The organism is Stenotrophomonas rhizophila (assembly GCF_007667275.1).
Classification (GTDB): Bacteria; Pseudomonadota; Gammaproteobacteria; order Xanthomonadales; family Xanthomonadaceae; genus Stenotrophomonas; species Stenotrophomonas maltophilia_AE.
Window position 1 is genome coordinate 401,622 of the sequence record NZ_VDQT01000002.1, and the last position, 111,307, is coordinate 512,928.

The following is a 111,307-nucleotide window of genomic DNA, read 5'->3' on the forward strand; positions in this document are numbered from 1 at the left end:
GCGGCGATCGCGGGCGTGCGGTCGGGGCAGTGGCCAGGGCGGGCGATGGGCCGCAGGGTGCGTCCACGCTGCTCACCCTGGACATGCGGCACCACGCCCATCCCACCGGCCTGATTTCGCTGCAGGACGAAGCGCAGGTACTGATCGGCAACAACGTCCTGTTCAAGGTCATCGCCACTTCGCCGGGCGAGCTGCACCTGGAGGAACTGAACCCCACGCGGCAGGCCATGGGACCGTTGGGCGCGCAGTCGCTGCGCTCGGTCCCGCTGCGGGGTGTCTGACAGCAGAAAGGCGGGCAGTGCCCGCCTTTCCGTTCACGCTTCCACTGCGCCGATCAGGTCAATGCGATCGACTTGTTCTTGCGCTCGGCGAGGCGCTTTTCCAGGTAGTGGATGTTCTGCCCACCGGCCTGGAAGCCCTTGTCGCGCATGATGCGCTGCTGCAGCGCGACGTTGGTCTTGATGCCGTCCACTACCATTTCGCTCAGCGCTACGCGCATGCGCGCGATGGCGGTGTCGCGGTCCGGGCCGTGCACGATCAGCTTGCCGATCATCGAGTCGTAGTTCGACGGCACGCGGTAGCCACTGTAGATGTGCGTGTCCACGCGTACACCCGGGCCACCCGGGGGATGGAACGCGGTGATCTGCCCAGGACTCGGCACGAAGGTCTCCGCGTCTTCAGCGTTGATGCGGCATTCGATCGCGTGGCCGGTAAGCACCACATCGCTCTGCTTGATGCTCAGCTTGTGGCCGGCTGCGATCCGCAGCTGCTCCACCACCAGGTCGATGCCCGTCACCATTTCGGTGACCGGATGTTCCACCTGGATGCGGGTGTTCATTTCAATGAAGTAGAAACGGCCATCTTCGTACAGGAACTCGAAGGTACCCGCACCGCGATAGCCGATGCGCACGCAGGCTTCGGTGCATACCTTGCCGATCTCTTCGCGCTGCTCGGCGCTGATGCCCGGTGCCGGCGCTTCTTCCACCACCTTCTGGTGGCGGCGCTGCATCGAGCAGTCGCGTTCACCCAGGTGGATGGCGTTGCCCTGGCCGTCGGCGAGCACCTGGATTTCCACGTGGCGCGGATTCTCCAGGAACTTCTCCATGTACACCTCACCATTGCCGAACGCGGCCTTGGCCTCGCTCTTGGTGGTGTCGATGGAGTTCTTGAGCGAGGCTTCGGCATGCACCACGCGCATGCCACGGCCACCGCCGCCGCCTGCCGCCTTGATGATGACCGGGTAGCCGATCTCGCGGGCGATCTTGGTGTTGGCCACGATGTCGTCGCCCAGCGGGCCGCCCGAGCCGGGCACGCACGGCACGCCGGCAGCCTTCATGGCGCGGATCGCTTCCACCTTGTCGCCCATCATGCGGATGGTGTCGGCCTTCGGACCGATGAAGATGAAGCCGGACTCCTCCACGCGTTCGGCGAAGTCGGCGTTCTCGGACAGGAAGCCATAGCCCGGGTGGATGGCCTGGGCGTCGGTGACTTCGGCCGCGGCGATCAGCGCCGGAATGTTGAGGTAGCTTTCCGGCGACGGACCCGGGCCGATGCAGACCGACTCGTCGGCCATCGCCACGTGCTTGAGGTTGCGGTCGACCGTGGAATGCACGGCCACCGTGCGGATGCCCAGGGTGTGGCACGCGCGCAGAATGCGCAGCGCGATCTCCCCTCGGTTGGCAATTACGACTTTGTCGAGCATGGACGGATCCTTAGCCGATCACGAACAGCGGCTGGTCGAATTCGACCGGCTGGCCGTTTTCACCCAGGATGGCCACGATGGTGCCGGAAGCATCGGCTTCGATCGGGTTGAACATCTTCATCGCTTCGATGATCGCCAGCGTTTCACCGGCCTTGACCTGCTGGCCGATGCTGACGAAGGCCGGCTTGTCCGGCGCGGACGAGGTGTAGAAGGTGCCGACCATCGGCGAACGCAGCACGTGGCCGTCCGGCAGCGCCGGACCCGATTTGGCGGTGCCGCCGGTGGAGGCTTCGGTCGGCGACTGCATCGGCATCGTCGGCGCGGCGGCCTGGGCCGGTGCCGGTGCCATCATCATCTGCGGCTGGGCCTGGACCATGCCGTAGCCGGAGACCGGGGCGCGCGACAGGCGTACGGATTCCTCGCCTTCCTTGATTTCGATTTCGGCGAGGTTCGACTCTTCCAGCAGGTCGATCAGTTTCTTGATTTTGCGGAGATCCATAGGGGCCTCTTTTTTGATGTCAGTGTGGTGGGAAGCGCGTTGCGCTCGGGTCAAGGGAGTTCAGTGCGAAGCCAGGCGGACCAGCGCCGCGTCCATCGCGTAGCGGTAGCTGTCGGCGCCAAAGCCGCAGATCACGCCGACCGCCTTGTCGCTGAAGTAGCTGTGCTGGCGGAACGGCTCGCGGGCGTGCGGATTGGACAGATGGATTTCGATGAACGGCACATCCACCGCCGCCAGCGCATCGCGCAGGGCGACCGAGGTGTGGGTGAACGCAGCCGGATTGATCAGGATGAAGGTGGTACCGTCGGTGCGGGCGGCCTGCACCCGGTCCACCAGTACGTGTTCGGCGTTGGACTGCAGGCTTTCCACCGCGTGCCCGGCGGCCTGCGCCTGGGCCAGCAGCGCCTGGTCGATCTGCGCCAGCGTGGTGTGGCCATAGACCCCGGGCTCGCGCGTACCGAGCAGGTTGAGGTTGGGGCCATGCAGGACCAGCAGTTTCGCCATGGGTGCCACGCAACAGGAAAGGGCGGAGTCTGGCGGAACCGGTGGATCGTGTCCAGTTCGGCGAAGTTACGCGTGTTTCAAGCGGTCGTTTGAATCTCTGGCGGATCGCTTGGGGCGCGGGCGATGTCGCATCTCGACCGCCCAGATGCCGCCCCAGCGTTCCGTTCATGGCACTGGTCTTCCGGGAGACAGATATTACCTTTAGTAGGTAACGTCACTCCGGGATCATTCCCCATGCACAGCCTGATCGTAGTTGCCCACCCCGAACCCGGTTCGCTCACCCATGCGGTGGCGAGCCGGGTCGGCGATGCCATCCTTGCCGCCAGCAGCAGTAACACAGTGGAGATCGCCGACCTGGCTGCGGAGGGCTTCGATCCCCGCTTCAACCAGGCTGACAACGCGCTGTTCCGCCAAACCGGCGCACTGCCGGAGGATGTGGCCGCCGAACACGCCCGCATTGATGGTGCGGACACACTGGTGCTGGTCTATCCACTGTACTGGTGGTCATTCCCGGCGCTGCTCAAAGGCTGGATCGATCGGGTCTTCACCCAGGGCTGGGCCTATGCCGAGAGCCCTGAGGGCAAGGTGCTCAAGAAGCTGCAGCGCCTGCAGGTGCATCTGGTGGGACTGGGCGGCGCGGACGCGGCCATGATCGAGCGGCGTGGCTACGGCACCGCGATGAAGACGCAGATCGACATGGGCATCTTTGATTACTGCGGCGCACGCGTGCAGTCGTCCACGCTGCTGCTGGAATCAGACAGCGGTTGCGCCGAAGCGCACCTGCGCACCGCGGCGGACATCGGCCGTACCATTGGCGCGTCTGCTGCTGCCTGACCGACCCTTCCGATGCCCGCACGCCCCGAACCGCCCCGTCGCCGCATGCCGCGCGAACAACGCGCGCGCCAGTTGCTGGATGTGGCGTGGGCGCTGGTGGGCGAAGAGGGAACCGATGCGCTGTCGCTCGGGCGCCTGGCCGAAGCTGCCGGTGTCACCAAGCCGGTGGCCTACGATCACTTCGTGACCCGCAACGGGCTGCTGGCCGCGCTCTACCAGGACTACGACCAGCGCCAGACGGCGGTGTTCGAGGCCCGCATCGGCGAGGCCAAGGCGCACTTGAAGGATCGCGCCCATGCCATTGCCGGTGGCTACATCGACTGCGTCCTGTCGCAGGGCAGCGAGATCCAGGGGATCCTCGCTGCCCTGGCGGGCTCACCCGAGTTGATCGAGGTAAAGCGGCGATACCAGCAGGAGTTCATCGCCAGGTGCGCGGACTGGCTGGGTGGGTTTGCCACCGGTACTGAAGTGCCGGACGCGGGCTACTGGGCGATCCTGGGCGCGGCGGAGTCGCTCTCGGAAGCGGTCGCCGCCGGACTGGTGGAGCACGCGGTGGCGGAGGCTGAGCTGGTGCGGCTGATCGTGTCGACCATCAAACGAAGCCGATAGAGCCAGCAATCTGTCGCCGTCCAGGCATTTCATGCCGGCCTGTGCCCGCATGACCTGAGCCTGCGTACCCACCTGCTGGACGGCACCTGCGCGTAGAGGCGGCCGCCGGGCACCGACAGGGCCACGTCGGTTCCCCGCGTCGGCCGGGACAGTACGCACAGGGTGCCTCCGATGCGCGCGGCACGCTCGTGCATGCCCTGCAGGCCCCAGTGCCCTTCCCGCGCGGCACCTTCGGCCATGCCGCGACCGTTGTCGCGCACGTGCAGGCGGAAGCGGCGGCCGAAGTTCAGCTCGACCTCGATGTCGGTCGCGTCCGAATGCGCCAGGGCGTTCCGGATCGCCTCGCGTCCGATGAGGAAGATCTCCTCAGCGGTGGTGTGCCTGAGTTCGGGCGCCTCGCCTTTGACCGCCATCCGCAGACGCATGCCCGCAGGGTTCGCTTCTTCGTCGTAGACAGCGGTCAGCGCTGCGGCGAGGTCGCCGCCGTTGCCGGCGTCGCCGCGCAGCGAGGACACGCGCTCGCGCCCTTCCCGGAGGCTGTCCTCGGCCGCCTGCATGGCCGACTCCAGGCGCGCCTGCGCTTCGCCAGGCAGCGTTGGCATGGCGCTGATCGCGTGCAGGCGCAGCAACAGGCCCTGGCCACCCTGCAGCAGGGTGTCGTGCAGGTCGCGGGCAATGCGTTCCCGTTCCTCGAGTCGCTCTTCGTACCGCGCCTTGACCAGGGCGGTGATGTGCCGGCCGCGCACACGCGCCGCCGCAGCAACCAGGACCACCAGCAGGATCACCAGCAGGCCCCGGAACCAGAACGTCTGCGTCAGCGACGGCTCGATGCGGAAGGCGCGCGTGGTCGGGGTGGTTCCCCATACGCCGTCCTCGTTGGCGGCCACGACCTCGAACGTGTAACTGCCCGGGCCAAGGTTGGTGTAGTAAGCCGTGGTGGTGCTGCCCGCATCGCGCCAGCCGGGATCCACCCCCGAAAGCCGGTACCGGTAGCGGTTGCGTTCCGGGCGGGCCAGCGATTGCGCGACGAAGTCGATCTGCAGCTGGGTGATACCCGCCGGGATCACGGTGTCGTCGCGTAGCGGCAGGCTCCCGTCGCCGAAGTGCACATCGCCGATACGCGCGCTGGGCGCGGTGCGGGTGCGGTGGGGGCGGGTGGTGTCCAGCCACGCCAGGCCCTGGTTGGTTGCCAGCCACAGCAGTCCATCCGTCGAGAGCTGCGCGGTGGGAATCGGACCACTCTGCAGCGCAATGCCGGGCATGCCGTCGACGTCGTCGAACAGCCGCGGCGAGACCGCGTTGCCGGTGCGCGCGCTGGCGATCGCATCGGCCAGGTCCAGGCGCACCAGACCGCGCCCGCCGTTCAACCAGAGCTGCTGGTCCGGATCGATGACGATCCCGGTAATACCTTCCAGCACGCCGGGGATGTCGGCAGTTACCGCGCGGAACGGCCCACCGTTGCTGCTGACGCTGAAGCCTGTTTCACCGGCAACGAGCAGCAGGTTCCGACGGGAAAGCACGGCGGTGACCGGTCCTGTGTCCAGGCCCCGGGTGGCGCCGATGCGGTGCACCCCGGTGCCGTCGCGCAGCACCAGTTCGCCACTGGCATAGCCGAACAGCAGGCCCTGCGCGCCGTCGGGTGCGATGACGGTGCAGCCGGGCAGGGTGATCCGCGCGTCTTCCGTCCAGCTACCGCGCAGGTAATGCAGGACGCGGTTCTCGCCGACACACGCCCAGGCCTCGTCGGCCGCCGGGAAGTGCAGTGCCTGGGGTTGCAGTCCGCGTGCGGTGCCGGGGAACTGCACCACTTCCAGCGCCGCGCCCCTGCGCCGGGCCAGGCTGGTCCACTCGAACTGCCACAGCGGGCGGGTGTCCAGCAGTGCCGCGCGCTGCAACCCGGCCCGATCCAGGCCAAGACCGCGGCGGTCGAGATCATACGGCAGCATGTCTTCGCCATAGCCGAAGAGCGCGCCGTCCGCATTCCTGGCCAGGATCCGGTAAGGATCGTTGGGTCCCTCGGTGAGGGTGCGCACGCTCTGCGCCCGGAAACGGTTGAGGCCGAGGTTGGTACCGAGCCACAGGTTGCCTTCGCGATCCTCGAAGACCGGCACGGCCGAGGTGGAGGTCAGGCCCTGCGGGACATCGAAGCGCTCCATGCGCACCGCGCGTTTGCCGTCGAACAGCACCCGCAGGATGCCGCCCACGCCGCGCATGGGCGCCCACATAGCGCCGTCCGAGGTGAAATGCAGGCGGCTGGCCAGCACGTCCGGAAGCAGGCGGGCCTGGCGTTCGGCGGCCGGGAGTAGGCCGTTGGCATCGGCGATGGGCACGGCTCCCCGACGGCGGTCGGCCAGCCAGATCTCGCCCACCGGGCTTTCGGCCAGCGTCGCCATCAACGACACCTCGATGCCGGTGGGGATGAACGCAGCGCCGCCCTTGGGAAGGAACCAGACTTTCTGTCCGACCAGCGCCCAGAAGCGGCCGCGCGAATCGTTGAGCAGCCAGTGCGCGTGGCGCTCGGGAAGTCCCATGGATGCAGGCGGTTTCTCCCAGCGCGTGCCAGTGAAGCGGCGCAGGCCCTGGTCCACGGCTGCCCAGAGCACGCCGCTGCTGTCGTACGCGAACGCAGACACCACGCCCGGCGGCACCCCGTCCTTGCGCTGGTAGGAGCGCAGGGTGCCGTCGCTGCCGAGATGGCCGATGCCGGCGTGGTAATACCCCAGCCACAGGCCACCGCGCCGGTCGCCCAGCAGGGTCACCAGGTTCAGCGAGGGCTGCGCGCCGCCGCCGCTCGCCTGCTGGCGCACGAACCGATGCCCATCGAAGCTGTACAGCCCGGACCCTGTCGCCAGCCACAGCGTGCCGGTGGGATCCTGCTGGATGTCCCAGATATCCCCCGGGGCGCCCTGGCCGGCCCGCCACGCGGTGTGGTGATAGCCGGTGAACCCGGTGGCGGGCGGCGGATGCTGTTGCGCGAGACCCGGCGTAGCGAGGGTGGAAAGAACAACCAGCAGCAGCGCACGCATGGCGTGGCCGCGGAACGAAGACAGCAGGGGCATGCGGTGGACTACGGGGCCGGGGCAGGGCCCGCTGCGGAGAGGACCGCAGCGGGGCGCGCCGGAGCTTATCACCCGGCGCTGGGCGGCACCGGCGTGTTGAGCAGCTGCTGCTCCCACAGGTAGGCGATGCCGCTGCCGGCGGCATGCTGCTTGAACACCTCGGTCACTTCCGCCACGTGGTCCAGCCGCGCCCAGTCGCGCTGCCATTCGCCGGCCAGGGCCATCCAGGTCATCACGTTGGCGCCGGCGGCGATCATGCGCTGGATGGCAACCTGGTGCGCTTCCACCGACACCGCGCCGCAGGCGTCGGTAATGACGGTGACGTCCCAGCCTTCGCCGAGCGCCTGGATGACCGGCATCGCCACGCAGATCTCCGTCCACAGACCGGCGATGATCAGCTGCGTGCGGCCGGTGGCCTTCACCGCATCCACCACTGCCGGGTCCTGCCAGGTATTGATCAGGGTGCGGTCGATGACCTGCTGGTCCGGGAACACGTCGGTGATGTGCGGGAAGATCAGCCCGCCGCGCTCGGCGATGACGCTGGTCAGGATGGTGGGAACGCCGTAAGCCTTTGCGGTCTTGGCCAGGGCCGTGGCGCTGTTCACCACCGCATGCGGGTCGTGGCTGTTGAGGTTGGCCAGCTGGTAGGGCTGGTGGTCGATGAGCACGAGGACGGAATCTTCGGGGCGAAGCAGCGAGTCGAGGCCGTTGCGGAAGGTCATGGATGCATCCTGTGTGGGAATGGAGTGGAGCGAGAGCAGACCTTGTCACTGCCGTCCGCGCGGCGGTAGCAGCGCGCCGTGCCAAGCTGTGTCGCAGAAACAGGAACGCTGAATGGGCTTTCGCTGTGTCAGGCTGTTGTGCCAATCAGGGAGGCAGGGTGGACATCGAAGATCTGCGCACGTTCGTCGAAGTGGCCGACGCCGGCGGGGTATCGCCGGCGGCGCGCCGGTTGGGCGTGGCCAAGTCCATCGTCAGCCGGCGCCTCGCGCGGCTCGAGGCGGAGCTGGGCGTGCAGCTGCTGGCGCGCACCACCCGCGGGGCGGCACTCACCGACGCGGGGGCGACGTTCCGTGAGCACGCCGCGCGCGCCTGTGCGGAAATGGACACGGCCCGCGAAGCCATCCTGCCCGACGGCGATCTGCGCGGCCGACTGCGCATTGCCGCACCGCTGACCTTCGGCCCCACCCACTTCGCGCCGGTGTTCGCCGAGTTGGCGCGGCGCCATCCACAGCTCCACGTCCATGCTGCCTACAGCGATCGTTTTGTCGACATGGTCGCCGAAGGATTCGACTGCGCGGTGCGCGTGGGGTACCTGCAGGACTCCAACCTGGTCGCGCGTTGCGTGGGTCCGCTATACGGCAGGCTCGTGGCAAGCCCGCGCTATGTGGAGGTGCACGGATCACCGGACGCACCCGCGGAGCTGACTGCCCACGAAGCGCTGATGCAGGGCACCGAACCATGGCAGTTCCTGGATGGCGGGCGGGTGGTCACGGTGCACCCCCGCGGGCGCTTCAAGGCCGACAACGGCACCGCGCTGCTTGCGGCCGCGCTCTCGGGCCTGGGCATCGCGTGGTTGCCCGATGGCATCACCCAGCCGCACCTGGATTCCGGTGCGCTGGTTGCAGTCATGCCGCGCTTCCCACCCCCGCCGGCCGGGATCTACGTCATCCGGCCGCCGGGCCAGCACCCGTCGCTCAAGGTACGGGCGCTCACAGAGCTGCTGCTGGAGTGCTTCGATGTGGCGCACGCGCCGCAACTAACGCGATCTAACAGCCGATAACTGGACCGGTCCGTCCGCGCGGTCCAGGCTGGGTGCATGTCCCATCGCCCCCCTCCCGCAGGCGTGTCCTACGCAGACCGACCCAGCAACGACGAGCTGGTCGCGCTGATGGCCAGCATCAGCCGTCGCGACAAGGGCGCGCTGGACCGCCTCCATGCCTTGGTGACGCCGCTGGTGCGCGCGTTCCACGAAGGCCAGGTGCAGGGCGGGCGCGGAGACCCGTGCGAGCTCGAGGCGCGGGTCAGCGCAACCCTGTGGAAGATCTATCGCGAACGCCACAGCTTCGGCCACCAGCAACCGTTCCGGGCGTGGTTGTTGCAGGTGGCACGCGATGATCAACCTTGAGAAGGTGCTGCACACCGGCGCGTCGCGCGTTGCCGGTGGCCGCGATGGCTACGCCAGCAGCCCGGATGGCCGGCTGGACATCCGGCTGACACCGCCGGGTGCCCCGGGCGCCGGCACCAACCCGGAGCAGCTGCTGGCCGCCGGCTGGTCGGCGTGCTTCCTGGGCGCGCTGCGGCACGCGTGCAACGCACGCCGGCTGGCCTGCCCGGCGACTGCCGCGGTATGCACCGAGGTGGACCTGGTCCACGCCGAGCGCGGCTTCTTCCTGCGCGCGCGGCTGCTGGTGAGCCTGCCCGGGGTGGAGCCCGAGCTGGCCGGCGCGTTGATCGATGCCGCGCGCGAAGCGTGTCCCTACAGCAAGGCGATGCGCGGCACCGTCCGCGTCGACTTCCTGCTGGACTGATGCCACGCCGGCAGGCCGATCCCCTATGATGCGGCCAGACGCTGGAGAGAGCCCGACTCGTGCAGCCTGCCATCGACGATCCGCACGCGCTGCTGGCGACCGAGATCCGCTTCGGTCCCTTTCGCGTGTTTCCGGGTCGGCGCCTGCTGGAACGGCAGGGCACGCCCGTTGCCATTGGTGGTCGCGCACTGGACCTGCTGGTCGCCCTGCTGTCGCGGCCGGGGCAGATCCTGTCCAAGCGCGAGCTGCTGCAGCGGGTGTGGCCGGACACGATCGTCGAGGAAGGCAGCCTGCGCTTCCACATGACCCACCTGCGACGCATCCTGGGCGACGACGGCGCCACGGGCGGGCGCTACATCGCCACGCAGGTGGGGGTCGGCTACGCTTTCGTGGCGCCGGTCGCGCGGGTGCAGGCGGGAGTTGGAGACGCAGATCCCGGCGCAGGCGACCCGGGACCACCGCCCCCCGTGCGCAGCGCGTTGGCGGCGCTGCCCACGCGCCCTGCGTTGATCGGTCGCAACGCCGACGTGCAGGCGGTGCTCGGCAGCCTGCAGGAACCTCGCCTGGTCACCATCGTGGGGAGTGGCGGGGTCGGCAAGACCAGCCTGGCGGTCGATGTTGGACACGCGGCGGCCTACGACGTGGTGCGCTTCGTCGACCTGGCGCAGATCGAGGACGCCACGCTGGTGGCCTCGGCGCTGGCAGCGGCCTGGGGCGTGCCGGTGCAGGCCGACGACCCGGTATTCGTGCTGCTGGCCCATCTGCAGGATGCACGCGCGTTGCTGATCATCGACAACTGCGAGCACCTGGTGGAAGCGGTCTGCGCCATCGTCGAGCGCCTGCGCGAGGCGGCGCCGGGCGTGTGCGTGCTGGCGACCAGCCGCGAGCCGCTGCGCGCGCGGGGCGAACAGCTGTACTGGCTGGGGCCGTTGGAATGTCCGCCCGCGGATGCCCAGCTGTCCGCACCTGCGCTGATGGCGTACCCGGCCGTCAAGCTGTTCGTCGAACGCGCTTCGCTGGACGATCGCCAGGCCCCGCTGGAGGCGGAACAGCTGCGCATGATCGCCGACATCTGCCTGCGTCTGGATGGCATGGCGCTGCCGATCGAACTGGCGGCGGTGCGGGCGGCCACGCATGGCATCCAGGCAACCCACGGGCTGTTGGGCGAACGCTTCGCGCTGGCCTGGTCCGGTCGACGCACGGCACTGCCGCGGCAGCAGACGCTTCGCGCGACCCTGGACTGGAGCTATGGCCTGCTCTCCGGCACGGAAAAGCTGCTGTTCGACCGGCTGGCGATCTTCCTTGGCAGGTTTTCGCTGCACGCGGCCAGCGAGGTGGCGAGCGACGCGCGGATGGATGCGGTGACCGTGGCCGCCACCCTGGACGAGCTGGTGGCCAAAGGGCTGGTCACGGTGGAGCAGAGGTCCGATCTGGCCTCCTTCCGCCTGCTGGAAATGACTCGTGCCTATGCCAGAGAAAGGCTGGCGGCGCACGGTGACGACGAAGGCCGCCGACTGGCGTTCCGCCATGCGGGGTACTACCTCGAGCTGCTCGGAAAGCTCGGTCGCTCCCCCGACGCGGTCTATGCCAGCACCTCGCGTTTCGCGTGCCAGCTGGCCAACCTGCGAAGCGCGCTGGAGTGGAGCTTCGGCCCAGACGGCGACCCTGGCGTGGCGCTGCCACTGGCGGCGGCGAGCGTGCCGGTGTTCCTGCATTCCTCGCTGCTCAACGAATGCCGGGTGTGGTGCAGCCGCGCCGTCGAGCTGCTGGAGCTGGGCTACTTCGGCACCCGCACCGAAATGGAGCTGCAGGCCGCGCTGGGACTGGTCCTGATGTTCACCCAGGGCAACAGCGGCGCCGCGGGCAAGGCGCTGCGTCGCGCCATGGTCCTGGCCGAAGACTTGGGCGACCACAACGCGCAGCTGACCCTGCTCGGCCGCCTGCAGATCTACTACGAACGCATCGGGGACTTCGCGGCGTCGCTGGCCTGGGCAGAGCGTGCCGCTGCCGTGGGCGAGGCCATCGGCGAGGCCGAAGCAGTAGCCGTGGCATCGTCGCTGGCGGGCGTGTCGCACCATCTGCTGGGCGAACTGCCGCTGGCGCGGCAGGAGCTGGAGCACGCATTGCGCAACAGCGGTCCTTCGCGGCGCAGCCAGACCCTGCACTACGGCTTCGACCACCGCAATCGCACCGGCCTGGCACTTGCCCGCACGCTGTGGTTGCAGGGCTACCCCGACCAGGCCCGGCAGTGGGCCCTGCGTGTAGAGGCCGAGGCCGAGGCGCTGGATCATCCGGTCACGCATTGCATCGCGCTGGTATGGACGCTCTGCATCCACATCTGGAATGGTGAGCTGGAACGGGCCGGCAGCAGCCTGGCGGCGTTCACGCGCATCGCCGAAGCCAACCTGCTCGCGCCCTACATGGCAGCGGTGCCCGGCCTGCGCGCGGCGATCGCGATACGCGCGGGCGAGCCGGAACCGGCGATCGAATGGCTGCAGTCGAGCCTGGACCAGCTGCATGGCATGCGCTACGAACTGTTGACCACCTCGTTCGAAATCGCGTTGGCGGAGGGCCTGATACTGGCCGGTCGCCTCGGCCAGGCGCAGTCCCTGCTGGCCACCACCCTTGCCCATTGCCAGCACAGTGGCGACGCCTTCGCCCTGCCGGAACTGCTGCGTCTGCAGGCCGGCGTGCACCGCCTGCAGGGCGACGCCGCGCAGGCCACGCGGCTGCTCGATGAAGCATTGGCGTTGAGCCGCCGCCATGGAGCGCGGGCCTGGGAACTGCGCATCGTCTTGGACCAGTCCGAACTGGCGGCCCAGCAGGGTGACACTGCGGGGGCGGCAGCGATGCTCGCCGCATGCAGCGCCTGGGTGGGCGAAGGCTTCGGTACGCAGGACGTGCACCAGTGGGTGCGTGCGCGCCACGCCAGCGAGCCCGACGCTTGCTGAGCCGGCTCAGGCCGGCTCGACGGTCCCCAGGCCAATCACGGCCGCCTGCTTCACCAGCTCCGGCAGCGAGCGCGCGCCCATCTTGCGCATCGCCTTGCCGCGGTGCGCCTTGACCGTGACTTCGCTGATCCCCAGCTCCGCCGCGACCTGCTTGTTCATGTGTCCGCGCACCACCAGCCGCACCACCTCCTGCTCGCGTGGCGTCAGGGATGCGTACGCGTCCAGCAGCGCCTGCACCGGCGCCCGTCCCTGCAACGCGGCGCGGCTTGCCGCAAGCGCTTCGGCGATGGCGTCCAGCAGTACGGCGTCATCGAATGGCTTGGTCAGGAACTCCACCGCGCCGGCGCGCATGGCACGCACGGTCAATGGGATGTCGCCATAGCCGGTAATGAAGATGATCGGCAGCTCCGGGCGAAGGGCGCCCATCGACTGCTGCAGGTCCAGTCCATTCAGATCGGGAAGGTGCACATCCAGCACCAGGCACGCAGGTGCCTGCGGCAATGGCTCGGCGAGAAACGCGGTGGCCGAGCTGAACAGCACCGGCTGCCATCCGGCATGCGCGATCAGAAGCTCCAGCGACTCGCGCACCGAGACGTCGTCGTCGACCACGAATACAAGGGCGGGGGTATCTGGCATGGCAGTCTCCGGAGGTTCACACCAGCGGCAGCGCGGCGTTGAGCGCCCGCAGCAGCTCCGCTTCGCTGAACGGTTTGGCAAGGCAGTCCACCGCCCCCTGCGCGAGCAGGCGGGGGCGCTCGCTGGCCGAGCCATGCGCGGTGATGAAGATCAGCGGCATCGTGAAGTGGCGTCGGCGAAGCTCCTGCATCAGCTCGGGCCCGCTCATGCCCGGCATGGCGATGTCGAGGATGAGGCAGCGGGTCCTGTCGAGCTCAGCCGAGGCCAGGAAGTCGGCGGCCGAGGAGAAGGCGGCCACGGCAAAGCCGAATTCACGCAGCAGGTCGGGCAGCGATTCACGCACCGATTCATCGTCATCCACCACCGCTACCAGCAGCGACGCGGTCATGGGCGCGTCTCCCCGCGCGGCAGGGTGAACGAGAACATCGCGCCGCCGCCCTCGGCGGCCTGTACCCACAGCGCGCCGCCATGGCTGTCTATGATCGAACGGCTCACCGAGAGACCGATGCCCATGCCGCTGTGCTTGGTGGTATGGAAGGCCTGGAAAATCCGCTCCGCATCCTGCGGCTCCACCCCGGGCCCGGAATCGGCCACGGACAGCAGGACCCCGCCGGATGCGTCGGCGGCCGTGGCCAGGCGCAGCCGCTTCGGGCGCTCGCCCAGGCCGGACATGGCCTCGGTGGCGTTGAGCAGCAGGTTGAGGATGACCTGCTGCACCTGCACGCGGTCGGCCCATACCGGGGGCAGCGGCTGCGCAAGCGCGAGCTGCACCGCCACGCCGGCACGGTCCAGTTCGGCCGACAGCAGCGCCACCACTTCGCGCGCTGCCTGATTGATGTCCAGCGGCTCGGCGGCGGCGTCGGTCTTGGCAAACAGGGCGCGCAGGCGTTTGACCACGTCCGATGCGCGGTTGCCATCGCGCAGGGTGCGACGCACGGTTTCGCGTGCGCCGTCCAGGTTCGGCGGCTCTGCGTTCAACATGCGCATGCACGTGTTGGCGTTGGTGATGATCCCGGCCAGCGGCTGGTTGACCTCGTGCGCGATGGAGGCGGTCAACGTCCCCAGGCTGGCCACGCGGGCGACGTGGGCCAGCTCCGAGCGGACCCGGGCCAGTGACAGCTCGGCCTGCTTGCGGTCTTCGATATCGGTGTTCTGTCCGTACCAGCGCAGGACCTGGCCGTCGTCGTCCAGCAGCGGCACGGCACGGATCAGGAACCAGCGGTAGCGGTCATCGGCGCCGCGCAGCCGGGCCTCGAAGCTGCCCGGCTGGCCCGATGCCAGCAGGGCATGCCAGTAGGCACCCAGCGGCGCGGTGTCGGCCGGATGGATGCGTGATGTCCAGCCGCTGCCAAGCGCCTCTTCCAGCTGCATGCCGGTGTAGTCGAACCAGCGCTGGTTGAGGAACTCCACGCTGCCATCGGGCGCGGCCTGCCAGACGAAACCCGGCACCGTATCGATCAGTGCGCGCAGGCGCTGCTTCGACGCGGCCAGCTCGGCCAGGGTCTGCGCCAGCATCGCCTCACCCTGCTTGCGGTCGTCGATGTCCACGTCCAGGAAGCACCAGCGCTGGATGCGGCCTGCAGCGTCCCTGACCGGTTGGCCGCGTACGTGGAACCAGCGGTATACCCCGTCCGCGCGCCGTACCCGGTACTCCATCTCGAAGTTGTCGCCGGTCGCCACGCAGTGCGTCCATGCGGCGATGGCCCGGGGCAGCTCATCCGGATGGATCAACTGCGCGGTTTTCCATCCGCGCTGCTCGTCCAGGCTGGCGCCACGGAACGCGACCGCCTGCTGGTTGGCATATTCCACCTGGCCGTCGGGCGTCATCAGCAGCACCGACGCCGGCATGGCATCGGCCAACGCGCGGAAATTCGCGATCGTGGGGTCTGTCGAACCGCCGCTGGGCGCTGTCTCCACCATGGGTTCTCTCGACGATCATCATCGGTAAAGGGTGCGCCCCGGTGTGGCGTGTGCCCACTATACCTTGGTGTCGGCCCGCAGCCGCGGGCGCTGCCGCAGCCCGCCCTCATACGTAGGTATCGACCGATACCTTCGTTCAAGTGTGCGCCGGGCCGGGCCCTGTTGATATGCGCTCACTGCGACGCTTCCGTCGCGCGGAGCCCCGCCATGCCTTCCACCGTCCCCTGTACACGCCGCACTACCGCCTGCCTGCGCTTCGTCGTTGCACTGGGCGTAGCGGTCGCCTGTCCGTTGGCCGCCGCGCACGCCGCACCGGCGGCGGCCGCGCCGGAGTCGCCGACGTCTGCCGACACCCGCGTCCGCCCCTATCGGGTGCACGTGCCCGAGCGCGAGCTGGTCGAGCTGCGCCGACGCATCGCGCAGACCCGCTGGCCCGACCGGGAAACCGTGGCCGATACCTCCCAGGGCGTGCAGCTGGCGACCTTGCAGGACCTGCTCGGCTACTGGGGAAGCGGCTACGACTGGCGCAAGGTGGAGAAGCGCCTCAACGCCCTGCCGCAGTTCGTCACCACCATCGACGGCGTGGACATCCAGTTCATCCATGTGCGCTCGCGCGAGCCCAATGCCATGCCGCTGGTGCTCACCCACGGCTGGCCCGGCTCGCCGCTGGAGTTCATCAATGCGATAGGGCCGCTGACCGACCCGGTGGCCTTCGGCGGACGGGCTGAAGATGCATTCGATGTGGTGATCCCGGCCATTCCCGGTTACGGGTTCTCCGGCAAGCCCACCGGTACCGGTTGGAATCCCGACCGGGTGGCCCACGCCTGGGACGTCCTGATGAAGCGGCTGGGCTACAGCCACTACGTATCCCAGGGCGGCGACCACGGCTCGGTCATCTCCGATGCGCTGGCGCGGCAGGCACCGAAGGGCCTGCTTGGAATCCACCTCAACATGCCGGCCACGATCCCGGCCGAGCTGGTGGAGGGCATCAACGCCGGCCACCCGGCGCCGACGTCACTGGGCGCCAGCGAGCGCGTGGCCTACGAGCAGCTCAGTACCTTCTTCGGTCGAAATGCCGCCTACGGCGCAATGATGGTGACCCGTCCGCAGACGGTGGGGTACGCACTGACCGACTCGCCGGCCGGCATGGCTGCATGGCTGTACGAAAAGATCGCCGCGTGGACCGACAGCAATGGCCATCCCGAAGCCGTGCTGGGCCGCGATGCGATCCTCGACGACCTGACCCTGTACTGGGTGACCCGCACCGGTGCCTCCTCCTCGCGGTTCTACTGGGAAAACAACAACAACAATTTCAGCGCTGCTGCGCAGCAGACGGCCAGCATCCGCGTTCCTGTCGCGGTGACGGTGTTCCCCGGCGAAATCTACCGTGCGCCGGAAAGCTGGACGCGGCAGGCGTATCCCTCGTTGTACTACTTCCACCAAGCGGGCAAAGGCGGTCACTTCGCCGCGTGGGAACAGCCGCAGCTGTTCGCCGAAGAACTGCGCAGCGCATTCCGCCCGCTGCGCGATACCCAGCCGTAATCCCTGCACGGCCTTCCCCCTGGAGACGATGATGAAGACCATTACGACGTTCCCTGTAGAAACGGGCCGCCCGCGCGCTGGCGTGTTGGCGACTTCCCTGCTGGCCTGCCTGTTCCTGGGCGTCGCCGGTGGCGTGGCCGCCCGCCCCGCCACCGCGACTGCGGCGCCTGCGGCCTCGGCCAGTACGTTGGGCACGCTGAAGCACGTGCGCGCCGGCGTACTCGACGTTGCCTATGCAGAGCTTGGGCCTGCCAAAGGGCCGGTGGTGATCCTGCTGCACGGCTGGCCTTACGACATCCACAGCTATGATGCGGTTGCGCCGCTGCTGGCCGCCAAGGGCTACCGCGTACTGGTCCCGTATGCGCGCGGTTACGGCGACACCCGCTTCCTGTCCAGTGACACGCCGCGCAACGCCGAGCCTGCCGCGCTGGCGCAGGACGTGATCGATTTCATGGACGCGCTGGGTATCCGGCAGGCGGGTCTTGCCGGTTTCGACTGGGGCGCGCGTTCGGCCAACATCGTCGCCGCACTGTGGCCCGAGCGCGTGCGTTCGCTGGTGTCGGTAAGCGGCTACCTGATCAGCAGCCAGGCGGCGGGCAGCGCGCCGCTGCCACCCAAGGCCGAACTACAGTGGTGGTACCAGTTCTACTTCGCCACCGACCGTGGCCGCGACGGCTATGACAAGAACCGGCACGACTTCGCGCGCCTGATCTGGCAGCTGGCCTCGCCGCAATGGAAGTTCGACGACGCCACGTTCGCACGCAGCGCCGCCGCGCTGGACAACCCCGACCAGGTCGCGATCGCCATCCACAACTACCGGTGGCGGCTGGGACTGGCCGAGGGCGAAGCGAAGTACGCGCCGCTGGAGCAGCGCCTGGCCGCGTTGCCGAGCATCAGCGTCCCGACCATCACCATGGAAGGCGATGCCAACGGCGCTCCGCACCCGACCGCCGAAAGCTATGCCAAGCGCTTCACCGGCAAATATGCGTATCGCCTGGTCAGTGGCGGCATCGGCCACAACCTGCCGCAGGAAAGTCCGCAGGCGTTCGCGCAGGCGGTGATCGATGTCGACCATCTGTAGGCCTGCGAGGACACCCTGATGAAGACCCTGCGTATCGCCCTGTTCGTGCTGGTCTGCGCGCTCGTGGCGTTCGGCACCGTGGTGATGGCGCGCGGCGCGCCGGCGGCCCGGCCCGCGTCGCCGATCTATGGCGTGACCCTGCCCGACAACTACCGGCGCTGGCAGCTGGTGGGCGTGGCGCAGGAGGCCGCGCCGTTGAACGAGCTGCGCGCCGTCCTTGGCAACGACGTGGCCGTGCGTGCCTATCGGGAAGGCAGGCTGCCTTTCCCCGATGGCGCGGTGCTGGTGAAACTGGCCTGGAAGGACGTGCCATCGAGCGAGTTCGCCCCGGCATCGGTGCCGGGCGCGGCCACCACCGTGCAGGTCATGGTGAAGGATTCGAAGAAGTACGCGGCGTCCGGCGGTTGGGGCTTTGGCCGTTTCATCGACGGCAAGCCGGTCGACCGGGCCCAGCACGAGACCTGCCTGGCCTGTCATCAATCCCGGGTCAAGGACCACGACCTGGTGTTCACCCGGTGGGCGCCATGACCCGCGCCGCCGTCCACTCCCCCCGAGGAATACGTCCATGAAATCCCGTAAACATCGTCTGCCCTCCCTGCTCGGCACCTTCATGTTGCTGGCCGTGGCGCTGGCCACCCCCCTGTCTGGTTTCGCCGCACAGCCGACGCAACCCAAACCCACGGTCGTGCTGGTGCATGGTGCCTTCGCCGACGGCTCCAGCTGGAACGGCGTCATCGAACGCCTCCACGCCGACGGCTACCGGGTGATCTCCGCACCCAACAATCTTCGCAGCATCCGCACCGACGCAGCGGAAGTGAGCAGCCTGCTGCGCAGCATCTCCGGACCGGTGGTGCTGGTTGGCCACTCCTATGCCGGCTCGGTGATCAGCGCCGCTGCTGACGGCGTGCCCAACGTCAAGGCGCTGGTGTTCGTAGCTGCGTTTGCGCCGGCAGTCGGCGAGACGGCCGCGCAGTTGTCGGCGAAATTCCCCGGCAGCAGCCTGGGCGCCACGCTGGCACCACCGGTCGCCCTGTCAGACGGCGGCAAGGATCTCTATATCCTGCAGGACAAGTTCCACGCGCAGTTCGCCGCCGACGTGCCCGCGAAGCAGGCACGCCTGATGGCGGCCAGCCAGCGCCCGATCACCGAAGCAGCCTTGAACGAGGCAAGCCCTGCCGCCGCGTGGAAGACCCTGCCAAGCTGGTTCGTTTACGGCGAAGCCGACCGCAACATTCCTGCAGCGGCCCAGGCGTTCATGGCCAAACGCGCCCATGCCCGCGACACCGTGGTGATCAAGGGGGCCTCGCATGTGGTGATGGTGTCCCATCCGGACGCAGTGGCCGCACTGGTCGAGAAGGCGGCGCTGTCCCGGTGACGGTCCTGCCCGCATGAACAGCCGACTGCCGCTGGCGGACAACACCCCGAAGGAACCGGTTCTTGCCGGGTCCTTCGGGGTACGCGCCGTGGCGTTGCTGGCCGCCATCTCTGCACTGGATGGCTTCGCGGTGTTGTCGGTTGCGTTTGCAGCCCCCGGCTTCTCCCGTGCATTCGGTGCGAACGCAGCAGCGCAGGGCTGGACACTGGCGACCGGGCTGGTGGGAATGGGGCTGGGCTCGCTGCTGCTGGCACCGCTGGCTGATCGGTACGGACGCAAGTCGCTGGTGCAGGTGAACCTTGCGCTGATGCTGCTGGGCATGGCGGCCAGCGCTGCGGCGACGGGGTACGCCGGACTGATCGTGGCGCGACTGGTGACCGGGCTTGGCACCGGCGCCATGATCGCCGTGCTGGCACCGCTGGCGGCGGACCATGCCAGCCCGCGCCGCCGGGAGCTGGCAATCGGGTTGATGTCGATCGGCTACCCGGTGGGTGGCGTGCTGGGGGGCACCGTTTCCGCACTGCTCCTCCAGGGGCCTGGCTGGCGGGCGATATTCGTGCTGGGCAGCGTCCTCGCTGCGGTGCTGTGGGCGCTGATCCGCACCTGCCTTTACGAGCCCGCCGGTTCAGCGGAAGACCGCCGACCGGAGGAACCGCGCAGGCCCGTGCCGATGCAGGCGGACACGCTGCCGCAGGCGGCGAAGGTCACCGCGATCAACGTCCTGTTCGTCACCAGCGGCTACTTCTTCCTCAACTGGGTGCCGTTGATGGTGGTCGGGGCCGGGCATTCGCCCGCGCAGGCCACCAGCGTGTCGGTGGTGGCCAACCTGAGCGGCGTGGCGGGCGGCGTGCTGCTGGGATGGCTGGCACCGCGGTTCGGTCTGCAACGCCTGGCGGCGTTCGCCCTGGTCGGTTCGGGCTGCGGCACGGCGTTGTTCGGCAGCGTGCTGGACAACCTCGGCACGGCGCTGCTGGTCGCGGCCGTCACCGGCTTCTTCGTGTTCGGCGGCTTCGTCGGCATGTTCGCCCTCATCGCCGCCAGCTTCCCGCCGCGCGTACGCACTACCGGTGCCGGCTGGGTGATCGGCATCGGACGGGGAGGCAGCGTGCTGGCGACGCTGGGGGCCGGGATGCTGTTCGACGCTGGCATGGACCTCGCGGACGTATCGGTGTGGCTGGGCAGTTGCGCGGTGGTTGCAGGCGTGGCTCTGGCAATTCTCAGGTGGCGTCCGCTCACGTAACCGCCGGGCCGCGCAGCGCGCATGTTCAATCGACATGCGGAAGAGCGACGGTGAAACAGCTGCCGCGTCCGCTGCCCTCGCTGCAGGCCCGCACGCTGCCGCCATGCCGCTCGACGATCCGCTTGACCACGGACAGGCCGATTCCGAGACCCAGCTTGGAACCCGACAGACGTGGCAACGTGCCACTGTCGAACAGCGTCGCCAGGCGGTGGGGTTCGATGCCCACGCCTTCATCGGCTACCTCCACCAGCACCTGCATGTCCTGCAGCCGGGCGGTCACCTGGATGCGGCCCGGCGACGGTGTGTAGCGCATGGCATTGGCGACCAGGTTCACGAACACCTGCTGCATGCGCATGGGGTCGAGGCGCAGCATGATGTCGCCTTCTGGCATCTGCACCACGACCGTGCGTTCCGGCTGGCCCATCTGCCGCGCGGCGATCGATATCGCTTGCCGCAGCTGCTCGCCCAGCCGGCACGGCGCGCGCTCCAGATGGAATCCCTCGGCATTGACCTGGCTGTGCTGCAGGAGGTCCTCCACCATGCGGGCGGCCAGGGCGACGTTGCTGGCGATGGCGCCCAGCAGCAGGCCGCAGCGCTGGTCCTGCGCTACATGCGCTTCCAGCACGCTGGCGGCCAGCCCGATGGCCGACAGTGGGTTGCGCAGCTCGTGCGCCAGCTCGGCCAGTGCCAGGTCGCGCGGCTGCGCCGGGAGGTTCAGTGGGAGGTTCATGTCCGGCCTCAACGCAGGTCGTCGGGAGTGTCGTAGGTGAACGGATCGCTCGGCGCGGGTGCGCTCGGCAGTGCCTGGCGTGGCAGCGGGTCGCGGCGGTTGGCGACGTCGAGCAGGATGCCCGCCAGCACCACCGCACCCTGCCGCATGTCATCGGCCTTCAGGTGGTCGTAGGTATCGATGCTGGAATGGTGCACGCGGGTGTCGTAGTCCAGCGGGTCCTGGACGAACTGGAATGCAGGCAGGCCGACCGCCGCGAACAGTTCGTGATCGGTGCTGTCGACATCGCCGGCGACCACCCGTTCCACGCCCAGCGCGCGGAACGGCGCGATCAACTGCTCGAGTGCTGGAACCGCGGACAGGTTGCCCTGCGCATGGATCCCGCGGATCCGGCCGGAGCCGTTGTCCAGGTTGAAGTACGCGGCAAGCCTGGCGTAGTCCGCAAGCGGCGCCACCGGAAAGCGGCGGGTGATCGCGTAGTAATCCTCCAGGCCCGTGGTGCCCGGCGGGGCGGGGGGGCGAGATGCCAGGTGGGTGGCGACGTACGCCTTCGACCCCAGCAGGCCTTGTTCTTCGCCGGACCACAGCGCAAACCGGATCGTGCGGCGTGGACGGATTCCGATCACAGCGAGCATGCGCGCCGCCTCCATCACCATCGCACAGCCGGCGGCATTGTCTGCGGCGCCGTCGGCCGCGGCCCAGCTGTCCAGGTGCGCACCCGCCAGTACATAGCCGGCGCTCCGATCGGTGCCGGGTATCTCGGCGATGATGTTGTACGCGGTAGCGTCCTGGTCGAGGAAGCGGGTCTGGCTGTCGATCTCAAGCACCACCTCGCCATTCTTCGCCAGTCGTGCCAGGCGACGATAGTCTTCAGCCGCCAGCTCCACCGCCGGCAATGGGCCGCCCTGCTGGTAGTGAGTACCTTCCCCGTGCAGCAGTCCGCCGTCGCTGTAGGACTGCTGCACGCGGGCTACCGCGCCTTCGTCCTTCAGGAACTGGTCGATCCGTTGCTGCAGGCGTGCGTGCTTCAGCCAAGGGGGCAGCACCGATGGCGCGTGCTGCGGCGGGTCGTAGTGATCCATCGCAGTGATCTGGGCGCTGCTGAAACGCTGGAAGGGGGCCTGGTCCGGTTCCGATCCGGTGCCGGGCAGGTCTGCCAGCACCATCGTCCCGCGAAGTTTCCCGCGCCAGGCGGCGAAGTCCGCTGTGCTCCGGATCGGCGCCACCACGATGGGCGCGCGCACCGGCCCGGGCGTCGACGGTGACCAGGCAACCGGCACGGCATGCAGAGCCAGCACACGCGGCGCAAGCATGCGTACCGCCACGTGTTCCATCTCCCAGCCGCGGCCGAACGCGAAGCCTTCGCGGTGCACGTTGTGCAGGCCCCACTGGCGATACTGCTGCAGGGTCCAAGCTTCGGCACGGCGCATGCCAGGCGAGCCGGTCAGGCGCGATCCGATCTCATCGCTCAGCCATTCGGCAGTGTTCATCACCTGCGAATGATTGAAGCCCTGGTCGCGCAACCGGGTCTGTGCGTCGGGCGCGTCCGGCGCGGCGGACGCCGCGGCCTGCAGGGGCAGGGCGGCAAGGAGTGCTGTAGCCAGGCAGTGCAGTGCCGTGCGCATGCGGAGTTCCTGCAAAGGGGGGCAGGCACGCAGAGGCACGCCCGTGGACCGCCAGCATGCCCACGCTCCATCGCGCGGTGCAGCTATACGTTGGTATCTCCGTCGCCACGCTAACGTCGGCTAACACAGCATAGCGGGCGTAGCCGTCGAAGCCGGCGCATGCTGCCGGCTCCTTCCCCCGGAGATGCAGCATGCCTACGCACACTCCCGCACTGGTCGACAGTGCGGAACCGCTCACCTGGCTGGTCACCGGTGCGTCCAGCGGCATTGGCCACGCGCTTGCCGAGCACGCGCTCACGCACGGGCATCGGGTGGTACTGGCGGCACGCAGTACCCGTGCCATGGATGCATTGGCGGCGCGCTTCCCCGGGTCGGCGCGCGTGGTGGTACTGGACGTCACCAGCAGCGCCCAACGCAGCGCGGCCGTGCAGCACACACTCAGCCAGTTTGGTCCCATCGACGTCCTGGTCAACAATGCCGCCGTCGATTTCATCGGCGCCATCGAGGAGCAGCGCGAACCGGACTACCGCGCGCAGTTCGAGGTCAATCTGTTCGGCGCGGTCGACATGATCCGCCTGGTACTGCCGGGCATGAGGGCGCGACGCGCCGGAACGCTGGTCAACATCTCGTCCATGGATGGCATCGCCAGCCTGCCGGCCAATGGGTTCTACTCGGCCAGCAAGTTCGCACTGGAGGGGGTGACCGAAGCGTTGCAGCAGGAGCTGGCGCCGTTGGGCATTCGCGCGTTCTCGGTACAGCCAGGCTCGGTGAGGACCGGCATTGAAGCCCGCACGCACGCGTCCGGCAACGCGATCGCGGACTACGCTGCAACCTCGGGTCGGTTCCGCGAACAGGTGGCAGCCGTGACCCCCGAGATGTTTCCTGGCGACCCGGCCCGTGTGGCCGCAGCCATCCATGACGAGATCGTTGCCCCGACCGGACGCCGTTGGCTGGTGCTGGGCAGCGATGCGCTGCGACGTATCGGCGCCAAAGTGGCGGCACTGCAACAGGACCTGGATGCCGCCGTGCTCACCGCGTCACGCACCGACTTTCCCGACGCCGGCACTGCCGTGCTCTGATTCCATCCCATCAGGAGATATCCCATGACACAACGTTGGCTCATCACTGGCGCGTCGCGCGGCATTGGCCGCGCACTGGCCGAGGCCGTACTGGCAGCCGGTCACCGGCTGGTTGCCACCGCACGCGATCCGGCACGGCTCAACGATCTGGTGCGGCAACACGGTGATGCGGTGCGCATCTTCGCCCTGGACGTGACCGATCCTGCACAGGCGGCTGCGGCGGTCGCCTTTACCGATGACGCCTTCGGCGGGCTGGACGTACTGGTGAACAACGCCGGCTACGGCGATGTGAACTCCGTGGAAGACGCAAGCCTTGAAGAGTTCCGCCAGCAGATCGAAACCAATCTGTTCGGCACCATCATCATGACCAAGGCAGTCATCCCGCTGATGCGTGGGCAGGGCAGCGGCCACATCATCCAGTTCTCGTCGGTGGGCGGACGCATCGGTGCACCCGGCCGTGCGGCATACTCGGCTGCGAAATGGGGAATCGAGGGCTTTTCCGAGTCATTGGCCAGGGAGATGGCGCTGATCGGCGTGCATGTCACCATCGTGGAACCCGGTGGATTCCGTACCGACTTCGCCGGCTCATCCACCACCCTGCACGAGGGTCGCCGGGAATACGACGCGGTGGTCGGCGCCACCGCACGTGCGCAGCGCGACTACGATGGCCGCCAGCCCGGTGACCCCGCGCGGGCCGGCACCGCCCTGGTGCAGCTGGCATCTCTGGACCGCCCACCGCTGCGCCTGGCGCTGGGCAGCGACGCGTTGGAGATCATTGCCGGTGCGGACCGCTCCAGGCTTCAGCAACTGGAGCAGTGGCGCGGGCTCAGCGTCTCGACGGATTTCCCGCCAGCAGGGTGACGACGCCGGCGTGTCGCGAAGGGGTGCCCTGGCAGCGGGCATCTAGCGCCAGTGTTGCGTGCTTCGATTCGATGATTCCTGAATAATGGAATCACCGTTTTTGAATGAGGAAGGCACATGAAGCCCGTCATCTACCACAACCCCAGGTGCGGCACCTCGCGCAACACGCTGGCGTTGATGCGTCATGCGGGGATGGAGCCGACGGTGATCGAGTATCTGGTCGATCCGCCCAGCCGTGCGCGGTTGGTCGAGCTGATCGATGCTGCGGGCGTGGGTGTGCGGGGCGCCATCCGCCAGAAGGAGCCGCGCTATCGCGAACTGGGGCTGGACGATGCGTCGCTGGGCGACGATGCGTTGCTGGATGCGCTGCTGGCCAACCCCATCCTGATCGAGCGGCCGTGGGTGCAGACCGATCTGGGCACGCGTCTGTGTCGGCCTTCGGAGGTTGTGCTGGAGATCCTTCCCGCGGTCACCGCGCCGTTTGCAAAGGAAGACGGCGAGGTCGTGATCGACCAGGACGGCAGGCGGGTTTCCTGAGCGCGCCCGCCTTGCGGCGGGCGCGCTGTCGATCGCTTGCGCTTACTTCGCGCCCAGTCGCTGCAGCAGCACGGCGGCCGTTTCCGCTGACGAAGCAGGGTTCTGCCCGGTGACCAGCAGGCCATCGCTGACCACGTACGACCCCCAGTCCGGACCCTTGGAGTAGTCGCCGCCAAGGGCCTTCAGCGTGTCTTCCACCAGGAATGGCACCACCTCGGTCAGGCCGACGCCGGCTTCTTCACTGTTGGTGAAACCGGTCACCCGCTTGCCCTGCACCAGTGGCTCGCCCGTGGCGGCCTTGACGTGGCGGAGCACGCCCGGGGCATGGCAGACCAGCGCGACCGGCTTGTCGGCGGCGATGAAGGATTCGATCAGCGCGATGGAACGGCGGTCTTCGGCCAGGTCCCAGAGCGGCCCGTGGCCACCGGGATAGAACACGGTGTCGAAGTCGGCCTGCGCAACGCTGTCCAGCGGCACGGTGTTGGCCAGCTGCGCGATGGCCGCCGCATCGGCTTCGAAGCGGCGGGTGAGCGCGGTCTGGAAATCCGGCTCGTTGCTCTTCGGGTCCAACGGCGGCTGCCCGCCCTTGGGCGAAGCCAGGGTGATGGTGGCGCCGGCGTCCTGGAACGCGTAGTAGGGCGCAGCGAGTTCTTCGAGCCAGAATCCGGTCTTGCGACCGGTGTTGCCAAGCTCGTCGTGGGAGGTAAGAACGATCAGTACTTTCATGGCGCGTGATTCCTGGTGTTGAGAGCTATACAGTAGACCGGTCGTCTAGAAACCCGGCGTGAAAAAACGCCCGACGGGCGTTGTCGACCCGCTGCCCGGTTCAGGCAGCGGGGTGAAGCATCTGTCGCGTAGTCTGCGCTGCGTTGTCGAAGGGCTGGCTGCTGCGCACGATCTTGACCATAAGGCTGGCACCCAGCCACAGCTCGTACAGACTCTGTGCCACAGCGCCCGGTGTGCCGGTGAAGGCCAGCGAGCCCTCCGCCGCGCCCGCTTCCAGCACCCGCGCCAGCCGCGCGATGATGCCGGCGGTGCCCCGCTGCAACACAGCGCGCATGCCCTGGGAAAGGTCCGCTACTTCGGCGCCGAGCTTCACTGCCAGGCATCTGCCCTGGCAGTCCTCGAATGACTGGTTTTCCTTCCACGCACTGAAATAAGCGTCCAGCTGTTGCGCGCGGTTGCTACCGGAAGTGGTGAAGATGCGGTCCATATCGGCCAGGTACGCCGCGAAATAGTCGTCCAGCAACGCTTCGCCGAACGCTTCCTTGGAACCGAAGTAGTGGTAGAACGAGCCTTTCGGCACCCCTGCGGCACTCAGTACTTCATTCAATCCGACTGCCGAGAATCCTTTGCCGCCCATGATGCGCTGGCCGCTGGACAGGATCCTGTCGCGTACATCACGGACTTCGGAGGGAGGTGTCGGGTTCATGCAGCGCACTGTACATGCAATTAGACCAGTCGTCTAGTGGCGCGTCGGTGCTGTCTAACTGGCCTTGCGCCCGACGTCGAGAGCGCGTTCCACGTGGGCCAGCAGGTTGTCGATCTCGAACGGCTTGCCAACGAACGGTACCGACCTGTGGGCGGCGGGCACTGCCTGGAGGTAGACAGCGGACGCGAACAGAAAGGGCGTACCCAGGCGAGCCAGGCGGTCAGCCACCGGGAACACGGCGCCGTCGCGAAGTTCGACATCCAGGATCGCCGCATCGAACGGCTGGTCCGCGATGGCAAACAATGCGTCGGTAACCGAGTAGGCCGGAACCACTGTGTAGCCGGCGCCGCTCAGGACTTCGATGAAAAGCCTCGACAGCTCGATTTCATCCTCCACCACCAGGATGACCTTGTTTGTACGGGATGACGCCAACCTGCTCATGGATCACACGCGAACCGAAGATGCAGCCATGGTCTCCCTGCGGGTGTCAACGCGGCGGAAAGCCCTCTAGTCGCCATCTTCATCGCCGGCCGTCGACGACCTTGCGGACAATGCGGTTGAAACCGCAGTAGAAGTACGGTGTTGGGCGCATCGGACCATTGCTAGGCTCCAGCTTTCCGCGTTGGAGACCTGCCGTGAGCAACGACGTCCTGCGTAGTTCCCGCGTCGCCCTGCCGCTGACCGCCCTGGTGATCGCGCTGGCGTGTGTCGGCTGCCGACGGGAACCAGAGGCCACGCCCGCCGCGGACGCCGCCCGCGCCGCACCCGCGGCCGCGCCGGCTGCAACGGCGACGCCGCCCCCGGCGGTGGCTGCTGCCGAACCCGACCGCGCTGCCGAGCCGGGAAGCGTGCCGGTGACCGCCGACAACTTCGTACGCGCCGAATCCGATCGCTATCTCGGCGCTCTTGTGAAAGAACAGGGGCTGGGCAAGCTTTTCCACCACCGCGAGCCGGCATCGATCGACAGCCAGACCGTGGTCCGGTTGAACCGCGACACGTTGTACTCCAGCGCGGTGTTCGACCTCGATGCCGGCCCGGTCACCATCACCCTCCCCGATGCCGGGGACCGCTTCATGTCCATGCAGGTCATCGACGAGGACCAGTACACCACCCAAGTGAACTACACGCCCGGCGCCTACACGCTCAGCCGGGGCAAGGATGGCACCCGCTACGTGGTGGTCGCCCTTCGAACGCTGGTGGATCCCTCCAACCCCGAGGACGTGGCCAAGGTGCACGCGCTGCAGGATGCGATCAGGATCCAGCAGGCTGCGCCGGGCAGCTTCGACGTACCCAGATGGGACACGGTGAGCCAGGACAAGGTGCGCGCAGCGCTGCTGACCCTGGCATCCACCCTGCCCGATACGCGGCACATGTTCGGTACCCGCGACACCGTCGACCCCGTGCGACGCGTGATAGGGGCCGCCTCGGCGTGGGGCGGCAATCCCGACAAGGATGCGCTGTACCTCAACGTGGTGCCCGAAAGGAACGATGGCAGGACCGTGTACCGGCTGCACGTGGCCGACGTGCCCGTGGATGGATTCTGGTCGGTGAGCCTGTACAACGCGCAGGGCTACTACGAAAAGAATCCGCAGAACGCCTATACGTTGAACAACCTTACCGCGAAGAAGGGCGCCGACGGATCGATCGACATCCAGTTCGGAGGCTGCGACGGCCAGGTGCCCAACTGCCTGCCCACCATGCCGGGCTGGAATTACATGGTGCGGCTGTACCGGCCGCGGGCAGAACTCCTGGACGGGCGCTGGACATTCCCGGAGGCCGTGCCGGTGCAGTGAGCGCGGAACGCCGCGCCTTGACCGCGCGACATCCACGCGCGGTCTGCGATGCTATGGGGCATGAACCCAACGCCTCCGCCCGACAACGATAGTGCACCTGCCACCCATGCAGGCCCGCGTTCCCCGGCGTTCGCCCTGCGCCGGTGGCTGGCCTGGCTGCTGCTTCCGCTGTTGCTGGGAATTGTGGCGCTGGCCCTGTGGAATGGCGAATGGCTGAAGGCGCCACGCGCGATGTGGGAACTGTCGCGCATGCCAGCGCCGTCGTCGCTGCCGGTGCCGGTGGAAGGCGTAGCAGCGCGGCGGATTGCCGATACCTTCGGTGCGCCGCGCGGCCGCGACCGCACCCACGCCGGCGTGGATATCTTCGCCAGGCGCGGCACGCCGGTCCGCAGCGTCGGACCGGGAGTGGTCGTCGCGGTGCGCGACAGCGGGCTGGGCGGGCGCCAGGTCTGGGTGGTGGGACCGGCGCGCGAACGCTACTACTACGCGCACCTGGACGACTGGCGCGATGGCCTGAGCGAAGGCGAGGTGGTCAGTGAAGGCACCGTGCTGGGCTACGTCGGTGACAGTGGTAATGCGGCCGGCACGCCGCCGCACCTGCACTGGGGGATCTACGGTGCCGATGGCGCCTACGATCCGCTGCCGCTGCTGAAGGCGCACCGCACGACCAACGGTCGTGCGCTACCCCGGTAGGTAACGACCGTTGGTCGTTACGCCTTCGACCGCCGGCCGGACACATGCGCATGCCCACGCACGTGCCAGCGCCACGGAAATTCCACGGCGCGGCTGATGCCGATGCGGGGCCCGGCCACCGGATCGTCGGGTGGCGGCATGCCGTCGGACACGATGCGGATGCCGCGATCATTCTTCACCAGGTCGGCGCCATCCAGCGCTTTGGTGATGCCCATCGCCTGCGAGAGTCGCCCCGGCCCGCTGGCCAGCTCGCGATCGCGCTGGATGGCCGGGCGCGCTTCGCGGATGAGCGCCATGCCATGCACGGGTTCCAGCGCCCTCAACAGTACGCCCCAGCCCTGGCCGACCTCGCCGCACACGGCATTGCTGCCCCAGTGCATGCCGTAGGTGAAGTACACATACAGGTGCCCACACTCGCCAAACATGCTGGCGGTGCGTGCGGTCATGCCACGAAACGAGTGCGCGGCCGGGTCCTGGTCGCCGGCATAGGCTTCCACTTCCACGATCCGGCCGGCACGCCCATCGTCGCGCACCAGCAGCTTGTTCAGCAGTTCCGGTGCCACCTCGGCAGGGTGGCGACGGTAGAACGCACGCTGCAGGGTACGCCAGAGCGACGGCGGCAGCGGTGCGTGCGGGGAGGCGGATACGGGCATGGCTGGTTCCGGTGGGACTACCTGCACCATGCACCGACGGTCGTCATCGTGGCATCAAGCCGGGCGGCGCTGTCGCTCAGCGCAGCGACAACGGCTGCCGGGCCACGATCCGCACCAGTTTGTGGGGGTTGCGCTGGACCAGGATCTGGGTGATGCGCTCGCCATCGGTGTCGAAGGACATCGCCGATTCGAGGTGGTCGCCGAAGTAACGCAGCAGCCCCATGCGGCCGTTGAAGAACGCCGGCACCATGCGCAGCTCGGCGCGGCGGCGTAGCGTGGGCGCGAACAGCAGCTGGGCGATGCGCGCACCGCCGAGCATCGGCTTGGGGAAACTGCTGACGATGCCGCCACCGTCGCCGATCAGCTGCGCCGAACTGTCCATCAGCGCCACCATCGACTTCAGGTCGGCCTTGTCCAGTGCGTCGGCGAAGGCCTGCAGCAGCTGCTGGTGGGTCCGGTGCGGCACGACCTGCAGCGGGCGCTCTTCGCGCAGACGGCTGCGTGCGCGGTGCACGATCTGGCGGCAGGCGGCCTCGCTCTTGTCGAGGATGCGGGCGATTTCGGGGTAATCGCGGTCGAACACATCGTGCAGCAGGAACGCGGCGCGGGCTTCCGGCGCCAGCCGTTCCAGCACCGCCAGGAACGCGACCGACAGGTCGCTGGCGGCCTCATGCAGGCGTTCGGGCGTGTCCGCATCCTCGGTCGGTACCGGCTCGGGCAGCCAGATGCCCACGTAGTGCTCGCGGCTGCGACGCGCCATGCGCAGTTCGTCGATGGCGATGCGGGTGGTGGTGGCCACCAGCCAGGCCTCGGCATTGGCGATCGCACTGCGGTCGGTGCCGTGCCAGCGCAGCCAGACTTCCTGCGCCACGTCTTCGGCTTCGGCCATCGAACCCAGCATGCGGTAGGCCACGCCCAGCACGCGCGGGCGCAAGGAGGTGAACAGGTCGGGGAGTGTTTCCATCGCGGCATTCAACACGAGCGTACGCCGCAGGAACAGTGCCGGGAGAGAAGCACCGTGCCTGCGGCGTCCGACGCCCAACTCAATGCGGGGGCAGCACGGCAGGCTTGTCGGCGTCCTTGATCAGGAACACCACGAACCGCGCCGGTTCGGTGCTGCTGGCGTTGCGACCGACGGTGTGGAGGTCGGCGGGGCCCTCATGGAAGGCCTCGCCGGGACCCAGGGTGACCTCGCGGCCGCCGGCCACGCCCATCACGATGTGGCCCTGCAGCACGTACACGAACCCATGCGCGTCGTGGCGGTGCACCGGGTCGGCCCCGCCGGGCGGGTACTCCACGGTCAGGATCAGGGCTTCCTTGCCCGGATACTCGGGCAGGGGCGTGGTCATCACCGCAGTCACCACCGGCTCGGGGGCGGCGGGAGGGGAGGGTGCGGCCAGGGCGGCAGCGCTGGTCGCAGCCAGCAGCAGGGAGCAGATCAGGGTGCGCATGGGCGTCTCCTTCAGTCGAGGCCGGCCTTGTCCAGGCCCCAGGCCTTGTCGCGCGAGCCCGGCTCGCTGCGGAAGGCGATGTTGATGCGGTTCCAGGCATTGATGCCCATCACCGCGTGGGTCAGGTCGAGTACTTCCTGTTCGGAAAGCTGGCCGCGCACGCGCTCGTACAGCTCATCGGAAACCCCCTGCGCCGGCAGCTGGGTAAGTACTTCGGTCCACGCCAGCGCCGCCCGCTCGCGCGGACTGAACAGGGTGGACTCGCGCCACACCGCAACGTGGTGCAGCCGAAGCGGACGTTCGCCGTGGATCGTGGCCTGCTTGATGTGCATGTCCACGCAGAAGCCGCAGCCATTGAGCTGCGAAGCACGGATCGCGATCAGGTCCTGGATCTGTTCTTCGATCGTGGTGGCGTGCGCGGCCATGCTGTAGTCCAGCAGCTTCTTGAACAGCGCGGGGGCCTGCTTCTGGTAGTCGAGACGCTCGGTCATGGGAGTACTCCTGGGGAGAGGGGAACGGATTCGAGGCTGCAGGCTAGGCCCGCAGCGACCGTGCCGGTAGCCGGGGCAGCGGACGCACGGTGTTGAGCGCAATGCACCAATCCAGCCGGGGCGGGGCTGTCACAGCACATCGCGCTGGTCCGTCTGACTGGCATGAGCACTGCGAATGCCCCCGATGCCGATGCCGCCCACGCCTGCCCGCGCGACGCTGCGCGCCCTCCTGGAGTGCCACCCGCATGTCCCTGACCGAACCAGGCACCGTAGACGAAAGTGCCGACCCCCTGACCACCGGCTTTTCAGCCAGCTACGCCGGTGTGATGGCCTTCATCGCAGTCGCCCATGAAGGCAGCTTCTCGCGCGCGGCCGACCGTCTGGGCATCGGCCGCTCGGCGGTGAGTCGCAGCGTGCAGAAACTGGAGGGCCAGCTTGGCGTGCGCCTGTTCCTGCGCACCACGCGGTCGACTTCGCTGACCCGCGAAGGCGAACTGTTCCATGACGGCTGCCGCCCCGGCGTGGACCGGATCCTGCAGGCGCTGGAGGAGATGCGCGACCTGCGCGACGGGCCGCCCCGTGGGCACCTGCGGGTCAGCGCGAACCCGGGATTTGGCCGCAAGGTGATCGCACCGCTGCTGTCGCAGTTCCGTGCGCTGTTCCCCGAGGTCACCCTGGAGCTGCAACTGGAAGAGCGCGCGCTGGACCTGGCCGCCGACCGCATCGACGTCGCCTTCCGCGATGGCGTGCTGGAAGACAGCGAGGTGATCGCCAAGCACCTGATCCCGATGCAGCTGCTGGTCTGTGCGGCACCGGCCTACGTGCAGCAGCACGGCATTCCCGGCAGCGTCGCCGAGCTGGCCGCGCATACCTGCATCAGCCAGCGGCAGTCCAACGGTCGCCTGCAGCCGTGGGAGTTCCGCGTGGACGGCCAGCCATTGCGCGTGGAACCGGCCTCGGCGCTGGTGTTCAACGATGCCGACCTCGCGTTGCAGGCGGTGCTGCAGGGCCAGGGCGTGGCGCAGCTGCCGAACTACCAGGTACGTGCCGCGCTGGACGCGGGCCTGGCGGTGAGCTGCCTGGACCGTTACGCCGCCGATGATCGTGGCCACTACCTGTGCTATCTGAGCCGCCGCCAGCTGCCCAAGCGCATCCGGGCCTTCATCGACTTCATCACTGCGGAGGTGCGCGCGCTGGACCTGGACGTGGTGACCCACTGGGAATCGGTGCAGCAGGGTGCTGCCCCGGCACGCGACATCGACGCCGGGGCATGGCGATGAACTGCGATTGGTTCCCGGCCGGCAACAGTGCGCGTCCATGCGCGGACCTACTGCGGTGGGCGCGGCCTGCCTAGCATCCTTCCATGCCCTGGCCATCGCCGGGCGTCCCTTTCCAGCAGTGGAGCATCCCCCATGAAGTTCCTGGTCATCGGCGGCACCGGCCGCATCGGCAGCAAAGTGGTCGACCGCCTGCGCGCGGCAGGGCATGAGATCGTCATCGCCGCGCCTTCCACCGGCATCGACATCATCAGCGGCGAGGGCCTGGACGCGGCCATGGCCGGCACCCAGGTGGTGATCGACCTGGCCAACTCGCCGTCATTCGAGGACACGGCCGTGCTGGCGTTCTTCCAGACCGCGGGCCGCAACATCCTCGCCGCCGAAGCCAAGGCCGGCGTGCAGCACCACGTGGCGCTGTCTGTGGTGGGTACCGACAAGCTCGCCGCCAGCGGCTACTTCCGCGGCAAGATCGCGCAGGAGGCACTGATCCGCGAGGCGGGCATCGCCTACACCATCATCCACTCCACCCAGTTCTTCGAGTTCCTGCCGGGCATCATCCAGTCCGCCGGCGACGCGCTGCGGCTGCCCACGGCGCTGGTGCAGCCGATTTCCGCCGACGACGTCGCCGAGGCAGTGGCGCGCGTGGCGCAGCAGCCCGCGGTGAACGGCGTGGTGGAAATCGCCGGCCCCGAGCGCGCACCGATGGACGAACTGGCGCAGCGCTTCCTGGACCGCACCCACGACCCGCGCCGCGTGGTTGGCGATGCACAGGCGCCGTATTTCGGTGCGCAGCTCCAGCCCGACACACTGGTGCCGACCGGCAGCGCGTGGCTGGGTCGGCAGGGCTTCGACGCCTGGCTGCAGCAGTCCGGGCTCGTCCAGGCGCACTGACCTTCCGTATCGCGTGGAGCTGCCATGTCCGACCTGAAGCCGCCTTCGCCGGCCGTTCTCGACAAGTACCGGGGCGATGAGGTGCGTCCGCTCTACACCGGGCGGGTGCGGGTGAGGGGCGGCGAGACCGGGCACGGACGTGGGTCGGGCGTGGTGACGTCCGACGATGGCGCGCTGCAGCTGGATCTCCGCCTGCCACCGTCGCTGGGCGGGCCCGGTGGCGGCAGCAACCCCGAGCAGCTGCTGGCGGCCGGTTACGCGGCCTGTTTCCACGGCGCGATGAACCTGCTGGCCAGTCGCGCCGGGCTGGCCCTGGTGGATGCCTGCATCGAGGTCTCGGTGACGTTCTCGCGCGATCCGATCGACGGGCTGTACCTGCTGTCGGCGGAGGTGGAGGCCTACCTGCCGGGCCTGGAAAGCGGCGTCGCCGCCGAGCTGGTACGCAATACAGAGCGCGTATGCCCTTACGCAAAGATGTTCCGCAACGGCATCACCCACGTGGTGAGCGTAGTGCCCACCGAAGCGCCATGAAGGGCGCACCCCCTCGCTGGAGAAACCCATCATGCACGCCGGACGCTCCTACTCCTTCACCGAATTCCTGTTGTGGACGCGCCGTCCGCTGTACGCGCTGATCCTGCTCGACGTGACCCTGGTGGCGCTGTACCAGCTGGGCGGGCTGCACTGGCTGGCGGTGCCGTGGAACGTGATCTTCATGCTCGGCACCAGCGTGGCGCTGATCGCCGGGTTCAAGAACACCCAGACCTACAACCGCTTGTGGGAGGCGCAGCAGGTCTGGGCATCGATCACTGCGGCCAGTCGGGCGTGGGGCACGATGTGCCGCGACCATGTCGGCCATCCGGGGCAGACCCGTCGGCTGGTGTACCGGCACCTGGGCTGGCTGACCGCGTTGCGCTACCAGATGCGCGAGAGCCGGCCCTGGGAAACGCAGCAGCAGCTGCCGAACGTGGAGTACCGGAAGCATTACCAGGTGCCGGAGAAGGTACGTACGCTGGATGTCGAGCTGATCAAGTACGTCAGCCCCGAAGAGCGCTCGCGCATCCTGGGGGTGTCCAGCAAGGCCACCGAAGTGCTGTCGCTGCAGGGCGAGGCACTGCGCGCGCTGCTGGACGACGGGCTGCTTCCGCCGGCCAGTTTCGCCGAACTGCAGCGCGCACTGCGCGACCTGCACGAGCAGCAGGCACGTAGCGAACGACTCAAGAACTATCCCTATCCGCGCCAGTACGCGGTGATCAACGTGATCTTCGTGCGCATCCTGTGCCTGCTGCTGCCGCTGGGCATGATCGACCTGCTGGCACCGATGAACGACACCGTGGGCGGCGCCATGGCCGGGCACATGGTGTGGTTGGCCATTCCGCTCAGTGTCCTGGTGTCGTGGATGTACGCCGCGCTGGACCAGGTCGGCGAGAGCAGTGCCAATCCGTTCGAGGGCGGCGCCAACGACATCCCGATCTCGCAGCTGTGCGGCACCATCGAACGCGACCTGCGCCAGCTGCTGGACGAACGCGATGTTCCCGAGCAGCAGGAACCGGCCAGTCCCATCGTGCTGTAACCCCAAGGAACAGGCATATGAAGATCGTCGTCATTGGCGGGCACGGGCTGATCGGCAGCCGGGTAGTGGACGTGCTCGCAGCGCAGGGCCACGACGCGGTTGCGGCGTCGCGGCGCAGCGGCGTGGACGTGCTGACCGGGCAGGGCCTGGCAGCGGTGCTGGCGGGCGCCCACGTGGTGGTGGACGCTTCCAATGCGCCCCGCTTCGATGACCCCGTGGTGGGCGATTTCTTCCAGCGCGCCACCACCCGGCTGCTGGCTGCCTGCGAACGCGAAGGGGTGCAGCACCTGGTGGCGCTGTCCATTGTCGGCACGCCGTACCTGCAGGAAAGCCCCTACTTCCGCGCCAAGGCGGTGCAGGAGGGCTTGATCCGGCAGTCGGGGCTTCGCTCCACGCTGGTCCGCGCCACCCAGTGCCATGAGTTCATGGCCCAGCTGGTGGCGCCGCAGGTCGCGCGCCAGGCGTTGCACCTGTCGCCGGCCAAGGTGCAGCCGGTGGCCGCTGACGACCTGGCGTCCCTGGTCGCGCAGGTGGCCACCACGGCACCGGGCCGGCGCATGGTGGAAATCGCCGGCCCCGAAAGCCACCGCCTGTTCGAGCTGGTGGAGTGGGTGATGTACTTCAACCAGGACGATCGCCCGGTCGTGGCCGATCCGGATGCCCGCTATTACGGTGCGCTGCTCAAGGACACCACGCTGACGCCGGAGCCTGGCGCGCTGCTGGGTTCCACCCGCTTCGCCGACTGGCTGGCCGCGCATGTGCGCGGGCTCCTGCCCGCGGTGAACCTGCCGCCCCCCTGAGCCGGTAGCGCCGGCCGTTGGCAGTCGCGACGCCGTCTTCCGGTCGCCGTGGGTATGCTCGGCGGATGAGCCGCAGAAAAAACACCCTTTCGACCACTGCCGCGCCGGATGCGTTTGTCCGCGTCCGCGGCGCCCGCGAGCACAACCTCAGGAACGTCGACGTGGACATCCCGCGCGACGCGCTGGTGGTGTTCTGCGGCATTTCCGGTTCAGGGAAATCGTCGCTTGCCTTCGGCACCTTGTACGCCGAAGCGCAGCGCCGCTACCTGGAATCCCTGTCGCCGTATGCGCGCCGCCTGATCGACCAGGTCGGCGTGCCGGACGTGGATGCCATCGAAGGCCTGCCGCCGGCGGTGGCCCTGCAGCAGCAGCGCGGCACGGCCAGCGTGCGTTCCAGCGTGGGCAGCGTGACCACGCTGTCCAGCCTGCTGCGCATGCTGTACTCGCGTGCCGGCACCTACCCGGCCAGGCAGCCGATGCTGTACGCCGAGGATTTCTCGCCGAACACCCCGCAGGGGGCCTGCCCGAACTGCCACGGCCTCGGCCATGTGTATGAAGTCACCGAGCAGTCGATGGTGCCCGATCCCTCGCTGAGCATCCGCGAACGCGCCATTGCCGCCTGGCCGCCGGCCTGGCATGGGCAGAACCAGCGCGACATCCTGGTGACGCTGGGCTATGACGTCGACATTCCCTGGCGCGACCTGCCGAAGAAGCAGCGCGACTGGATCCTGTTCACCGAAGAGCAGCCGGTGGCGCCGGTCTACCCCGGATTCACCCCTGCCGAAACCCGTGCCGCGGTGCGCCGCAAGGAAGAGCCCGCTTACATGGGCACCTTCAGCGGTGCGCGCCGCTACGTACTGCATACCTTCGCCACCACCCAGAGCGCGATGATGAAGAAGCGCGTGGCGCGCTACATGGTCGGCACGGTGTGCCCGGTCTGCGATGGCAAGCGACTCAAGCGGGCCTCGTTGTCGGTCACCTTCGCGGGCATGGACATCGGCGCGCTCTCGCAGTTGTCGTTGGCCGCCATGGCCGACGTGCTGCGACCGGCCGCGGAGGGTCGCTTCGATGCGCCCGCCCGCGGCGCCGCACGCAGCCGTGCCGCAGGCCGCAAGGCCGAGCAGCAGCGCGTGGCCAAGGGCGGGCTGCTGCACGGCGGCAGCAGCGACGTGCGCCGGACCCCGGACCTGTCCGAGGAGAAGCGCATTGCCGCCCAACGCATCGCCCACGACCTGGTGGAGCGCATCGGCACGCTGGAAGCGCTGGGCCTGGGATACCTGTCGATGGACCGCGCCACCCCCACGCTGTCACCGGGGGAGCTGCAGCGGCTGCGCTTGGCCACGCAGATCCGCTCCAGCCTGTTCGGCGTGGTCTATGTGCTGGACGAACCCACTGCCGGGCTGCACCCGGCCGACGGCGAAGCGCTGTACCAGGCGCTGGACCAGCTGAAGGCCGGCGGCAACACGCTGTTCGTGGTGGAACACGACCTGGGCATGCTGCGCCGGGCCGACTGGCTGGTGGATGTCGGTCCGGGTGCCGGCCAGCACGGCGGGCAGGTGCTGTACAGCGGCCCGCCGCAGGGATTGCGCGCAATCACGGCCTCGGCCACGGCGCCCTACCTGTTCGGCAGCCATGACCGTGCCACGCGCAGCCCGCGCACGCCCGCCGGCTGGCTGGAACTGCGCGGCATCCACCGCAACAACCTGCATGGGCTGGATGCGCGTTTCCCTCTGGGCGCGTTCTGCGCAGTGACCGGCGTCTCCGGATCGGGCAAGTCCAGCCTGGTCAGCCAGGCACTGGTGGAACTGGTCGGCGAGCACCTTGGCCATGAGCCGGACGTCCCGGACAGCGACGATGAGCTGCCGCAGCCGAGCCGGATCGAACGCACGCGTGGCCGGCTGCATGCGGGACACACCCGGATCACACGATTGGTCAACGTGGACCAGAAGCCGATCGGACGCACGCCGCGTTCGAACCTGGCCACCTATACCGGCTTGTTCGACCACGTGCGCAAACTGTTTGCCGGCACGCGCATGGCCAAGGCGCGTCGCTACAGCGCCAGCCGCTTCTCCTTCAACGTCGCCCAGGGACGCTGCGAAACCTGCGAAGGCGAGGGCTTCGTACACGTGGAGCTGCTGTTCATGCCCAGCGTGTACGCGCCATGCCCGACCTGCCACGGCCAGCGCTACAACGCGAAGACGCTGGAGGTGGAATGGAGCGGCCGCAACATCGCGCAGGTGCTGGCCATGACAGTGGAGGAAGCGTTGGCGTTCTTCGCCGATGAAGCGGTGGTGCAGCGGCCGCTGCAGCTGCTGCGCGACATCGGCCTGGGTTACCTGCGGCTGGGGCAGCCGGCCACCGAGCTGTCGGGCGGCGAAGCGCAGCGCATCAAGCTGGCCACCGAACTGCAGCGCAGCCAGCACGGCACCACCCTGTACGTGCTGGATGAACCGACCACCGGCCTGCACCCGGCCGACGTGGACAAGCTGATGGCGCAGCTGCACGGGCTGGTCGATGCCGGGAACACGGTGGTGGTGGTCGAGCACGACCTGCGCGTGGTGGCCGATGCGGACTGGGTGATCGACGTCGGCCCGGGCGCCGGCGAGCAGGGCGGGCAGATCGTGGCCGAAGGAACGCCAGCGCAGGTAAGCCGGTCGAAAGCCGGCAGGACAGCGGGCTACCTGCGGCGGTTTTTCGCCTGAGTGGGCATCCGTACCCACCAACGGTGGGCACCTACCGGGTAGTCGCCGGCGCCCCGGCGGTAGGTACCGACCGTTGGTCGGTACTTCCCACCCACCGTTCGACCTCCCCGTCTGCGAAGGGCCCCAGCTTCTGCTTGACGATCTTCCCCTCCGCACCCACCAGCACCGTGAATGGCAGCAGACCCTGGGCGTTGCCCAAGCGCACGCTGGCGTCATCCGGCGCAGGCTGCTCGATCACGATAGGGTAGGTCACCGGCACGCGGTCAAGAAAATCGCGTACGCCGTCCGGCGTATCGATGGCCAAGCCCACCACCTGCACGCCATCGGCAGGCTGTGCAGCGGCAAACGTGGCCAGCATGGGCATCTCTTCCACGCACGGCCCGCACCAGCTGGCCCACACGTTGATCAGCAACGGGCGGCCCGCGAAGCCGGCGAAATCCACCGGCGTGCCATCCACGTCCGGCAGGATGATCGCCGGCATCGCATCGCCCGGTCTGGCCGGCACCGCGGCAGGGCGGTCCACGGCGGCAAAGCGCGTCGTCTCCGGCGCGCGTGTGAAGTAATACGCGCCCGTCCCCATGCCCAGCACCGCAGCGACCGCCGCCACAACCATCAGCGAGGTGCGGGGCGGCGACGTGCTCATCGCGCGGTGCGCAGCAGCGCTTCCTCGACCAGCGCCTGGGTCAGCACGGTCGGCAGCACGGTGGGCGGCGCGCCCGGGCCATACACCACGTACAGCGGCACGCCCACCGCCTTGTGCTCGTCCAGGAACGCCGTGATTTCCTCATCGACGTTGGTGTAATCGCCGCGCATGTACACCGCGTTGGTACGACGCAGCGTTTCCTCGAAGGCATGGGTTCCGAGCACCGCGCGCTCGTTGGCCTTGCAGGTCACGCACCAGTCGGCGGTCATGTTGACGAAAACCACCCGGTTGTCCTGGCGCAGGCGGTCGAGCATCTGCGGCGAGTAGGCGACCACGTTGTCGGCGCTGGCCACTGCCACCTTGCCCGGCGCGTCGATGCGGGTCACCGCCCACACCGGTACCAGCGCACCCAGCAGCAGCACCAGGGCCAATGCCGCGCTGACCCGGTGGCTGCGCCAGCGGCTGCGCTCGAACCACCACAGCGCCAGGCCCACCACCACCAGCCCGGCGAGCACCAGCGCCATCGCGTCCACGCCGCGCTGCTTGCCCAGCACCCACAGCAGCCACAGGGCGGTGCCGTACATCGGGAACGCCAGCACCTGCTTCAGCGTTTCCATCCAGGCACCCGGTCGCGGCAGGCGACTGGCCAGCGACGGCACGAAGCCGATCAACAGGAACGGCAACGCCAAGCCCAGGCCCAGCACCAGGAACACCAGCATCGCCGGCAGCGCAGGCGCGGTGAACGCATAGGCCAACGGCGCGCCCATGAACGGTGCCACGCACGGACTGGCCACCACGCAGGCGAGAACGCCGGTGAAGAAATCGCCGACCGGCCCGCTGCGCGAGGCCAGCGACTGGCCCACGCCGCCCAGGCTGCCGCCCAGGGTGAACACACCCGACAGGCTCAGGCCGACGGTGAACATCAGGTACACCAGCGCGGCGATGAACCACGGGTGCTGCAGTTGGAACCCCCACCCGGCGGCCTGGCCGGCCGCACGCAGCGCCAGCACCAGCGCACCGATCGCCGCAAAAGCCACCAGCACGCCGGCGGTGTACCAGAGGGCATGGCTGCGCGCACGCTGCCGGCTTTCCCCGCTCTGTGCCACGCCCAGCACCTTCAGCGACAGGATCGGCAGCACGCACGGCATCAGGTTGAGCACCAGGCCGCCGGCCAGCGCCAGCAGCAGCGCCGCGACCAGGGTAGTCGGCGCCGCGCCGCTGCTGCCCGGCGGACGGGTGCGCTGCGCGTTGTCGCCGCTGGCGTCGGGCGCAGCGGCCTGCGCCGTGTCCATGCCCGGCTCGTTCGGGCGGATCAGCATCGGCTGGGTGGCGATACCCGAGGCGTCGCGCGCCTGCGCGCGCTTCTCGCGGGACACCAGCGGCGCGATCACGTCACTGCGCCGGGCTGCATCGTCGGCGCTCGCGTTGATCTTGCCGGCCGGCAGCGCCAGCTTCACCCGGCGGGTCATCGGCGGATAGCAGATGCCGTCGGTCTGGCAGCCCTGGAAGGTGATCACCAGCGTGGCATCGGTGGCATCGGCCACGCTGCGGCGCAATGGCAGTTTGACGTCGGTCTGGTCGAAGTACACCGACACATCGCCGAAGTGTTCATCCCGATGCGCCTTGGCCGTTGGCCAGCGCGGCGTGTCGGCATGGATGCCGGGCGCGCCTTCCAGCTTCAGCGAGGTGCGGTCGCGGTACAGGTAGTAGCCGCGCGCCGGGCTGAAGCGCAGCAGCAGCGTGTTGCCGTCGCCGACGATGGCCTCGAAGCCGAACGCACGCTCGGACGGCAGCGGCAGCGACGCCGTGTTGGCAGCGCCGGGCAGGCGCAGGCCGGCGCCGGCGTCTGCACCGGACAGCGGGGCGGTAAAGGGCGACGTCGCCGCGCCGCCGAAGGCGGGGGTGACCGCGCTCTCGCCGCCCGCACCGCCGCCGGGCAGTTTCACCTGCAGGCTGCGCTTCTGCGGGGGATAGCACACGCCCGCATCGGCGCAGCCCTGGTAACGCACTTCCAGGGTGACCGTACCGGCATCGTCGGCGGCCTTGCCGGGCAGTACCGCCACCAGGCGCTCGCGATAGGTTTCCACCTCGCCGAAGAAATCGTCGTGGTGTTTTTCGCCCGCCGGCATCTGCAGCGCCTGCGCGCTGAACGCAGCGTCGGTCTTGACCGTGGTGCGGTGGCGATAGAGGTAATAGCCTGGTGCGATCTTCCAGCTGATCTGGAGTGTGTCGCGGTCGCGTGCCTGTGCGCTCAGGGCAAAGGCCTCATCCACCGGCAGCAGGTCTTTTTCGCTGACGGCAAGCGCCGGCAGGGACACCACGAACAGCGCGCACAGCGCGGCAAAGCGACCAGACAGCGTCATCAATCGTTTTCCTCTCGGGTCTGGGCCCGAATCCAATCCAGGTAGGCCGGCAGGCCAGCGCGGGTTTCGACCGCGATGCACTCGGGGAGTTCATACGGGTGCAGCACCTGCACGCGGGCGATGGCCGCATCCAGGCGGCTGCCGGTGGTCTTGATCACCAGTTGGACCTCGTGGTCTTCGGTGACCTCGCCCTGCCAGCGATAGGTCGAGTGCGCCCCGTCCAGCCGCGTCACGCACGCGGCCAGGCGTTCTTCCACCAGCGCCTGCGCCAGCCGCGCGGCGGTGGCGGTGTCGGGGCAGGTGGTGAAAAGCATGAATACGGAATCGGGGGTCGACATGACCGCCGAGTATAGAGATCGCAGACTGTCGATGCCGGCCGGTTCCGATGGAAACCGGCCGGATGGCGCGAACCCCGGTGGCGCCGGCGGGTGGCCGGCGCCCCGGATGACCGTAGCCCCGGCCGTTGGCCGGACCCCGGGATCCCTCAGTTCGCCAACTCGCAGGTCGCCGGCTTGGCCGACGTGAACAGCGCCGGGGTGGCCCATTCCGGGTGGTCGATGAACGGGTTGCGATTCCCCTGGAAGCTGAAAACCACCTCGTTCCGGGCCTTTTCGGCCGCACTCGGCGGGTCGGCCAGGTGCCAGTCGATCAGCGTGGAGAGCAGGCCCATGTAGGCCGGCGAGGACGAGGTCTTGACGATCCGGCTGCGGTCGTCGGTCAGCTCCAGGTCCGGTTCGGACTGCCCCGTGGCCGCATCCTTGCCGCCCTCATAACGGATCGCCATGTACATCACCGCACGCGCCATGTCGCCCTTGCGCTGGCCCCACACTTCGAAGGTGCCGGTATTGCCGTCCGGGCTGCGTACCCAGTTCGAGTTGCCCGGGTACCCACCGCTGCCACCGCCCTGGCCGTTGTTGTTTTCGGTGGCGCGCTCGCCGCAGCTGGCGTCGCATTTCGCGAACGGCTTGTTGCCCCGGTCGGCGTTCCACTGGGTGTCGGACAAATACAGCATGTGCGTATCGGTGTAGGGCGCATACGGCAGGCCCTTGTCGCCGGTGGTGCTGGCAAAGCCCAGCGAGTTCGGCCAGGTGTGCTCGCGGTTGTAGGTCAGGCCGCTGCCGGTGCCCGCGCGGTCGCTGACCTTGGCGTAGCTGCGGTTGCGGTAGGCGTCCAGGATCCTGCCGCTGTTGTTGGGATCCTCGTCGGCGATCTCCAGGATGGTCCAGGTGCTGGTGCCGGAGCCGCTGTAGGGGTAGGCGGTGTGGCCCTTGATGGTGGCGTGCAGCGAGCAGCGCAGCTGGCTGGGGCTGGAGGTGTTCACCTTCGAGTAGTAACTCCCCGGGTCCGGGTCGGGACCCGGATCGCCGCCACCGGCGGCGGCCACGTTGAACGCGATGCGGGTGTCGGCGGCCGGGCGGGCGCCCTGCGCGTCCTTGATCCGGGCCGCACGGATGTCGAACCGGCAGGCCTCGCCGGCGACCAGCGCGGTGTTGGTGGACAGGGTGAAGGTGGTGCCGCTGCCGGCATGGGTCAGCGGCACGCTGCCGGACTGGCCGCAGCTGAGCACGAAGGCACCGCTGCTGGCGGTGACGTTCTCGCTGAAGGTCACCGCCAGGTCGGCCGCGGCCGGGAACGTGGTGGCGCCCTGCTCCGGGGTGGTGGTGCGCACCGAGGGCGGCGTGTTCGGTCCGGTGCCGCCACCGCTGCCGCTGAAGGTCTGGCCGTGGTTGCAGGCGCCGAAGGTCTGCGCGGCGGATGCGGCCCAGGTGAAGTGGGCGTACTGGCTGCCGCTGCCGGTGAGCTGCAGCGAGGTGCCAGGCGCGGTGCTGTTGGTTTCGCTGACCGGGATGTTCTGGCTGGTCAGTCCGGCGGCCGGGCCCGCGGCGGCGGTGACGGTGCCTTCGTAACTGATGAACTGGACCACCTTGCCGCTGCCATCGACCAGCGCGATGCCGTCGTTGGCGCCGTTCTGCAGGCCATTGGTGGGGTAGGTGACCGTGGCGATGCGGGCGCTGCCGCAGCCGGCCGCGGTGCCGGCCGGCACCGGGTTGCTGGCATACACCGTGGCGGCCGACGGCGTGCTGCCGTTGTACAGGTAGAGCGTATAGCCGGCGAGGTCTTCGCCGCCGGTGGCGACCACTTCGATTGCTTCGCCGACGTCCCCGGCCGGGGTGCTGTCGTCGTAATGCAGTTCATTGATGAATACGTCAGCCCGGGCCGGGCTGACCGCCAGCGCCAGCAGGCACCCCAGGGACAGTGGTGTGAGCAACCGCATCTACGTCTCCTTGTGATTGGGTTTTGCCGAGCAAATCTAGCTAATCCATATGACACATCTATCGATATGTCCGGTTGGACACGCCACACTGAGACGGGCGTCAAGATTTCGGCCAAAGACGCCTCCGCTACCCGGCATGGATGGGAATTTCCGGCTACCCCCTTGAAAGGGCGGGGCAGGCCACCATCTCTGCCCTGTCCCGCACTGCGGGTTTTTTCGCGAGCGATGCTGGCAGTCACCCTGCGTGAGTGCTAACATCGCCGGAATTTTTCAGACCAATCAATAACTTAAGAGGTCCCACATGAGCATCAAGCCGCTTCACGACCGCGTTGTGGTCAAGCCGATCGAAGCCGACGAAATTTCCGCCGGCGGCATCGTCATTCCGGACTCGGCCAAGGAAAAGTCGACCAAGGGTGAAGTCGTGGCCGTGGGCCCGGGCAAGCCGCTGGACAACGGCAACGTGCGCCAGCCGTCGCTGAAGGTCGGTGACAAGGTCATCTACGGCCAGTACGCCGGCAGCAGCTACAAGAGCGAAGGCGTGGAATACAAGGTCCTGCGCGAAGACGACATCCTCGCCATCATCGGCTGAGACGGCGTCGCTCGTTCAGCCGGGCCCGGCCCGGCTCTACTCATCCCCTATTGATTCAGCCACGCATGGCGTGGCTCTACAGAAAAGGTAATCGCAATGGCTGCCAAGGAAATTCGTTTCGGTGAAGACGCCCGTTCGCGCATGGTGCGCGGCGTCAACGTTCTCGCCAATGCCGTCAAGGCCACCCTGGGCCCGAAGGGCCGCAACGTCGTGCTCGAGAAGAGCTTCGGCGCCCCGACCATCACCAAGGACGGCGTGTCCGTCGCCAAGGAAATCGAACTGTCCGACAAGTTCGAGAACATGGGCGCGCAGATGGTGAAGGAAGTCGCCTCGCGTACCAACGACGACGCCGGCGACGGCACCACCACCGCCACCGTGCTGGCCCAGGCCCTGATCCGCGAAGGCGCCAAGGCCGTCGCCGCCGGCATGAACCCGATGGACCTCAAGCGCGGTATCGACAAGGCCGTCGTGGCGGCCGTCGCCGAGCTGAAGAACATCTCCAAGCCCACCGCTGACGACAAGGCCATTGCCCAGGTCGGCACGATCTCGGCCAACTCGGACGAGTCGATCGGCAACATCATCGCCGAAGCGATGAAGGAAGTCGGCAAGGAAGGCGTGATCACCGTTGAAGAAGGCTCGGGCCTGGAAAACGAGCTGGACGTGGTCAAGGGCATGCAGTTCGACCGCGGCTACCTGTCCCCGTACTTCATCAACAACCAGCAGTCGCAGACCGCCGACCTGGATGACCCGTACATCCTGCTGCACGACAAGAAGATCTCCAACGTGCGCGACCTGCTGCCGGTGCTGGAAGGCGTCGCCAAGGCCGGCAAGCCGCTGCTGATCGTGGCCGAGGAAGTCGAAGGCGAAGCGCTGGCCACCCTGGTGGTCAACACCATCCGTGGCATCGTCAAGGTCGTGGCGGTCAAGGCCCCGGGCTTCGGTGACCGTCGCAAGGCGATGCTGGAAGACATGGCCGTGCTGACCGGTGGCACCGTGATCTCCGAAGAGATCGGCCTGTCGCTGGAGAAGGCCACCATCAACGACCTGGGCCGCGCCAAGAAGGTGCAGGTTTCCAAGGAAAACACCACGATCATCGACGGCCTGGGCGACAAGGCAGCCGTGGAATCGCGCGTGGCCCGCATCAAGACCCAGATCGAAGACACCTCGTCCGACTACGACCGTGAAAAGCTGCAGGAACGCGTGGCCAAGCTGGCCGGCGGTGTTGCCGTGATCAAGGTCGGTGCCTCGACCGAAATCGAAATGAAGGAAAAGAAGGACCGCGTCGACGACGCCCTGCACGCTACCCGTGCAGCGGTCGAAGAAGGCGTGGTGCCGGGCGGCGGCGTTGCCCTGGTCCGTGCGGTCACCGCGCTGGCTGGCCTGAAGGGCGCCAACGAAGACCAGAACCACGGCATCCAGATCGCCCTGCGCGCGATGGAAGCGCCGCTGCGTGAAATCGTCGCCAATGCCGGCGAAGAGCCGTCCGTGATCGTGAACAAGGTCAAGGAAGGCACCGGTAGCTACGGCTACAACGCCGCCAACGGCGAGTTCGGCGACATGCTGGAGTTCGGCATCCTGGACCCGACCAAGGTGACCCGTTCGGCCCTGCAGAACGCGGCCTCCATCGCCGGCCTGATGATCACCACCGAAGCGATGGTGGCTGAAGCGCCGAAGAAGGACGAGCCGGCCATGGGCGGCGGTGGCATGGGCGGCATGGGTGGCATGGGCGGCATGGACTTCTAAGGTCCGTCGCTGCACCGGCCGGTACCGACCCTCGAGGTCGGTACGCATCCCGGAAAAACCCCGCCGCGAGGCGGGGTTTTTTGTTGCCCGGTGGACGGCCTGCCGCTAGGCTCAGCGCATGCCTACCTCCCTGATCGTCGTGGACGACTTCCTTGCACCCGCCGACGCGCGCGGCCTGCGCGATGCCGCATTGCGATTGACCTACCCGGAACAGGACGGCGCATTTCCCGGGCGCAATTCGGTCGAGCGCCTGGAGATCGACGGCCTTTCCGAAGCGGCGTCGCGGCTGGTCAACGAACCGCTGCGGCCGATATCGCCGCTGCATTCGCACGGCAAGTTCCGCATCACCCTGGCCAGTGACGTGGGGCGCGCCGGGGTGCACGTCGACCGCTCGCACTGGTCGGGCATCCTTTACCTGAGCGCGGACGAAGACTGCCAGGGCGGCACGGAGTTCTTCCGCCACCGCCGCACCGGCACCGAACGCCTGGCACTCGATGCTGCCGAGCTGGCCCGGCATGGCTACGCCGACCGCGCGTCCATGCATCGCGACATCATCGAGCGCGACAGCGCCGACGAAGCGCAGTGGGAGATGACCATGCGGGTTCCGATGCGTTTCAACCGCCTGGTGCTGCTGCGGCCGTGGCTCTGGCACACCGCGGGTCCAGCCTTCGGTGATCGCATGGAAAACGGGCGGCTGGTGTACCTGATGTTCTTCGAAGTGGCCTGAGCGCGTCGCCGCAGTTGCGAATGAAACAGTTGGCAGTCCCCAGACCCTGTGATATCAATAGCCTCAATGAACGCACGCCCCGCCAATGCCTACTTTTGGTATTACTTTCCGAAGCCACCGGCGGAGGAAGGCATGCGCTCACCCTGAAGAAACCTTCAGACGCATTCCCGAAAGCCGCCAGCGCACCTGGCGGCTTTTTTGTTGCCGCCGCGCTGGGGACCCCCATTCCAAAGGAGTTTTCCCCCATGCCCCCCCACACCGACGACCTCCGCATCCGCAAGATCGAACCGTTGACGCCGCCGGCCCAGTTGCTGGCCATGCTGCCCTGCGACGATCAAGCGTCCGCCACGGTCTCCGCCTCGCGCGCAGCACTGCACGAGATCCTGCATGGTCGCGACGACCGCCTGGCGGTGGTGATCGGGCCGTGCTCGATCCATGACCCGGTGGCCGCGATCGAATACGCGCAGCGCCTGAAACCGCTGCGCGACGCTTACGCTGGCGAGCTGGAGATCATCATGCGCGTGTACTTCGAAAAGCCGCGCACCACGGTCGGCTGGAAGGGGCTGATCAACGACCCGGACCTGGACGGCAGCTTCCAGATCAACAAGGGCCTGCGCATCGCCCGCGGCCTGCTGCGCGACATCAACAAGCTTGGCCTGCCGGCCGGCGTGGAGTTCCTGGACGTGATCTCGCCGCAGTACATCGCCGACCTCGTGGCCTGGGGCGCGATTGGTGCGCGCACCACCGAAAGCCAGGTGCACCGCGAACTGGCATCGGGGCTGTCGTGCCCGGTCGGGTTCAAGAATGGCACCGACGGCAACATCAAGATCGCCGCCGATGCAGTGGGCGCGGCGTCCAACCCGCACCACTTCCTGTCGGTGACCAAGCAGGGCGATACGGCCATCGTCGCCACCGCCGGCAACCCGGACTGCCACGTCATCCTGCGCGGCGGCAAGGTACCCAACTTCGACGCGCCCAGCGTGGATGCGGCCAGCCAGACCCTGGCCAAGGCGAAATTGCCCGCGCGGTTGATGATCGACGCCAGCCACGCCAACAGCAGCAAGAACCCCGAAAACCAGCCCCTGGTGATCGCCGACATCAACGCGCAGCTGGCTGCGGGTGAAGAGCGGATCGTGGGTGTGATGGTGGAAAGCCACCTCGTTGCCGGCCGCCAGGACCTGGTGGAAGGCCAGCCGCTGGTCTACGGGCAGAGCATCACCGATGGCTGCATCGGCTGGGACAGTTCGCTCGCCGTGCTCGAGTCGCTGGCCGAGGCGGTACGTGCGCGGCGCGCGCGTCGTGTGGCGGAAGCCGCCTGAGCTGCTGGGCCGGTCGCACGCCGGCCCAGCGACAGGCACTGTCTAAGGTATTCCGGAACTTATTCAAATAAATCAATTGGATGCCTTGATTGTCGCGCGCCAGACTTCACTCCTTCGTTGAATCCACCAGGAGTGTATGTACAATGTATGCACAACCCACTACCGTGCGAGTGCTCCCCATGGGAACCGCCAGCAAAGTCATCAATTTCAGGGCGCCGGCCGACAAGCAGGACCTGATCGATCGCGCCGTGGAGATCAGCGGGGTCAACCGCACGGAATTCATCCTCGATGCGGCCTGCGACAAGGCCCGCGAAGTGCTGGCGGACCAGACCCGGTTCGCGCTGGACGCAGAGCAGTTGCAGCGCTTCAACGCGCTGCTGGATTCACCGCTGGAAGAAAACGCAGCGCTGCGCCGCCTGTTGAGCACGCCCGCACCCTGGGAGCGGTAAGTCCTTGCGTCTTGCCGCGCCCGTTCCGCTGCACGCCGGTCTGTCGGTCGATGACTTCCGCTGCAGCGCGCCGGCCCTGGAAAAATGGTTGCGTGAACGCGCGCATGCCAACCAGGCATCCGGCGCATCACGATGCTTCGTCGCCTGCAACGAGCACCATCGCGTGATCGGCTACTACGCGTTGTCAGCCGGTTCGATGACGCATGAAGCGGCCCCCGGCCGACTTCGCCGCAACATGCCCGATCCCATCCCGGTCATCGTCCTGGGGCGTCTGGCGGTGCATGCGGACTGGACGGCACAAGGCATCGGCAAGGGATTGCTGAAGGACGCGGTGCTGCGCGCCTTGCAGGCGTGGGACCAGGTCGGGGCGCGTGCATTGCTCTGCCACGCCATCGACGCATCTGCGAGGACGTTCTACCTGAAACACGGGTTCGTCGTTTCGCCTGCCCATCCCATGACGGTGATGCTGCCCCTGTCGATGGGCAGTTGAGTCTGCGGCGGTGCCTCAATGCACCTCGTCGCGATACACGAACTTCGGCATTTCCCACTTGAAGTGGATCGCCAGCAGGCGGAACGCGAAGCCGCCACCGAGACACCACAGCGTGGCCGCATTGAGCGACATGCCAAGCTCGAGCAGGCCCAGCCACGCCGCGCCGGTGAGCAGGGTGATCACCGCATAGAGTTCCTTCTGGAAGATCAGCGGCACTTCGTTGCACAGTACGTCACGCAGCACGCCGCCGAACGCACCGGTCAGCATGCCGGCGATCAACACGATCGGCACCGAATGCCCGCCATCGCGCGCCACCGCACAGCCGATCAGGGTGAAGCAGATCAGGCCCAGGCCATCGAGCACCAGGAAGGTACGGCGGAAATGGTGCATCCAACGCGCCACCCACGTGGCGATCAGCGCCGCGCAGATGGTGAAGCCCAGGTACTCGGGATGCTTCACCCAGCCCAGTGGGTAGTGGCCCAGCACGATGTCGCGCAGTGACCCGCCGCCCAGCGCGGTCACGCAGGCGATGATGACCACGCCGAACAGGTCCATGCGCCGCCGCCCGGCGGACAGGGCGCCGGTCATGGCTTCGGCGGAAATGGCGATCAGGTAGATGATGGACAGCAGCATGCGGCAGCTCCGGGTGGGGCAGGCGGGGACGGAAACGCGCACGCACCGCGGCAGCGCCGAAGCACTGTCATGGGGTGGGAATCCGTTGCCGCTCCCGCTGTCCTTTTGCCTGAGAGTTCGGTGGCAAAGCCACGTGCCCCTTCGGCGGGTCATTGAAGACCTCTCTCCAGATCGGCGTGTTGGATGCATGGTTGGTGGGCTATCGGACCACCGGCATGAGCGATTATGGGAGCCTGCGCCTTCGGCGGGCGCCAGCGCGGCGCCTCTCTCCTGCATCCGGGGTCGATTCTAGCAGCCGGCAGCACCGAGCCGGTGGATAATGCCGGTATGCCCGCTGAACCCACCCCCTGGTTTGTATACCTGCTCGAATGCCGCAACGGCAGCTATTACGCCGGCATCAGCAATGACGTGGAGGCCCGTTTCCAGGCCCATCTGTGCGGCAAGGGCGCGCGCTACACCCGCGCCAACCCGCCGGTGAAACTGTTGGCCATGCGCGCCTATCCCGACCGCTCGGCAGCCTCCAGGGCCGAATGCGAGCTCAAACGCCAGCCGCGCGCACGCAAGCTGGCCTGGCTGCAGCAACCTCTCCCATGACCGACATCGATCGGGCCAAGGCGCGCGCAATGATCGGCAAGACGGTCCTCGCCGGCATCACTTACCTCGACGTCGACGGAAACGCACTGGAACATCGCCAGATGGCGGGCGACGTACTACGCATCAATGCCGAGGAAGGCGTCGTACTGGCCAGCGCTGTCGACGGCGAGGAACTCTTCCTGCCGCCGACACTGGACCACTACGCTGCGGCGGCACCGGGCGACTACACGTTGCGCTCGATCGCGCTGACCATCAGCGACCCGGATTTCCTGTGCACGTGGGACGTTCACCTCGCTCCCGGCAACGATCCCTGATCGGACGGCTTCGGCCGCCGGTCCTCCCGGTCGTCGCCAAAGATGATCCGCGCGCTGCGCTGGTAGCTCCAGTACGCCACCGCCCAGTTGAGCAGCACCACGATGCGGTTGCGGAAGCCGATCAGGAAGAACACGTGCGCGGCCAGCCAGAACCACCAGGCCAGCACACCCGACAACTGCAGGCGCCCCAAATGCACGATGGCAGCCATGCGCCCGATCGTGGCCAGGTTGCCGAAGTCCTGGTATCTGAAAGGTCCGGGCGCGGGCTTGCCGTCCAGGCGCGCGCGGATGATCGTGGCCACGTGTTTGCCCATCTGCTTGGCGGCCGGGGCCACGCCAGGGACCGGCTTGCCGTCGACCTGGCTGATCGCGGCAAGATCGCCCGCAACGAAGATCTCGGGATGGTCGGCCAGCGTGAGGTCCGGCTGCACCGGCACACGTCCAGCGCGGTCCAGCGGTACCTCCAGGGTGCGCGCCAGCGGCGATGCCGCCACGCCCGCTGCCCACACCACAGTGCGTGCCGGAACGAACTGCTCTCCCAGCTGGAAACCCTCGCTGTCGATGTCGCTCACCGCCGTGCCGGTCAGCACCTCGACACCCAGCTTCTCCAACTGTCGCCGCGCTTTCAGCGACAGCACTTCGGGGAAGCTGGACAACACCCGCGGACCTGCCTCCACCAGCCGCACCTTGGCGCTGGCCGGATCGATGTGCCGGAACTCGTTGCGCAGTGTGTGCCGCGCGATCTCGGCCAGCGTCCCCGCCAGTTCCACGCCGGTGGGGCCGCCACCGACCACCGCGAAGCTGAGCCAGGCCGCCTTGCGCGCCGGATCCGGTTCGGCCTCGGCGCGCTCGAACGCCAGCAGCAGCTTGCGGCGCAGTGCGATGGCGTCATCGAGGGTCTTCAGGCCGGGCGCGTCGGCGGCCCATTCGTCGTGCCCGAAATAGGCATGGGTGGCGCCGGTGCACAGCATCAGCATGTCGTAGCCGAGCTGGCTGCCGTCGGCCAGGGTGATCTGGCGACGTGCCTTGTCGATGGACGTCACCTCGCCCAACCGCACTTCGACGTTGCGCTGGTCGCCAAGGATGTGGCGCAGCGGCGCGGCGATATCGGGTGCGGACAGGCCGGCGGTGGCCACCTGGTACAGCAGGGGCTGGAACAGATGGTGGTTGCGACGGTCCACCAATGTAATTCGTACGCGCGCGCCGGCGAGCGCTCGGGTGGCCCAGAGGCCGGCGAAACCACCACCGATGACGACCAGGTGGGGCAGGGGATCGCGGGTCATGCAAGGACTCCTTGGCAAGCGACGACGGGCATCGTCGCACGTACCGCGGCATGCGCACGTGCACGCCGGCGGCGGGGTTCAGCAGCCGTCTCACCTGCCGTGCCGATCGGCGTATCGTAGCGGCGCACTTCAATGATCAGGAAACCAACATGCTGAAGATCTGGGGCCGGCAAAATTCCAGCAACGTGCGCAAGGTGTTGTGGTGCGCGGAGGAAATCGGCCTGGCGTACGCGTCCATCGAGGTCGGCGGACCGTTCGGTGGCACGCAGTCGGCCGAATACGTGGCGATGAATCCCAACGGCCTGGTGCCGGTGATCGAAGACCAGGGCCTGCCGCTGTGGGAGTCCAACACCATCGTGCGTTACCTCTGCGCGCGTTACGCGCTGGGCACGCTGTACCCGGAAGACGCGATGGCGCGTGCCCAGGCCGAGAAGTGGATGGACTGGAGCACCTCGCGGATGGCCCCGCTGTACAGCGAATTGATCTGGGGCATCATGCGCACCGCTCCGGCCAACCGCGACGAAACCCGCATCAACGCCGCCGTGGTGCGTGCCGGGGAGCTGCTGGCGATGGCCGATGCCACGCTGGCGCAGCAGCCCTGGTTGTCCGGCGATCGGTTCGCCATGGGCGACATTCCGCTGGGCGCGCTGGTCTACGCGTGGTTCGAGCTGCCGATCCAGCGCCCGTCGCTGCCGCACCTGGAAGCGTGGTACCAGCGCCTGCAGCAGCGCCCGGCATACGCCAAAGCGGTGATGACGCCGTTGACCTGACCGGCCCTCTCTATCTCAGTACAGGTCGGTCGGATCGACGTCCAATGACCAGCGCACCTTGCGCGCCTGCGGCAGTGCGTAAACCTGCGGCATGATCTGGTCGAGCAGCGCATGCAGCGGCCGCCGCGACGGTGCCGACAGCAGCAGCTGGGTGCGTTGGTAGCCCGCGCGACGCGGCATCGGCGCCGGCATCGGGCCGAACCGCTCCACCGGGCAGTCGTGCGCAATCAGGTCGCGCACGCCGCTGAGCATGGCGTTGGCATGTTCCACCTGCTGCGCTTCGGCGCGCAGCAGGGCCAGGTGGGCGAAGGGCGGGAAGCCTGCCGCTTCGCGTTGCTGCAGTTCGGCGTCGGCGAAGGCGTGGTAACCGCCGTTGACCAGGGTTTCCAGCAACGGGTGGCCGGGGTGGTGGGTCTGCAGCCAGACCTCGCCGGCGTCGGCGGCGCGCCCGGCCCGACCGGCCACCTGGATCAGCTGCTGGGCCAGTTTCTCGCTGGCGCGGAAATCGGCCGAGAACAGTCCTTCGTCGATGCCCACCACCACCACCAGGGTCAGCTTGGGCAGGTCGTGGCCCTTGGCCAGGATCTGGGTGCCGACCAGGATGCCGGGGCGATCGCCCAGAGTGGCCAGCTGGGTTTCGAGTGCATCGCGGCGGTTGGTGGTGCCCCGGTCGATGCGGATCACCGGGTGGTCGGCAAAGGCGTCCACCAGATGTTCTTCCAGCCGTTCGGTGCCGATGCCCTGCGGTTGCAGCGCCAGGCTGCCGCAGTCCGGGCATGCCAGGGGCGCCGGCTGGCGCGCGCCGCAATGGTGGCACTGCAGGCGACGCCCGCCGGCGTGGACCGTCATCGGCGCATCGCAGCGCCTGCACGGTGCGGTCCAGCCGCAGTCGTGGCAGAGCAGCACCGGCGCATAACCGCGGCGATTCTTGAACACCAGCACCTGGTTCCCGGCCTGCAGGTGGTCAGCGATGCCCTGCATCACCTCCGGCGACAGGCCGTCCTTCAGCGGCCGCTTGCGCACATCCAGCACCCGCACGATGGGCGGGCGCGCTTCGCCGGCACGCTGCTTCAGGCGCAGGTGGGTGTAGCGACCGGCCTGGGCGTTGTGCAGCGATTCCAGCGACGGCGTGGCGCTGCCCAGCACCACCGGGATGCCCAGCGCCTTGGCCCGGACCAGGGCGAAATCACGGGCGTGGTAGCGGATGCCGTCCTGCTGCTTGTAGCTGCCGTCGTGCTCTTCATCGACCACGATCAACCCGGCATTGGGCAGCGGAGTGAATACCGCCGAGCGGGTACCGACGATCACCTGGGCCTCGCCGCGGGCGGCCGCTGCCCACACCCGCGCGCGTTCGTTGTCGTTCAATCCCGAATGCAGCACGTGCACGGCAATGCCCAGGCGGCTGCGGAAGCGGGCCAGGGTCTGCGGGGTGAGCCCGATCTCCGGAACCATGACCAGCGCCTGGCGGCCGCGCGCCAGGCAGGCCACGATCGCCTGCAGGTAGACCTCGGTCTTGCCGCTGCCGGTGACGCCATCGAGCAGGAAGGCGCCGAAGCCTTCCGCGGCGGCGATCGCGGCAATCGCGCTGGCCTGTTCCGCGTTCGGGGTGGGGCCCGGTCGGAGACTGGGCAATGTGGGCTCGTGCGCAAGCGCGACACGCTCGACCAGGCCGCGTTTGCCGAGCGCGCGCGCGGCGCTGCGCCAGCCCTCGAATGCTTCGTCCAGCAGATCCTCGTCGACGCTGCCGTCGCCCAGCAGCTCGGCCAGGCGGCGCGGGCGGGTACCGCTGCGCAGCGACGCCCGCTGTTCCTGCCCGGCGGCGGTCAGCCGCCAACCCCAGTGGTGGGTGTCCGGCACCGGCTCACCCTTGCGCAGGGGCGCGGGCAGGGCAGTGCTGACAACCTCGCCCAGCGGCGCGTGGGTATAGCGGGCCAACCACTGCAGCGAGGACCAGAGTTCGCCGCCCAGCAGCGGGGCCGGGTCCAGCCACGCCTCCGCCGCGCGCAGCGCGCCGGCATCGGCCACCGTGCCGACGCCGGCCACGATGCCGACCAGTTCGCGCGCCCCGAACGGCACCCGCACCCGCCGCCCGACCATGCCCGGGTGCGGTGGCTCGCCAGGCGGGGGGGCGTAATCGAACCACTGCGGCAGCGGAACGGGCAGGGCGACCTGCAGGCTGGAGGTTGGAACGGGGGAGGCCATCGAGCCAGTGTAGCGGTCGCAGGGCGCCCTGTTCAGTCGGACAATCCCCCGCTGTCGCCGACGCCGGGAAACCTAACTACCGGCTAAATATCCGTGGCTATTGGAGATTCGGTCTTATCCACATCTTCTGTGGATAAGTCTGTGTGCGAGTGTCGAACTCCGAGCTGATTGTCAGGGAGTTCCGCGCTGATACTCGGGTTGGTCAAAAAATAGCCATACATTAAAAGGCAATGGAATCAACAAGATGGCTGTGAAACAAAGCTGACACATGGGTGACGCCAGCTTCACCCTGCGGTTTTGTGCCGAATTTGTTGGTGCTGTGCACAACCTGCGCCGCTGTCAAGCCTCCGTGGGGGCCGCGTCTTCACCTGCGGCCGTCATCGGCATGCCCGGGCGCGGGCGCACTCGCTATCATTCCGGGCACTTGATGGAGTTGCTATGACGGTTGTGAACGCCCCTGTTTCCTCCACTGCAGCGGGCGCGCTTGCTGCGTTCCTGCGCGGTGTCGAACGCCGTGCCCTGGTGGTGGCCGAGCTGCAGTGCGGCGACCCGACGCTGGCCGAGCAGGCCCTGGTCGCGGTCATGCGCGCGTTCGCCGGGATTGCCAGTGACGTGCCCATGGCGCTATGGCCGGACCGGTTCTGGATCCTGCTCGCGCACCGCAATCCGATCCGGGTCCCCGCCGAGGGCGGCCAGTGGGCGCCAGAACTGGCGCACCTGCAGCACCTGGCGCCGCCTGCCCGGCTGGCGCTGTTGTTGCGCGTCGGCGGCGGGCTGGACGAGGCCGCTGCGGCGCAGATCCTGGACATGCCCGTGGCCGACTACCAGCAGGCGCTGGCTGAAGCGTGCCCGCGCGATGCGCAGGGCCACCCGGACGCCGCGGCCTGGCGCGCGCTGGCCGAGCAGGTGCAGCAGCGCCTGCGCGAGCTGCCGGCCAGCCGCCTGCAACAGCTGCACCAGCCCGCAGCGGCGCCGACGCCCGGCCGCACCCCGGCCACCGCGTCCTGGCGTGCCCCGGCCGCCGCCGACGACGCGCGACGGCGCACGCCCGCCCGTCGCGCCGGCAACCGACGGCCGTTGTGGCGGGGGCTGTTGATCCTGCTGGTCACCACGGGCGTCCTGCTCGGCGGGGCCGCGTGGTGGAAGCACCGGCCCGCCACCCTCCCGCCCGAGGCCAGCGTGCCCGACGGCGCGGTGTCCACCGCCGACCCGGTGGCCGTGGAACAGCTCCCGGCTGACGACCTGCCGGTGGCCGCCCCGGCCGATCCGGTGCATGCCGCCAGCGATACGGCGATGCTCGCCGACCCCGACCTGATGTTGGCCCGCGACGCCGACCTGTATGCCTGGTTCGCGGCCGGCGGCCCGATGCCGGTGGACGAATCGCAATCCCAGCCCAGTCGCCCCGAACCTGCCACTGCCGGCCTGGAGACGGCTGCCGCTGATGAATAAGCCGTTCCTGTTGTTCGCCCTGTGCCTCTGCGCGGGCGCCCACGCCGCCCCGCAGCCGCTGCCGCTGCCATCGCCAGCGGCAACCACCCCCATCCCGACCACGGCGCCGGCCATCCCCGCCACCCCGGCGGCGCTGGACCCTGCGCAGCTGCGCGACCTGCGCAGCCGCTACGCGCAGTGGCAGGCCCTGCCCGAATCCGAGCGCGCCCGCATCCGGGATGCCGCACGCCGGGTGGCAGCCTTGCCTGCGGCGCAGCAGCAGGCGCTGCGTGCGGGTTTCGACCAGCAGGACCAGCGCTTCCGCGACGGCTGGCGGCTGGGTCCGCAGCTGGGGCAGCACTTCCCCAAACTGCAGGGCCTGTTCGGCTACCTGCCCGCCGCGCAGCGCGAGCCGGCCCTGGCAGCCCTGCGCCAGCTCAACGAGGGCCAGCTCGCCCAGCTCATCCTGATCGCCCAACGTACGCCACCGCAGGAGCGCGACCGCGTGCGCGACCAGTTCCTCGGCCTGGCCCCCGCCGCGCGCGACGCCTGGCTGCGGGAAAATGTAGTGCGGTAAGCGTAAGATGACCGGCCGCAACCCGGTGCCTGTGCCCTCCGCGCGCTGCCGCAGTCTGCGTTCCGTGATCCCATGTCTACCGTTACCTCCACGCCGCGCCTTTCCCGGGAAGTGCGCGCCACCGGCCTGCTTGCGTTGCCGCTGGTGCTCGGCCACATCTCGACCGGCCTGATTTCCTTCGTCGACAACGTCATCGCTGGTCACCACGGCACCCAGACCCTGGCGGCCGTCACCATCGGCACGGCCCTGCTGTGGCTGCCGATGCTGATCCCGATCGGCACCCTGATCTCGCTCACCGCGTCGGTGTCGCAGCTGCATGGTGCCGGGCGCGAGCGCGAGATCGGCCCGCTGTTCCGCCAGGCGCTGTGGCTGGCGCTGGGACTGGGCCTGATCATGTTCACCTTCCTCACGGTGGTGCCGCCGCTGCTGCCGGCGTTCGGCATCGCGCCGGACATCGTGCCCGGCGCGACCGCGTTCCTGCACGCCGTGCGCTGGGGTGGACCGGCGCTCACGCTGTATTTCTGCATGCGCTACCTCAGCGAAGGCATGCACTGGACGCTGCCGACCATGCTGCTGGGCTTCGGCGGCCTGCTGGTGCTGGCGCCGCTGGGTTACGTGCTGTGCTACGGCAAGCTGGGCTTCCCGGAAATGGGCGCCGAAGGCCTGGGCATCGCCTCGGCCACCATGATGTGGATCCAGGCGCTGTGCTTTGCCACCTACCTGTGGAAAACCAGGCGCTTCGCCCACCTGGAACTGTTCTCGCACCTGGAGCTGCCGCGCTGGGCGGCGATCTGGGACCTGCTGCGCACCGGGCTGCCGATCGGCATCACCGTGCTGATGGAAGGCGGGCTGTTCATCGTCACCGCGCTGCTGATCGGCCGCCTGGGTGCGACCGAGGCCGCTTCGCACCAGATCGCGATCAACGTGGCGCAGCTGTGCTTCATGATCCCGATGGGCGTGGCCGAAGCCACCACCGTGCGGGTCGGCCATGCGGTGGGCAGCGGCAACGGACTCGGCGTGCGTCGCGCATCCATCGCCGGCCTGCTGATCATCCTGGGCACGCAGACGCTGTCGGCGCTGGTCCTGCTGTTCGGGCACGATGCCATCGTCGGCGTCTACACCGCCGACCTGGGCGTGGCCGCGCTGGCCTCGACCCTGCTGCTGTATGCCGCCGCGTTCCAGTTCCCCGATGGCATCCAGGTGCTCTCCGCCGGCGCCCTGCGCGGGCTCAAGGACACCCGCGTGCCCATGTTCATCGCCATGTTCTCTTACTGGGGGCTGGGCATGCCGCTCGGGGCCGGGCTCGGCCTGGGCCTGGGCATGGGGCCGCAGGGCATGTGGCTGGGCCTGATCCTGGGCCTGACCGCCGCGGCGATCCTGATGGCGTGGCGGTTGCGCGTGAGCAGCCGTCGTGTCGGAAACGGGCTGGCGGCTGCCAGCACATAAACCCGGCCTGACGGCCCCCTTACTTGTGTCCGATGCCGCCCTGTCCGGCAGCGGCTATGCTGGTACCACGGCACGAAGCCATTTGGAGTTTTCCCCATGAACCAACCCGTGCGTCGCAATCCCGTCGCCAGCTTCTTCATCGGGCTGTGGGATGTGATGAACTTTACCCGCAGGCTGATCCTCAACCTGTTGTTCTTCGGTCTGCTGTTCCTGATCCTGGTCCTGTTCGTGGTAGCCATGGGCAAGGGGGCCAGCAGCAACCGCGCGCTGCAGGACCGCACCTCGCTGGTGATCGCGCCGGAAGGCCGCCTGGTCGAGCAGTTCAGTGCGGACCCGGTCAGCCGGGCGCTCGCAAAGGCCATTGGCGACAACAGCGCCGAGGAAGTGCAGCTGCGCGATCTGCTCCGTGCGCTGGATGCGGCACGCGAAGACAAGAAGATCGAACGGGTGGTGCTGCAGCTGGACAAGCTGCAGCCGAGCGGTTTCGCCTCGATGCGCGAAGTGGCCGCCGCGCTGCAGGCGGTGCGTGCCGCCGGCAAGCAGGTCGTGGCTTACAGCGACAACATGAGCCAGTGGCAGTACCTGCTGGCTGCGCAGGCCGATGAGATCTACCTCGACCCGATGGGCGGGGTGGTGCTGGAGGGCCTGGGCCGCTATCGCCAGTACTTCCGCACCGGCCTGCAGGACAAGCTGGGCGTGGACGTGCATCTGTTCAAGGTCGGCGAATACAAGTCCGCGGCTGAACCGTATGTCCTCGATGCCGCCTCGCCGCAGGCCAAGGAAGCGGACCTGTTCTGGATGAACGACGTGTGGCAGCGCTACCTGGCCGATATCGCCAAGGCACGCAAGCTGGACGCCGCGCAGCTGGCCGCCGGCATCGACACGATGCCGGAAGGCATCGCCGCCGCCGGTGGCGACCTGGCCAAGTTCGCGCTGCAGCAGAAGCTGGTGGACGGTCTGAAGACCCGCGAGGAAGTCGAGGACCTGCTGGCCGACCGTGGCGTTGCCGACGAGGACGCCGACGGTGGCTTCCGCAACATCGACCTGGACGGCTACCTGGCCCAGCTCGACCTGCGCCGCTCGCCGGTGGACTCACGTCCGCAGGTGGCGGTGGTGGTGGCCTCGGGCGAGATCGCCGGTGGCGACCTGCCGGCGGGCCGGGTCGGCGGCGAGTCGACCTCCGCGCTGCTGCGCGAAGCGCGCGACGACGACAACGTGAAGGCCGTGGTGCTGCGCGTGGATTCGCCGGGCGGCGAAGTGTTCGCCTCCGAGCAGATCCGCCGTGAAGTCGTGGCACTGAAGGCTGCGGGCAAGCCGGTGGTGGTGTCGATGGGCGACCTGGCTGCGTCGGGCGGTTACTGGATCAGCATGAATGCCGACCGCATCTATGCCGATCCGTCGACCATCACCGGTTCGATCGGCATCTTCGGCATGATCCCGAACCTGTCGCGTTCGCTCGACAAGATCGGCGTGCATACCGACGGCGTGGGGACCACCCGCTTCGCGGGGGCCTTCGACATCACCCGTCCGATGGATCCGGCGGTGGGCCAGGTGATCCAGTCGGTGATCAACAAGGGCTATGCCGATTTCACCGGCAAGGTAGCCGATGCACGCAACAAGCCGGTCGAGGCGGTGGACGAAGTCGCCCGTGGCCGTGTGTGGAGCGGCGCGCAGGCCAAGGAGCGCGGCCTGGTCGATGCCTTCGGCGGCTTGAAGGACGCCGTCGCCGATGCGGCCAACCGCGCCAAGCTGGGCGGCCCGGACAAGGTGCGCGTGCGCTACATCGAGAAGGCCGCCACCCCGTTCGCACAGTTCCTCAGCGGCTTTGCCGGCAGCCACGCCGGTGCCTGGATGCTGGGCGAAACCGGCATGGCGCGGATCATGCTGGCCCGGTCGATGCCGGAAGTGGACACCCAGCTGCGCTTCGTCGAAGACGCCGCCCGCGACCCGCGCGGCAGCGCCCCGGTGAAGGCACTGGCCTACTGCTTCTGCGGGTTCTGATGGCGGATCACGTCCAACGGTCGTGATCTACCCGATGCGATCGTCCTGGCAGGTCACCACCGTTGGTGGTGATCTACCCGATGCGATTGTCCCGGTAGGTCACCACCGTTGGTGGTGACGCGCTTCAACAAAAAACCCGGCCAAGGCCGGGTTTTTTATTCCTTACCGGCCCGCTTCGACCTCGTCGGCGGCGCTGGTGTCCGGTGCTTTTTCCAGCGTATCGCGCGCGGCCTTGGCCTTGTCCAGCGGCTGCTGCATGGCGTCACGCAGCGCCGTGGCCTGCGGTTCGGGTGGCTTGTCCGGTGCCGGCGGCACCGGGCGATTGCAGCCGCACGCGGCGAGCACGGCCAGCAACGGCAGGGCGGAACGGATCAACATGGCAACCTCGCGGGCAAGCCCAGGGAAGCGCAGTGTCGCACCGCTTTGCCAGCCCATGTGTGATGGGGTGCGCCGCACGGGCATGGGCGGTATCCTCCCCGCAGCGTTGGATGCGGTGTCCGGCGCAGGACGTACAGGGCCGTGGCCCAGAGCAGGAGAAGCAGGTGAGCGCGCATCGTTGGCGACTGGATGGACAGACCGCATTGATCACCGGTGCCAGTGCCGGTATCGGCCTGGCGATCGCGCGCGAGTTGCTGGGTTTCGGTGCCGACCTGCTGGTCGTCGGCCGCGACGCCGATGCACTGGAAATGGCCCGCGACGAACTGGCCGACGCCTTTCCCGACCGGGAGATCCACGGCCTGGCGGCCGACGTGTCCGATGACGAAGACCGTCGCGAGATCCTGGACTGGGTAGAGGACCACAGCGATGGTCTGCACCTGCTGATCAACAATGCCGGCGGCAACATCACCAAGGCGGCCACCGAATACACCGAAGACGAATGGCGGGGGATCTTCGAGACCAACCTGTTCTCGGCCTTCGAGCTGTCGCGTTATGCGCACCCCCTGCTGGCGCGCCACGCGGCATCGGCCATCGTCAACGTGGGCAGCGTGTCCGGCCTCACCCACGTGCGCAGCGGTGCGGTATACGGCATGACCAAGGCGGCCATGCACCAGATGACGCGCAACCTGGCGGTGGAATGGGCTGAAGACGGCATCCGGGTCAACGCGGTGGCGCCCTGGTACATCCGCACCCGCCGCACCTCCGGTCCGCTTTCCGACCCGGATTACTACGACCAGGTGATCGAGCGCACGCCGATGCGGCGCATTGGCGAGCCCGATGAAGTCGCGGCGGCGGTGGGATTCCTGTGCCTGCCCGCGGCCAGTTACATCACCGGCGAATGCATCGCGGTGGACGGCGGTTTCCTGCGCTACGGGTTCTGACGCGTACGCACCAGCGGTGCGTACCTAGCCCGGTACGGCGCAGCTGCTCGCGGCCAGCACCGCCTGCAGGCGGCTGCGTTCGGCCGCGGCGTCGGCGGCCTTGTCGGGCGAGGCGAAGCGCTCGCGGCCGCGCGCGTCGCGGAAGCGCTGCTGCCATGCATTGCAGCGCTGTTCTTCGGCAATCGGCTCGCACGCGTCGCGCACCACTTCGCAGCTGGCGGCATTGACCGGCGTGTTGCCGCCCAAGCCGGTGACCGCGAGCAGCTCGCAATGCGGTGGCGCGGGCTCGAGCTCATGCAGGTAGCGCCCGCCGTCCCGGCCCTGGCACTGGTAGATCTCCGGCAGCGGCGACGTCGGCTTTCCGTCGACGGGTACCTCGTCGCCCGGCTTGGGCAGGTTGGCACTGTCGAGGATCGCGGTACCGGTGGGCACGACGTAGGCCTCCGAGATGTCGCGTTCCATCGGCCTGGCCTTGCCGGGCACCTGCGGCGGCAGGGTCGCCGGTGGTTCGGGCCGCGCCGCCGGGGCGGTCGGCGGCTGTGGCAACGGCGACGGGGTGGGGCTGGTGGACACCGTCACCTCGGTACGTGCCGGTGCGGCGTTGCTGCGCTGGATGACCTGGTGGCTGCCGGCCGGGCACGGAGTGCCTTGCAGGGTCACCTTGTCGTCGGCATCGGTACAGCGGAACACGATGCCGCCCTCGGCCATGGCCGACGACGACGCCACGCACAGCAACAGGAGCCAGCCGGGTTTCATCAGCGCAGGATACAAGAAACCCCGCGACGGCTGCAGGTCACCTGCAGTCGCGGTCCAACCGTGCATCCACGCCACGCTGTTCGCGGCTGATCGCATCGCGTTCGCCCTGCAGCGCGCTGTTGTAGCGCCGCACCAGTTCCCAGCGGCGATCGCGCAGGATCGAACAGACTTCGCTGGCCGGCAGGGGGTGGCACTGATCTCGCACCAGTACGTTGCCACCGGGCACCACCACGTCGTGGTAGGTCCCGGGATAGGCTGAGCCTTCGGTCTGCCACTGGGTACTGCCACTGCCCACGGTGAAGCTGCCGCCGCCGCGCGAACCGCCGCCGGAAACCGTGAGCGAGCCACCACTGGAGGTCACCGAACCGCTGCCCATCGGCGCGATCGGTGGCAGCGGACGCGGTCCCGGTCCCGGTCCATGGCCCGGGGGCGGGCGTACGCCGCCCGGGCCACGCCCGGGCAGCCATGCGCTGGTCCACACCGGCACCCAGCGCGGATTGCCTTCGCTGGTTTCGCTGGTGTAGCGGCTGCCGTCGTCGCGGATGCATTCGTACATCGGCTGCGGTGGCTGCACCTGCACGTAGCGCACCTCGCGTCCGGGTGCGGCAGGCGCCGGCGTGGCGGGGGCGCGATCGCTGCGCACCACGTTTGGCGCGGGATCGCGCGGCCGCTGCATCTCGCGCACTTCCTGGCGGCCGTCGCGGCAGGGCGCATCCTGCAGCGATACCGCCCCGTTGCTGCCTACGCAGCGGTAGACACGCACGCTGCTGTCCTGCGCCGCCAGCGGGGCGCTGCAAAGCAGCAACAAGTACAGCGGGAAGGCGGGGTGTGGGCGCATGGCCGCAGTGTGCGGCCTTGCCTGTGCAGGCGCAAAGAACGCCATGCGGCTCAGGTGCGCAGGACGTGGCCGGTGAGGGCGTCGCGGATCGGGGTGGGCTGGTCCAGGCCACCGGTGGCGCCATCGACCAGGCCGTCGAGGTCACGCAGCAGGTTCGGGTCCAGTTCCGCGCGACCACGCGCTGGCGGCTGCCCGGCCAGGTTGGCGCTGGTGGACACCAGCGGCCCGCCCCAGGCCCGGCACAGCGCCGCCACCAGCGGGTGCGCGCTGATCCGTACGGCAATGCCGCTGTGTTCGCCGGTGATCCAGCGCGGGGCGCGCGGGCCTGCGGGAAGGATCCAGGTATGCGCACCGGGCCAGGTGGCCAGCACTTCCGCGCGGCGCCCGGGCGGCAGGGCGTCTACCTGCACCCACCCGTCCAGCTGGGTCAGCGCGGCAGCCACCAGGATCATGCCCTTCTCCACCGGGCGCTGCTTGAGCTGCAGCAGCTTCAGCACGGCGGCCTGGTTGCCCGGATCGCAGCCCAGCCCCCACACCGCTTCGGTGGGGTAGGCGATGACAGCACCGGCGCGCAGGGCGGCCGGGGCGGAATCTACGGTGAGTTCTTTCATTGCCAGGACCCTTCCGCGGCGCCGGATTTACGCCCGACCAACGGTCGGGCGCTACCTGTCTCAGGCCTTCTTGGTGGCGGCCTTTTTGACCGCTGCCTTCTTGGCGGGCGCCTTCTTGGCAGGCGCTTTCTTTGCTGCGGCCTTCTTCGTCGCCGCCTTCTTGGCTGGCGCCTTCTTGGCGGCCGCCTTCTTCGGTGCCGCTTCCTTCTTCACCGCAGCCTTCTTGGCCACGACCTTCTTGGCCGCCTTCTTGCCGAAGCCTTTGCGCACCGGCTTGCCGGTTTCTTCCATGAGCTGCTGCACTTCGGCCAGGGTCAGCGACGCGGGCTCGCGATCCTTCGGGATCTTGCCGTTCATCTTGCCGTCGCTCAGGTACGGGCCGAAACGGCCGTTCAATACCTGGATCTCGCTGCCGTCGAATTCCTTGATGATCCGGTTGCGGGCGATCTCTTCCTTCTCTTCGATCAGGAACACCGCGCGGGCCAGGTCGATGGTGTAGGGGTCGTCTTCCTTCTTCAACGAGGCGTAGGTGCTGCCGCGCTTGGCGAACGGGCCGAAGCGGCCGATGCCCACGCTGACGTCCTCGCCCTTGTCCTCACCCAGCGCGCGCGGCATCAGGAACAGCTCCAGCGCGTCTTCCAGGTTGATGGTGTGCATAGACTGGCCCGGGCGCAGCGAGGCGAACTTGGGCTTGTCCTCGGCGTCCTCGGCGGTGCTGCCGATGGCTGCGTACGGCCCGAAGCGGCCAAGCCGCACGCTGACCGGCTTGCCGGTCTTGGGGTCGGTACCGAGCTCGCGCGCGCCACTGGCCTCGGCGCGATCGACCGATTCCTTCTTCTCTTCCACCAGCTGGTTGAAGGGTTCCCAGAAGCGGGCCATCAACGGAATCCAGTCTTCTTCGCCACGCGACACCGCATCGAGCTCGTCTTCGAGCTTGGCGGTGAAGTCGTAGTCCACGTACTGGGTGAAGTGGCTGGAGAGGAACTTGGACACCGCCCGACCGACGTCGGACGGACGGAAGCTGCGGCCCTCCATCTCCACGTACTTGCGGAACAGCAGGGTCTGGATGATCGACGAATAGGTCGACGGCCGGCCGATGCCATATTCTTCCAGCGCCTTGACCAGCGCCGCTTCGGTGAAGCGCGGCGGCGGCTGGGTGAAGTGCTGTTCGGCGATGATGCGGTCCAGCGGCACGCGGTCGCCCGGCTTCATCGCCGGCAGCTTGCGGCCCTCGTCGTCGTCGTCGGCGCTCTTGCTGTCCTTGCCTTCCTCGTACACGGCCAGGAAGCCGGGCACCACCACGGTGGTGCCGCTGGCGCGGAACACGTGCTCGCTGCCGGCAGAGAGATCGACACTGACGGTATTGAGCGTGGCCGGGATCATCTGGCTGGCCACGGCGCGCTTCCAGATCAGCTCGTACAGCTTGCGCTCGTCGTCGGTGAGGTAACGCGAGACCTGCGCCGGGGTCCGCAGGGCCGAGGTCGGGCGCACCGCTTCGTGCGCTTCCTGGGCGTTCTTGGACTTGGTCTGGTAGGTATTGGGCTTGTCCGGGAGCGCGGCAATGCCGTAGTCGCGGGCGATCACGTCGCGGATTTCCGCCAGCGCGTCCTGCGACAGGCTGACCGAGTCGGTACGCATGTAGGAGATCAGGCCCACGGTGCCTTCGTCGCCGATGGCCACGCCTTCATACAGTTTCTGCGCCACCTGCATGGTCTTGCGGGTGGTGAAGCCCAGCTTGCGCGAGGCCTCCTGCTGCAGGGTGGAGGTGGTGAACGGTGCCGCCGGGCGCCGCTTGCGCTCCTTGCTGGCCACGTCGGTGACATGCAGCGCGCCCTGCGCGGCCTGCTGGATGCGCAGGCGGGCGGCTTCGGCGGTGTCACCGTCGGTCACGGTGAACTGTTCGAACTTCTGCCCGTCCAGCTTGATCAGGCGCGCATTGAAATGCTGCGACGGATGCGCGCAGGCGGCATCGATGCTCCAGTACTCGCGGGCGATGAAGGCTTCGATCTCTTCCTCGCGCTCCACGATCATGCGCAGCGCCGGGCTCTGCACGCGGCCGGCGGACAGGCCGCGCTGGACCTTGCGCCACAGCACCGGTGACAGGTTGAAGCCGACCAGGTAATCCAGCGCGCGACGCGCCTGCTGGGCATCGACCAGGTCGCTGGCGATGGCGCGCGGGTGGTTCATGGCCTCCTTGATCGCACGCGGAGTGATCTCGGTGAAGACCACGCGCTGCATCGGCTTGTCCTTGACCAGCCCGCGTTCCTTCAGGATCTCGGCGATGTGCCAGCTGATCGCCTCGCCTTCGCGGTCCGGGTCGGTGGCCAGGAAGATGTCGTCAGCGCCCTTGGCAGCCTTGGCGATGGCATCGACGTGCTTCTCGTTCTTGTCGATCAGGTCGTAGCGCATCGCGAAGTTGTTGTCGGGGTCGACCGCACCTTCCTTGGGGACGAGGTCGCGCACATGCCCATACGAGGCCAGGACGGTGAAGTCCTTGCCGAGGTATTTGTTGATCGTCTTGGCCTTGGCAGGCGATTCGACGATGAGCAGGTGCTTGGGCATGTCGTTGATTTCTGTGGGCAGCAGCCCGGGGGAGGGCGCTAGGGTGGAGCAAAAGGCCGCATTAGTGAAGGGCAGCCGTCGATTTCCATAAACTGAACGCCCGGTTATGCGCCGGGCGTTCAGGTTTTGCGCCTGTAAGAGGAATCACGCCGGGGCCGCCCATGTCAAGCGGCCGGGTGTGAGGGCCGCTCAGGACATGGTGGAGGCAATCACCCCGAACATGGCGATCACCAGCGCGATGCTGGCCACGGTCAGGATGCCGCTGATGACCAGGATCACGATGGTCACCGTACCCAGTCCGCGTTCCTGGAAGCCGGCATTTTCGGTGAAGGCCCACTTGTCCACCACCAGGGTGTCGCACAGCATGTCGTGCAGCGCCTGCTTGCGCTCGGTGAAGGCGGCCATGATGAAGCCGATCATCAGGGTGAGGCTGCTCAGGATGAAGCCGAAGTAGCGGCCGACGCCGCGCAGGAAGGTGATCCGCTCACCATCGCTGCGCACGACCTTGATGCCGACGGCCATCTTGCCCAGGGTGGCGCCGCCCTTGGAGGCGTGGAAGCCGGCGTAGTAGCCGATGCCGATCACGAAGCCGCCCAGCATCGCCACCATGCTCAGCACGACCGCCAGGGTCTCGTTGCCGCTGGCCGCGCCGATCAGGTTGAACACCAGGCTGACCGGGACGTTGATGATGGCGACCACGACCGAATCCAGGAAGTACGCCGCATAGCGTTTCCAGAAGCCGGCATAGACCACTTCGCCGCCGGTGACCACGGCGCTGCCGTAGCTGTCGGTTGCGCCCGGCGCGGTGTACGGCGAGTAGGTGCCACCACCGGTACCGGGAAGCGGCGCAGTGCCGTTGTCGATGGCGCTGTAGTCACCGCGCAGGTCGAAACCGCTGCCGAGGTTTTCGCTCGCGCTGGTCAGGTTCTGCAGCTGCAGTTCGTCCACCGCTTCGGACACCGGCTTCCACTGCGGGTAGCCTTCGCGCCAGACCAGCGTGGTGAGGCTGATCTCGCCGCGCTGGAAGCGTTGGCGCAGCTCTTCGGCCAGCAACGGGCCCTGGCGCTGCTGGCCTTCGGCGTAATACCACTCAGTCATTGCGTACTTCCCCTTCTGGATTCATCCGTAAATTGTGAAGATGCGGCTCAGCCGCGGCATTGCGCCGGGACGTACTTCGTGTCCAGATCGCTGCTGCACGTCCACTCCTGGCTCTGCATGTCGTACTCGAACCAGAGCATCTTGCCATCCAGCGCGCGTTTGTCCGGCACCGAGAACTCCATTTCGATGCCGCACTTGTCTTCGCCGAAGCGGCCGATGCGCACCGCACCCACGTACTCGGCGGCGTAGGAGGTGGGGCTCTGGAAGCCGTCGTCGCCGTTCACCGGGCAGCGGTCGGTGTCCATCGCGAACACGGTGACCTGGTTCTTCAACTGCGACACGATGCCTACCGCATTGGCCACCTTGGCGCGATGCAGGTAGTCGTTGTACGCAGGAATCGCGATTGCGGCGAGGATGCCCATGACCACCAGGAAGCCGATGCCCAGCACCAGCCCGATCACCAGGCAGCCGGAGGTCTTCTTCGGCGGGGGCGCGGTACGGGCGTAAGCGGGTGAGGCGGCATAGGCGGGCGCCGGGCCCGGCACTGCGTTGCGCGGTTCAGGCGTATCGAAACCGGGAATGCGCGGCGGGGTCGGCACGGCCGGCTCCAGCACCGGTGCGTCCGGGGCAGGTTCGACGGCCGGCGGCGGTGCGATCACCAGGCCCAGCTCGTCGGCCACGCTGCCCAGGGGCTGCCACTGCGGCAGCCCGTCGCGCCAGACCAGCGTGTCGAGCGCGATGCGGCTGGACTGGTACAGCGCGATCAACTCTTCAGACGCCAGCGGACCGCGCTGCTGACGATTTCCTTCTGCATAGAACCACTGGCTCACTATCCATTCCCCTGAATGCGCAAGGCGCCCAGTGTACGGTCAGTGAAGCGGTTCCGGTTCGTCCACGAACATCTGGGTTTCCATCCAGGCGTAAGCGGCTTCGGCGCCGGGCTGGTTGAACAGCACCATCAGCACCACCCACTTCAGGTCGTCCAGGTCCAGTTCGTCCTGGTCCAGGGCCATGGCCCGGTCCAGCACCAGCTCGCGCTGGTTGGCGTCGAGGATGCCGTGCTGTTCCAGGAACATCAGGAAGCCGCGGCCTTCCACGTCGAGCTTGTCCAGCTCCGGACCATGGAAAATGCGCACGGGACCGTCGACCCGGGCAACGCTGACCGCCGGCCGCTGTTCGGCCAGGGCATCGAGCCAGTCGAACGCCTTGTTGATCTCGGTGGGGCTGAAGCCGGCCTGTATCAGGCTGTTCTGGAGGGTATCGCGATCACGGACGATGTCCGCGTCTTCGCTGAAATAGTGTTCAAACAGGTACAGCAGGACATCCAGAATGCTCTCTTTCATTGCCCCTCGGCCTGCGTCGACGACGCTGTGGAGGTGAAGAAACTAGGGTTTTCGACAGTAGCGGCCATGCCTGGCAACCACCTTTCCATCCAGTTCCATGATCAGCAGCATGGCCGACAGCTGCGTTGCCGTCAATCCGCTGCGCTGGATCAATGAATCCATACCCGTTGGGTTTTCATCCAGGACTTTCCACAAGCGCTGGTAGTCCGGTGGGAGAGAGGGGGAGGCGGCAGTCGGTGCTGGCCGTGCCTGTTCAGTGGGGGCGCCCAGGCGCGAACGCAAGGCCTGGCCCAGCCGGGCGGCGATCCCGCCCAGCCCGGCAACCACCTCGGCCGGGTCCTCGACCAGCTGCGCGCCGTCCCGGATCAGCCGGTGGCAGCCGCGGGCGCGCGGATTGCGGACCGAGCCGGGCAGGGCGAACACCTCGCGCCCGGCCTCGGCGGCCAACCGGGCGGTGATCAGCGCGCCCGAGCGCAGGGCCGCCTCGATCACCAGCGTGCCCAGGGTCTGCCCGGCGACGATCCGGTTGCGGGCCGGGAACTGGCCCGGGCGCGCCGGGGTGCCGGGCGGGTATTCGCTCACCACCGCACCGCGTTCGGCAACGCGGGCCTGCAGGTCGGCGTGGTGGGGCGGGTAGGCCAGGTCCAGGCCGGTGGCCACCACCGCCACGGTGCGTCCGCCGGCGGTATCCAGCGCCGCCTGGTGGGCGCGCGCATCCACTCCTGCGGCCAGCCCACTGACCACCGCCAGCCCGCTGCGGGCCAGTGCGGCGGAGAATTCCGCCGCCAGCTCGGCGCCGCTGGGCGAGGGCGTGCGGCTGCCGACCACGGCGACGCCCGGATGCCACAGCGCGGCAGGGTCGCCGGCAATGAACAAGGCCAACGGCGCGGTGTCGAGCTCGCGCAGCAGGCACGGGTAGTCGGCATCGCCGGCCGCGAGCAGGTGGCGACCGGGGTGTTCCAGCCAGGCCAGGGCGCGGGCGAGCGCGCGCGGTTCGGGCAGGGCGAGCAGGGCACGCTGCTCGGGCGTGCACCCGGCGGCGCGCCAGGCGGACGGGCCGGCGCGCAGGGCGGCTGCGGGGTCGTCGAAGCGGGACAGCAGCAGGCGGCGCGGGGCGATGGCGCCACCGGCCAGGACCAGGCGCAGCAGCGCCTCGGTGGAACAGTTCAGTTCGGCAGGCATCCGCTCAGGCTAGCCCGCATACGACGACGGCGCCCTGGGGCGCCGTCGCGTTGTTGCGTCAGGTTTTACGGTTACTGCGCGTCGGGGTGCTTGGCCGAATAGCCGACCAGGACCGGCTTCACGCCCTGCATCACCAGCGCGTAGCTGACCTTGTCGAAGGTGCGGAACACCATCGCGTGGGCGGCGTACTCATCCGGCAGCGAGACCCGGCCGGCACCGGAGGTGAGCGAGTCGTCCATGCGCGAGGAGTTCGGGTACTGCATGCGGTGTGCCACGTGACGACCCTGGCGCCACAGCGACACTACGGTGCCGTTGTCGATGCCGTTGGCGCTGCCGGCCGAGATCGCGACGACATCGCGCGGGCCGCCGGCCAGGTACATGTCCGTCACCGCCAGCACGCGCATGTCCAGGCCTTCGGTCTGGGCGGCAGGTGCGTGCGGGAAGAACTGCAGGTCGTACGGGTTGGCCTCGACCGGGACCAGGCGGTCGCCGGCACGGACTTCGCGACCGTCGACCCGGCCCTGCAGCGCCAGCGTGGTCACTTCGGACTGGCCGTCGGCCAGCTTGACCACGGTGCCCACGTTCAGCTGGGCCAGCTCGTAGCCCAGCATCTCGTTGCGCTTGCTGGGCGCGGCCACGAAGTTCTTCCACAGGTTGCCGCTGCCGGGCGTGACATCGCCATTGGCGGTCAGGTCCTCGGTGGGCTTGGGCAGCGAGTAGCGCACGGTCGGACGGACCACCGCCCAGCGCTGGCCCACTTCGGCGCCGTCCAGGCCGCGTACGTAGGCGGTCTGGCCGGTGGTGGCGCGCAGCCGGTTGTCTTCCAGGGCAACCACGTAGGGCAGCGAGTCGATCTCGTCCACCACGCTGAGCTGCTTCAGGAAGGGTTCGATCTGGTCCAGCGGCAGCGCGTTGATCGGCTGTTCCTGGCGCGGGCCGGGCTGGGCCACGACGCGATCCAGGTAGGCCAGGCTCAGCACGTCGCCCGGATAGATCAGGTGCGGATTCTTGACCTGCGGGTTGGCCTGCCAGATTTCCGGCCACAGCCACGGCTTTTTAAGGAAGCGCGCGGAAATGTCCCACAAGGTATCGCCCTTCTGGACGACGTAGGTTTCCGGGTGCCCGCCATTCACTTCAACGGCGGTAGCATAGGTAGCGACGGTCAGCATCGCGACGGCGAGGACCGTACGAGTTCTTTCAAACATAGGTGTGGTGCCTGATTCCCCAACAGGTTCGCGCACTATAGTCCAGAAACCGGGGCGCAGGGCAAGCGTTGGCGATAGAATTGCGACGTACGCCGCTTTAAGGGCGCCCCCAAACGGTATTTGCCATGGCCATCCTGCCCATTCTTGAGTTCCCGGACCCGCGCCTGCGCACCAAGGCGGCGCGGATCGACGCCGCCGAAGTGACCACGCCGGCCTTCCAGACCCTGCTCGACGACATGTTCCAGACCATGTACGACGCCCCCGGCATCGGCCTGGCGGCGTCCCAGGTCGACGTCCACAAGCGTTTCATGGTGATCGACGTCAGCGAAGAGAAGAACACCCCGCTGGTGTTCATCAACCCGGAGATCGTCACCAGCGAAGGTGGCCAGGTCTACCAGGAGGGGTGCCTGTCGGTCCCCGGCATCTTTGCCGACGTGACCCGCGCCGACACCATCACCGTGCGCTTCCTGGACCGCCAGGGCGTGGCCCAGGAGCTGACCACCGATGGCCTGCTGGCGGTCTGCGTGCAGCATGAGATGGACCACCTGGACGGCAAGCTGTTCATCGACTATCTGTCGCCGCTCAAGCGCGAGATGGTCCGCAAGAAGCTGGCCAAGTCGCGCAAGCACGTTGCCTGACCTGGCCACGGGCGCGGCAGCGCGGTTCGCCCGCGCGCCGCGACCGGTTGCTCGGCGCCGGGATCCGGCGCCGTTTTTCTTTCTGCAAGTGGGAACGCCATGAAGATTGTCTTTGCCGGAACGCCGGAGTTCGCCGTGTCTTCGCTGCGCGCTGCCGCGCGCCACCATGAGGTGGTGGGCGTCTACACCCAGCCGGACCGCCCGGCCGGTCGCGGCCGCGGACTGATGCCCTCGCCGGTGAAGCTGGAGGCGATCGCCCGCGGCATCCCGGTGTTCCAGCCCGAATCGCTGAAGACTGCCGAGGCCCAGCAGCAGCTGCGCGAGCTGCAGCCGGACCTGATGGTGGTGGTCGCCTACGGGCTGATCCTGCCCAAGGCGGTGCTGGCCATTCCGACCCATGGCTGCTGGAACGTGCATGCCTCGCTGCTGCCGCGCTGGCGCGGCGCTGCGCCGATCCAGCGCGCCATCCAGGCCGGCGATGCCGAAACCGGCGTGTGCCTGATGCAGATGGAAGCCGGCCTGGACACCGGTCCGGTGCTGCTGCGCCAGCACACGCCGATCCAGAGCGGCGAACTGGGCGGCTCGCTGCACGACCGCCTGGCCGAGCTGGGCGCGCAGGTGCTGTCCGACGGCCTCGGCCTGCTGCGCGCCGGCCTCAAGCCGATCGCGCAGCCGCAGCCGGAGCAGGGCGTGACCTACGCGCACAAGCTGGACAAGGCCGAGGCGCGGCTGGACTGGTCCGGTGACGCCCCGGCGCTGGAGCGCACCGTGCGCGCGTTCAACCCATGGCCGATTGCCGAAGCGCAGCTGGCCGGCGAGCGGGTGCGCATCCATGGCGCGGTGGCTTTGGCCGACAACCAGGGCAAGGCGCCGGGCACCCTGCTGGCCGCCGGCCGCGAAGGCATCGACATCGCCTGCGGCCAGGGCGCGTTGCGCCTGCGGGTGCTGCAGCGCGAAGGCGGCAAGGCGATCACCGCCGCCGACTACCTCAACGCACGTCGCGACCTGGTCGTGGGTAACTGAGATGGCACAGCCCCGCGCAAGCCAATCCTTGTCCGCGCTGGCCCCGGGCGTCCCCACGCGGGTGCTTGCCGCGCGTGTGCTGGCCCAGGTGATCGGCCGCGGCCGCTCGCTCAAGGCCGAACTGAACACCGCCCTGCCCAGCCTGGACGACAGCCGCGACCGCGCCCTGCTGGAAGCGCTGTGCTTTGCCGTGCTGCGCCGGCGCAACGCGTACGACGCGGCGCTGGCGCAGTGGATGCAGCGCCCGCTCGGCGCCCGCGACGAGGACCTGCGCGCCCTGCTGCTGGTCGGTTTCGCCCAGCTTGATGCGCTGGACCTGCCCGCGCACGCCGCGCTCTCGGCTACGGTCGAGGCCGCGCGCGCGCTGGGCCGGGAGCGCCAGGCCGGCATGGTCAACGCCCTGCTGCGCCGCGCCCAGCGCGAGGGCATTCCGGCGTTGCCGGCACGCGACGCGTTCCCGAAGTGGCTGGCCGAGCAGATCGAGCAGGACTGGCCCGACCAGGCCGACGCCATCTTCAATGAAAGCCTGCAGCCGGCCCCGTTGTGGCTGCGGGTGAACCGCCAGCACGGCAGCCGCGAGGCGATGCTGGAACGCCTGCAGGCGGCCACGATTGCAGCCGAAACCACCGACCTGGGCGCCGATGCGATCCGGCTGCCGGTGCCGGTGGCGGTGGCCTCGCTGCCCGGCTTCGCCGACGGCGCGCTGTCGGTGCAGGACCTGTCGGCACAGCAGGTGGCCGATGCGCTGGCGCCGCGTCCGGGTGCGCGCGTGCTGGATGCGTGCGCCGCGCCCGGCGGCAAGTCGGCGCACCTGCTCGAGCGCGATCCCAGCCTGCGCCTGCTGGCGCTGGACATCGACCCGCGCCGGCTCAAGCGCATCAGTGAAACCTTCGCCCGCACCGGCGTGGGCGAACACGCCCAGGTGCGGGCGGCCGACGCCACCGACCCGGCCAGTTGGTGGGACGGCGAACCGTTCGATGTGATCCTGCTCGACGCGCCGTGTTCGGCCACCGGCATCATCCGCCGCCAGCCCGACGTGCTGCTGCATCGCCGCGCCACCGACATTCCGGCGCTGGTGGGGTTGCAGGCCCGCCTGCTGGATGCGTGTTTCGGCATGCTCGCCCCCGGCGGGACCCTGCTGTACGCGACATGCTCGATCCTGCGCGAAGAGAACCAGTTCCAGATCGAGGCCTTCCTGCAGCGCACCCCGCGGGCGGGGTTCCTGCCACTGGGTGACGCCTACGGCCACGATTCCTGGGCCGGTCGCCAGCGCCTGCCGGGCGAACACGGGGCTGACGGCTTCTTCTACGCGCGCCTGCTGAAGAAGGGTTGATCCTGCCCGGGTAGAATCGCGCCATGCTGAAAACACGCGAATCCCGGGAATTCTGGTTGTTGGCCCTGATGGCGCTGCTGGTGCTGGGCGCCGGGCTGGGCATGCGCGACCCCTGGCCCTCCGACGAGCCGCGCTTCGCGCTGGTCGCCAAGCAGATGGTGCTCAGCGGGGACTGGCTGTTCCCGCATCGCGGAACCGAGCTCTACTCGGACAAGCCGCCGATGCTGATGTGGCTGCAGGCCACCCTGTACACGCTGCTGCGCGACTGGCGGGTAGCGTTCCTGCTGCCCACGCTGCTGGCCGCACTGGGCACCCTGGCCTGCGTGTACGACCTCGGCCGCCGCCTGTGGACCCGCAAAGTGGGCCTGTACGCGGCCTGGGCGCTGCTGTTCGCGGTGCACTTCACCTTCCAAGCCAAGAAAGCCCAGATCGACCCGCTGGTGGTGTTCTTCATCACCCTGGCCAACTACGGGCTGCTGCGCCACCTGCTGTGCGGTCCGGCCTGGCGCTGGTGGTGGCTGGGCTGGTTCGCGGCCGGGCTGGGGGTGATCACCAAGGGCGTGGGCGTGCTGGCGTTGTTCATGCTGGTGCCGGCGGTGGTCGCGGTGGCGCTGGGCTGGCCGCGCGTGCGTCTGGACCTGCGCGACTGGCGCTTCTGGCTGGGCCCGCTGGCGTTCGTGCTGGCCGTGGCGCTGTGGCTGGTGCCGATGGTGCTGGCTGCCACCAGCAGCGGCTCGGCCGAATACCGCGCCTACATGGACGACATCCTGTTCCGGCAGACGGCCAAGCGCTACGCGCAATCGTGGGACCACCACCAGCCGTGGTGGTATTTCCTGGCCACGATGCCGTCGATGTGGATCCCGGCCTTCCTGCTGGTGCCCTGGGCGATCCCGGCCTGGTGGCGGCGTCTGCGCCGGCGCGACCCGCGTTACCTGCTGCTGCTGGGCTGGTGGCTGCTGATCGTGCTGTTCTTCTCGATTCCGCATGGCAAGCGCGACGTCTACATCCTGCCGGCCCTGCCGATGTTCTGCCTGGCGCTGGCGCCGCTGCTGCCGGGCCTGCTGCGCAGGCGCGATGTGCAGTGGCTGCTGGGCGGGTTCGCCGCGCTGCTGACCCTGGCCCTGCTGGGCGTGGGCGTGGCGATGCTGGGGGGCGAACCGGGCTTCGAGCGCAAGCTGATCCTGGAGCGGGGCATCGACACCTCGGTCACCGCCGCACTGGGCTGGGTCGGCATCGCGCTGGGCAGCTGGGGCGTGGTCAGCCTGCTGTTCAGTGGTCCGCGCCGCTTCCACCTGGCAGTGATGTCGATCCTGGCGATGGCGTGGGTGGCCTACGGCCTGGTCGGCTATCCGCTGTTCAATGATTCCAGCTCGGCACGCGGGCTGATGCAGCAGACGGGCGAACGGATCGGGCCGGACGCGGAGCTGGCGCTGGTCGGCTGGAAGGAGCAGAACCTGCTGATGTCCGACCGCCCGGTGCGGACGTTCGGCTTCAAGCGGCGATGGTACCTGCAGCTGCAGGACGGTGCGGCCTGGCAGGCCGAGGCGCCGGAGCGGCGCTGGCTGCTGGTACAGCAGGCGGCACTGCTCGCGTGCGTGGACCGCAGCCGGGCCGAACGGGTGGGCGTGGCCAACCGGCGAGGCTGGTGGCTGGTGCCGGCGGAGGCCTTCGTGGGGCCCTGCCAGCCCAATGCCGTGGACCTGGCGCGGATCCGTCGGGAGCAGGGCAAGGAGGACGGTGAGGAATAGCCGCACGCTCATGGATCATTCCCAAACGATCAGCCACAATGCCGACCGCTCCGCCCGACCCGCATCGAACGTGAACAACGCGCTTTCCCGTCCTGCCGGCATCAACCCAATCCTGGCATGGGTGTTCACGGGGGCGCTTGGGCTTTCGCCGGTGCTGTTGATGTCGACGATGGACGGTGGCAGTGCGGGCTATTACGGGCTGGTGCTGCTCAGCGTCATCGTGCTGGCGTGGGTGCGCCGTCCGGTGCAGGGCACGGTCTGGTGCGACAACCGTCGCGAATACCTGTGGATGGTGTCGGGCATGGCCGTGCTGCTGGTGGGGGTGCTCACCAGCCTGGCGGTACACGGCCTCTGGAAGGGCTCGGAGGTCGAGAAGGCCGCGCGGTTCCTCAGCGTGGGGCTGATCCTGGCCGCGGCCCTGCGCATTCCGCGGCATGTCCTGGCGCACGCCGCGCTCGGCCTGCTGGGGGGTATCTGGTACGCGGTGCTCAACGTGGCCTGGCTGGTGCTGAGCACCGGCGAGCGGCCGGCCACCCGGCAGTTCAACGCGGTGACCTACGGCGACCTGACCCTGCTGTTCTCGATGATCGCCTTCCTGTTGCTGGGCCTGCGCATCACCCGGTTCCGGCGCACCGAATTCGCGCTGAAGCTGGTCAGCGGCATCGCCGGCGTCGGCGCTTTCCTGGCCACCCAGACCCGTGGCGGCCTGCTGGCCATTCCCTGTTTCCTGTTCATCGCCATGCTGGTGCAGGGCCGGCGCATGAACCGCCTGAAGCTGCTCGCGGCGGCGGTGCTGCTGGCCGTGGCCGGCGTCATCGTGGCCAGCGATGCCTCGATGCGCCAGCGCATCCACCTGGGCGTGAGCGAATTCGACCAATGCCAGGTGGCGCACCTGTCCGACACCTCGGTGTGCATCCGCCTGCAGCTGTGGAGCGCGGCCGGGCACATGATCCGCAGCGAACCGGTGTTCGGGATCGGCGGCGGCGACCGCTTCCGCGAGGAGCTGGCCAACCTGGCCCAGGCCAAGCAGGTCACCCCGACGGTGGCGCGCGACTTCGGTGAGACCCACAACGACCTGCTGTACTTCCTGGCCACGTACGGCGTGCTGGGCGGATTGGGCCTGGTGCTGCTGTACATCGCACCGGGCTGGCTGTTCGCGCGCCGCCTGCGGCTGGACGTGACCGACCGGCCCACGCGCCTGTTCGCCGGCGCCGGACTGATGATCTGCGTGGGCTTCGCGGTGTTCGGCATCACCGAAATGATGTTCCGCGACATGCGCACCGCCTCGTTCTACGCCACCTGGATCGCGTTCTTCCTGGCCCTGTCAGACCCCCTGCGCCTGCGCACCAGCACCGACCGGTAGAGCCGACGTGTAGAGCCGACTGTTAGTCGGCTGTCAGCCGGCTGCCCCACCCAACACCGCAGCATAACTAGCTTCAGTCAACGCACTGAACGTCTCCAACCCAAATGCCGCCACCGCATGCGCCCGCGCCGCCTGGCCGACAGCCGGCAACGTCCGCCGCTGCTCATACAGCGCCTGCACCTGCGCGGCAATCGCCGCCACATCGCGCACCGGCACGATCCAGCCGTTGCGCCCGTGCTCGATGTTCTCCGGCAGCCCGGCGTAGTCGCTGACCATCACCGGCTTGCCCATCGCCATCATTTCGCGGCATGCGAACGAGATGGTCTCCACATCGTAGGACAGCACGAAGCCGGCATCGCCGCTGGCCACGAACGGGCGGATGTCATCCAGCAGGCCGGCGAAATGCACCTGCGCGGCCACCCCGAGCTGCTGCACTTCAGCGACCAGCCGTGGATCCGGCTCGCGCCCGGCCACGGCCATGTGCACCTTGCCGCGCAGTGGTTCGGGCAGGATCGCCAGCGCCCGGGCCAGGTCGATCCAGCCTTTATGGCCGTCGGTTCCGGCGTTGCTTACCAGCACCAGCGCCTCGGGATCATGCGTCCAGCGCGCGCGCAGCGCGGCCCCCGCCGCGGCATCGACCGGGGCGAAGCGCTGCAGGTCCACGCCATTGCGCACCACGTCGATCGGGCAGCGCCGGTAGGGGCTGTCGAGCAGCATCTGCCGGGTGTGCTCGGATACCGCGATGACCCGGTCGGTGCCCCAGCGTGCGCGCACCGCGTTGCCGAACGTGTTGGCGGACTTGCTGTTGTGCTTGGTGAACACCAGCTTCGGCCTGCGCGGCAGCCCGGCCACCGCTTCCATCGCCACCCGGTGGTCGCGCGCGCCGTTGGCATGGACGATGTCGATGTCGTGCTGCTGGATCAAGCCGCGCAGCGTGCGCAGGTCCGCCCATTGTCGACCGAGCGTGGCCAGGCCGCTGCTGAAGGCGATTTCCACCGGCGTGGCGATGCCTTCGGCGCGCACCACGCGGATCACCCGGCTGTTGCCGGGCGCGGCCACGAACAGCTGGTGGCGGGGTGACAGCGCGCGGGCCAGCGACGCGAGGTAGGTCGTGTGGCCACCGCCGTCGCCGGCGTGGAAGTTGGTGTAGAGGATCTTCATGGGAGCCTTGGGTAAACGCCCGGGAAGTCTGCCACACCCGTGTTCAGCTGGCGTCGCGTGCGCGCGGCGGGTCGCTGACCGGCTGCCCGTGCTGCAGCATCCACAACATGATGGTCTTCTGCCGCACGTAGTTGGCGCGCACGTAGGCATACACCAGGCCATGCCAGCCATCGCGGAAACCACCGCGCAGCAGCAGCCCCCGCCAGAAGCGCCACGCGGGGGCGAGCACCAGCTTGGCCAGCGTGGCGCGCTTGCCGCGCGCGAACTCGTGCTCGGCCATCATCCGCGCATAGCGTTGGGTCTTGGCCAGCTGCTGCTCCAGCGAGCGGTAGGGGTAGTGGATCAGGTCGCCGCGCAGCGTGCCCACGCTGCCATCCACGCTGGCCGCCTCATGGATCTCGCGCTTGCCGCGCCAGCCGCCATGGCGGCGGTCGAACAGCCGCAGCACCCGGTCCGGGTAGGCATTGCCATGGCGCAGGAACTTTCCGAAGTACTCGGAAAGCCGGGCAAAGCGGTAGCCATGGTGGTCGGCGAAGCCCGCCGCCTGGGCGGCGAGGATTGCCGCGCGCAGGTCGTCGCTGACCCGTTCGTCGGCATCCAGGCACAGCACCCAGTCGTGCGCGGCCTGTTCCACGCAGAATGCCTTCTGGCTGCGGAAGCCGTCGAACGGGCGTTGCAGTACCCGTGCGCCGGCGGCGGTGGCGATGGCCACGGTGGCATCGGTGGAATACGAGTCGACGACGATCACCTCGTCGCAGAAGGCCAGCGAGGCCAGGCAATCGCCGATGCGGTCTGCTTCATTGAACGCGATAATGCAGCCCGTGATGCGAGGCCGTTCAACGGGAGCGGTCGTGGAGGACATGATGGCCGAGTACCTGTTGTTTGCGACGGAGCGCTATGCGCTGCCTATTCTCGCCCCGTTGGCCCAGGCGTTGCACGCCTCCGGCCAATCGGTGTCGGCATGGTTCGCCGATGGGGCGGCGGGGGCGAGCCTGCCGGGCGTGCCGGACGTGGGCCTGCAGCAGGCCCTGGCGCTGCGTCCGCGCGCGGTGTTCAGCGCGGCCAACTGGGTGCCGCCGTTCATCGCCGGGGCCAAGGTGCAGGTCTTCCATGGTTTCAACGTACAGAAGCGCGACAGTGCGCGTGGCCACTTCCGGGTGCGCGGGCTGTTCGACCTGTACTGCACCCAGGGCCCGGCGACGACGGCGCCGTTCCGCGAGCTGGCCGCGCGCGAAGGCCACTTCGCCGTGGCCGAAACCGGCTGGCCGAAGCTGGACCCGTTGTTCCTGGACGACGGTGGCGCCAGCGCCGCGCTGCGCGCGCCTGCCCACGGCCGGCCGGTGATCCTGTTCGGTTCCACCTTTACCGAGCGCCTGAGCGCGGCGCCGCACCTGTACGAGCAGATCGCCGCCGATATCGCCCGGGGGGACCATTATTGGCTGCTGACCCTGCACCCGAAGTGCCCGCCGGAACTGTTCGCGCAATACCGCGCGCTGGCCGGTGCCAATGCCGCCTTCATCGAACCGGAGCAGGTAATGGCCGCGCAGCGTGCGGCGGACGTGCTGGTGTCGGACACCTCGTCGATCGTTTCGGAGTTCGTGGTGCAGCACAAACCGGTGGTGACCTTCCGCAACCGCGTGCCGCAGCCGCACATGATCGATTTCGACGATCCGGCCCAGCTGCCGCTGATGCTGGCGCGCGCGCTGCAGCCGGAACCGGCCTTGATGGCCGAGATCCGCCGTTACGCCGACGACATCCATCCGTGGCGCGACGGCCGCTCCAGCGAGCGGGTCATTGCCGCCACCGAGGATTTCCTGGCGGGGGAGATGGGCACCCTCAAGCGGAAGCCGTTCGGCGCGTGGACGCGTGGCCTGCAGATCCGCAGGGACCTGGGGTATTGGGGGCCAGCGCGGCGTTGAGATGCTCGAACACCGTCCGCGCCTCGGCCTCGGGCAGATAGCGCAGGCACAGCGCGATGCTGCCGCTGGCGCCCGCCGTGTCCAGCCACACGCTGGACGTGCCCAGCCACCGGTCCAGCGGCGAGCGGCTCAGGCGCAGCGACTGCAGCTTGTCCAGCTCGGCGAACCGCCACCAGCGTTGCCACCAGCCGCCACGCACCGCCACATAGCGCGCGTCCAGGTAATACCCCGCGCGCGCCATCGTGCGGTAGGCACGCAGCGCCGACCAAGGCAGCCACGCCAGCAGCAGCGCGCCCCACGGCCCCACTTCCCGGACCGCGCCGGCGGCCAGCAGGGGCACGATCGCCAAGGCCGGCAGGCACAGCCGCCACCAGCCACGCAGCGGCACCGGGCGCCACTGCGGCGGCGGCCACTGCAGCTGCGGCAGCAGGTGCTGCACCAGCGCGTCACAGGCGTCGGGCGTGGCCAGCGGGGCCAGTTCGCGCAGGTCGCGGCGCTCGCCATCGTTGGACACCCCCGCGGCGATGTCGATGCGCAGCTGGCGGCGCTGGAACCAACGCTGCAAGGCCGTTTCCCGCAACGTCCAGGCCTGGATGCGGCGGCGCGCCACGCTGGTGCGCATGCGGGTGAGCAGACCGCTGGCCACGGTCAGCCGGCGCTCGTGCTCGGTCAGCCGGAAGCCGTGGTAGCGCAGCAGGGCCAACACCACCGAGAACACACGCAGCATCCCCCAGAACGCTGCCACCATCACCAGCGCCGCCACCACCCAGACCCAGGTCGCCGGATGCAGCGTGTTGGCGTAGCCGAAGGCCTGGCGCCCGCCGTACTTGATCGCGTCATCCACCGCGCCGCGCGGGAACAGCTGGTACGACGCGCCGATCGCGGCCAGGACCACCACCCAGCCCCGGTTGGAAAGCAGTCCGATCCGGACCACGTCGGCGGTACCCAGCTGCAGCAGCACGGTGTCGGCCGGCGCTGCGGTGGGCGGGGCATCGGCGCCGCTGGCAGCCTCGTCGCCACTGGCAACCGCCTGCTGCCCGCGTTGCCGCACCAGCTGTTCCAGCGCCAGCGCCTGGTCCAGCCGCAGCACGCGCATTTCCGCTTCCGGGCGATTGCCGCCGGCCGATTCCAGGCGCAGCTCGGCCACGCCGAACAGCCGATGCAGCGGGTTCTGGTGCACTACCACGTTGTGGATGCGTGCGAAGGGGATCTCGCGACGGTTGCGCGCGATCACCCCGCTGCGCACGCTGATCGCATCGCGGCCGATCCGGTAATGGTAGGTGAGGTACTGCAGGATCGAGCTCGCCACCAGCACCACGATCACCACCAGCGCGGCCAGGTTCGACCACATCTCCTCGCTGTCGCTGTCACCCCGGCCGCCGAACACCAGCAGTGCCACCAGCGGCAGCAGGAACTGGCGCAGCTGCATCAGCAGCACGAACAGCCACGACCACGGATGCAGGCGCTGGTCGGGCGCGGCGTCGTCAGCTACCGGCGTACTCACAGCGCGTCGTCGTCCTGGTCCAGCTGGCGGCCCAGCGTATCGCGCAGGCGCTCGGCGTCGGCCTGGTCCAGTCCCGCCAGCGACACCGCGCTGAAGCGGCTGCCGGCGGTGTGCACCACCAGCGTGGCCAGCCCGGCGGTGCGCTCGATCGGGCCGCGGCGCAGGTCCAGGTGCTGCACGCGCGACAGCGGCACCCGGGTTTCCAGCTGCCACATCAGGTCACGGCGCACGCCCAGGCCCTGTGCGTCCAGTCGCCACCAGGTGCGGCGCTGCCGGCGGTAGCCGAAGAAGGCGCCGACCAGCGCGCCGGGCAGCAGCATCGCCACCGCCCCCAACCAGCGCATCGGCATGTCCAGCACCACCCACAGTGTTCCCAGCACGCCGCCGATCACGATCGCGCCGGTGATCGCGCCGGCGATGCCGGCCAGCGTGGCCGCGCGGCGCGGCAGGGGCTGCCAGTCGCCCGGCGCGGGCAGCGGTGGGGGCAAGGGCGAAGGCGTATCGGCGAGGTCGGACAAGGCGGGTGCTCGGCAGGAGGAAACATGCCGGGCGCCCACGTCAGCTTGGCTGCGCCCGTCGCGCAGACGGTAGCAGGTTGGCGTGGGCTATTGCGCCGCCTGGATCAGCGCGTCCACGTCCAGCAGGTGGCCGGCACGCTCGGCCTTGGTGCGAAGGTAGTGCTCGTTTTCGGCGGTGATGTCGCCGGTCACCGGCACGCAGTCCACCACCTCGATGCCGGCGTGGCGCAGGCGCTGGGCCTTGGTCGGGTTGTTGCTGAGCAGCTGCACGCGCTGCACGCCCAGGCCCTGCAGCATCGCCACCGCGCTGCCATAGCGGCGCTCGTCGGCGCCGAAGCCCAGCTGCGCGTCGGCATCGATGGTATCCAGCCCGTCGTGCTGGTAGCCGTACGCGCGCATCTTGGCCGCGATGCCGGTGCCTCGGCCTTCCTGGTCCAGGTACAGCAGTACGCCGCCACCCAGCTCCTTGAGCTTGCGCAGGCCACGCCGCAGCTGGTCGCCGCAGTCGCACTTGAGCGAACCGAACAGGTCGCCGGTCAGGCAGGAGGAGTGCACGCGCACCGGTACCACCCCGGCAAGGTCGGGGGTGCCGACGATGATCGCGACCTGGTCGCGCTGGGCCACCCCGCCGCGGAACACCGCAAATTCGGTCATGCCGACCTCGCGCAGTGGCACCGGCGAGCGTGCCACCAGCTCGTAGGCGTGGGCGGCCTGCTCGGCGCCCTGCGCAAGGTCGCACAGCGACACCTGGGCGCAGCTGTCGAAGCGGCTGTCCCCGGGAGCCAGCAGCACCCCGACCATGGCCGGCAGCAGCAGGCCCAACCGGGCGATCTCCACGGCGCCGTCGTCCAGCGCCTGGCCGGCGGTCCACCCGGCCGGCATCGGCTCAGGCTCGCGCAGGTAGCTCAGCGAAGGCAGGGCATCGAAGTCGATCCCGGCCAGCGGCACCCGCGCGCCGTGCTCGGCGGCCACCCCCAGCACCCGCGCGCGGGTGGCGGTGAGGAACAGGTAATGCTGCCCCGCCGCGACCTCGGCGAACGCGCTGTAGCTGCTGCGGGTACTGCTGTCCAGGGCGATGAAGGCCAGGCGCTGGCCATGGCTGTCGTCGATCACCACCGGGCGACCGGCGCGCAGTTCGGCTACCGCGCGCTCGCAGCGGATCGCGGCCGGATCGCCGAACGGGGAAGAAGCAGCTGGGGACATGGCAGGGGCCGTGGGGGACATCGTGGTTTCAGAGTGGGGTCGGGAGGCGCCGAATCAATCGCGGCCGGCGCGACGCAGCGTCGCACTCCGGCTTTCAATCGATGTGGCGGCTTTTAATGAGGCGGCACCTAATGAGGATGTTCCTCGGTGGCGTACGGGTCCACTTCGTCGCTCTGCGGCGGGCGCAGCGTGTAACGCTTGTAGGTCCACTGGTACTGGGCCGGATCGCGGCGGGCGATCGCCTCGATCCCGGCATTAAGCGCACTGGCGGCCGTGCGCGGGTCAGGATCGGCCACGGCGGCGTCGGCCGGCGTGATGTGCAGGGCGAACTGCATGCCCGGACCGGTGCGCTCGCACCAGCCGTATAGCACGGTGGCGCCGGTGCGCTCGGCCAACCGGTTGACCAGGGTCATGGTCAGCGCCTCCACCCCGAAGAACGGGGCGAACACGCCATCGCCGGCCTTGGGCTGCTGGTCCGGCAGGATCCCGGTGGCGCCGCCATCCTTGAGCACCTTGAACAGCTGGCGCACGGCCGGCCCCTCGGCCCGCACCTGCTGCACGTTGCTGCCGCCGCGTACCAGCTGCAGGAATTCGTCGCCCACGGCCTCGTCAGGCGCCTTGTAGACGATGGCGATCGGCCCGCGCGAGGCCAGCCACTGGTTCAGCAGCTCCCAGTTGCCATAGTGCGGGGCGGCCACGATCACCCCCTTGCCGCTGGCCAGCGCCGCGTCGTACAGCGCCTCGCCGTGGCGCTCGGTGAGTAGGGCCAGGTTCTGCTCGCGCGGGCGGGTCCACAGGCGCAGGGTTTCCACCGCCTGCAGGGCGGTCGAGCGCAGTACCGCCCTGTGCAGGGCCGATCGCGCCTCGGCCGACAGCTCGGGGTAGGCCAGCTCCAGGTTGCGGCGGGTCACCCGGCTCTCGCGGGCGTTCAGGGTGATCCAAAGCCAGGCCAGCGCGTGGGCGAAGCCGCGCAGCCAGGACCAGGGCAGGCGGGTGAACAGGGCAGCGGCGCGGTAGGCCAGGCGGGCGGTGGTTTGCGGTTTCATCGGGGCAAAGTCTAGCCGGTGCGCGGCCCCAACCCCTAAGGTAGGCCGCCCCCCCTACCGGAACCGTCCGCCATGCTCGTCCTCATCCAGCGTGTCACCCAGGCCAGCGTCCGCGTGGACGAGGCCATCGTCGGGCAGATCGGGCCGGGGCTGCTGGCCCTGGTGGGCATGGAGCCGGGGGACACCGAGGCGCAGATCCGGCGGATGGCCGATCGGCTGCTGGGTTACCGTGTGTTTGCAGACGAGAGCGGGAAAATGAACCGATCCCTGGGGGAGACAGGGGGCGGCCTGCTGCTGGTCAGCCAGTTCACACTGGCCGCCGATACCTCCAGTGGCATGCGCCCGGGCTTCAGTACCGCCGCGCCGCCCGCCGAGGCTGAACGTGGATTCAACAGGTTGGTCGAGATCTGTCGTCAAAAGCATGTTTCGGGGGTGGAAACCGGCCAGTTTGGCGCCCATATGGTTGTCAGCCTGGTCAACGATGGTCCAGTGACTTTCCTGCTCAGACCCTGACCCCGGGACCACCGCCCGGGCCAGAAGGGGAGCTGGGCTGGTATAATGCTAGGTTCTATTCCCTATCCCTGCCGGTGGCGCGAGCACTACATGGCCAACGAACGTCCTGCCCAGCAAAACGACATCAAGCTTCTGATCAGCAAGGGCCTGGAACAGGGCTACCTGACCTACGCCGAAGTCAATGACCACCTGCCCGACGACATTGTCGACCCGGAGCAGATCGAAGACATCATCGGCATGATCAACGGCATGGGCATCGATGTCCATGAAGTGGCGCCCGATGCCGAAACCCTGCTGCTCAACGACGGCAACACCGGTAACCGCGAAGTCGATGACACCGCGGCCGAAGAAGCTGCCGCCGCGCTGAGCGCGCTCGACACCGAAGGTGGTCGCACCACCGACCCGGTGCGCATGTACATGCGCGAAATGGGTACCGTCGAGCTGCTGACCCGCGAAGGCGAAATCGCCATCGCCAAGCGTATCGAAGAAGGCCTGGGCCAGGTCCAGGCCGCGCTCGGCACCTTCCCGGTGTCGGTCGAATCGCTGCTGTCCGATTACGAAGCCCACAAGGAAGGCAAGAAGCGCCTGGCCGAAGTGATCGTCGGCTTCAACGACCTGGTGGAAGAGGTTCCGGCCCCGGTCGTGGCTGAAGACACCAGCGATGACGCCGATGCCGACGAAGACGCCGACGAAGAAGATGGCGACGACGTCGAGGAAGAAGCCGGCCCGACCGGTCCGGATCCGGAAGAAGTCGCCCGTCGCATGGCCGACCTGGCTGCGGCCTACGCCGCCTTCAAGAAGGCGGCCGCCAAGGCCGACCGCAAGCCGCTGGCCAAGCTGCGCGACGACATGGCCGCGATCTTCGTCACCCTGAAGCTGCCGTTGCCGCTGACCGACGTGCTGGTCAAGCAGCTGCGCGACGTCATGGCCGACATCAAGGGCCACGAGCGCCGCGTGCTGAACCTGGCCACGGTCACCGCCCGCATGCCGCGCAAGGACTTCATCCGTTCCTGGGAAGGCAACCAGACCAACCTGGAATGGGTGGAAGACGCACTCAAGCGCAAGCAGAAGTGGTCCTCGGCACTGCGTGACGTGAAGGACCAGATCATTGCCGAACAGCAGTCCACCATCGACATCGAGAAGAGCACCTCGCTGGAGCTGGAAGAGCTGAAGGAAATCAGCCGGGCCATGGCCTACGGCGAAGCCAAGGCGCGCAAGGCCAAGAAGGAAATGGTCGAGGCCAACCTGCGCCTGGTGATCTCCATCGCCAAGAAGTACACCAACCGTGGCCTGCAGTTCCTCGACCTGATCCAGGAAGGCAACATCGGCCTGATGAAGGCCGTGGACAAGTTCGAGTACCGCCGCGGTTACAAGTTCTCCACGTATGCGACCTGGTGGATCCGCCAGGCCATCACCCGTTCGATCGCCGACCAGGCGCGCACCATCCGTATTCCGGTGCACATGATCGAGACGATCAACAAGTTGAACCGCATTTCCCGCCAGATGCTCCAGCAGTACGGCCGCGAGGCCACGCCGGAGGAGCTGGCCAAGGAAATGGACATGCCGGAAGACAAGATCCGCAAGGTGATGAAGATCGCCAAGGAGCCGATCTCGATGGAAACCCCGATCGGCGACGACGAGGATTCCCATCTGGGCGACTTCATCGAGGACACCAACGTGGAGTCCCCGATCGAGAACACCACCAACATCAACCTGTCGGAAACCGTGCGTGACGTGCTGGCTGGCCTCACCCCGAGGGAAGCCAAGGTGCTGCGCATGCGCTTCGGCATCGACATGAACACCGACCACACCCTCGAGGAAGTGGGCAAGCAGTTCGACGTCACCCGCGAGCGCATCCGCCAGATCGAAGCCAAGGCGCTGCGCAAGCTGCGTCACCCGAGCCGCTCCGAGCAGCTGCGCAGCTTCCTGGACATCGATTGATTGCCAGGCAGTCGCGTAAATGAAAAAACCCCGCTTCGGCGGGGTTTTTTCATGGGCTGCCGCCAGCGATGGACGGATCAGGCTTGCCGTATCGCGCCGGCGCGGCGCGCCGGTCGGGGCACGCAATACGCTCAATGGGTAGGGTCGGTTCCCAAACGACCGCCGACCTCGCCCATCGGCACGGTAACGCATGACCCCAACCGAAGATCGCTCTTTGCCCGCCCCGGCGCCTTGCCGCGCTGATCAGGCCATTGGCGCCATGTCGTACTGGCTACCTCAAGCGTTCCACGGGCCCGAACGCCCGCCAAAGCCCCTGGAGTGGGGCGCAGCACGCCCTGCTTCCGCCCGTCCCCAGTAGCAAGCCCTGCTTCGCCTCCACTACACTGTGCAACCGCACAGGGCCTATAGCTCAACGGTTAGAGCAGAGGACTCATAATCCTTTGGTTGAAGGTTCGAATCCTTCTGGGCCCACCATGGAATCAGGTACTTAGGTTCGACCGTAGCGTTGGTCTCGTCAAGGTTGCTCTCACGGTGCCCGTTCGTCACGTCCATCAGGTGCGTAGGCATCCAACTGTGCGGCCGTTGGTATCCGGACACAGCCGCCTCGCCCTGTAAGTAGGCGGCCGGACAAAAGGAAGTCTGCCAAGTAATATCTTCATCTTCCTTAAGGAGCGTCATCGTATGGAGCACATCAGCATTCCGGAGATCCTTGCTCAGGTCGCCAAAGGGCAGATCCGCGTTCCGGCCTTCCAGCGGGGCTATGTATGGGAGCCTGACCGGGTCGCATACCTCATGGATTCAATCTACAAGCGGTATCCGTTCGGTTCGTTGTTGTTCTGGCGTACGAAAGAGAAGCTGCTGGTTGAACGTGACTTAGGGCCATTCAAGTTGCCAGAGCCAAGAGAAGACTATCCAGTCGACTACGTGCTCGATGGTCAGCAGAGAATTACATCGATCTTCGGCACTTTTCAGACAAGTTTGCCTGCAGGGAGTAGCCCAACATGGACTGACATCTACTTCGACACCGAAGCAGAAGACAGCGCCCAGGACACACTTTTTGTTGCGCTGTCTCCCGCCGAGGCTGCTGGTACTCGCTATTTCCCAATTCGTACGCTCTTCGATCCAGCAGAATTCAGGCGCGCAACCAGCACCTTGCCGGAAGAGAAGGTGCGGCGCATTGACTTGGTATACACGGCTTTTCAGCAGACACAGATTCCCGTGCAAGTCTCGAAAACGGAGGACAAGGCGACCGTTGCGATTATATTTGAAAGGGTCAATCGTCAGGGCGTTGAGCTCGACACCCTTCAGTTGCTCTCTGCATGGACGTGGAGTGAAGACTTTCAACTGCAGGAGGCGTTCAAAGATCTAACCGAGGAACTTTCTCCTTTTGGCTTCGAAGGAGTGGGCGGGGACAGCAACCTGCTACTCAGGTGTTGCTCCGCCGTGCTCACCGGAGACGCTTCCCCTGGCGCGCTGATGTCGCTGAACGGCAATAAGGTGCGAGAGAATTTCCAAACCGTTATGAACGGTGTTCGCTACGCCGTTGACTATGTCCGGGCGAACTTCGCGGCCGAAAGTATTGCGAATTTGCCTTTTACAACGGTACTAGTTCCACTGTCAGTGTTCTTCGCGGTCCCTGGCAACTCTGAGGCAACGATCTCCGATTCCCAGCGTAAGCAAATTAACCAATGGTTCTGGCGCTCTGCGTTCACCAAGCGCTACAGCTCGGGTGTATTGCGCAGCCTCAATGTAGACATTGAGGAAATGCGGCTGCTGCGCGAGCAGGGTACAAGCAATCTTGGGAATTTTTCCGCCGACGTCAAGAAGGAGTTCTTCATGGAGAATTCCTTTGGCATGGGCAATGTAAACACGAAGACTTTCATTCTGATGTTGGCGACAAGGGGGCCGTTGTCATTCAAGTCCGGCATAGCGGTCGACCTAGCCAAGACTCTTAAAGCCAGCAATCGTGCTGAGTATCATCATCTGATGCCCAAGGCCTTTTTGCGTTCAAGCGGACAAGACACTCACGATGAGGGCATTCTTGCGAACTACGCCTTCCTTTCAAGAGCCGACAACCGTGCGCTCGGGGGAGACCCGCCGTCTGTGTACAAGACGAAGATGCCCGTTGACCATGCGGAAATACTCGAGCGGGCACTGGTGCCGCCCGAGCTTTTCAACGACGACTACAACGACTTCGTCGTCCGGCGTGCACAGTTGCTTATGGGGTACGCGAGAACGCTATGCCGACTTCCGCCCCTTCCGCCCCTTCCGCCATCCGCGCCACTCGTCTGAGTGGCGACGCGGTGGCTACGGAGAGTAGAGGGGCGCATCGGAGACTTCCAGAGGTTCTCTCGCTCTCAACGGTTTGGATGTTGTCGATGGATCCTATATGCGGCGACGCTCGGGTCCATCGACGCTTTCCATTCGATCCAATTGTCCAGCATGCCATGAAGATGCGGTGCGCATAGCCTCAATCCAGCGCTGAACGTCACTTTGGTGCCATCTCGTGCAGCCCCCGATTTTCTGCGCACGTGGGAAGGTGCCCTTCGCCATTTCGCGGTAGATGTAGCTCTTTTTCATGCCAGTCTGGGCTTCCAGCTGCTCGAGCCGCAGCTGGACTTCGGGAATGAGTTCAGCCGCGCCCATCTTTGGGTTCCTCCACTTCGCTAAGTTGCACGGGCAGAAACGCCTCCGGCGTTGTGGCTCGCGCGCTGACTACCATGTCGGCGATTCGCGTCAGGTCAAGGGTCGGGTCCCCGAACAGCGCCTGGCCCAACCTTGTAGTCGCTCTCTGGGCGGCCGTGCAGGCCGGTGGTGCTGAAACGTCGACTAGCGCGAGCGCATAGTTCCGCCATGCATCGTATGCGGCTTGGCGCTCCACGCAGCAAGGGATTCGCGGATCTACCCCGGGGTCTACGGCACCGCCATCGTGTCGGAGGGCGGCAAGCGAGTCGTGAAGCCGATGCGCTACCAGTGTCGGCTGGCCGGGAAGCCCGCCAGCTACGACCAGCGGTATCCCGGCACCTACAACGCCAGACGTGACAGTCTGGAGGGGTTCTGGCGTCCGGCGTTCGGGCACACGCACGCGCTCATGGTGGTGGACACTTTCTACGAGAACGTGGAAGGGCCGGGCGGCGGCAACCAGGTCCTGCAGTTCACGCCTCGCACGGGCGATCCCATGCTGGTGGCCTGCCTGTGGTCGCACTGGGTCGATCCCGCCGGCGTAGAGCCAGATCTACTGTCCTTCGCCGCGATTACCGATGACCCCGAGCCCGAGGTCGCCGCCGCCTGCCACGATCGGACGATCATCAACATCAAGCCTGAGCACGTCGACGCCTGGCTCAATCCCGACCCGGCCAACGTTGGCGCTTTGTACGCCATCTTCGACGATAAGCGGCAACCGTTCTACGAGCACCGCTTGGCTGCCTAGTTTGAGCTTTTTCTGTCAGCTGCCCGGACGAAGCTCTGCAGCAATCTGCTTCGAATAGGGCAGGCCGAGCGCGTGAAGGATGGGGGCATAGTAGAACGGGGTATCGTCATCGTGCTTGTCAGGCTTGCATTTTGTAAGCGTGGGCTTTGAATCCGCGCTCTGCCGCGCAATGTCCCAACTCGCGGTCCGATAGTTTCCAGAAGCATCCAATGCCGTGACGAAGAGCCGCTCGCCAATGATTGGGAGAGCGTCAATTCCCTCGGAGTCACTGTAGCGACTCATGTCCCTGATCCAAGCCTCTCCGATGGTTGCAACTACTCTTGCTTTTGTCGCGATCATCCGCTCTGCGGCACTTCGCCAAAAGATGTACTTATCAACTCGATCGCTGTAGTGCATGGACATCATGTCGATGGCGCGCATGTCATCGCCGTAGAAGAACATCATCGGGACATGATAGCCATCGAATTCGAAAGTGGACGATGCCATTGTGCAAAGGACATCGAACATTTCATCCATGGTCTTTGGCTCAGTCATTGCGCCTTTGAATGGCTCGATGAGCTTCATCCGCGCATCAGAAATTTCATCGCGTTTGAAACGTATTTTCTTTGTTCTTTGAGAGTGTATTTCGAGGTCTGAGAGCTTTAAATAGCTAATTCTTCGAGCAGCATCCTTCGCCGACTGCAACTCCGCTGGATCCGGGACCGCTGAATCTATAGCGGCGCCTGCGAGTATGGAAAAATCCATGCACAGCCGATAGAGGGTGCTGTAGATGTAGTTGAAGGCATGTAGGATCTCCCAATCCGGAAGCGAATTGGCCACCCAGCTGCGTTCAATTCTCACAGCTGACGACTTGATCAGCCCTGACGGGAGCATTTTTCGTGCAAGCCTGATAAGGCGTTTTGTTCCCGCCTGAAGCAGGTCGCTTCGACTGGTCGAAATTTTGGTGTCATGCTCGACAATGTATGACCAGAACAACGTCAAATCCAGCGTGCTATGGAGGGCTAGATCGCCTTCCTTTTCAATTTTATTGCGGGAATCTTTGGCCCAGTCCATCACCTTGTCGCGCGCCCAGCTCGCAACAATTGGTTGGTACCATGCATCAAAATTTTGAATGGAGTCTTTGTTCTTTTGAACTATGAACGTGACTGTGCGAGATGTCTGTAGGAACTGATTGATGTTGAGCCGAAAGAGCTCCGGCTCCATGTAGGTTTCATGGCATCGCTTAAGAATCAGCCAAAGATCGTTTAGACGCCGTTCCCACGGTTGCATACCCCCCCCTTAGTTCACTTATTGGTAGGGGTAGACTACCCCGGAATCTGATGAGGCGAGTCCGCACCGGGGGTGCCACGGCCCACTGGCGAGAAATCGAGTTTGGCATTCCATTGGGCGACGCGGCCAATCAGCATCGTACGCGAGGCAATTCGTCGAACGAGCGCGTGTAGTTGGGCGAAAGCATGTGCTGGCGCATGCCCCAAACTGGGTTCTCCTTCCATCCGGACGCACCGAGCCCGGCCACGCCGCGGCCGAACTTCCGGTTGATCTGATCGAGGGTCGCCATCAGCGCATCGTTTCCAGCAACGGCCGGGCTGAACAGGTCGGCCTGCAGGTCGTGGGGCTTGGCCAGGTCCAGCAATGCGACTCCGGCCTTCTTGCAGCCGATTCCGTCCCTCAGCAGGCCGCCGAGCATCTGTCTCACGGTCCCCAGCACGAGCGTGGTGTCCGAGGTCGCCGCCGGCAATACGACTGATCGCGTCGCGTTGTGCTGGGGCAGCTCGGGTCGAAACGTGTCGGAATGTGCAAACACCCACAGGCCGGAGGCCACCAGCCCGCGAGCGCGCAGCTTCTCGCAGGCCCGGACCGCAAAGGTGGCCAGCGCCTGGGCAATGGCATCGTGGTCGGCCACCCGATCCGCGAACGAGCGGCTGACCATGATCTGCTGCCGATCCGGCTCCACTTCTTCCAGCTCCATGCACGGGTGCCCCTGCAGCTCCCGCCGGGTGAGAGCGAGGGTTACCCCGAAGGTGGCCAAGATGTCGTCAGGCGGCGCGTCGCGCAGGCCTGCGGCGGTCCTGATCCCGATGTGGATCAGCTTGGGCGCCGAGCGCCGCCCAACGCCTCCACGAACAGCCTCCCCTGCATACGTGTATCGCGTGGAGAGTTGTGGCAAGCCCCATGTCGCGAAAGGCCGGCGACGCCAGTGCACGCTTCACATTTCGTGGGGGCCGCTGATACCCCGCGCACAGATTGATGTCCGCCGCGTTGACGCGCGGCACTCTCAAGAATCAGGATGGCATCGTCACCGCAAAATCGGTGGCCGGGATTTGCAGCCCGAAAAGCAAGGCGCATCAGCGCCCAGCCCGTTGCAGGGCGCTGGATCTCAACTCAACTGAGGAATCCCGCCATGTCATCCGAAAATCTCACCGCGCCTACGCGCACATCCGTCGACTTCACCCACTACTTCGGCCAGATCGCCGATACCCTGGAGTGGGGGAGCTCCACCTGGCTTACGCTCGAAGAGCATCTGACTGCCAACGACACGCCGTTCGAGTCGCTTACGCTCAGCGATGTCATTGGTGCCATTCACTCCACCCGCAGCGCACACCCTCACGCACCGGGTACCTTGGTCAACCGGTTGATCGGCGTGGACGATGTATCCAGGACGGATCTGTTCCGGGTCATCCGGGAGCTGCTGCGCATCTATGATCTGCGCATCGTGGAGCTGCTGGCGCTGATCGACATCCTGGCGCACTGCCCGGGGACCGTGGAAGATCTGACCATCAGGAACCTGCTGGCGTTGATCTCCGTTGTGGATGTCTGCAACTCGCCGCTGACGCCTGCGGCTGTTACGGAGGCCACCAAGGCTGCTGCGGCGGTGCACTAGGGTCCTGCAGATGTCGGTGACTGCCCAGCTGCGACGCAGATGACGGCAGTGCGGCCCGCGCATGTTGTCGCGGGCTGGGTGGAGAGTCGCCGGACCAACGGTCCGGCGCTACCGGTGTTGCTGCTACAGAGCGTTCACAACTCCGGTTCCACACTCCTGAGCCACTAGGGCAGTTCTGGAGATGGCTCATGCGTCGTATCAATGTCGCCTTGCTCGCTGCTGCCATCGCGGTTGCCGGAGCAGCAGGGTGTTCCCAGCAGAACCAGGAGGCACGCGAGAATGGCGTGCCTGTTGGCATGGCCAATCCGGCGTCCGAGTACTGCGTGAAGCGCGGTGGCAAGGTCATGATCGAGAAGGATCGGGATGGCAACGAGCGGGGTATCTGCCACTTGCCGGACGGCAAACGCATCGATGAGTGGGAGCTGTTCCGGCGGGACGCACCGAAGAAGCCCAGCTAGAGTTCCGCGCCGCCAAGCGGAAGCCAGCTGGCTTCAGCCGGACCAACGGTCCGGCGCTACCCGTGCCTCACAGCCGATGATCGTGAGCGGCCTACTTGATGTTCTTCCCGACCTCTTTGGCCGCACGATCAATCGTATCGGCCACCACCTTGGGCTGGGTCATGAAGACCGCGTGGCTGGCCGGCACCTTGGTGATGCGCGCATTGATGCGTTCGGCCATGTGGACCAGCATCGCCTGATCAAACGCCTTGTCTTCAGTGGCGATCACCGCCCAGCTCGGCTTGGTGCGCCACGCCGCTTGCGTCACTTTAGTGCTAAACGCCGACATGTTGATCGGCACCTGCGAATCACGCAGGAATGCCGCGTCCGCATCGGTGGTGTCATGCGCAAAGCCTGCCTTGAACTTGTCGGGCTTGATGAAGCCAAAACCGTCGCTTCCCGTTTCGATCACGAACTCAGGCGTGGGCGCAAAACCGGTGTACAGCTGCGCCGTGGTCTCGCCCGCATCCGGCGCCAGCGCCGAGACGTAGACCAGCCCGGCAACGTTGTCGTGCACACCCGCTTCGGTAATCACTGTGCCGCCCCACGAATGCCCGACCAGGATGGCCGGCCCGTCCTGACGATCCAGCACGCGCTGGGTGGCCTTCACGTCGTCAGCGAGCGAGGTCAGCGGGTTCTGCACGATCGACACGTGGTAGCCACGCGCGGTCAGGTCGTCGTACACCCCACGCCAGCCGCTGCCATCGGCGAAGGCGCCATGCACCAGCACGACGTTGTGCACCGGTTGGTCGCGCACGGCATCGCTGGCCTGGGCGGGGGAGAGGGCGGCCGCCAGGGCGACCGCGAGCACTGCAGGGATGAGCTTGAACATGGACGACTCCTCGGGACGGTGGGATTGCGGGGGCGGCGTTGGCCGGCAGGGGTACTTTGCCGGCGACGCGTGCACGATCGGTCGCATAAAGTCCTGATAATTTGATCCGGAGTCCAAATCTCCCCGGACCTGCGTACCTCACACCGTAGGCACCGTCCCGCCGTCGATGGTGTACTCCGTGCCCGAAATCGAAGCCGCGCGTGGCGAGACCAGGAACGCGATGAGGTCGGCCACTTCGCGCGGCTGCGCCGGTCGCCCGAGCGGGATGCCGCCCAGACCGTCCATGACGCGCTTCCTGCCGCCTTCGTAATCGGTCCGTGCTTCGGCCGCGATACGTTCGACGAAGGCGACCGAGGCTTCGGTTTCAATCCAGCCCGGGGCGACCCGCACTACCCGCACGCCCTTCGGCGTGACTTCCTTGGACAGCGCCTTGCTGTAGGTGGACAAAGCGGCCTTCGCGGCGGCATAGGCGGTGGTCGCCTCGGGCAGCGGCAGGGTGCGCTGGATCGAGGTGACGTGCAGGATCACGCCGGACCCCCGCGCGATCATCGCCGGCAGCAGTGCGCGATCCAGCCGCACCGCGGACATCAGATTGAGGTCCAGCGCGTTGGCCCATTCGGCATCATCCAGCGCGGCGAACCCGCCGGCAGGTGCCGATGAGCCGCCCACCACGTTGATGAGCGCGTCGATGCCGCCGAGGTGGTGCAGCATCGCCTCGCCGGCCTGGCGCGCGCCTTCAGCGCTGGCGAGATCTGCTTCCATGTAATGCACACCCTCGATGGGGGCGCGCGGCAAGGTGCGCGCTGTTGCCACCACGCGTGCGCCCAGCCCCGCCAGCAGCTCGACCACCGCCGCGCCCAGCCCGCGCGTGCCGCCGGTAACCAGCACGCGCTTCCCGGTCAGTTCCAGATCGAAGTTCATGCCGCGATCTCCAGCCGGGCGATCTTTCCGCGCTCCAGGGTGAAGGCGTAGCGCAGGTCCAGCGGGCTGCCGGGGAAGTTGCCCGCCACGGTGCTGGTGACCAGGTAGCTGCGCCCATGCTGCTCCAGCGCGTGCGGCGTGGCGGTGTAGCTGTAGCGGGCGGAGGCATCGGTCTTCCACGCCTCGATGGCCGCAGGCCCGGCATGGGCATGGCCCTCGTCCAGCACCACCCCATCGCGGGTGAAGCATCGGGCCACGGCCGCGGCGTCCTGGCTGTCGGCCAGGAAGTAGGCGGCTATCGGCTCGGGCAGGTTCAGGTCGTGCATCACAGTGCTCCAGTGGGCTCGGGGTAGAGCAAGCGTGAGCCGTTATGGAGGGTAAGAGAATCGCCTATGATCGGATCAGACCATGTAGGGAACAGTGCACAATGCGCGGCGCTGAATTCGCGGAACTGAAGGCCTTCGTGGCGGTGGTGGATCGCACCAGCTTTGCCCGGGCGGCCGATCATCTGGGCCTATCCCGCTCGGCCCTGAGCCAGGTCATCCGCCAGCTGGAATCCCGCCTGGGCGTTCGCCTGTTGAACCGGACCACCCGCAGCGTGTCGCCGACCGAAGCCGGGCGCCGGCTGCATGAGCGCATAGCGCCGATGCTGCGCGACATGGACCAAGCGGTGGCCGAAGCAGTCGGTGCCAATGCGCGCGCGGCGGGCACGCTGCGCATCAACACGCTGAGCATGGCGGCGAAGAAGGTGATCGCCCCGCGCCTGGGCCGGTTCGCGCAGGCGCATCCGGAGGTGGTGCTGGACATCGTGATCGACGATGGCCTGGCCGATATCGCCGGTGAGGGCTTCGACGCCGGGATCCGTGTGGGTGGGCGCCTGCAGAAGGACATGGTGGCGGTGCGGCTGACGCCGGACATCGAATTGCTGGCGGTGGCGTCGCCCGACTACCTCGCCAGGTCTGGTGAGCCCAGGACACCGGATGACCTCGGTAACCACGCCTGCATCAACTGGCGTTTCCCGGGTAGCGGAAAGGTGGCGGGATGGGAATTCACCAAGCGCGGCAGGCGCGCCGAGTACGTCGGCGAGGGCCCGCTGATCTCCAACCACCAGGACATCGTGGTGCCCGCCGCGCTGCAGGGCCTGGGCATCCTGTACGCCTACAATGACGACGGCATCGCCGAGGCCCTGCGCGATGGGCGGCTGCGGCGCGTGCTGGCCGACTGGTCGCCTACGGTGCCGGGCCTGTATCTGTACTATTCCAGCAGGCGTTACCTGCGTCCTGCGCTGCGCGCCTTCATCGATTGCCTGCTCGACCGCGACCTTGGCGGTGACGATCATGCCTCGCCTTCCCAGCACCCCGGAGTTTCATGAGCGCCAGCATCAGCGCGTTGTCGCGCATGGCCACCCTTCTCGTCGCCGTGCCGCTGCTCCTGGGAGCGTGCGGAAGGACCAGTCGCGAGACCGTGTTGTCCGCCGATCCGCTGAAGGTCGTGGCGGTGACGCAGAGCACGCTGGACATCAATGTCAGCGAATACCGGAAGTACACCCGCTATGACCTGTACGTTGACGGCGAGAAGCTGTCCGACGCTGGATTCGCAGCGCTGCTGCAGGATCCGGAAGCACTGAAGGATGCGGTCGTGCACAGCGACGTGGTGGTGCTGGATGACTCCTCCATCCTGCTGGCATCCCACAACGACACCGGCGCGCGCTGCTGGGCGACGAGGCTCTCCGCCAGTGGCGGTGAGGTGCATCTTCAGAAGATCATGAAAAGCAGCATCGACTGCGCGCCCGACCCGGCGCCGTCGGGATGGTCGGCGTTTTACGATGAGGGCAGCAATCTGCTGCTGGTTCGCCACAGGCCCTTCCATGTCTACCCGATCGCAGGGTACTGGTACGTGCTCCTGATCCAGGGCGATGTCGTCGCCGTGTACCAGAAGGATCGAGAGCAGGAGCGCCTGGTCGTAAGGCTGGTACGCATTTCCTCCCAGCAGACGCTGGCCGAGCAGATATTGCCGATGGACACTTACGCCGAACCCGACCTGATGAATGCGTCACCGCAAGTGCGGCAGCAGTGGCTGATGGATAACTTCGCCGTGGCCACGGCACCCGCCGCGTCGCTGCAGCTGCGCGCGGACAATCGGCTCGAAACCATATCGCCGGAGACATGGGCCGAGTACATGGAGATCGATCGCCTCAACCGCGAGGAGGACACGCGCGACCAGGCCGCTGTCGCAGCCCGCGAACGGGCGTTTTACGAGGAAGTGCTGAAGGAAGAAGCGGCGAGGCAGAAGCCTCCAGGGAACGCAACACCCGGATTGCCTACTCAGCGCTGAGCCTGGTGCATGCCAGGCAGCGCAATCTGATTCGCCGCGCGGCGATGCTCGATCACGCGGATCACCTCATAGTCGGTCTTGGCGCCGTGCTGGGTGTGCCACTGGGTGACCTTCACCTCGCAGATCAGCACGTCACCTTTCGAGAACGACGCCTCATTGGCGTCCACGGCGGAGTGGAACGCTGCATCGGAGATTCTTGCGTTGATGGTGTGATTCCCATCTGACAGCCGCCATTTGTTGTCTTCCTTGAAGGCCAGCGACACGATGGAGAACGCCATCGTCCGGGTGTCTTCCAGGAGTGGCTCGTCCGGACCGGTCGGCGCGCAGAAGTACCTGCGTTCTTCCTCCCGCACGATCAACGTGAATGAGTGGTCGTCACCCGCAGCGAATGTGTCGATTCCTTCCCGGTCCAGCGGGGCGAGAACACGGTCGAAGGCCTGGCGGACCGGAATATCGCGTAGCAGTACCAACACCGGGTACTCCACCACAACGGCGTCCTCACCCGAATGAAGCGTGACCTGTCCTTCTTCCGTCATCTCTACGTGGGTGATCCGGCGCCCGCGCAGCCATTGCAGCACCTGGGCGACGCCGGTGTATCCGGTCTTCGCCGCCAGGCCCAGTGCAGTCAGCACAGCAGTGGCGTTGGCAATGGCGGTCATGCCCTTGCCAGCAAAGATGTCCTTCGCGGCCTGCAGCAAGCTGACGGAGGTCGTGAAGTCGACACTGAAGCTGCCTGTCTTGAAAGAGCCCTTTACATTGATCTGTGCTTTGGCGCGATCGCCTTGGAGTGCGCGAACGCTGGTATCCAGAAGGTCGGCCATCGCCACCAAGGCAGGGGCCAGTTCCCTGGCGTCCATCTCGTGTGCGGCGAGCGCCGGGCCGTCATAGGTGATGCGTATCTGTGCCATGTCGTCCATGGTATCGCCCGGATTTTTGTCGGGTCACTCTGGGACGAACGCGCCAGCATTGCCATAAGCGCTTACCCTGCGTGTGCGTAGGCAAAAAGAAGGCGCCGGACCTGCATCCGGCGCCTTGCGCAACACGGCGGCCAATGGCCGAACGCGACATTACTTCTGCTGCAGGAACGTCAGCAGGTCCTGGTTGACCTTGTCCTTGTGGGTCTCGGTCAGCCCGTGCGGCGCTCCCGGATACACGATCAGCTTGGCGCCGGGGATCAGCTTGGCCGACATGCGACCGCCCACGTCGATCGGCACCACCTGGTCATCATCGCCATGGATGATCAGGGTCGGCACGTTGAAGCGCTTCAGGTCGCCGCGGAAGTCGGTGGCCGAGAACGCCGCGATCGAGTCATAGGTGTTCTTCTGTCCACCCTGCATGCCCTGTACCCACCACGCGTCGATCATGGCCTGGTTGGGTTTGGCACCGGGGCGGTTGAAGCCGTAGAACGGACCGCTGGGAACGTCCTTGTAGAACTGCGCGCGATTCTCCAGCTGTGCCTTGCGCATGCCGTCGAAGACCTCGATCGGGACGCCGCCCGGGTTGTCGGCCGTCTTCAGCATGAACGGCGGCACCGCGCTGATCAGCACGGCCTTCTTGACCCGGCCGGTGCCGTGGCGGCCGATGTAGCGCGCCACTTCACCACCGCCGGTGGAGAAGCCGACCAGGGTCACGTCCTTCAGGTCGAGGGAGTTGATCACCGTCGCCAGGTCGTCGGCGTAGTGGTCCATGTCGTTGCCGTCCCACGGCTGGCTGGAGCGCCCGTGACCGCGGCGGTCGTGCGCGACCACGCGGTAGCCGTGCTCGGCCAGGAACATCATCTGCGCGTCCCAGCTGTCCGAGTTCAGCGGCCAGCCGTGGCTGAAGGTCACCACCGGGCCATCTTTCGGGCCCCAGTCCTTGTAGTAAAGCTGTACGCCATCGGCGGTGGTGATGTAGTTGGGCGTGCGCGCGGTGCTGGCAACGGCGGTCGGGCGCGCCGGCTCGGCGGCGAGTGCGGTGGCGCTGATCTGGACGGCGAGGGCAAGCGCTGTTGCGGCCAGCGCACGGTTGAGGGTGTTCATGGGGTGGTTACCTGCGAAGAGTGGGGAGGGATGCGACAGGCGCTACTTTGGACCCCGCGGCTGGACGCGGAATGGCTTGCAGTCCTTCAAACTTGACCGCGGGTCCAATCCAGCAGGCGGGCTCAGAAGTCCCAGAACACCGGCACCCAGCGGAACGCGTCGCCGTCCACTGAAACTCGGCCGATCGACGGGAACGGAAGATGGGTAGCCACCAGCATTTCTCCGGTGCCGGCCAGGTCGTTCAACAGCTTCAGGCGAACGTGGGCCGCTTCTTCCGGGTCGTGTTCAAAACCGTTGTACCAATTCGGCTGGTCGAAGCCGACGGCGAAGATGGCATCGCCGGCGAAGGTCAGTGCGTTGCCGGCGGACGCCACCCGCACGATGCTGTGGCCCGGGGTGTGGCCGCCGGTGCGAACCACAGTCACGCCCGTTGCGATCTCCTGCTGGTCGTCGAAGGTGCGCAGGTAGTCGCCGTACTCCGCCAGGAAGTGCAGGGCAGTGGCGCGCAGCGCGTCCGGGAAGCCCGGGGGCATGTTGGTGCGGCTGAAGTCGGGCGACTTCCAGAACTCCACTTCCGACGCTGCAACGTGGATCCGCAGGTCGGGCCGCAGCCGTTCCTTCACCCCGTCCACCAGCAGGCCGCCGATGTGGTCCATGTGCAGGTGGGTGATCACCACATCGGTGATTTCATCCAGGGCGATGCCGGCCGCGCCGAGGCGGCGGATCAGTTGGCCGGCGCGGGGCAGGTTGAGGTCCGGATCCATGCCCAGGCCGGCGTCGATCAGGATGCTGCGATCGCCGCTATGAACCACCATCACGTTCAACGCCCAGTCCAGCGCGTCGGCTGGCAGGTACATGTGTTCAAACCACGGCGCGCGTTCGGCGGCACTGACGTTGTGGCCCAGCATCTGGGTGGGCAACGGCAGCACGCCGTCACTGACCACCAGTACCTCGATATCGCCCACCTTGAGCGCATAGCGCGAGGGAACCAGTTCATCGAGGGCGGGGGCGGGCGGCGCTACGGGGGTGTCGAGCGTAAACATGGGGGATTCTCCGGGAAGCGGCTGGCGGGCAGGGGTATTGAGGTCAGCTACGGCGACAGGCCGGGCAATACCAGCCTAGGCAGGCCGGGGCTGCCGCAGTAGATCCGCACGCGGGACCACGGTGTTGCCGATCAGGCAGCAATGCGGCGGGAGACGTGTCTACACGCGTACCACGTGCGGCTGACTAGACTCGGCGCATGCCCACCCCGCCCCCCGTCCGCCTGGCCGACATCAACATCGAGTCCTACATCTATTTCGGTGCAGGTGCGGCCGTGGCGTGGCAGCTCGCCTATCCGGGTGTGGGGCGTGGCGTGGCACGGCACAGCCAGACACTGCGACGCCCGTTTTCGCGGTTGCGCGCCACGATGAGCTACATCTATGCGGTGTCGCTGGGCACGGACGAAGACCGGGCCACGATCGCCCGCCACGTCAACCGCGCCCACGTCCCGGTGCAGGGCGAGGGTTACAACGCATTCGACCGTGATCTTCAGCTGTGGGTCGCGGCCACGCTGCACCGGGGCGGGCTTGAGATGCATGAACTGTTCGTCGGCCCGATCCCGGCGGCCAGCCGCGAGCCGCTGTATCGGGAGGCGTGGGCCTTCGGAAGCACGCTGCAGGTGGCGGACGACCAGTGGCCGGCCACGGCGGACGCCTTCGACGCGTGGTGGGAGAGCCGGCAGGTGGAGCTGTGCGTGGATGAGGAAGTGCGCACCTACCTGCACGCCGTGCTGGGCAATGGTGCGCCGTGGTACCTGCGCCCGGCGCTGCCGCTGCAGGCGTTCGTCACCCGCGCCCTGTTGCCGCCGCAGGTCAGGCAGATGTTCGCGCTGCCGTGGACCGCGAAGGACGAGCGGCGCTGGGCGCGCTTCCGGCGCTGGGCGCCGCGGCTGTACTGGCTGCAGCCGCGCTGGTTGCGACACCTTCCGGCGCGTTACTTCCTCCGTGAGCTGCGCCGGCAGACAGCATGAGCGAAATCTGAAAGCAGCACGGGTCACTGCATCTTCAAATACGCCTTCGCCGTGTGTGGCGAGAAACCCCGAATGCAGTCGTTGGCAACGGGTTATGGCTGTATGAAGCAGAGAGGATGCGTTGCGGACGCGGGTTCGATTCCCGCCAGCTCCACCACCTGTGCACCCGCGGCGGTGCCCAGCTGAAGGGGCTGCACTGGTTTCGACGTGGCGAGCAGTCAATGTGGACAGCCCGAGAGGCGACCGACGTAATCGGCGCAAAAACTGTAATCGCCAATGCTGATTACTACGATCAGGACGAGGAAGTCATTCTCCGCGTAGCCTGATTCACGCAAGCGCACGTGATTACCGAACGCGCAACCACCCCGCCGGCAACGGCGGGGTGGCTTTTCTGCTCCAAGACTGAGCTGCAGTTGATGTGATGAACAAGCACGGAAACGCCGAAATGCCTGACTACGAAAATCCGGAGTGGTCGGATGCTGACTTCAAGCGCGCAGTGACGTTGGATGACCTGCCGGAGCCATTGCAGAAATCGTTGCGTCGCCGCCCCAAGGCCATGGAGACCAAAGAGCGGATAACGATCCGGCTCTCAGCGGACGTACTGGAAGCATTCCGCGGAACTGGCGCGGGCTGGCAGACCAGGGTCGACGCAGTGCTGCAAGACTGGGTGATTGCACATAAAGGCAGCGGTGGCGCGAAGGCGTAGGTTGTCTGAACACGGGGTGCCAGTGCTGGCACCCCAGGCCGTGGTCAGCCCTGTCAGAACTTCCACCGCCGCCCACGCGCAGTAGAACCCCGCCGTCGAGCCCGTACATTCGTTGTAATCAGGGAACCTGATCGCCGCCTGGGTCGCGCAGGCGCACGTGACTACCGAACGCGTATCTACCCCACCGGCAACGTCGTCAGCCGCCCGAGCCGCAGTCCGCGCCCGTCATGCTGATGCTCACCTGCGGGGCGGGACACCCCATTGCACCGATGCGAATGCTGTCGCCGATGCCCATGCAGCTGGACCCGATGTAGTTGGCCTGGCTGAAGCGCACACCGGCACCCATTGGAACGCCGGGGCAGCGGGCCTCGAAGCTGACGTTGCAACCGAGTTTCGCTGGCCGGGACGACTGCAGGTAAAGCACGTCCTTGCCGCCGCCAATGCACGTCGTGGCGTGCCCTCCGAAACTGCTGCGCAGGCTCTGCTCGGACTGGCGGAGCGCTTGCAGCCGCGCCGCCTCGGTGCCGCGCCCGGCCTCGGCGGCCGCGTTCCTGCTGGCTTGATGCTGAGGCGTTGTTGGTGGGCGACCCGGCGCGACTGCTTTGTCATTGGCCTGCGCGACGGTCTGCGCCTTCACCTTGGCTGCCGCCAGGCGCTCGCGTTCGGCTGCGACGTCCGCCTGCAGCTGAAGGTTGCGAGCTTGCGTCACTACTCCCGGCACGGCAACCGTCAACTGGGTAGCACTACGCTGGCGAGCAGCCAACGCCTGGGCCTCGCGCGCACGCTGTTCCCGCTCCCGGTCGGCGGCCTCTGCATGCTTGCGGATGCGGTCAAGATTGGCCTGCATGGCGGCCTGCTCCGCGTCTTTCTTTGCCATTTCATCCCGGAACACGCCCACGCCGTGAGCGAGGATGTCGGCGAAGCCCGGCGTGGGTGCCGCAGGCAGCACGCCCTCGTCGTAGTACTCATCCTCATCCTCATCCTCCTTGTGTGCCTGGAGCCGGGCCTGGCGACGCGCGACCGCTGCGCGCGCCTCCTCATCGACGCTGGCCCGCTTGGCCGAGATGCCATCGCGCAGCGCCTGCATCTCCTGCGCGCTCAGCGGTCGCGGGGTACCTTGACCATGCACTGGCAGCGGCACAAGCAGCAGCGGGAAGCCGGCCAGAAGCAGAAACATACGCATGCGGAGTTCTCCTAGAAGCCGGTCGTCGAGGCGGGTTCGCAGCTCATCTTGAGGAATTTCATGGCGTACTCGATACGGTCGGCCAGGTCCGCGTCCTGCGTCGACATCCGGAAAGCCGCCGTGGGGCCGTTGCTGCCGTTCATGCGAAACGAGGCCGACGTAACATACCAAGTCGATACGGAGTTGACGCCGACGCTCCTGATGATCGACGAATTGCCCCAGTCCAGGAACTGCGGGGTGCTGAACACGCCAGGGAAAGGCGGCAAGGGGCTCTCCTGCGGGTTGTAGAACACGCCGCTGCTCTCGAGCAATATGCGCGAGAAGTCGAGTCCGCGAATTGTGGTTACGCAGGGGTTGCTGTTGCCCGTCGCATCGCGGTCGTCGAGCTGAGCCACTTTGATCAGCAGCAACGCAGTCGAACCATCCATGAGGCGTGTCTGTCCCGCCGTGGCCAACCAGGTTCCTATTGTCTTGGATTTATCCTCGAAGAGCTCGCGCAGGAAGCTTTGTGCGCCCTGTGCCGTCTGTGCCGTCTGTGCCGTCTGCCCGAGGGCGCTGTCGACTGACAGAGAGAGGACGACGGTCAAGGCAATGGCTGCAACAGGACGACGAACGATCATCTTTGAGACACTCCAATTGGCAACGTGGCGGGAAACGATGGCGGGCGTCATGGCGTCGATGCACCGGCCCTGTTCCCGAAAATCCGGGTACGGATGATATTGAGCACGCCGTTGCAACTCCTTTCGGCGAGGGATCCCAGAAAGTCCGATAGCGAGGAAATGCTCGTCTTGAAGTGGGTGATCACGCTGCCGGTGGGATCCTTGGCGGTGAAGGTGCCGATCACCAGGCCTACCGCGGGATACTCAGCGATCAGGGCAGCCGCGCCCATGGCGATCAAGACTGGTGAAACCACCCGCACCGTCTTCCCCACCGTGTCGCAGGCCGAGCTGCTGGACGCACTGACGCCCACGGCTGGAGCCTGCACGGGGTGTTGCAGTTCCGTTGATGCCAGCGCGAGCGCGCTCTGCCACTTCTCCACCAATCCGTCGAGCTCAGTTTCGCCCAACGTGGAGGTATCCAGCGCAAGGAAGGGTGTCGCGCCTGCGTCGCCAGACGGGAAGAGGACGACGAACATGGCACCGCTGGTCGCAATTCCCAGCTTGGCCTTCCAGGTTCGTGCGCGCTTGAAGTCGTAGATGCTGAGCAGATACGCGCAGTCTTCAAGGCGGGATGCGTCTGGCGCCTGGGTGGTGAGTGGCATGCGGGTTACGATGAGGTTCGGGTCGACCAGTGATTCCGCCAGCACCGCGCCGGTGGGTGGAATGCGCAGGAATGCATCGCAGATCCTGGCATTGACCTTCGACCCTTCGTCCAGCAACAGCATTGCTGTGGGCACCGGTTCCAGAACGGTGTCCGGGCCGGCAAAGCTGCGCGTGAGCCGGTAGCCGGTCAGGCCGGACGGTGTGGCCGTGATCGGCTCGTACGCGGAAGGCGCAGGCGCCGGTGCAACCGGCATGGCGCGATGCGTCGCGCACCCGTTGAGAAACGCCACCGCAATAAACAGCATCAGCAGCCGCACCATCGGCGGCAATCCATTTGACACCCGCATGGCGTGCTCCCCCTGTAGAGCGCCCTATCGCGGTCCAGTATTTCCAGCGCCGGCGGGGAAACGGCACTCCTGTTTGGGGCTTGACATTGCCGGGGGGCAGCGCAATGTCGGCGTTCAGGCGTCCGCTTCGGGCGACAGCGGTGCCGCAGCCGCCACGGCGCTCAGCAGACGGACCAGCGCCGTCTGGCCGCGCTCGCCGGTCTTGTCATAGATGACCTTCAGGCGGGTCTGTGCCGTGGCGGTGGTGACGCCCGAACGGCTGGCCGCCTCGGCCAGGTCCGGGTGCAGGTACAGGGCCTCGGCCAGCACCGCTTCGGCGGAGGTCAGCGAGAACAGCGTCTGCAGCAGGTCCCTGAAGTTGCGCGTGAGGGACACACCCACCGGCTGCAGGAAGACGACGGCCGTTTCGTTGCTGCCATCGCCCGCCAACGGGGTAACAGGATGGGCATGGGCGATAAGTGCGCTTCTGCCCTGGCTGTCCACCAGCGTAGCGGTGCCGCCGTAGCGCTGCAGCCTGCCGCTCTGCTCGACGCCTTTGCAGGCGCGCTGGAGCAGGACCTGCAGCGAACGTGGCTGGAAGGAGGCAACGGGTCGGCGTCGCTGGAGTGCCAGCAGCGACCCTCTCACGAGCAGCTGCTCGGCAGCGGCATTCATGCGGACGACGCACTGTTCTTTGTCCAGCAGCAGCATGGCGGTGGGCAACCGGTTCACTGCCTGCTCCAGCGTGCCCACCCGCTGCTGCAGCCAGCTGAGCCGGCGCTGGATCGCGTACGCGTTGACCCAGTGCGGCGTCAGCGCCATCAGCAGCCCTGTTTCCGATGCGCTGAAGGCTTTGGCGCCCACTTCGCGGCAGATGGACAGGGTGACTGAATTGCGGCCGTCATAGTGTCCCACGGAGGCGACCTGCTGCCCGACGTCGACCTGCCGGTAGTAGCGGTTGAACGCGTCGGTCTGCTGCATCTCCCGGCGGGGCAGCAGGGTGTCGCTGTCGATCACCTTGCCTGTGGCCAGTTGTGGAACCACCCGGATGATCCACGGGTCGTCATGCAGGTCGTGCTCTGCCAGCGCAGCATTGAAACGGTCAGCGTCGGCACCATGGATCAGCGCCACATTGCCCTGTCCGTGATCAACATCGTGGCGGAGTACTGCAACAATATTGGCGCCCGTGGCCTGCGCCAGCAGGCCATTGAAATGCTCCAGCTGGCCGGCTTCAAGCACGGAGGCGTACAGGGCTTCCAGCAACGCGTCCGTGGAATGGGCAGCTCCGTTTCCTGGCGCTTTCATCGACACGCTCCCTGTCCTTTCCCCTGTTGCGAGAGTGACCGTGAGTTGCGCTTGCAGTCAAGGATGCCTGCCAGGAACGGCGACGCCCGTCAGGGCGCCGCCGTACCCACCTGCAGTATCAGAACTTCCAACCCACCCGCGCATAGTAGAACCCGCCGTTGAAGCCGTAGGGCGAATGCACCGGGTACTCCGCGCCGGCCACGCCGGACCACGGGTTCTTGGACGGTGTGCGGTCGAACAGGTTCTGCGCGCCCAGGCTGAAGTACAGGCCGGAATCGAACTTCCAGCCCACTTCGGCATCCACGATCAACGCGCTGCCGCCGTAGATCGGCAGGCCGCCGTCCGCTGCGGAGATCACGCCGCTGTCCAGGTGATCCTCATACCACGAGCTGTAGTAGTTGAAGCGCAGGTTGGCGTTGAAGATCTGGCGCTGGTGATGGACGCTGAAGTAGCCCTTGGTCTTGGGCAGCGATTTCTCCAGTTTGTACACGCGCGCTTCGTCGATGAAATCCGGGTCGAAGCGGTCGACCTCGGTCCGGTTCCAGTTGGCGGCCAGCGAGTAAGTAGTGTCGCCCCCGAAGTGGGTGCTCTTGAAGCTGGTGACCAGGTCGACACCGGTTGTGGTGGTATCGAACGCATTGCCGAAGTAGGTCACCTGCGAGATCGAGGCCGCTTCCGGATTGCCGCCGGCCACCAGCGCCGCGCGTTCTTCCGGGGTGACCGCGAAGCTGGTGCTCAGCGCGATGCGGTCTTCGACCTTGATCTGGTAACCGTCCAGGGTGATCAGCCAATCGCCTTCGGTCCACACCGCACCCAGCGAGACGTTCTTCGATTCTTCCGGGGTCAGCGGCTGGGCGCCCTTGAGCTGGGCGATGGGATTGGTCGGCGGCAGGGTGGCGATGTCTTCCAGCGCGGTGCCACCGAACACGGTGCTGATCTGGCTGATGTTCGCCTGGCCGGGGGTCGGGGCACGGAAGCCGGTGTTGTAGGCGCCGCGCAGCGCGAAGTTCTCGTTGAAGTCGAAGCGCGCGGTGACCTTGCCGTTGGTGGTGCTGCCGAACGAATCGAAGTCTTCGAAGCGCAGCGCGCCGGCCAGTAGCAGGCGCTCGGTGACCTGCGCTTCCAGGTCCGCATAGGCGGCCCAGTTGCGGCGGTCGAAGGTGCCGGCGGTACGCGTGCTGAAGCCGTTGAAGCCGTTGGAGCCCAACGCGAAGCCCTGTTCGGTCAGCGGCCCGATCGCGGTCGATGGACCATCGCCGGGACTGATTTCGAAACTCTCTTCGCGCCACTCGGCACCCATGGCCAGGCGCAGCGGCTGGCTGGTGAAGCTGGTGGCGATATCGCGGCTCACGTCGATGTTGGCGCTCTTCTCGGTCTGCGTGTTGCCGCCGGGGCGGAAGTACAGGCCGGCCGGCTGGTCCGGGCCGAGCGAGGCATTGACGGTGTTGTAGATGATGAACTCGATATCGTTGCGGCCCCAGGACCCGCTCACGTCCCAGTACCACTCGCCCCAGTTGCCCTTGGCACCGGCGTAGATGGAGCTGTCTTCCAGCTTGCCGCCGAAGCGCGGGGTGAAACCGCCCGGCAGGCTGGACAGGAAGGTGTAGCAGTTGGCGGGCAGGGCAGCGACCGCGCCGCTCACCGTGCTGTACGGCAGCAGGTTGCCGCCGCCGTCGCGTAGCGCGATGGTCGGGCAGGCGCCGGCCCCGGTGAGGTTGCCGACCAGCAGCGTCTCGCCGCCGTCGTTGGAATACACGCCCGAACGCGCGGTGGGATCGCGGAAGTAGAACCCGCCGTCCACATCGCGCTTGGCGTAGTTGCCGAACAGGTAGAAATCCACGCTGTCGGTGGTGAGGCCAAGGTTGGCGACCAGCTTGAGGTCATCGTCCACCTTCGGCGATCCCCAGACCTGCGCCGGCTCACCGACACCCGGGTAGCCGGCTGCGATGGCGGCCGCCGCGTCATCGCGCTGCACGCTGCGCGAGGTGTCGTCGACCTTGCGCCACTCGGCGGTCAGCGTGGCGAAGCCGCGCTCGGTCAGTGGCAGGCCGATCTGCGCCGAGTACTGGGTGGTGAGTCCGTCGCCCTCGTAATACTTGCCGGTGAAGACTTCGGCGGTGCCACCTTCGCGCAGCTTCTTCAGCCCGAAGTTGATCACCCCCGCGATCGCATCGGAACCGTACTGTGCCGCAGCGCCGTCGCGCAGCACGTCCACCTGCTCCAGCGCGAGCGAGGGGAACACCGAGAGATCCGGGCCCTGCGAGCCATCGGACAGGCCATGGCCAAGGAACGTGATGACCGCCGCGCGGTGGAAGCGCTTGCCGTTGACCAGCAGCAGGGTGTTGTCCGGCGGCAACCCGCGCAGGTTGGCCGGGCGGATGAGGCTGGCTGCGTCGTCGATGGGAATGGTGCTGACGTTGAAGGAGGGCACCAGCACCTTCAGCTGGTCCAACGCGTCGGTCGCGCCCTGGTTGCGGAATTCTTCGCTGCTGATGATGTCGATCGGAACCGCGGAGGAAGAGACAGTACGGGGCTTGGTGCGGCTGCCCAGAACCGAGACAGTGTCCAGGGTCGATGTCTCAGGTGTTGCCGGCGGGGTGCTGTCCTGGGCCACCGCGATGGAACTGGTGAGCAGCAGTGCGGCGGCCAGTGCCGCCTTTACTGCAGATGCCAAGGGCGAGATTGCGGTTGGAGCGTGAACACACTTGCCAATGCCGTCGTTCATGCATGCACCTTGCAGTCGGGTTGTAGGTCGGTGATCTCGTCAGGTCTTCATCGGGTTGGTGCTCCTTGCGTGCCAGAGGGCCTGGTGCGCTGCACAAAGAATTAACAGAACGTAAACAGTACTGCAACGTATCTTTCGTTTTGACGTCATATCCGAGACACAGGGCACGTTCTGAGGCCGGCTAAAGGCCCTAATCGACTCACCAGATGAGGCGAATAACCGCGCTAATCGCCTCATCAAGCTGAATAGGGAGGAGTCGGCGGCGTACCTGGAGGCGGGCGCGGCCGACTGGGTCAGAATTCCTGGGTGGGCGTCGGCTACGCTTGCGCCGCCCGCGAGCGCAAGCACTCGTTACGAGATCAATGGGCTGCGGGTGGCTGAAGGCGTGTCGCGGGAACGCTGAGGCTCAGGGCGTTTCCAGCGACGCCTGCAGCGCGGTTGCCAGCGCGGCATCGCCGTTTACCAGTGCTTCCCAGCGCAGGTCCAACCCCTTGCGGTGCCCTTTGCGGACCAGCTTCAGGCCTTCCGGATCCACCGTGAGCGTGTAGCTCTCGTCGCCGATCAGGACTTCGCGGCGCAGCGGTTTGTCGAGGGGCGTCATGGCAGCCGGCACGAGGGGAGGGTGGCCCCAGCGTAGCGCTGGCCGTGTGCGGCCAGCGTTACGTCGCCGCGGATCGCTCCGCTCAGCTGCGGGGCAATTCCTGCAACGACTGTCGGATCGATCCGGCCAGGTCGCTGCGGGTGAACGGCTTGGACAGGATGGCGACGTTCCGACCAACCGCGCCGCTGGCGTCGATATCGCGCGGATAGCCCGAGGTGAACAGCACGCGCAGCCCCGGCTGGTGCACCAACGCACGCCGGGCCAGCTCCCAACCGGACATGCCCGGCATCACGATGTCCGAGAACAGCAGGTCGACCTCGACGTCGGTACGTTCCAGCAGGCGCATTGCCGATGCGCCATCGTGCGCTTCCAGCACGCGATAGCCCAACTGCCGAAGCGTATCCACGGTGTAGGCGCGCACGTCGTCGTTGTCTTCGGCCACCAGTACAGTGGCCTCGTCCTGGGCTTCGTAGCCGCCCAGCGCCGATCCCTCGGCGAGCGGCTGGCTCGGCAGCGCGGCGGTCGAGCGCGGGA

The 111,307-nt window shown here is 67.3% G+C and carries 108 protein-coding genes, 1 tRNA gene, 1 pseudogene and 1 riboswitch (2 of these 111 only partly in view); of the genes and pseudogenes, 54 read left to right on the forward strand and 56 right to left on the reverse strand.

What is annotated here, in order from left to right; all coding sequences use genetic code 11:
* Positions 1–281, forward strand: the end of a protein-coding gene (locus FSZ13_RS07835; RefSeq protein ID WP_145478983.1) for a hypothetical protein. Its footprint begins 1,870 nt before the window's first position; 281 of the gene's 2,151 nt are visible here — the last part of the coding sequence; its start codon lies beyond the left edge, outside the window; its stop codon occupies positions 279–281.
* A gap of 53 nt (positions 282–334) precedes the next feature.
* On the opposite strand, the gene accC is transcribed toward FSZ13_RS07835, so the two are convergent.
* The 3 genes from accC to aroQ are packed head-to-tail and all read right to left on the reverse strand — an operon-like array spanning position 335 to position 2,705.
* The gene (gene accC / locus FSZ13_RS07840; RefSeq protein WP_145478984.1) at positions 335–1,702 is read right to left on the reverse strand and encodes an acetyl-CoA carboxylase biotin carboxylase subunit; all 1,368 of its coding nucleotides are present in this window, start codon (positions 1,700–1,702) and stop codon (positions 335–337) included.
* Between the two features lie 10 nt (positions 1,703–1,712).
* Positions 1,713–2,201 (reverse strand): acetyl-CoA carboxylase biotin carboxyl carrier protein, encoded by a 489-nt coding sequence (gene accB, locus FSZ13_RS07845; RefSeq protein ID WP_145478985.1) that lies wholly within the window; start codon positions 2,199–2,201, stop codon positions 1,713–1,715.
* 60 nt (positions 2,202–2,261) lie between these two features.
* Positions 2,262–2,705: a type II 3-dehydroquinate dehydratase gene (gene aroQ / locus FSZ13_RS07850; RefSeq protein ID WP_145478986.1), complete on the reverse strand. Its 444-nt coding sequence runs from the start codon at positions 2,703–2,705 to the stop codon at positions 2,262–2,264.
* 234 nt (positions 2,706–2,939) lie between these two features.
* Here aroQ and FSZ13_RS07855 point away from each other — a divergent pair, with 234 nt between their 5' ends.
* Positions 2,940–3,539: an NAD(P)H-dependent oxidoreductase gene (locus FSZ13_RS07855; RefSeq protein WP_145478987.1), complete on the forward strand. Its 600-nt coding sequence runs from the start codon at positions 2,940–2,942 to the stop codon at positions 3,537–3,539.
* 12 nt (positions 3,540–3,551) lie between these two features.
* On the forward strand, positions 3,552–4,148 hold the full coding sequence (locus FSZ13_RS07860; RefSeq protein WP_145478988.1) for a TetR/AcrR family transcriptional regulator: 597 nt from the start codon (positions 3,552–3,554) through the stop codon (positions 4,146–4,148).
* Between the two features lie 29 nt (positions 4,149–4,177).
* Here FSZ13_RS07860 and FSZ13_RS07865 read toward each other — a convergent pair whose 3' ends face one another.
* Entirely contained in the window at positions 4,178–7,207 is a 3,030-nt protein-coding gene (locus FSZ13_RS07865) for a sensor histidine kinase (protein ID WP_145478989.1), read from the reverse strand.
* Between the two features lie 68 nt (positions 7,208–7,275).
* A complete protein-coding gene (locus FSZ13_RS07870) occupies positions 7,276–7,929 on the reverse strand; it encodes an isochorismatase family protein (RefSeq protein ID WP_145478990.1) in 654 nt (217 codons plus the stop codon).
* A 158-nt stretch (positions 7,930–8,087) separates the two neighbouring features.
* Between FSZ13_RS07870 and FSZ13_RS07875 the strand changes: the two genes are divergently transcribed.
* From FSZ13_RS07875 to FSZ13_RS07890, 4 genes are read left to right on the forward strand one after another with little or no spacing between them, the layout of a single operon-like run.
* Positions 8,088–8,990 (forward strand): LysR family transcriptional regulator, encoded by a 903-nt coding sequence (locus FSZ13_RS07875; protein WP_145478991.1) that lies wholly within the window; start codon positions 8,088–8,090, stop codon positions 8,988–8,990.
* A gap of 36 nt (positions 8,991–9,026) precedes the next feature.
* A complete protein-coding gene (locus FSZ13_RS07880) occupies positions 9,027–9,335 on the forward strand; it encodes a hypothetical protein (protein ID WP_145478992.1) in 309 nt (102 codons plus the stop codon).
* On the forward strand, positions 9,322–9,738 hold the full coding sequence (locus tag FSZ13_RS07885) for an Ohr family peroxiredoxin (RefSeq protein WP_145478993.1): 417 nt from the start codon (positions 9,322–9,324) through the stop codon (positions 9,736–9,738). Before FSZ13_RS07880 ends, FSZ13_RS07885 begins: the two co-directional genes overlap by 14 nt.
* A gap of 59 nt (positions 9,739–9,797) precedes the next feature.
* Positions 9,798–12,689 (forward strand): ATP-binding protein, encoded by a 2,892-nt coding sequence (locus FSZ13_RS07890; protein ID WP_145478994.1) that lies wholly within the window; start codon positions 9,798–9,800, stop codon positions 12,687–12,689.
* A 6-nt stretch (positions 12,690–12,695) separates the two neighbouring features.
* Here the strand turns inward: FSZ13_RS07890 and FSZ13_RS07895 are convergent, their stop codons facing one another.
* Genes FSZ13_RS07895 through FSZ13_RS07905 form a run of 3 tightly spaced genes read right to left on the reverse strand, consistent with a single transcriptional unit; the run spans position 12,696 to position 15,245 of the window.
* Positions 12,696–13,325, reverse strand: a complete 630-nt coding sequence (locus FSZ13_RS07895; RefSeq protein ID WP_145478995.1) for a response regulator transcription factor — start codon at positions 13,323–13,325, stop codon at positions 12,696–12,698.
* A 16-nt stretch (positions 13,326–13,341) separates the two neighbouring features.
* Positions 13,342–13,713, reverse strand: a complete 372-nt coding sequence (locus tag FSZ13_RS07900; RefSeq protein WP_145478996.1) for a response regulator — start codon at positions 13,711–13,713, stop codon at positions 13,342–13,344.
* Positions 13,710–15,245, reverse strand: a complete 1,536-nt coding sequence (locus tag FSZ13_RS07905; RefSeq protein WP_145478997.1) for a PAS domain-containing sensor histidine kinase — start codon at positions 15,243–15,245, stop codon at positions 13,710–13,712. Before FSZ13_RS07905 ends, FSZ13_RS07900 begins: the two co-directional genes overlap by 4 nt.
* A 207-nt stretch (positions 15,246–15,452) precedes the next feature.
* Here FSZ13_RS07905 and FSZ13_RS07910 point away from each other — a divergent pair, with 207 nt between their 5' ends.
* The 5 genes from FSZ13_RS07910 (at position 15,453) to FSZ13_RS07930 (ending at position 20,483) form a co-directional block, all read left to right on the forward strand.
* Positions 15,453–16,787: an epoxide hydrolase family protein gene (locus FSZ13_RS07910; RefSeq protein WP_145478998.1), complete on the forward strand. Its 1,335-nt coding sequence runs from the start codon at positions 15,453–15,455 to the stop codon at positions 16,785–16,787.
* Between the two features lie 31 nt (positions 16,788–16,818).
* Positions 16,819–17,868, forward strand: coding sequence for an alpha/beta fold hydrolase (locus FSZ13_RS07915; protein ID WP_222116605.1), 1,050 nt, complete (start codon positions 16,819–16,821; stop codon positions 17,866–17,868).
* 18 nt (positions 17,869–17,886) lie between these two features.
* The gene (locus tag FSZ13_RS07920) at positions 17,887–18,396 is read left to right on the forward strand and encodes a cytochrome P460 family protein (RefSeq protein ID WP_145479000.1); all 510 of its coding nucleotides are present in this window, start codon (positions 17,887–17,889) and stop codon (positions 18,394–18,396) included.
* Positions 18,397–18,433: 37 nt separating this feature from the next.
* Positions 18,434–19,243, forward strand: coding sequence for an alpha/beta fold hydrolase (locus FSZ13_RS07925; RefSeq protein ID WP_222116606.1), 810 nt, complete (start codon positions 18,434–18,436; stop codon positions 19,241–19,243).
* 88 nt (positions 19,244–19,331) lie between these two features.
* Positions 19,332–20,483: an MFS transporter gene (locus FSZ13_RS07930; RefSeq protein WP_186308874.1), complete on the forward strand. Its 1,152-nt coding sequence runs from the start codon at positions 19,332–19,334 to the stop codon at positions 20,481–20,483.
* Positions 20,484–20,508: 25 nt separating this feature from the next.
* Here the strand turns inward: FSZ13_RS07930 and FSZ13_RS07935 are convergent, their stop codons facing one another.
* Together FSZ13_RS07935 and FSZ13_RS07940 are read right to left on the reverse strand one after the other, a co-directional pair.
* Positions 20,509–21,213 carry a sensor histidine kinase gene (locus tag FSZ13_RS07935; RefSeq protein WP_145479002.1) on the reverse strand — a complete coding sequence of 235 codons (705 nt, stop codon included), beginning with the start codon at positions 21,211–21,213 and terminating at the stop codon, positions 20,509–20,511.
* 8 nt (positions 21,214–21,221) lie between these two features.
* A complete protein-coding gene (locus FSZ13_RS07940; RefSeq protein ID WP_145479003.1) occupies positions 21,222–22,838 on the reverse strand; it encodes a M20/M25/M40 family metallo-hydrolase in 1,617 nt (538 codons plus the stop codon).
* Between the two features lie 191 nt (positions 22,839–23,029).
* On the opposite strand from FSZ13_RS07940, the gene FSZ13_RS07945 reads away from it, so the two are divergent.
* The 3 genes from FSZ13_RS07945 (at position 23,030) to arsC (ending at position 25,315) form a co-directional block, all read left to right on the forward strand.
* Complete coding sequence (locus FSZ13_RS07945; RefSeq protein WP_145479004.1) at positions 23,030–23,917, forward strand: SDR family NAD(P)-dependent oxidoreductase; 888 nt, start codon at positions 23,030–23,032, stop codon at positions 23,915–23,917.
* Between the two features lie 24 nt (positions 23,918–23,941).
* Complete coding sequence (locus FSZ13_RS07950; RefSeq protein WP_145479005.1) at positions 23,942–24,778, forward strand: oxidoreductase; 837 nt, start codon at positions 23,942–23,944, stop codon at positions 24,776–24,778.
* Positions 24,779–24,895: 117 nt separating this feature from the next.
* On the forward strand, positions 24,896–25,315 hold the full coding sequence (arsC, locus tag FSZ13_RS07955; protein ID WP_145479006.1) for an arsenate reductase (glutaredoxin): 420 nt from the start codon (positions 24,896–24,898) through the stop codon (positions 25,313–25,315).
* A gap of 42 nt (positions 25,316–25,357) precedes the next feature.
* Here the strand turns inward: arsC and FSZ13_RS07960 are convergent, their stop codons facing one another.
* The 3 genes from FSZ13_RS07960 to FSZ13_RS07970 form a co-directional block, all read right to left on the reverse strand.
* Positions 25,358–26,041, reverse strand: a complete 684-nt coding sequence (locus FSZ13_RS07960; RefSeq protein WP_145479007.1) for a type 1 glutamine amidotransferase domain-containing protein — start codon at positions 26,039–26,041, stop codon at positions 25,358–25,360.
* Between the two features lie 100 nt (positions 26,042–26,141).
* Positions 26,142–26,747, reverse strand: a complete 606-nt coding sequence (locus FSZ13_RS07965) for a TetR/AcrR family transcriptional regulator (protein WP_145479008.1) — start codon at positions 26,745–26,747, stop codon at positions 26,142–26,144.
* A gap of 54 nt (positions 26,748–26,801) precedes the next feature.
* Positions 26,802–27,188 carry a response regulator gene (locus tag FSZ13_RS07970; RefSeq protein ID WP_145479009.1) on the reverse strand — a complete coding sequence of 129 codons (387 nt, stop codon included), beginning with the start codon at positions 27,186–27,188 and terminating at the stop codon, positions 26,802–26,804.
* Between the two features lie 194 nt (positions 27,189–27,382).
* On the opposite strand from FSZ13_RS07970, the gene FSZ13_RS07975 reads away from it, so the two are divergent.
* Both FSZ13_RS07975 and FSZ13_RS07980 read left to right on the forward strand, forming a co-directional pair.
* Positions 27,383–28,540 carry a DUF1254 domain-containing protein gene (locus FSZ13_RS07975; protein ID WP_260844120.1) on the forward strand — a complete coding sequence of 386 codons (1,158 nt, stop codon included), beginning with the start codon at positions 27,383–27,385 and terminating at the stop codon, positions 28,538–28,540.
* A 60-nt stretch (positions 28,541–28,600) separates the two neighbouring features.
* Positions 28,601–29,233 (forward strand): M23 family metallopeptidase, encoded by a 633-nt coding sequence (locus FSZ13_RS07980; protein ID WP_145479010.1) that lies wholly within the window; start codon positions 28,601–28,603, stop codon positions 29,231–29,233.
* 17 nt (positions 29,234–29,250) lie between these two features.
* Here FSZ13_RS07980 and FSZ13_RS07985 read toward each other — a convergent pair whose 3' ends face one another.
* The 4 genes from FSZ13_RS07985 to FSZ13_RS08000 form a co-directional block, all read right to left on the reverse strand.
* On the reverse strand, positions 29,251–29,886 hold the full coding sequence (locus tag FSZ13_RS07985) for a DNA-3-methyladenine glycosylase (protein WP_145479011.1): 636 nt from the start codon (positions 29,884–29,886) through the stop codon (positions 29,251–29,253).
* A 76-nt stretch (positions 29,887–29,962) separates the two neighbouring features.
* Positions 29,963–30,850 (reverse strand): RNA polymerase sigma-70 factor, encoded by an 888-nt coding sequence (locus FSZ13_RS07990; protein WP_145479012.1) that lies wholly within the window; start codon positions 30,848–30,850, stop codon positions 29,963–29,965.
* Positions 30,851–30,929: 79 nt separating this feature from the next.
* Complete coding sequence (locus FSZ13_RS07995; RefSeq protein WP_145479013.1) at positions 30,930–31,337, reverse strand: cupin domain-containing protein; 408 nt, start codon at positions 31,335–31,337, stop codon at positions 30,930–30,932.
* A gap of 11 nt (positions 31,338–31,348) precedes the next feature.
* Complete coding sequence (locus FSZ13_RS08000; RefSeq protein ID WP_145479014.1) at positions 31,349–31,828, reverse strand: carboxymuconolactone decarboxylase family protein; 480 nt, start codon at positions 31,826–31,828, stop codon at positions 31,349–31,351.
* Between the two features lie 245 nt (positions 31,829–32,073).
* Here FSZ13_RS08000 and FSZ13_RS08005 point away from each other — a divergent pair, with 245 nt between their 5' ends.
* The 6 genes from FSZ13_RS08005 (at position 32,074) to FSZ13_RS08030 (ending at position 39,068) form a co-directional block, all read left to right on the forward strand.
* Entirely contained in the window at positions 32,074–33,108 is a 1,035-nt protein-coding gene (locus FSZ13_RS08005) for a LysR family transcriptional regulator (protein WP_145479015.1), read from the forward strand.
* 132 nt (positions 33,109–33,240) lie between these two features.
* Positions 33,241–33,996 carry an SDR family oxidoreductase gene (locus FSZ13_RS08010; RefSeq protein ID WP_145479016.1) on the forward strand — a complete coding sequence of 252 codons (756 nt, stop codon included), beginning with the start codon at positions 33,241–33,243 and terminating at the stop codon, positions 33,994–33,996.
* A gap of 24 nt (positions 33,997–34,020) precedes the next feature.
* Entirely contained in the window at positions 34,021–34,527 is a 507-nt protein-coding gene (locus FSZ13_RS08015) for an Ohr family peroxiredoxin (RefSeq protein WP_145479017.1), read from the forward strand.
* A 31-nt stretch (positions 34,528–34,558) separates the two neighbouring features.
* Positions 34,559–35,566, forward strand: coding sequence for a bestrophin family protein (locus FSZ13_RS08020; RefSeq protein ID WP_145479018.1), 1,008 nt, complete (start codon positions 34,559–34,561; stop codon positions 35,564–35,566).
* Between the two features lie 17 nt (positions 35,567–35,583).
* The gene (locus tag FSZ13_RS18810; RefSeq protein ID WP_145479019.1) at positions 35,584–36,366 is read left to right on the forward strand and encodes an NAD(P)H-binding protein; all 783 of its coding nucleotides are present in this window, start codon (positions 35,584–35,586) and stop codon (positions 36,364–36,366) included.
* 65 nt (positions 36,367–36,431) lie between these two features.
* Positions 36,432–39,068, forward strand: a complete 2,637-nt coding sequence (locus tag FSZ13_RS08030) for an excinuclease ABC subunit UvrA (protein ID WP_145479020.1) — start codon at positions 36,432–36,434, stop codon at positions 39,066–39,068.
* A gap of 31 nt (positions 39,069–39,099) precedes the next feature.
* Here FSZ13_RS08030 and FSZ13_RS08035 read toward each other — a convergent pair whose 3' ends face one another.
* From FSZ13_RS08035 to FSZ13_RS08050, 4 genes are all read right to left on the reverse strand, one after another.
* Positions 39,100–39,711 (reverse strand): TlpA family protein disulfide reductase, encoded by a 612-nt coding sequence (locus FSZ13_RS08035; RefSeq protein WP_145479021.1) that lies wholly within the window; start codon positions 39,709–39,711, stop codon positions 39,100–39,102.
* Positions 39,708–42,074, reverse strand: coding sequence for a protein-disulfide reductase DsbD domain-containing protein (locus FSZ13_RS08040; protein ID WP_186308875.1), 2,367 nt, complete (start codon positions 42,072–42,074; stop codon positions 39,708–39,710). Before FSZ13_RS08040 ends, FSZ13_RS08035 begins: the two co-directional genes overlap by 4 nt.
* Positions 42,074–42,412, reverse strand: coding sequence for a divalent-cation tolerance protein CutA (gene cutA / locus FSZ13_RS08045; RefSeq protein WP_145479023.1), 339 nt, complete (start codon positions 42,410–42,412; stop codon positions 42,074–42,076). The genes FSZ13_RS08040 and cutA overlap by 1 nt, the downstream gene beginning before the upstream one ends.
* 146 nt (positions 42,413–42,558) lie before the next feature.
* Positions 42,559–44,349, reverse strand: coding sequence for an endonuclease (locus FSZ13_RS08050; RefSeq protein WP_145479024.1), 1,791 nt, complete (start codon positions 44,347–44,349; stop codon positions 42,559–42,561).
* Between the two features lie 301 nt (positions 44,350–44,650).
* Here FSZ13_RS08050 and FSZ13_RS08055 point away from each other — a divergent pair, with 301 nt between their 5' ends.
* The 6 genes from FSZ13_RS08055 (at position 44,651) to FSZ13_RS08080 (ending at position 49,666) form a co-directional block, all read left to right on the forward strand.
* Positions 44,651–44,938 (forward strand): co-chaperone GroES, encoded by a 288-nt coding sequence (locus tag FSZ13_RS08055; protein ID WP_145479025.1) that lies wholly within the window; start codon positions 44,651–44,653, stop codon positions 44,936–44,938.
* A 96-nt stretch (positions 44,939–45,034) separates the two neighbouring features.
* Positions 45,035–46,681 (forward strand): chaperonin GroEL, encoded by a 1,647-nt coding sequence (gene groL / locus FSZ13_RS08060; protein ID WP_145479026.1) that lies wholly within the window; start codon positions 45,035–45,037, stop codon positions 46,679–46,681.
* Positions 46,682–46,799: 118 nt separating this feature from the next.
* Positions 46,800–47,408 carry a DUF6445 family protein gene (locus FSZ13_RS08065; protein WP_145479027.1) on the forward strand — a complete coding sequence of 203 codons (609 nt, stop codon included), beginning with the start codon at positions 46,800–46,802 and terminating at the stop codon, positions 47,406–47,408.
* 245 nt (positions 47,409–47,653) lie between these two features.
* Complete coding sequence (locus tag FSZ13_RS08070; protein ID WP_145479028.1) at positions 47,654–48,727, forward strand: 3-deoxy-7-phosphoheptulonate synthase; 1,074 nt, start codon at positions 47,654–47,656, stop codon at positions 48,725–48,727.
* A gap of 179 nt (positions 48,728–48,906) precedes the next feature.
* Positions 48,907–49,176 (forward strand): DUF1778 domain-containing protein, encoded by a 270-nt coding sequence (locus FSZ13_RS08075; RefSeq protein WP_145479029.1) that lies wholly within the window; start codon positions 48,907–48,909, stop codon positions 49,174–49,176.
* A 4-nt stretch (positions 49,177–49,180) separates the two neighbouring features.
* Positions 49,181–49,666 carry a GNAT family N-acetyltransferase gene (locus FSZ13_RS08080; protein ID WP_145479030.1) on the forward strand — a complete coding sequence of 162 codons (486 nt, stop codon included), beginning with the start codon at positions 49,181–49,183 and terminating at the stop codon, positions 49,664–49,666.
* A 15-nt stretch (positions 49,667–49,681) separates the two neighbouring features.
* Here the strand turns inward: FSZ13_RS08080 and FSZ13_RS08085 are convergent, their stop codons facing one another.
* Entirely contained in the window at positions 49,682–50,299 is a 618-nt protein-coding gene (locus FSZ13_RS08085; protein ID WP_145479031.1) for a trimeric intracellular cation channel family protein, read from the reverse strand.
* A gap of 89 nt (positions 50,300–50,388) precedes the next feature.
* Positions 50,389–50,479: riboswitch (glycine riboswitch) on the reverse strand.
* A gap of 147 nt (positions 50,480–50,626) precedes the next feature.
* On the opposite strand from FSZ13_RS08085, the gene FSZ13_RS08090 reads away from it, so the two are divergent.
* Positions 50,627–50,893 carry a GIY-YIG nuclease family protein gene (locus tag FSZ13_RS08090; protein ID WP_145479032.1) on the forward strand — a complete coding sequence of 89 codons (267 nt, stop codon included), beginning with the start codon at positions 50,627–50,629 and terminating at the stop codon, positions 50,891–50,893.
* A complete protein-coding gene (locus tag FSZ13_RS08095; protein WP_145479033.1) occupies positions 50,890–51,207 on the forward strand; it encodes a hypothetical protein in 318 nt (105 codons plus the stop codon). The genes FSZ13_RS08090 and FSZ13_RS08095 overlap by 4 nt, the downstream gene beginning before the upstream one ends.
* On the opposite strand, the gene FSZ13_RS08100 is transcribed toward FSZ13_RS08095, so the two are convergent.
* Positions 51,180–52,490: an NAD(P)/FAD-dependent oxidoreductase gene (locus tag FSZ13_RS08100; RefSeq protein WP_145479034.1), complete on the reverse strand. Its 1,311-nt coding sequence runs from the start codon at positions 52,488–52,490 to the stop codon at positions 51,180–51,182. The two genes, FSZ13_RS08095 and FSZ13_RS08100, sit on opposite strands and share 28 nt — an antisense overlap.
* A gap of 149 nt (positions 52,491–52,639) precedes the next feature.
* On the opposite strand from FSZ13_RS08100, the gene FSZ13_RS08105 reads away from it, so the two are divergent.
* Positions 52,640–53,260, forward strand: a complete 621-nt coding sequence (locus tag FSZ13_RS08105) for a glutathione S-transferase family protein (protein ID WP_145479035.1) — start codon at positions 52,640–52,642, stop codon at positions 53,258–53,260.
* 15 nt (positions 53,261–53,275) lie between these two features.
* On the opposite strand, the gene FSZ13_RS08110 is transcribed toward FSZ13_RS08105, so the two are convergent.
* The gene (locus FSZ13_RS08110; protein WP_145479036.1) at positions 53,276–55,462 is read right to left on the reverse strand and encodes a primosomal protein N'; all 2,187 of its coding nucleotides are present in this window, start codon (positions 55,460–55,462) and stop codon (positions 53,276–53,278) included.
* A gap of 438 nt (positions 55,463–55,900) precedes the next feature.
* Between FSZ13_RS08110 and FSZ13_RS08115 the strand changes: the two genes are divergently transcribed.
* From FSZ13_RS08115 to sppA, 4 genes are all read left to right on the forward strand, one after another.
* Positions 55,901–56,911, forward strand: coding sequence for a hypothetical protein (locus FSZ13_RS08115; protein WP_145479037.1), 1,011 nt, complete (start codon positions 55,901–55,903; stop codon positions 56,909–56,911).
* Complete coding sequence (locus FSZ13_RS08120; protein ID WP_145479038.1) at positions 56,904–57,467, forward strand: DUF3106 domain-containing protein; 564 nt, start codon at positions 56,904–56,906, stop codon at positions 57,465–57,467. The genes FSZ13_RS08115 and FSZ13_RS08120 overlap by 8 nt, the downstream gene beginning before the upstream one ends.
* A gap of 72 nt (positions 57,468–57,539) precedes the next feature.
* Entirely contained in the window at positions 57,540–58,913 is a 1,374-nt protein-coding gene (locus FSZ13_RS08125; RefSeq protein ID WP_145479039.1) for an MATE family efflux transporter, read from the forward strand.
* Between the two features lie 96 nt (positions 58,914–59,009).
* Entirely contained in the window at positions 59,010–60,914 is a 1,905-nt protein-coding gene (sppA, locus tag FSZ13_RS08130) for a signal peptide peptidase SppA (protein ID WP_145479040.1), read from the forward strand.
* Positions 60,915–61,076: 162 nt separating this feature from the next.
* Here the strand turns inward: sppA and FSZ13_RS08135 are convergent, their stop codons facing one another.
* Positions 61,077–61,292, reverse strand: coding sequence for a hypothetical protein (locus tag FSZ13_RS08135; RefSeq protein WP_145479041.1), 216 nt, complete (start codon positions 61,290–61,292; stop codon positions 61,077–61,079).
* A 164-nt stretch (positions 61,293–61,456) separates the two neighbouring features.
* Here FSZ13_RS08135 and FSZ13_RS08140 point away from each other — a divergent pair, with 164 nt between their 5' ends.
* Positions 61,457–62,233, forward strand: a complete 777-nt coding sequence (locus tag FSZ13_RS08140; RefSeq protein WP_145479042.1) for an SDR family oxidoreductase — start codon at positions 61,457–61,459, stop codon at positions 62,231–62,233.
* Between the two features lie 24 nt (positions 62,234–62,257).
* Here FSZ13_RS08140 and FSZ13_RS08145 read toward each other — a convergent pair whose 3' ends face one another.
* The 9 genes from FSZ13_RS08145 to FSZ13_RS08185 all read right to left on the reverse strand — a co-directional run bounded on the left by FSZ13_RS08145 (position 62,258) and on the right by FSZ13_RS08185 (position 71,828).
* Positions 62,258–62,989 (reverse strand): DUF4124 domain-containing protein, encoded by a 732-nt coding sequence (locus tag FSZ13_RS08145; RefSeq protein WP_145479043.1) that lies wholly within the window; start codon positions 62,987–62,989, stop codon positions 62,258–62,260.
* 37 nt (positions 62,990–63,026) lie between these two features.
* On the reverse strand, positions 63,027–63,827 hold the full coding sequence (locus tag FSZ13_RS08150) for a DUF4124 domain-containing protein (protein WP_145479044.1): 801 nt from the start codon (positions 63,825–63,827) through the stop codon (positions 63,027–63,029).
* Positions 63,828–63,877: 50 nt separating this feature from the next.
* Complete coding sequence (locus tag FSZ13_RS08155; protein ID WP_145479045.1) at positions 63,878–64,438, reverse strand: Sua5/YciO/YrdC/YwlC family protein; 561 nt, start codon at positions 64,436–64,438, stop codon at positions 63,878–63,880.
* A 60-nt stretch (positions 64,439–64,498) separates the two neighbouring features.
* The gene (locus FSZ13_RS08160) at positions 64,499–67,000 is read right to left on the reverse strand and encodes a DNA topoisomerase I (protein ID WP_145479046.1); all 2,502 of its coding nucleotides are present in this window, start codon (positions 66,998–67,000) and stop codon (positions 64,499–64,501) included.
* Between the two features lie 189 nt (positions 67,001–67,189).
* A complete protein-coding gene (locus FSZ13_RS08165) occupies positions 67,190–68,098 on the reverse strand; it encodes an RDD family protein (RefSeq protein ID WP_145479047.1) in 909 nt (302 codons plus the stop codon).
* 47 nt (positions 68,099–68,145) lie between these two features.
* On the reverse strand, positions 68,146–68,928 hold the full coding sequence (locus tag FSZ13_RS08170) for a pilin (protein WP_145479048.1): 783 nt from the start codon (positions 68,926–68,928) through the stop codon (positions 68,146–68,148).
* Positions 68,929–68,967: 39 nt separating this feature from the next.
* A complete protein-coding gene (locus tag FSZ13_RS08175) occupies positions 68,968–69,441 on the reverse strand; it encodes a DUF494 family protein (protein WP_145479049.1) in 474 nt (157 codons plus the stop codon).
* Positions 69,442–69,483: 42 nt separating this feature from the next.
* The gene (gene dprA / locus FSZ13_RS08180; RefSeq protein ID WP_145479050.1) at positions 69,484–70,623 is read right to left on the reverse strand and encodes a DNA-processing protein DprA; all 1,140 of its coding nucleotides are present in this window, start codon (positions 70,621–70,623) and stop codon (positions 69,484–69,486) included.
* A 71-nt stretch (positions 70,624–70,694) separates the two neighbouring features.
* Positions 70,695–71,828, reverse strand: coding sequence for a LysM peptidoglycan-binding domain-containing protein (locus tag FSZ13_RS08185; RefSeq protein WP_145479051.1), 1,134 nt, complete (start codon positions 71,826–71,828; stop codon positions 70,695–70,697).
* Positions 71,829–71,953: 125 nt separating this feature from the next.
* Here FSZ13_RS08185 and def point away from each other — a divergent pair, with 125 nt between their 5' ends.
* From def to FSZ13_RS08210, 5 genes are all read left to right on the forward strand, one after another.
* Positions 71,954–72,466 (forward strand): peptide deformylase, encoded by a 513-nt coding sequence (gene def, locus FSZ13_RS08190; RefSeq protein WP_145479052.1) that lies wholly within the window; start codon positions 71,954–71,956, stop codon positions 72,464–72,466.
* 99 nt (positions 72,467–72,565) lie between these two features.
* Positions 72,566–73,489 (forward strand): methionyl-tRNA formyltransferase, encoded by a 924-nt coding sequence (gene fmt / locus FSZ13_RS08195; RefSeq protein ID WP_145479053.1) that lies wholly within the window; start codon positions 72,566–72,568, stop codon positions 73,487–73,489.
* 1 nt (position 73,490) lies between these two features.
* Positions 73,491–74,822 (forward strand): 16S rRNA (cytosine(967)-C(5))-methyltransferase RsmB, encoded by a 1,332-nt coding sequence (rsmB, locus tag FSZ13_RS08200; protein WP_145479054.1) that lies wholly within the window; start codon positions 73,491–73,493, stop codon positions 74,820–74,822.
* 23 nt (positions 74,823–74,845) lie between these two features.
* Positions 74,846–76,570, forward strand: coding sequence for an ArnT family glycosyltransferase (locus tag FSZ13_RS08205; RefSeq protein WP_145479055.1), 1,725 nt, complete (start codon positions 74,846–74,848; stop codon positions 76,568–76,570).
* Positions 76,571–76,730: 160 nt separating this feature from the next.
* A complete protein-coding gene (locus FSZ13_RS08210) occupies positions 76,731–77,933 on the forward strand; it encodes an O-antigen ligase family protein (protein ID WP_260844121.1) in 1,203 nt (400 codons plus the stop codon).
* A gap of 33 nt (positions 77,934–77,966) precedes the next feature.
* Here the strand turns inward: FSZ13_RS08210 and FSZ13_RS08215 are convergent, their stop codons facing one another.
* Together FSZ13_RS08215 and FSZ13_RS08220 are read right to left on the reverse strand one after the other, a co-directional pair.
* Positions 77,967–79,094, reverse strand: coding sequence for a glycosyltransferase (locus FSZ13_RS08215; protein WP_145479057.1), 1,128 nt, complete (start codon positions 79,092–79,094; stop codon positions 77,967–77,969).
* A gap of 43 nt (positions 79,095–79,137) precedes the next feature.
* Positions 79,138–79,956, reverse strand: a complete 819-nt coding sequence (locus FSZ13_RS08220) for a glycosyltransferase family 2 protein (RefSeq protein WP_145479058.1) — start codon at positions 79,954–79,956, stop codon at positions 79,138–79,140.
* On the opposite strand from FSZ13_RS08220, the gene FSZ13_RS08225 reads away from it, so the two are divergent.
* Positions 79,955–81,013 (forward strand): CDP-glycerol glycerophosphotransferase family protein, encoded by a 1,059-nt coding sequence (locus FSZ13_RS08225; protein WP_145479500.1) that lies wholly within the window; start codon positions 79,955–79,957, stop codon positions 81,011–81,013. The two genes, FSZ13_RS08220 and FSZ13_RS08225, sit on opposite strands and share 2 nt — an antisense overlap.
* Here FSZ13_RS08225 and FSZ13_RS08230 read toward each other — a convergent pair.
* The 4 genes from FSZ13_RS08230 to FSZ13_RS08245 form a co-directional block, all read right to left on the reverse strand.
* Positions 80,931–82,517, reverse strand: a complete 1,587-nt coding sequence (locus FSZ13_RS08230; RefSeq protein WP_260844122.1) for a PH domain-containing protein — start codon at positions 82,515–82,517, stop codon at positions 80,931–80,933. The genes FSZ13_RS08225 and FSZ13_RS08230 overlap by 83 nt on opposite strands.
* Complete coding sequence (locus FSZ13_RS08235; protein WP_145479059.1) at positions 82,514–83,035, reverse strand: PH domain-containing protein; 522 nt, start codon at positions 83,033–83,035, stop codon at positions 82,514–82,516. The genes FSZ13_RS08230 and FSZ13_RS08235 overlap by 4 nt, the downstream gene beginning before the upstream one ends.
* 87 nt (positions 83,036–83,122) lie before the next feature.
* A complete protein-coding gene (ribA, locus tag FSZ13_RS08240) occupies positions 83,123–84,259 on the reverse strand; it encodes a GTP cyclohydrolase II RibA (RefSeq protein ID WP_145479060.1) in 1,137 nt (378 codons plus the stop codon).
* A gap of 107 nt (positions 84,260–84,366) precedes the next feature.
* On the reverse strand, positions 84,367–85,284 hold the full coding sequence (locus tag FSZ13_RS08245) for a lauroyl acyltransferase (protein ID WP_145479061.1): 918 nt from the start codon (positions 85,282–85,284) through the stop codon (positions 84,367–84,369).
* Between the two features lie 72 nt (positions 85,285–85,356).
* On the opposite strand from FSZ13_RS08245, the gene dtd reads away from it, so the two are divergent.
* From dtd to FSZ13_RS08265, 4 genes are all read left to right on the forward strand, one after another.
* A complete protein-coding gene (dtd, locus tag FSZ13_RS08250; protein WP_145479062.1) occupies positions 85,357–85,797 on the forward strand; it encodes a D-aminoacyl-tRNA deacylase in 441 nt (146 codons plus the stop codon).
* A 90-nt stretch (positions 85,798–85,887) separates the two neighbouring features.
* The gene (gene rpoD, locus FSZ13_RS08255; RefSeq protein WP_145479063.1) at positions 85,888–87,738 is read left to right on the forward strand and encodes an RNA polymerase sigma factor RpoD; all 1,851 of its coding nucleotides are present in this window, start codon (positions 85,888–85,890) and stop codon (positions 87,736–87,738) included.
* A gap of 398 nt (positions 87,739–88,136) precedes the next feature.
* Positions 88,137–88,212 (forward strand) — tRNA-Ile (locus FSZ13_RS08260).
* 207 nt (positions 88,213–88,419) lie between these two features.
* Positions 88,420–90,030, forward strand: a complete 1,611-nt coding sequence (locus FSZ13_RS08265; protein ID WP_145479064.1) for a GmrSD restriction endonuclease domain-containing protein — start codon at positions 88,420–88,422, stop codon at positions 90,028–90,030.
* A gap of 93 nt (positions 90,031–90,123) precedes the next feature.
* Here FSZ13_RS08265 and FSZ13_RS08270 read toward each other — a convergent pair whose 3' ends face one another.
* Positions 90,124–90,384, reverse strand: a complete 261-nt coding sequence (locus FSZ13_RS08270) for a helix-turn-helix transcriptional regulator (protein ID WP_145479065.1) — start codon at positions 90,382–90,384, stop codon at positions 90,124–90,126.
* 241 nt (positions 90,385–90,625) lie between these two features.
* On the opposite strand from FSZ13_RS08270, the pseudogene FSZ13_RS08275 reads away from it, so the two are divergent.
* Positions 90,626–91,168: pseudogene (locus tag FSZ13_RS08275) on the forward strand (SOS response-associated peptidase family protein); the annotation flags it as partial.
* Between the two features lie 15 nt (positions 91,169–91,183).
* Here FSZ13_RS08275 and FSZ13_RS08280 read toward each other — a convergent pair.
* Both FSZ13_RS08280 and FSZ13_RS08285 read right to left on the reverse strand, forming a co-directional pair.
* On the reverse strand, positions 91,184–92,371 hold the full coding sequence (locus FSZ13_RS08280; protein ID WP_145479066.1) for a hypothetical protein: 1,188 nt from the start codon (positions 92,369–92,371) through the stop codon (positions 91,184–91,186).
* Positions 92,372–92,567: 196 nt separating this feature from the next.
* The gene (locus tag FSZ13_RS08285; RefSeq protein ID WP_260844123.1) at positions 92,568–93,137 is read right to left on the reverse strand and encodes a DUF4113 domain-containing protein; all 570 of its coding nucleotides are present in this window, start codon (positions 93,135–93,137) and stop codon (positions 92,568–92,570) included.
* Between the two features lie 432 nt (positions 93,138–93,569).
* On the opposite strand from FSZ13_RS08285, the gene FSZ13_RS18715 reads away from it, so the two are divergent.
* Together FSZ13_RS18715 and FSZ13_RS08295 are read left to right on the forward strand one after the other, a co-directional pair.
* Entirely contained in the window at positions 93,570–94,049 is a 480-nt protein-coding gene (locus FSZ13_RS18715) for a hypothetical protein (RefSeq protein ID WP_260844124.1), read from the forward strand.
* Between the two features lie 188 nt (positions 94,050–94,237).
* On the forward strand, positions 94,238–94,507 hold the full coding sequence (locus tag FSZ13_RS08295; protein WP_145479067.1) for a putative hemolysin: 270 nt from the start codon (positions 94,238–94,240) through the stop codon (positions 94,505–94,507).
* Positions 94,508–94,598: 91 nt separating this feature from the next.
* Here FSZ13_RS08295 and FSZ13_RS08300 read toward each other — a convergent pair whose 3' ends face one another.
* From FSZ13_RS08300 to FSZ13_RS08310, 3 genes are read right to left on the reverse strand one after another with little or no spacing between them, the layout of a single operon-like run.
* Positions 94,599–95,465, reverse strand: a complete 867-nt coding sequence (locus FSZ13_RS08300) for an alpha/beta fold hydrolase (protein ID WP_260844125.1) — start codon at positions 95,463–95,465, stop codon at positions 94,599–94,601.
* A 51-nt stretch (positions 95,466–95,516) separates the two neighbouring features.
* Positions 95,517–96,299, reverse strand: a complete 783-nt coding sequence (locus FSZ13_RS08305) for an SDR family oxidoreductase (protein WP_145479068.1) — start codon at positions 96,297–96,299, stop codon at positions 95,517–95,519.
* Complete coding sequence (locus tag FSZ13_RS08310) at positions 96,296–96,625, reverse strand: nuclear transport factor 2 family protein (RefSeq protein WP_145479069.1); 330 nt, start codon at positions 96,623–96,625, stop codon at positions 96,296–96,298. The genes FSZ13_RS08305 and FSZ13_RS08310 overlap by 4 nt, the downstream gene beginning before the upstream one ends.
* Before the next feature lie 101 nt (positions 96,626–96,726).
* On the opposite strand from FSZ13_RS08310, the gene FSZ13_RS08315 reads away from it, so the two are divergent.
* Positions 96,727–97,671: a LysR family transcriptional regulator gene (locus FSZ13_RS08315; RefSeq protein WP_145479070.1), complete on the forward strand. Its 945-nt coding sequence runs from the start codon at positions 96,727–96,729 to the stop codon at positions 97,669–97,671.
* Complete coding sequence (locus FSZ13_RS08320) at positions 97,668–98,633, forward strand: hypothetical protein (RefSeq protein WP_145479071.1); 966 nt, start codon at positions 97,668–97,670, stop codon at positions 98,631–98,633. Before FSZ13_RS08315 ends, FSZ13_RS08320 begins: the two co-directional genes overlap by 4 nt.
* Here FSZ13_RS08320 and FSZ13_RS08325 read toward each other — a convergent pair.
* The 3 genes from FSZ13_RS08325 to FSZ13_RS08335 form a co-directional block, all read right to left on the reverse strand.
* Positions 98,624–99,550 carry a hypothetical protein gene (locus tag FSZ13_RS08325; protein ID WP_145479072.1) on the reverse strand — a complete coding sequence of 309 codons (927 nt, stop codon included), beginning with the start codon at positions 99,548–99,550 and terminating at the stop codon, positions 98,624–98,626. The two genes, FSZ13_RS08320 and FSZ13_RS08325, sit on opposite strands and share 10 nt — an antisense overlap.
* Before the next feature lie 150 nt (positions 99,551–99,700).
* On the reverse strand, positions 99,701–100,654 hold the full coding sequence (locus tag FSZ13_RS08330; protein ID WP_145479073.1) for an alpha/beta fold hydrolase: 954 nt from the start codon (positions 100,652–100,654) through the stop codon (positions 99,701–99,703).
* Between the two features lie 122 nt (positions 100,655–100,776).
* On the reverse strand, positions 100,777–101,697 hold the full coding sequence (locus FSZ13_RS08335; RefSeq protein WP_145479074.1) for an MBL fold metallo-hydrolase: 921 nt from the start codon (positions 101,695–101,697) through the stop codon (positions 100,777–100,779).
* A gap of 197 nt (positions 101,698–101,894) precedes the next feature.
* On the opposite strand from FSZ13_RS08335, the gene FSZ13_RS08340 reads away from it, so the two are divergent.
* Positions 101,895–102,665, forward strand: a complete 771-nt coding sequence (locus FSZ13_RS08340; RefSeq protein WP_145479075.1) for an oxygenase MpaB family protein — start codon at positions 101,895–101,897, stop codon at positions 102,663–102,665.
* 421 nt (positions 102,666–103,086) lie between these two features.
* Complete coding sequence (locus FSZ13_RS08345) at positions 103,087–103,371, forward strand: BrnA antitoxin family protein (protein ID WP_145479076.1); 285 nt, start codon at positions 103,087–103,089, stop codon at positions 103,369–103,371.
* Positions 103,372–103,567: 196 nt separating this feature from the next.
* On the opposite strand, the gene FSZ13_RS08350 is transcribed toward FSZ13_RS08345, so the two are convergent.
* The 7 genes from FSZ13_RS08350 to FSZ13_RS08380 all read right to left on the reverse strand — a co-directional run.
* Entirely contained in the window at positions 103,568–104,554 is a 987-nt protein-coding gene (locus tag FSZ13_RS08350; RefSeq protein WP_145479077.1) for a hypothetical protein, read from the reverse strand.
* 11 nt (positions 104,555–104,565) lie between these two features.
* On the reverse strand, positions 104,566–105,225 hold the full coding sequence (locus FSZ13_RS08355; RefSeq protein ID WP_145479078.1) for a hypothetical protein: 660 nt from the start codon (positions 105,223–105,225) through the stop codon (positions 104,566–104,568).
* Positions 105,222–106,136 carry a hypothetical protein gene (locus FSZ13_RS08360; RefSeq protein ID WP_145479079.1) on the reverse strand — a complete coding sequence of 305 codons (915 nt, stop codon included), beginning with the start codon at positions 106,134–106,136 and terminating at the stop codon, positions 105,222–105,224. Before FSZ13_RS08360 ends, FSZ13_RS08355 begins: the two co-directional genes overlap by 4 nt.
* A 141-nt stretch (positions 106,137–106,277) precedes the next feature.
* Entirely contained in the window at positions 106,278–107,447 is a 1,170-nt protein-coding gene (locus FSZ13_RS08365) for a helix-turn-helix transcriptional regulator (protein WP_145479080.1), read from the reverse strand.
* Between the two features lie 118 nt (positions 107,448–107,565).
* Positions 107,566–110,121, reverse strand: coding sequence for a TonB-dependent receptor plug domain-containing protein (locus FSZ13_RS08370; protein ID WP_260844126.1), 2,556 nt, complete (start codon positions 110,119–110,121; stop codon positions 107,566–107,568).
* 457 nt (positions 110,122–110,578) lie between these two features.
* A complete protein-coding gene (locus tag FSZ13_RS08375) occupies positions 110,579–110,773 on the reverse strand; it encodes a hypothetical protein (RefSeq protein ID WP_145479082.1) in 195 nt (64 codons plus the stop codon).
* Positions 110,774–110,855: 82 nt separating this feature from the next.
* Positions 110,856–111,307, reverse strand: partial view of a hybrid sensor histidine kinase/response regulator gene (locus FSZ13_RS08380; protein WP_145479083.1) — the 3' end only. It continues 1,951 nt past the right edge of the window; the window shows 452 of its 2,403 coding nt (coding positions 1,952–2,403); its start codon lies off the right edge, out of view; its stop codon occupies positions 110,856–110,858.

Bases quoted from the DNA above. Each gene is read 5' to 3' on its own strand.
- FSZ13_RS08300 (WP_260844125.1), bottom strand. From the start codon at position 95,465: ATGCGACCGATCGTGCACGCGTCGCCGGCAAAGTACCCCTGCCGGCCA.
- FSZ13_RS07940 (WP_145479003.1), bottom strand. From the start codon at position 22,838: ATGCGCACGGCACTGCACTGCCTGGCTACAGCACTCCTTGCCGCCCTG.
- FSZ13_RS08215 (WP_145479057.1), bottom strand. From the start codon at position 79,094: ATGAAGATCCTCTACACCAACTTCCACGCCGGCGACGGCGGTGGCCAC.
- FSZ13_RS07980 (WP_145479010.1), top strand. From the start codon at position 28,601: ATGAACCCAACGCCTCCGCCCGACAACGATAGTGCACCTGCCACCCAT.
- FSZ13_RS08125 (WP_145479039.1), top strand. From the start codon at position 57,540: ATGTCTACCGTTACCTCCACGCCGCGCCTTTCCCGGGAAGTGCGCGCC.
- FSZ13_RS08065 (WP_145479027.1), top strand. From the start codon at position 46,800: ATGCCTACCTCCCTGATCGTCGTGGACGACTTCCTTGCACCCGCCGAC.
- FSZ13_RS08155 (WP_145479045.1), bottom strand. From the start codon at position 64,438: ATGAAAGAACTCACCGTAGATTCCGCCCCGGCCGCCCTGCGCGCCGGT.
- FSZ13_RS07970 (WP_145479009.1), bottom strand. From the start codon at position 27,188: ATGAGCAGGTTGGCGTCATCCCGTACAAACAAGGTCATCCTGGTGGTG.
- FSZ13_RS08305 (WP_145479068.1), bottom strand. From the start codon at position 96,299: ATGAACTTCGATCTGGAACTGACCGGGAAGCGCGTGCTGGTTACCGGC.
- FSZ13_RS08270 (WP_145479065.1), bottom strand. From the start codon at position 90,384: ATGGGCGCGGCTGAACTCATTCCCGAAGTCCAGCTGCGGCTCGAGCAG.
- FSZ13_RS07865 (WP_145478989.1), bottom strand. From the start codon at position 7,207: ATGCCCCTGCTGTCTTCGTTCCGCGGCCACGCCATGCGTGCGCTGCTG.
- ribA (WP_145479060.1), bottom strand. From the start codon at position 84,259: ATGTCCCCCACGGCCCCTGCCATGTCCCCAGCTGCTTCTTCCCCGTTC.
- FSZ13_RS08150 (WP_145479044.1), bottom strand. From the start codon at position 63,827: ATGCGCCCACACCCCGCCTTCCCGCTGTACTTGTTGCTGCTTTGCAGC.
- FSZ13_RS08020 (WP_145479018.1), top strand. From the start codon at position 34,559: ATGCACGCCGGACGCTCCTACTCCTTCACCGAATTCCTGTTGTGGACG.
- FSZ13_RS18810 (WP_145479019.1), top strand. From the start codon at position 35,584: ATGAAGATCGTCGTCATTGGCGGGCACGGGCTGATCGGCAGCCGGGTA.
- FSZ13_RS08355 (WP_145479078.1), bottom strand. From the start codon at position 105,225: ATGACGCCCGCCATCGTTTCCCGCCACGTTGCCAATTGGAGTGTCTCA.
- FSZ13_RS08165 (WP_145479047.1), bottom strand. From the start codon at position 68,098: ATGACTGAGTGGTATTACGCCGAAGGCCAGCAGCGCCAGGGCCCGTTG.
- FSZ13_RS07985 (WP_145479011.1), bottom strand. From the start codon at position 29,886: ATGCCCGTATCCGCCTCCCCGCACGCACCGCTGCCGCCGTCGCTCTGG.
- FSZ13_RS07920 (WP_145479000.1), top strand. From the start codon at position 17,887: ATGAAGACCCTGCGTATCGCCCTGTTCGTGCTGGTCTGCGCGCTCGTG.
- FSZ13_RS07860 (WP_145478988.1), top strand. From the start codon at position 3,552: ATGCCCGCACGCCCCGAACCGCCCCGTCGCCGCATGCCGCGCGAACAA.
- FSZ13_RS08115 (WP_145479037.1), top strand. From the start codon at position 55,901: ATGACGGTTGTGAACGCCCCTGTTTCCTCCACTGCAGCGGGCGCGCTT.
- FSZ13_RS07990 (WP_145479012.1), bottom strand. From the start codon at position 30,850: ATGGAAACACTCCCCGACCTGTTCACCTCCTTGCGCCCGCGCGTGCTG.
- FSZ13_RS08120 (WP_145479038.1), top strand. From the start codon at position 56,904: ATGAATAAGCCGTTCCTGTTGTTCGCCCTGTGCCTCTGCGCGGGCGCC.
- FSZ13_RS07885 (WP_145478993.1), top strand. From the start codon at position 9,322: ATGATCAACCTTGAGAAGGTGCTGCACACCGGCGCGTCGCGCGTTGCC.
- FSZ13_RS08345 (WP_145479076.1), top strand. From the start codon at position 103,087: ATGAACAAGCACGGAAACGCCGAAATGCCTGACTACGAAAATCCGGAG.
- FSZ13_RS08375 (WP_145479082.1), bottom strand. From the start codon at position 110,773: ATGACGCCCCTCGACAAACCGCTGCGCCGCGAAGTCCTGATCGGCGAC.
- rsmB (WP_145479054.1), top strand. From the start codon at position 73,491: ATGGCACAGCCCCGCGCAAGCCAATCCTTGTCCGCGCTGGCCCCGGGC.
- arsC (WP_145479006.1), top strand. From the start codon at position 24,896: ATGAAGCCCGTCATCTACCACAACCCCAGGTGCGGCACCTCGCGCAAC.
- dtd (WP_145479062.1), top strand. From the start codon at position 85,357: ATGCTCGTCCTCATCCAGCGTGTCACCCAGGCCAGCGTCCGCGTGGAC.
- FSZ13_RS08100 (WP_145479034.1), bottom strand. From the start codon at position 52,490: ATGACCCGCGATCCCCTGCCCCACCTGGTCGTCATCGGTGGTGGTTTC.
- FSZ13_RS08085 (WP_145479031.1), bottom strand. From the start codon at position 50,299: ATGCTGCTGTCCATCATCTACCTGATCGCCATTTCCGCCGAAGCCATG.
- FSZ13_RS08330 (WP_145479073.1), bottom strand. From the start codon at position 100,654: ATGAACACCCTCAACCGTGCGCTGGCCGCAACAGCGCTTGCCCTCGCC.
- FSZ13_RS08015 (WP_145479017.1), top strand. From the start codon at position 34,021: ATGTCCGACCTGAAGCCGCCTTCGCCGGCCGTTCTCGACAAGTACCGG.
- FSZ13_RS08105 (WP_145479035.1), top strand. From the start codon at position 52,640: ATGCTGAAGATCTGGGGCCGGCAAAATTCCAGCAACGTGCGCAAGGTG.
- FSZ13_RS08050 (WP_145479024.1), bottom strand. From the start codon at position 44,349: ATGCGGTTGCTCACACCACTGTCCCTGGGGTGCCTGCTGGCGCTGGCG.
- FSZ13_RS07855 (WP_145478987.1), top strand. From the start codon at position 2,940: ATGCACAGCCTGATCGTAGTTGCCCACCCCGAACCCGGTTCGCTCACC.
- FSZ13_RS08245 (WP_145479061.1), bottom strand. From the start codon at position 85,284: ATGAAACCGCAAACCACCGCCCGCCTGGCCTACCGCGCCGCTGCCCTG.
- FSZ13_RS07950 (WP_145479005.1), top strand. From the start codon at position 23,942: ATGACACAACGTTGGCTCATCACTGGCGCGTCGCGCGGCATTGGCCGC.
- FSZ13_RS07895 (WP_145478995.1), bottom strand. From the start codon at position 13,325: ATGCCAGATACCCCCGCCCTTGTATTCGTGGTCGACGACGACGTCTCG.
- FSZ13_RS08000 (WP_145479014.1), bottom strand. From the start codon at position 31,828: ATGACCGAGCGTCTCGACTACCAGAAGCAGGCCCCCGCGCTGTTCAAG.
- FSZ13_RS08295 (WP_145479067.1), top strand. From the start codon at position 94,238: ATGCGTCGTATCAATGTCGCCTTGCTCGCTGCTGCCATCGCGGTTGCC.
- FSZ13_RS08220 (WP_145479058.1), bottom strand. From the start codon at position 79,956: ATGTCCTCCACGACCGCTCCCGTTGAACGGCCTCGCATCACGGGCTGC.
- FSZ13_RS07965 (WP_145479008.1), bottom strand. From the start codon at position 26,747: ATGAACCCGACACCTCCCTCCGAAGTCCGTGATGTACGCGACAGGATC.
- FSZ13_RS08040 (WP_186308875.1), bottom strand. From the start codon at position 42,074: ATGACGCTGTCTGGTCGCTTTGCCGCGCTGTGCGCGCTGTTCGTGGTG.
- FSZ13_RS07910 (WP_145478998.1), top strand. From the start codon at position 15,453: ATGCCTTCCACCGTCCCCTGTACACGCCGCACTACCGCCTGCCTGCGC.
- FSZ13_RS08205 (WP_145479055.1), top strand. From the start codon at position 74,846: ATGCTGAAAACACGCGAATCCCGGGAATTCTGGTTGTTGGCCCTGATG.
- dprA (WP_145479050.1), bottom strand. From the start codon at position 70,623: ATGCCTGCCGAACTGAACTGTTCCACCGAGGCGCTGCTGCGCCTGGTC.
- rpoD (WP_145479063.1), top strand. From the start codon at position 85,888: ATGGCCAACGAACGTCCTGCCCAGCAAAACGACATCAAGCTTCTGATC.
- FSZ13_RS08285 (WP_260844123.1), bottom strand. From the start codon at position 93,137: ATGGAGCTGGAAGAAGTGGAGCCGGATCGGCAGCAGATCATGGTCAGC.
- aroQ (WP_145478986.1), bottom strand. From the start codon at position 2,705: ATGGCGAAACTGCTGGTCCTGCATGGCCCCAACCTCAACCTGCTCGGT.
- FSZ13_RS08325 (WP_145479072.1), bottom strand. From the start codon at position 99,550: ATGGACGACATGGCACAGATACGCATCACCTATGACGGCCCGGCGCTC.
- FSZ13_RS08010 (WP_145479016.1), top strand. From the start codon at position 33,241: ATGAAGTTCCTGGTCATCGGCGGCACCGGCCGCATCGGCAGCAAAGTG.
- accB (WP_145478985.1), bottom strand. From the start codon at position 2,201: ATGGATCTCCGCAAAATCAAGAAACTGATCGACCTGCTGGAAGAGTCG.
- FSZ13_RS18715 (WP_260844124.1), top strand. From the start codon at position 93,570: ATGTCATCCGAAAATCTCACCGCGCCTACGCGCACATCCGTCGACTTC.
- FSZ13_RS07995 (WP_145479013.1), bottom strand. From the start codon at position 31,337: ATGCGCACCCTGATCTGCTCCCTGCTGCTGGCTGCGACCAGCGCTGCC.
- FSZ13_RS07915 (WP_222116605.1), top strand. From the start codon at position 16,819: ATGAAGACCATTACGACGTTCCCTGTAGAAACGGGCCGCCCGCGCGCT.
- sppA (WP_145479040.1), top strand. From the start codon at position 59,010: ATGAACCAACCCGTGCGTCGCAATCCCGTCGCCAGCTTCTTCATCGGG.
- FSZ13_RS08280 (WP_145479066.1), bottom strand. From the start codon at position 92,371: ATGGAGCCGGAGCTCTTTCGGCTCAACATCAATCAGTTCCTACAGACA.
- FSZ13_RS08110 (WP_145479036.1), bottom strand. From the start codon at position 55,462: ATGGCCTCCCCCGTTCCAACCTCCAGCCTGCAGGTCGCCCTGCCCGTT.
- FSZ13_RS08360 (WP_145479079.1), bottom strand. From the start codon at position 106,136: ATGGTGCGGCTGCTGATGCTGTTTATTGCGGTGGCGTTTCTCAACGGG.
- FSZ13_RS08070 (WP_145479028.1), top strand. From the start codon at position 47,654: ATGCCCCCCCACACCGACGACCTCCGCATCCGCAAGATCGAACCGTTG.
- cutA (WP_145479023.1), bottom strand. From the start codon at position 42,412: ATGTCGACCCCCGATTCCGTATTCATGCTTTTCACCACCTGCCCCGAC.
- FSZ13_RS07905 (WP_145478997.1), bottom strand. From the start codon at position 15,245: ATGGTGGAGACAGCGCCCAGCGGCGGTTCGACAGACCCCACGATCGCG.
- FSZ13_RS07960 (WP_145479007.1), bottom strand. From the start codon at position 26,041: ATGAAAGTACTGATCGTTCTTACCTCCCACGACGAGCTTGGCAACACC.
- FSZ13_RS08160 (WP_145479046.1), bottom strand. From the start codon at position 67,000: ATGCCCAAGCACCTGCTCATCGTCGAATCGCCTGCCAAGGCCAAGACG.
- FSZ13_RS08095 (WP_145479033.1), top strand. From the start codon at position 50,890: ATGACCGACATCGATCGGGCCAAGGCGCGCGCAATGATCGGCAAGACG.
- FSZ13_RS07870 (WP_145478990.1), bottom strand. From the start codon at position 7,929: ATGACCTTCCGCAACGGCCTCGACTCGCTGCTTCGCCCCGAAGATTCC.
- FSZ13_RS08225 (WP_145479500.1), top strand. From the start codon at position 79,955: ATGATGGCCGAGTACCTGTTGTTTGCGACGGAGCGCTATGCGCTGCCT.
- FSZ13_RS08350 (WP_145479077.1), bottom strand. From the start codon at position 104,554: ATGCGTATGTTTCTGCTTCTGGCCGGCTTCCCGCTGCTGCTTGTGCCG.
- FSZ13_RS08175 (WP_145479049.1), bottom strand. From the start codon at position 69,441: ATGAAAGAGAGCATTCTGGATGTCCTGCTGTACCTGTTTGAACACTAT.
- FSZ13_RS07945 (WP_145479004.1), top strand. From the start codon at position 23,030: ATGCCTACGCACACTCCCGCACTGGTCGACAGTGCGGAACCGCTCACC.
- FSZ13_RS08315 (WP_145479070.1), top strand. From the start codon at position 96,727: ATGCGCGGCGCTGAATTCGCGGAACTGAAGGCCTTCGTGGCGGTGGTG.
- FSZ13_RS08005 (WP_145479015.1), top strand. From the start codon at position 32,074: ATGTCCCTGACCGAACCAGGCACCGTAGACGAAAGTGCCGACCCCCTG.
- FSZ13_RS08185 (WP_145479051.1), bottom strand. From the start codon at position 71,828: ATGTTTGAAAGAACTCGTACGGTCCTCGCCGTCGCGATGCTGACCGTC.
- FSZ13_RS08265 (WP_145479064.1), top strand. From the start codon at position 88,420: ATGGAGCACATCAGCATTCCGGAGATCCTTGCTCAGGTCGCCAAAGGG.
- FSZ13_RS08310 (WP_145479069.1), bottom strand. From the start codon at position 96,625: ATGCACGACCTGAACCTGCCCGAGCCGATAGCCGCCTACTTCCTGGCC.
- FSZ13_RS08055 (WP_145479025.1), top strand. From the start codon at position 44,651: ATGAGCATCAAGCCGCTTCACGACCGCGTTGTGGTCAAGCCGATCGAA.
- FSZ13_RS08320 (WP_145479071.1), top strand. From the start codon at position 97,668: ATGAGCGCCAGCATCAGCGCGTTGTCGCGCATGGCCACCCTTCTCGTC.
- FSZ13_RS08075 (WP_145479029.1), top strand. From the start codon at position 48,907: ATGGGAACCGCCAGCAAAGTCATCAATTTCAGGGCGCCGGCCGACAAG.
- FSZ13_RS08210 (WP_260844121.1), top strand. From the start codon at position 76,731: ATGTCGACGATGGACGGTGGCAGTGCGGGCTATTACGGGCTGGTGCTG.
- FSZ13_RS08035 (WP_145479021.1), bottom strand. From the start codon at position 39,711: ATGAGCACGTCGCCGCCCCGCACCTCGCTGATGGTTGTGGCGGCGGTC.
- def (WP_145479052.1), top strand. From the start codon at position 71,954: ATGGCCATCCTGCCCATTCTTGAGTTCCCGGACCCGCGCCTGCGCACC.
- accC (WP_145478984.1), bottom strand. From the start codon at position 1,702: ATGCTCGACAAAGTCGTAATTGCCAACCGAGGGGAGATCGCGCTGCGC.
- FSZ13_RS08145 (WP_145479043.1), bottom strand. From the start codon at position 62,989: ATGAAACCCGGCTGGCTCCTGTTGCTGTGCGTGGCGTCGTCGTCGGCC.
- FSZ13_RS07880 (WP_145478992.1), top strand. From the start codon at position 9,027: ATGTCCCATCGCCCCCCTCCCGCAGGCGTGTCCTACGCAGACCGACCC.
- FSZ13_RS08090 (WP_145479032.1), top strand. From the start codon at position 50,627: ATGCCCGCTGAACCCACCCCCTGGTTTGTATACCTGCTCGAATGCCGC.
- fmt (WP_145479053.1), top strand. From the start codon at position 72,566: ATGAAGATTGTCTTTGCCGGAACGCCGGAGTTCGCCGTGTCTTCGCTG.
- FSZ13_RS08335 (WP_145479074.1), bottom strand. From the start codon at position 101,697: ATGTTTACGCTCGACACCCCCGTAGCGCCGCCCGCCCCCGCCCTCGAT.
- FSZ13_RS08340 (WP_145479075.1), top strand. From the start codon at position 101,895: ATGCCCACCCCGCCCCCCGTCCGCCTGGCCGACATCAACATCGAGTCC.
- FSZ13_RS08030 (WP_145479020.1), top strand. From the start codon at position 36,432: ATGAGCCGCAGAAAAAACACCCTTTCGACCACTGCCGCGCCGGATGCG.
- FSZ13_RS07925 (WP_222116606.1), top strand. From the start codon at position 18,434: ATGAAATCCCGTAAACATCGTCTGCCCTCCCTGCTCGGCACCTTCATG.
- FSZ13_RS08365 (WP_145479080.1), bottom strand. From the start codon at position 107,447: ATGAAAGCGCCAGGAAACGGAGCTGCCCATTCCACGGACGCGTTGCTG.
- FSZ13_RS07935 (WP_145479002.1), bottom strand. From the start codon at position 21,213: ATGAACCTCCCACTGAACCTCCCGGCGCAGCCGCGCGACCTGGCACTG.
- FSZ13_RS08135 (WP_145479041.1), bottom strand. From the start codon at position 61,292: ATGTTGATCCGTTCCGCCCTGCCGTTGCTGGCCGTGCTCGCCGCGTGC.
- groL (WP_145479026.1), top strand. From the start codon at position 45,035: ATGGCTGCCAAGGAAATTCGTTTCGGTGAAGACGCCCGTTCGCGCATG.
- FSZ13_RS07900 (WP_145478996.1), bottom strand. From the start codon at position 13,713: ATGACCGCGTCGCTGCTGGTAGCGGTGGTGGATGACGATGAATCGGTG.